General features: G+C 65.9%; 113 protein-coding genes and 1 tRNA gene. 45 read left to right on the top strand and 69 right to left on the bottom strand.

The window, feature by feature from the left end:
* Positions 1-44 precede the first annotated feature (44 nt).
* Complete coding sequence (locus ACOXXX_RS16650) at positions 45-1,235, bottom strand: hypothetical protein (protein ID WP_422827738.1); 1,191 nt, start codon at positions 1,233-1,235, stop codon at positions 45-47.
* An 88-nt stretch (positions 1,236-1,323) separates the two neighbouring features.
* Positions 1,324-2,676, bottom strand: a complete 1,353-nt coding sequence (locus ACOXXX_RS16645; RefSeq protein WP_422827737.1) for a YihY family inner membrane protein — start codon at positions 2,674-2,676, stop codon at positions 1,324-1,326.
* A 165-nt stretch (positions 2,677-2,841) separates the two neighbouring features.
* Here ACOXXX_RS16645 and rimM point away from each other — a divergent pair, with 165 nt between their 5' ends.
* Positions 2,842-3,351: a ribosome maturation factor RimM gene (gene rimM, locus ACOXXX_RS16640; RefSeq protein WP_422827736.1), complete on the top strand. Its 510-nt coding sequence runs from the start codon at positions 2,842-2,844 to the stop codon at positions 3,349-3,351.
* Positions 3,348-4,136: a hypothetical protein gene (locus ACOXXX_RS16635; protein ID WP_422827735.1), complete on the top strand. Its 789-nt coding sequence runs from the start codon at positions 3,348-3,350 to the stop codon at positions 4,134-4,136. The genes rimM and ACOXXX_RS16635 overlap by 4 nt, the downstream gene beginning before the upstream one ends.
* Positions 4,137-4,145: 9 nt before the next feature.
* Here the strand turns inward: ACOXXX_RS16635 and ACOXXX_RS16630 are convergent, their stop codons facing one another.
* Positions 4,146-6,092: a lytic transglycosylase domain-containing protein gene (locus ACOXXX_RS16630; protein WP_422827734.1), complete on the bottom strand. Its 1,947-nt coding sequence runs from the start codon at positions 6,090-6,092 to the stop codon at positions 4,146-4,148.
* 134 nt (positions 6,093-6,226) lie between these two features.
* Between ACOXXX_RS16630 and dapA the strand changes: the two genes are divergently transcribed.
* A complete protein-coding gene (gene dapA, locus ACOXXX_RS16625; protein WP_422827733.1) occupies positions 6,227-7,102 on the top strand; it encodes a 4-hydroxy-tetrahydrodipicolinate synthase in 876 nt (291 codons plus the stop codon).
* On the opposite strand, the gene ACOXXX_RS16620 is transcribed toward dapA, so the two are convergent.
* The 3 genes from ACOXXX_RS16620 to mnmD form a co-directional block, all read right to left on the bottom strand.
* Positions 7,103-8,002 (bottom strand): sulfotransferase domain-containing protein, encoded by a 900-nt coding sequence (locus tag ACOXXX_RS16620; RefSeq protein ID WP_422827732.1) that lies wholly within the window; start codon positions 8,000-8,002, stop codon positions 7,103-7,105.
* A 71-nt stretch (positions 8,003-8,073) separates the two neighbouring features.
* Complete coding sequence (locus ACOXXX_RS16615; protein WP_422827731.1) at positions 8,074-8,943, bottom strand: DMT family transporter; 870 nt, start codon at positions 8,941-8,943, stop codon at positions 8,074-8,076.
* Entirely contained in the window at positions 8,940-9,608 is a 669-nt protein-coding gene (gene mnmD, locus ACOXXX_RS16610) for a tRNA (5-methylaminomethyl-2-thiouridine)(34)-methyltransferase MnmD (protein ID WP_422827730.1), read from the bottom strand. The genes ACOXXX_RS16615 and mnmD overlap by 4 nt, the downstream gene beginning before the upstream one ends.
* A gap of 47 nt (positions 9,609-9,655) precedes the next feature.
* Between mnmD and ACOXXX_RS16605 the strand changes: the two genes are divergently transcribed.
* Entirely contained in the window at positions 9,656-10,696 is a 1,041-nt protein-coding gene (locus ACOXXX_RS16605; protein WP_422827729.1) for an NAD(P)/FAD-dependent oxidoreductase, read from the top strand.
* Here ACOXXX_RS16605 and ACOXXX_RS16600 read toward each other — a convergent pair.
* From ACOXXX_RS16600 to ACOXXX_RS16585, 4 genes are all read right to left on the bottom strand, one after another.
* A complete protein-coding gene (locus ACOXXX_RS16600) occupies positions 10,691-12,151 on the bottom strand; it encodes a PLP-dependent aminotransferase family protein (RefSeq protein WP_422827728.1) in 1,461 nt (486 codons plus the stop codon). The genes ACOXXX_RS16605 and ACOXXX_RS16600 overlap by 6 nt on opposite strands.
* Positions 12,152-12,215: 64 nt before the next feature.
* Positions 12,216-12,893: a DUF2270 domain-containing protein gene (locus ACOXXX_RS16595; protein ID WP_422827727.1), complete on the bottom strand. Its 678-nt coding sequence runs from the start codon at positions 12,891-12,893 to the stop codon at positions 12,216-12,218.
* A gap of 102 nt (positions 12,894-12,995) precedes the next feature.
* Positions 12,996-14,657: a capsule biosynthesis protein gene (locus tag ACOXXX_RS16590; RefSeq protein ID WP_422827726.1), complete on the bottom strand. Its 1,662-nt coding sequence runs from the start codon at positions 14,655-14,657 to the stop codon at positions 12,996-12,998.
* Positions 14,635-15,294: an ABC transporter ATP-binding protein gene (locus tag ACOXXX_RS16585; RefSeq protein WP_422827725.1), complete on the bottom strand. Its 660-nt coding sequence runs from the start codon at positions 15,292-15,294 to the stop codon at positions 14,635-14,637. Before ACOXXX_RS16585 ends, ACOXXX_RS16590 begins: the two co-directional genes overlap by 23 nt.
* Before the next feature lie 225 nt (positions 15,295-15,519).
* Here ACOXXX_RS16585 and ACOXXX_RS16580 point away from each other — a divergent pair, with 225 nt between their 5' ends.
* The gene (locus ACOXXX_RS16580; protein WP_422827724.1) at positions 15,520-16,299 is read left to right on the top strand and encodes an MBL fold metallo-hydrolase; all 780 of its coding nucleotides are present in this window, start codon (positions 15,520-15,522) and stop codon (positions 16,297-16,299) included.
* A 34-nt stretch (positions 16,300-16,333) separates the two neighbouring features.
* Here the strand turns inward: ACOXXX_RS16580 and trmD are convergent, their stop codons facing one another.
* From trmD to ACOXXX_RS16535, 9 genes are all read right to left on the bottom strand, one after another.
* Complete coding sequence (trmD, locus tag ACOXXX_RS16575) at positions 16,334-17,128, bottom strand: tRNA (guanosine(37)-N1)-methyltransferase TrmD (protein ID WP_422827723.1); 795 nt, start codon at positions 17,126-17,128, stop codon at positions 16,334-16,336.
* Between the two features lie 71 nt (positions 17,129-17,199).
* The gene (locus ACOXXX_RS16570; protein WP_422827722.1) at positions 17,200-18,360 is read right to left on the bottom strand and encodes a hypothetical protein; all 1,161 of its coding nucleotides are present in this window, start codon (positions 18,358-18,360) and stop codon (positions 17,200-17,202) included.
* A 145-nt stretch (positions 18,361-18,505) separates the two neighbouring features.
* Positions 18,506-19,834, bottom strand: coding sequence for a M16 family metallopeptidase (locus tag ACOXXX_RS16565; RefSeq protein ID WP_422827721.1), 1,329 nt, complete (start codon positions 19,832-19,834; stop codon positions 18,506-18,508).
* A complete protein-coding gene (locus ACOXXX_RS16560) occupies positions 19,831-21,174 on the bottom strand; it encodes a M16 family metallopeptidase (RefSeq protein ID WP_422827720.1) in 1,344 nt (447 codons plus the stop codon). Before ACOXXX_RS16560 ends, ACOXXX_RS16565 begins: the two co-directional genes overlap by 4 nt.
* Positions 21,175-21,279: 105 nt before the next feature.
* A complete protein-coding gene (locus ACOXXX_RS16555) occupies positions 21,280-21,798 on the bottom strand; it encodes a DUF3035 domain-containing protein (RefSeq protein WP_422827719.1) in 519 nt (172 codons plus the stop codon).
* A gap of 53 nt (positions 21,799-21,851) precedes the next feature.
* Complete coding sequence (lspA, locus tag ACOXXX_RS16550) at positions 21,852-22,322, bottom strand: signal peptidase II (protein WP_422827718.1); 471 nt, start codon at positions 22,320-22,322, stop codon at positions 21,852-21,854.
* 52 nt (positions 22,323-22,374) lie between these two features.
* The gene (gene purH, locus ACOXXX_RS16545; RefSeq protein WP_422827717.1) at positions 22,375-23,964 is read right to left on the bottom strand and encodes a bifunctional phosphoribosylaminoimidazolecarboxamide formyltransferase/IMP cyclohydrolase; all 1,590 of its coding nucleotides are present in this window, start codon (positions 23,962-23,964) and stop codon (positions 22,375-22,377) included.
* Between the two features lie 24 nt (positions 23,965-23,988).
* Positions 23,989-25,734 (bottom strand): heparinase II/III family protein, encoded by a 1,746-nt coding sequence (locus tag ACOXXX_RS16540; protein WP_422827716.1) that lies wholly within the window; start codon positions 25,732-25,734, stop codon positions 23,989-23,991.
* A gap of 106 nt (positions 25,735-25,840) precedes the next feature.
* Positions 25,841-27,118, bottom strand: coding sequence for an RsmB/NOP family class I SAM-dependent RNA methyltransferase (locus tag ACOXXX_RS16535; RefSeq protein ID WP_422827715.1), 1,278 nt, complete (start codon positions 27,116-27,118; stop codon positions 25,841-25,843).
* An 85-nt stretch (positions 27,119-27,203) separates the two neighbouring features.
* Between ACOXXX_RS16535 and ACOXXX_RS16530 the strand changes: the two genes are divergently transcribed.
* Complete coding sequence (locus ACOXXX_RS16530) at positions 27,204-27,392, top strand: DUF1674 domain-containing protein (protein ID WP_422827714.1); 189 nt, start codon at positions 27,204-27,206, stop codon at positions 27,390-27,392.
* Positions 27,393-27,497: 105 nt separating this feature from the next.
* Here ACOXXX_RS16530 and ACOXXX_RS16525 read toward each other — a convergent pair whose 3' ends face one another.
* A complete protein-coding gene (locus ACOXXX_RS16525; protein ID WP_422827713.1) occupies positions 27,498-27,863 on the bottom strand; it encodes a dihydrodipicolinate reductase in 366 nt (121 codons plus the stop codon).
* A 128-nt stretch (positions 27,864-27,991) separates the two neighbouring features.
* Entirely contained in the window at positions 27,992-28,810 is an 819-nt protein-coding gene (gene dapB / locus ACOXXX_RS16520; protein WP_422827712.1) for a 4-hydroxy-tetrahydrodipicolinate reductase, read from the bottom strand.
* Positions 28,811-28,898: 88 nt separating this feature from the next.
* On the opposite strand from dapB, the gene rbfA reads away from it, so the two are divergent.
* The 7 genes from rbfA to lpxK all read left to right on the top strand — a co-directional run bounded on the left by rbfA (position 28,899) and on the right by lpxK (position 35,661).
* A complete protein-coding gene (rbfA, locus tag ACOXXX_RS16515) occupies positions 28,899-29,294 on the top strand; it encodes a 30S ribosome-binding factor RbfA (RefSeq protein ID WP_422827711.1) in 396 nt (131 codons plus the stop codon).
* Positions 29,294-30,040: a phosphodiester glycosidase family protein gene (locus ACOXXX_RS16510; protein WP_422827710.1), complete on the top strand. Its 747-nt coding sequence runs from the start codon at positions 29,294-29,296 to the stop codon at positions 30,038-30,040. The genes rbfA and ACOXXX_RS16510 overlap by 1 nt, the downstream gene beginning before the upstream one ends.
* A gap of 122 nt (positions 30,041-30,162) precedes the next feature.
* Entirely contained in the window at positions 30,163-31,131 is a 969-nt protein-coding gene (locus tag ACOXXX_RS16505; protein ID WP_422827709.1) for a hypothetical protein, read from the top strand.
* A gap of 133 nt (positions 31,132-31,264) precedes the next feature.
* Positions 31,265-32,611: a TldD/PmbA family protein gene (locus ACOXXX_RS16500; RefSeq protein WP_422827708.1), complete on the top strand. Its 1,347-nt coding sequence runs from the start codon at positions 31,265-31,267 to the stop codon at positions 32,609-32,611.
* The gene (locus tag ACOXXX_RS16495; RefSeq protein ID WP_422827707.1) at positions 32,598-33,368 is read left to right on the top strand and encodes a 3'(2'),5'-bisphosphate nucleotidase CysQ; all 771 of its coding nucleotides are present in this window, start codon (positions 32,598-32,600) and stop codon (positions 33,366-33,368) included. Before ACOXXX_RS16500 ends, ACOXXX_RS16495 begins: the two co-directional genes overlap by 14 nt.
* Positions 33,369-33,460: 92 nt before the next feature.
* Positions 33,461-34,666, top strand: a complete 1,206-nt coding sequence (locus tag ACOXXX_RS16490; RefSeq protein WP_422827706.1) for a 3-deoxy-D-manno-octulosonic acid transferase — start codon at positions 33,461-33,463, stop codon at positions 34,664-34,666.
* Positions 34,666-35,661 carry a tetraacyldisaccharide 4'-kinase gene (lpxK, locus tag ACOXXX_RS16485; RefSeq protein WP_422827705.1) on the top strand — a complete coding sequence of 332 codons (996 nt, stop codon included), beginning with the start codon at positions 34,666-34,668 and terminating at the stop codon, positions 35,659-35,661. The genes ACOXXX_RS16490 and lpxK overlap by 1 nt, the downstream gene beginning before the upstream one ends.
* 9 nt (positions 35,662-35,670) lie before the next feature.
* On the opposite strand, the gene ACOXXX_RS16480 is transcribed toward lpxK, so the two are convergent.
* On the bottom strand, positions 35,671-36,531 hold the full coding sequence (locus tag ACOXXX_RS16480) for an N-formylglutamate amidohydrolase (protein WP_422827704.1): 861 nt from the start codon (positions 36,529-36,531) through the stop codon (positions 35,671-35,673).
* Positions 36,532-36,679: 148 nt separating this feature from the next.
* Between ACOXXX_RS16480 and ACOXXX_RS16475 the strand changes: the two genes are divergently transcribed.
* Both ACOXXX_RS16475 and ykgO read left to right on the top strand, forming a co-directional pair.
* Positions 36,680-36,754 (top strand) — tRNA-Val (locus tag ACOXXX_RS16475).
* Between the two features lie 81 nt (positions 36,755-36,835).
* Positions 36,836-36,961: a type B 50S ribosomal protein L36 gene (gene ykgO, locus ACOXXX_RS16470; RefSeq protein ID WP_028287243.1), complete on the top strand. Its 126-nt coding sequence runs from the start codon at positions 36,836-36,838 to the stop codon at positions 36,959-36,961.
* A gap of 72 nt (positions 36,962-37,033) precedes the next feature.
* Here ykgO and ACOXXX_RS16465 read toward each other — a convergent pair whose 3' ends face one another.
* The 20 genes from ACOXXX_RS16465 to ACOXXX_RS16370 form a co-directional block, all read right to left on the bottom strand.
* Entirely contained in the window at positions 37,034-38,698 is a 1,665-nt protein-coding gene (locus ACOXXX_RS16465) for a peptidoglycan-binding protein (protein WP_422827703.1), read from the bottom strand.
* Between the two features lie 155 nt (positions 38,699-38,853).
* Positions 38,854-40,023: a phenylacetate--CoA ligase family protein gene (locus ACOXXX_RS16460; protein ID WP_422827702.1), complete on the bottom strand. Its 1,170-nt coding sequence runs from the start codon at positions 40,021-40,023 to the stop codon at positions 38,854-38,856.
* A gap of 14 nt (positions 40,024-40,037) precedes the next feature.
* A complete protein-coding gene (locus ACOXXX_RS16455) occupies positions 40,038-41,042 on the bottom strand; it encodes a phosphatase domain-containing protein (RefSeq protein WP_422827701.1) in 1,005 nt (334 codons plus the stop codon).
* Positions 41,043-41,102: 60 nt separating this feature from the next.
* Complete coding sequence (locus ACOXXX_RS16450; RefSeq protein WP_422827700.1) at positions 41,103-41,927, bottom strand: ABC transporter ATP-binding protein; 825 nt, start codon at positions 41,925-41,927, stop codon at positions 41,103-41,105.
* A 71-nt stretch (positions 41,928-41,998) separates the two neighbouring features.
* A complete protein-coding gene (locus tag ACOXXX_RS16445; protein WP_422827699.1) occupies positions 41,999-43,297 on the bottom strand; it encodes an ABC transporter substrate-binding protein in 1,299 nt (432 codons plus the stop codon).
* A 101-nt stretch (positions 43,298-43,398) separates the two neighbouring features.
* Complete coding sequence (locus ACOXXX_RS16440; RefSeq protein ID WP_422827698.1) at positions 43,399-44,475, bottom strand: branched-chain amino acid ABC transporter permease; 1,077 nt, start codon at positions 44,473-44,475, stop codon at positions 43,399-43,401.
* A gap of 120 nt (positions 44,476-44,595) precedes the next feature.
* The gene (locus ACOXXX_RS16435) at positions 44,596-44,889 is read right to left on the bottom strand and encodes a hypothetical protein (protein ID WP_422827697.1); all 294 of its coding nucleotides are present in this window, start codon (positions 44,887-44,889) and stop codon (positions 44,596-44,598) included.
* Entirely contained in the window at positions 44,886-45,161 is a 276-nt protein-coding gene (locus ACOXXX_RS16430) for a hypothetical protein (protein WP_422827696.1), read from the bottom strand. Before ACOXXX_RS16430 ends, ACOXXX_RS16435 begins: the two co-directional genes overlap by 4 nt.
* A gap of 66 nt (positions 45,162-45,227) precedes the next feature.
* Positions 45,228-46,181, bottom strand: a complete 954-nt coding sequence (locus ACOXXX_RS16425; RefSeq protein ID WP_422827695.1) for a branched-chain amino acid ABC transporter permease — start codon at positions 46,179-46,181, stop codon at positions 45,228-45,230.
* A 40-nt stretch (positions 46,182-46,221) separates the two neighbouring features.
* Positions 46,222-47,037, bottom strand: coding sequence for an ABC transporter ATP-binding protein (locus ACOXXX_RS16420; RefSeq protein ID WP_422827694.1), 816 nt, complete (start codon positions 47,035-47,037; stop codon positions 46,222-46,224).
* Entirely contained in the window at positions 47,030-47,701 is a 672-nt protein-coding gene (locus ACOXXX_RS16415; protein WP_422827693.1) for a hypothetical protein, read from the bottom strand. The genes ACOXXX_RS16420 and ACOXXX_RS16415 overlap by 8 nt, the downstream gene beginning before the upstream one ends.
* Complete coding sequence (locus tag ACOXXX_RS16410; RefSeq protein ID WP_422827692.1) at positions 47,698-49,671, bottom strand: AMP-binding protein; 1,974 nt, start codon at positions 49,669-49,671, stop codon at positions 47,698-47,700. Before ACOXXX_RS16410 ends, ACOXXX_RS16415 begins: the two co-directional genes overlap by 4 nt.
* A 120-nt stretch (positions 49,672-49,791) precedes the next feature.
* Complete coding sequence (locus ACOXXX_RS16405; protein WP_422827691.1) at positions 49,792-50,250, bottom strand: DUF2383 domain-containing protein; 459 nt, start codon at positions 50,248-50,250, stop codon at positions 49,792-49,794.
* A 114-nt stretch (positions 50,251-50,364) separates the two neighbouring features.
* Complete coding sequence (locus tag ACOXXX_RS16400) at positions 50,365-50,523, bottom strand: hypothetical protein (RefSeq protein ID WP_422827690.1); 159 nt, start codon at positions 50,521-50,523, stop codon at positions 50,365-50,367.
* 58 nt (positions 50,524-50,581) lie between these two features.
* Entirely contained in the window at positions 50,582-51,784 is a 1,203-nt protein-coding gene (locus ACOXXX_RS16395; RefSeq protein ID WP_422827689.1) for a Zn-dependent hydrolase, read from the bottom strand.
* Between the two features lie 195 nt (positions 51,785-51,979).
* Positions 51,980-54,769: a formate dehydrogenase subunit alpha gene (gene fdhF, locus ACOXXX_RS16390; RefSeq protein WP_422827688.1), complete on the bottom strand. Its 2,790-nt coding sequence runs from the start codon at positions 54,767-54,769 to the stop codon at positions 51,980-51,982.
* 215 nt (positions 54,770-54,984) lie between these two features.
* Complete coding sequence (locus ACOXXX_RS16385) at positions 54,985-56,556, bottom strand: GMC family oxidoreductase (RefSeq protein ID WP_422827687.1); 1,572 nt, start codon at positions 56,554-56,556, stop codon at positions 54,985-54,987.
* A 24-nt stretch (positions 56,557-56,580) separates the two neighbouring features.
* Complete coding sequence (locus tag ACOXXX_RS16380) at positions 56,581-57,105, bottom strand: Twin-arginine translocation pathway signal (RefSeq protein WP_422827686.1); 525 nt, start codon at positions 57,103-57,105, stop codon at positions 56,581-56,583.
* 67 nt (positions 57,106-57,172) lie between these two features.
* A complete protein-coding gene (locus ACOXXX_RS16375) occupies positions 57,173-57,568 on the bottom strand; it encodes a VOC family protein (RefSeq protein ID WP_422827685.1) in 396 nt (131 codons plus the stop codon).
* A gap of 117 nt (positions 57,569-57,685) precedes the next feature.
* Positions 57,686-57,979 carry a ribbon-helix-helix domain-containing protein gene (locus tag ACOXXX_RS16370; protein ID WP_422827684.1) on the bottom strand — a complete coding sequence of 98 codons (294 nt, stop codon included), beginning with the start codon at positions 57,977-57,979 and terminating at the stop codon, positions 57,686-57,688.
* Between the two features lie 210 nt (positions 57,980-58,189).
* Between ACOXXX_RS16370 and ACOXXX_RS16365 the strand changes: the two genes are divergently transcribed.
* Genes ACOXXX_RS16365 through ACOXXX_RS16355 form a run of 3 tightly spaced genes read left to right on the top strand, consistent with a single transcriptional unit; the run spans position 58,190 to position 61,095 of the window.
* A complete protein-coding gene (locus ACOXXX_RS16365; RefSeq protein WP_422827683.1) occupies positions 58,190-58,849 on the top strand; it encodes a histidine phosphatase family protein in 660 nt (219 codons plus the stop codon).
* Between the two features lie 57 nt (positions 58,850-58,906).
* Positions 58,907-59,968, top strand: coding sequence for a saccharopine dehydrogenase (locus ACOXXX_RS16360; RefSeq protein ID WP_422827682.1), 1,062 nt, complete (start codon positions 58,907-58,909; stop codon positions 59,966-59,968).
* The gene (locus ACOXXX_RS16355) at positions 59,965-61,095 is read left to right on the top strand and encodes a saccharopine dehydrogenase family protein (protein ID WP_422827681.1); all 1,131 of its coding nucleotides are present in this window, start codon (positions 59,965-59,967) and stop codon (positions 61,093-61,095) included. The genes ACOXXX_RS16360 and ACOXXX_RS16355 overlap by 4 nt, the downstream gene beginning before the upstream one ends.
* 171 nt (positions 61,096-61,266) lie before the next feature.
* On the opposite strand, the gene ACOXXX_RS16350 is transcribed toward ACOXXX_RS16355, so the two are convergent.
* The 4 genes from ACOXXX_RS16350 to ACOXXX_RS16335 form a co-directional block, all read right to left on the bottom strand.
* Positions 61,267-61,827 (bottom strand): hypothetical protein, encoded by a 561-nt coding sequence (locus ACOXXX_RS16350; RefSeq protein ID WP_422827680.1) that lies wholly within the window; start codon positions 61,825-61,827, stop codon positions 61,267-61,269.
* A 183-nt stretch (positions 61,828-62,010) separates the two neighbouring features.
* Positions 62,011-63,135, bottom strand: a complete 1,125-nt coding sequence (locus tag ACOXXX_RS16345) for a CaiB/BaiF CoA transferase family protein (RefSeq protein ID WP_422827679.1) — start codon at positions 63,133-63,135, stop codon at positions 62,011-62,013.
* On the bottom strand, positions 63,135-63,797 hold the full coding sequence (locus tag ACOXXX_RS16340) for a DsbA family protein (RefSeq protein WP_422827678.1): 663 nt from the start codon (positions 63,795-63,797) through the stop codon (positions 63,135-63,137). The genes ACOXXX_RS16345 and ACOXXX_RS16340 overlap by 1 nt, the downstream gene beginning before the upstream one ends.
* Positions 63,798-63,837: 40 nt before the next feature.
* Positions 63,838-64,347 carry a DUF721 domain-containing protein gene (locus ACOXXX_RS16335; RefSeq protein WP_422827677.1) on the bottom strand — a complete coding sequence of 170 codons (510 nt, stop codon included), beginning with the start codon at positions 64,345-64,347 and terminating at the stop codon, positions 63,838-63,840.
* Positions 64,348-64,439: 92 nt separating this feature from the next.
* On the opposite strand from ACOXXX_RS16335, the gene mutY reads away from it, so the two are divergent.
* Together mutY and ACOXXX_RS16325 are read left to right on the top strand one after the other, a co-directional pair.
* Positions 64,440-65,489 (top strand): A/G-specific adenine glycosylase, encoded by a 1,050-nt coding sequence (gene mutY / locus ACOXXX_RS16330; RefSeq protein ID WP_422827676.1) that lies wholly within the window; start codon positions 64,440-64,442, stop codon positions 65,487-65,489.
* Positions 65,490-65,648: 159 nt separating this feature from the next.
* Positions 65,649-66,812, top strand: coding sequence for an alkane 1-monooxygenase (locus ACOXXX_RS16325; protein ID WP_422827675.1), 1,164 nt, complete (start codon positions 65,649-65,651; stop codon positions 66,810-66,812).
* 8 nt (positions 66,813-66,820) lie between these two features.
* On the opposite strand, the gene ACOXXX_RS16320 is transcribed toward ACOXXX_RS16325, so the two are convergent.
* Positions 66,821-67,588, bottom strand: a complete 768-nt coding sequence (locus ACOXXX_RS16320) for an SDR family NAD(P)-dependent oxidoreductase (RefSeq protein WP_422827674.1) — start codon at positions 67,586-67,588, stop codon at positions 66,821-66,823.
* Between the two features lie 54 nt (positions 67,589-67,642).
* Positions 67,643-68,896 carry a UbiH/UbiF/VisC/COQ6 family ubiquinone biosynthesis hydroxylase gene (locus ACOXXX_RS16315; protein ID WP_422827673.1) on the bottom strand — a complete coding sequence of 418 codons (1,254 nt, stop codon included), beginning with the start codon at positions 68,894-68,896 and terminating at the stop codon, positions 67,643-67,645.
* Positions 68,897-68,975: 79 nt separating this feature from the next.
* On the opposite strand from ACOXXX_RS16315, the gene ACOXXX_RS16310 reads away from it, so the two are divergent.
* The 7 genes from ACOXXX_RS16310 (at position 68,976) to ACOXXX_RS16280 (ending at position 74,871) form a co-directional block, all read left to right on the top strand.
* Entirely contained in the window at positions 68,976-70,310 is a 1,335-nt protein-coding gene (locus ACOXXX_RS16310) for an amidase (protein ID WP_422827672.1), read from the top strand.
* Positions 70,311-70,466: 156 nt separating this feature from the next.
* A complete protein-coding gene (gene lepB, locus ACOXXX_RS16305) occupies positions 70,467-71,303 on the top strand; it encodes a signal peptidase I (RefSeq protein ID WP_422827671.1) in 837 nt (278 codons plus the stop codon).
* Positions 71,300-71,989 carry a ribonuclease III gene (gene rnc / locus ACOXXX_RS16300; RefSeq protein ID WP_422827670.1) on the top strand — a complete coding sequence of 230 codons (690 nt, stop codon included), beginning with the start codon at positions 71,300-71,302 and terminating at the stop codon, positions 71,987-71,989. The genes lepB and rnc overlap by 4 nt, the downstream gene beginning before the upstream one ends.
* Positions 71,986-72,864 carry a DMT family transporter gene (locus ACOXXX_RS16295; RefSeq protein WP_422827669.1) on the top strand — a complete coding sequence of 293 codons (879 nt, stop codon included), beginning with the start codon at positions 71,986-71,988 and terminating at the stop codon, positions 72,862-72,864. Before rnc ends, ACOXXX_RS16295 begins: the two co-directional genes overlap by 4 nt.
* Entirely contained in the window at positions 72,861-73,541 is a 681-nt protein-coding gene (locus ACOXXX_RS16290; RefSeq protein ID WP_422827668.1) for a dimethylsulfonioproprionate lyase family protein, read from the top strand. Before ACOXXX_RS16295 ends, ACOXXX_RS16290 begins: the two co-directional genes overlap by 4 nt.
* Before the next feature lie 93 nt (positions 73,542-73,634).
* Positions 73,635-74,543 (top strand): GTPase Era, encoded by a 909-nt coding sequence (gene era / locus ACOXXX_RS16285; RefSeq protein WP_422827667.1) that lies wholly within the window; start codon positions 73,635-73,637, stop codon positions 74,541-74,543.
* Positions 74,536-74,871, top strand: coding sequence for a DUF1491 family protein (locus ACOXXX_RS16280; RefSeq protein ID WP_422827666.1), 336 nt, complete (start codon positions 74,536-74,538; stop codon positions 74,869-74,871). Before era ends, ACOXXX_RS16280 begins: the two co-directional genes overlap by 8 nt.
* On the opposite strand, the gene ACOXXX_RS16275 is transcribed toward ACOXXX_RS16280, so the two are convergent.
* A complete protein-coding gene (locus ACOXXX_RS16275) occupies positions 74,813-75,457 on the bottom strand; it encodes a Pr6Pr family membrane protein (RefSeq protein ID WP_422827665.1) in 645 nt (214 codons plus the stop codon). The genes ACOXXX_RS16280 and ACOXXX_RS16275 overlap by 59 nt on opposite strands.
* A 66-nt stretch (positions 75,458-75,523) precedes the next feature.
* A complete protein-coding gene (locus tag ACOXXX_RS16270) occupies positions 75,524-77,155 on the bottom strand; it encodes an FAD-dependent oxidoreductase (protein ID WP_422827664.1) in 1,632 nt (543 codons plus the stop codon).
* A 125-nt stretch (positions 77,156-77,280) separates the two neighbouring features.
* On the opposite strand from ACOXXX_RS16270, the gene recO reads away from it, so the two are divergent.
* Entirely contained in the window at positions 77,281-78,012 is a 732-nt protein-coding gene (gene recO, locus ACOXXX_RS16265; RefSeq protein WP_422827663.1) for a DNA repair protein RecO, read from the top strand.
* On the opposite strand, the gene ACOXXX_RS16260 is transcribed toward recO, so the two are convergent.
* Entirely contained in the window at positions 77,990-78,385 is a 396-nt protein-coding gene (locus tag ACOXXX_RS16260) for an META domain-containing protein (RefSeq protein ID WP_422827662.1), read from the bottom strand. The genes recO and ACOXXX_RS16260 overlap by 23 nt on opposite strands.
* A gap of 89 nt (positions 78,386-78,474) precedes the next feature.
* Here ACOXXX_RS16260 and pgsA point away from each other — a divergent pair, with 89 nt between their 5' ends.
* The 4 genes from pgsA to ACOXXX_RS16240 all read left to right on the top strand — a co-directional run bounded on the left by pgsA (position 78,475) and on the right by ACOXXX_RS16240 (position 80,687).
* Positions 78,475-79,140: a CDP-diacylglycerol--glycerol-3-phosphate 3-phosphatidyltransferase gene (gene pgsA / locus ACOXXX_RS16255; protein ID WP_422827661.1), complete on the top strand. Its 666-nt coding sequence runs from the start codon at positions 78,475-78,477 to the stop codon at positions 79,138-79,140.
* Positions 79,140-79,385, top strand: coding sequence for a molybdopterin converting factor subunit 1 (gene moaD / locus ACOXXX_RS16250; protein ID WP_422827660.1), 246 nt, complete (start codon positions 79,140-79,142; stop codon positions 79,383-79,385). The genes pgsA and moaD overlap by 1 nt, the downstream gene beginning before the upstream one ends.
* A 3-nt stretch (positions 79,386-79,388) precedes the next feature.
* Positions 79,389-79,832 carry a molybdenum cofactor biosynthesis protein MoaE gene (locus ACOXXX_RS16245; protein ID WP_422827659.1) on the top strand — a complete coding sequence of 148 codons (444 nt, stop codon included), beginning with the start codon at positions 79,389-79,391 and terminating at the stop codon, positions 79,830-79,832.
* 78 nt (positions 79,833-79,910) lie between these two features.
* On the top strand, positions 79,911-80,687 hold the full coding sequence (locus ACOXXX_RS16240; protein ID WP_422827658.1) for a FadR/GntR family transcriptional regulator: 777 nt from the start codon (positions 79,911-79,913) through the stop codon (positions 80,685-80,687).
* 18 nt (positions 80,688-80,705) lie between these two features.
* On the opposite strand, the gene ACOXXX_RS16235 is transcribed toward ACOXXX_RS16240, so the two are convergent.
* Together ACOXXX_RS16235 and ACOXXX_RS16230 are read right to left on the bottom strand one after the other, a co-directional pair.
* Entirely contained in the window at positions 80,706-82,109 is a 1,404-nt protein-coding gene (locus ACOXXX_RS16235) for an aspartate aminotransferase family protein (protein ID WP_422827657.1), read from the bottom strand.
* 70 nt (positions 82,110-82,179) lie between these two features.
* Positions 82,180-82,851 (bottom strand): GntR family transcriptional regulator, encoded by a 672-nt coding sequence (locus tag ACOXXX_RS16230; protein WP_422827656.1) that lies wholly within the window; start codon positions 82,849-82,851, stop codon positions 82,180-82,182.
* 160 nt (positions 82,852-83,011) lie between these two features.
* Here ACOXXX_RS16230 and ACOXXX_RS16225 point away from each other — a divergent pair, with 160 nt between their 5' ends.
* From ACOXXX_RS16225 to ACOXXX_RS16205, 5 genes are all read left to right on the top strand, one after another.
* Positions 83,012-84,097, top strand: coding sequence for a polyamine ABC transporter substrate-binding protein (locus ACOXXX_RS16225; RefSeq protein WP_422827655.1), 1,086 nt, complete (start codon positions 83,012-83,014; stop codon positions 84,095-84,097).
* A 62-nt stretch (positions 84,098-84,159) separates the two neighbouring features.
* The gene (locus ACOXXX_RS16220) at positions 84,160-85,281 is read left to right on the top strand and encodes an ABC transporter ATP-binding protein (protein ID WP_422827654.1); all 1,122 of its coding nucleotides are present in this window, start codon (positions 84,160-84,162) and stop codon (positions 85,279-85,281) included.
* 10 nt (positions 85,282-85,291) lie between these two features.
* Positions 85,292-86,182 (top strand): ABC transporter permease subunit, encoded by an 891-nt coding sequence (locus tag ACOXXX_RS16215; protein ID WP_422827653.1) that lies wholly within the window; start codon positions 85,292-85,294, stop codon positions 86,180-86,182.
* Complete coding sequence (locus tag ACOXXX_RS16210; RefSeq protein WP_422827652.1) at positions 86,179-86,997, top strand: ABC transporter permease; 819 nt, start codon at positions 86,179-86,181, stop codon at positions 86,995-86,997. The genes ACOXXX_RS16215 and ACOXXX_RS16210 overlap by 4 nt, the downstream gene beginning before the upstream one ends.
* Complete coding sequence (locus ACOXXX_RS16205) at positions 86,994-88,316, top strand: NAD(P)/FAD-dependent oxidoreductase (RefSeq protein WP_422827651.1); 1,323 nt, start codon at positions 86,994-86,996, stop codon at positions 88,314-88,316. The genes ACOXXX_RS16210 and ACOXXX_RS16205 overlap by 4 nt, the downstream gene beginning before the upstream one ends.
* 78 nt (positions 88,317-88,394) lie before the next feature.
* Here ACOXXX_RS16205 and ACOXXX_RS16200 read toward each other — a convergent pair whose 3' ends face one another.
* From ACOXXX_RS16200 to ilvD, 5 genes are all read right to left on the bottom strand, one after another.
* Positions 88,395-89,312, bottom strand: a complete 918-nt coding sequence (locus tag ACOXXX_RS16200) for a DMT family transporter (RefSeq protein ID WP_422827650.1) — start codon at positions 89,310-89,312, stop codon at positions 88,395-88,397.
* 58 nt (positions 89,313-89,370) lie between these two features.
* Complete coding sequence (locus ACOXXX_RS16195) at positions 89,371-89,748, bottom strand: hypothetical protein (RefSeq protein WP_422827649.1); 378 nt, start codon at positions 89,746-89,748, stop codon at positions 89,371-89,373.
* Positions 89,749-89,764: 16 nt separating this feature from the next.
* A complete protein-coding gene (locus tag ACOXXX_RS16190) occupies positions 89,765-90,538 on the bottom strand; it encodes a DUF6478 family protein (protein WP_422827648.1) in 774 nt (257 codons plus the stop codon).
* A gap of 137 nt (positions 90,539-90,675) precedes the next feature.
* On the bottom strand, positions 90,676-91,314 hold the full coding sequence (locus tag ACOXXX_RS16185; protein ID WP_422827647.1) for a dihydroxy-acid dehydratase: 639 nt from the start codon (positions 91,312-91,314) through the stop codon (positions 90,676-90,678).
* A 3-nt stretch (positions 91,315-91,317) separates the two neighbouring features.
* A complete protein-coding gene (gene ilvD, locus ACOXXX_RS16180) occupies positions 91,318-93,081 on the bottom strand; it encodes a dihydroxy-acid dehydratase (protein ID WP_422827646.1) in 1,764 nt (587 codons plus the stop codon).
* A gap of 118 nt (positions 93,082-93,199) precedes the next feature.
* On the opposite strand from ilvD, the gene ACOXXX_RS16175 reads away from it, so the two are divergent.
* The 5 genes from ACOXXX_RS16175 to ACOXXX_RS16155 all read left to right on the top strand — a co-directional run bounded on the left by ACOXXX_RS16175 (position 93,200) and on the right by ACOXXX_RS16155 (position 97,696).
* Entirely contained in the window at positions 93,200-94,099 is a 900-nt protein-coding gene (locus ACOXXX_RS16175) for a lysostaphin resistance A-like protein (protein ID WP_422827645.1), read from the top strand.
* Positions 94,100-94,168: 69 nt separating this feature from the next.
* Positions 94,169-95,074, top strand: coding sequence for an acetyl-CoA carboxylase, carboxyltransferase subunit beta (accD, locus tag ACOXXX_RS16170; protein WP_422827644.1), 906 nt, complete (start codon positions 94,169-94,171; stop codon positions 95,072-95,074).
* Positions 95,071-96,378, top strand: a complete 1,308-nt coding sequence (locus tag ACOXXX_RS16165; RefSeq protein ID WP_422827643.1) for a bifunctional folylpolyglutamate synthase/dihydrofolate synthase — start codon at positions 95,071-95,073, stop codon at positions 96,376-96,378. Before accD ends, ACOXXX_RS16165 begins: the two co-directional genes overlap by 4 nt.
* A 133-nt stretch (positions 96,379-96,511) precedes the next feature.
* Positions 96,512-97,099 carry a rhodanese-like domain-containing protein gene (locus tag ACOXXX_RS16160; protein WP_422827642.1) on the top strand — a complete coding sequence of 196 codons (588 nt, stop codon included), beginning with the start codon at positions 96,512-96,514 and terminating at the stop codon, positions 97,097-97,099.
* 24 nt (positions 97,100-97,123) lie between these two features.
* Positions 97,124-97,696, top strand: coding sequence for a LysM peptidoglycan-binding domain-containing protein (locus tag ACOXXX_RS16155; protein WP_422827641.1), 573 nt, complete (start codon positions 97,124-97,126; stop codon positions 97,694-97,696).
* A gap of 369 nt (positions 97,697-98,065) precedes the next feature.
* Here ACOXXX_RS16155 and zapE read toward each other — a convergent pair whose 3' ends face one another.
* Entirely contained in the window at positions 98,066-99,121 is a 1,056-nt protein-coding gene (gene zapE, locus ACOXXX_RS16150) for a cell division protein ZapE (RefSeq protein ID WP_422827640.1), read from the bottom strand.
* Positions 99,122-99,314: 193 nt separating this feature from the next.
* Here zapE and ACOXXX_RS16145 point away from each other — a divergent pair, with 193 nt between their 5' ends.
* The gene (locus tag ACOXXX_RS16145; RefSeq protein WP_422827639.1) at positions 99,315-100,553 is read left to right on the top strand and encodes an MFS transporter; all 1,239 of its coding nucleotides are present in this window, start codon (positions 99,315-99,317) and stop codon (positions 100,551-100,553) included.
* 5 nt (positions 100,554-100,558) lie between these two features.
* On the opposite strand, the gene ACOXXX_RS16140 is transcribed toward ACOXXX_RS16145, so the two are convergent.
* From ACOXXX_RS16140 to mbfA, 6 genes are all read right to left on the bottom strand, one after another.
* Complete coding sequence (locus tag ACOXXX_RS16140; RefSeq protein WP_422827638.1) at positions 100,559-101,476, bottom strand: alpha/beta fold hydrolase; 918 nt, start codon at positions 101,474-101,476, stop codon at positions 100,559-100,561.
* The gene (locus tag ACOXXX_RS16135) at positions 101,473-102,093 is read right to left on the bottom strand and encodes an HAD family hydrolase (RefSeq protein WP_422827637.1); all 621 of its coding nucleotides are present in this window, start codon (positions 102,091-102,093) and stop codon (positions 101,473-101,475) included. Before ACOXXX_RS16135 ends, ACOXXX_RS16140 begins: the two co-directional genes overlap by 4 nt.
* Positions 102,094-102,161: 68 nt before the next feature.
* Entirely contained in the window at positions 102,162-102,611 is a 450-nt protein-coding gene (locus tag ACOXXX_RS16130; RefSeq protein ID WP_422827636.1) for a YaiI/YqxD family protein, read from the bottom strand.
* The gene (gene fghA / locus ACOXXX_RS16125) at positions 102,608-103,438 is read right to left on the bottom strand and encodes an S-formylglutathione hydrolase (protein WP_422827635.1); all 831 of its coding nucleotides are present in this window, start codon (positions 103,436-103,438) and stop codon (positions 102,608-102,610) included. The genes ACOXXX_RS16130 and fghA overlap by 4 nt, the downstream gene beginning before the upstream one ends.
* Positions 103,439-103,500: 62 nt before the next feature.
* On the bottom strand, positions 103,501-104,430 hold the full coding sequence (locus ACOXXX_RS16120; protein WP_422827634.1) for an AEC family transporter: 930 nt from the start codon (positions 104,428-104,430) through the stop codon (positions 103,501-103,503).
* Between the two features lie 122 nt (positions 104,431-104,552).
* A complete protein-coding gene (gene mbfA / locus ACOXXX_RS16115) occupies positions 104,553-105,527 on the bottom strand; it encodes an iron exporter MbfA (RefSeq protein ID WP_422827633.1) in 975 nt (324 codons plus the stop codon).
* 159 nt (positions 105,528-105,686) lie between these two features.
* Between mbfA and ACOXXX_RS16110 the strand changes: the two genes are divergently transcribed.
* Entirely contained in the window at positions 105,687-105,833 is a 147-nt protein-coding gene (locus ACOXXX_RS16110) for a hypothetical protein (RefSeq protein WP_422827632.1), read from the top strand.
* 64 nt (positions 105,834-105,897) lie between these two features.
* Positions 105,898-106,536, top strand: coding sequence for a TetR/AcrR family transcriptional regulator (locus ACOXXX_RS16105; protein ID WP_422827631.1), 639 nt, complete (start codon positions 105,898-105,900; stop codon positions 106,534-106,536).
* Here ACOXXX_RS16105 and ACOXXX_RS16100 read toward each other — a convergent pair.
* From ACOXXX_RS16100 to ACOXXX_RS16085, 4 genes are all read right to left on the bottom strand, one after another.
* On the bottom strand, positions 106,503-107,330 hold the full coding sequence (locus ACOXXX_RS16100) for a cobalamin B12-binding domain-containing protein (RefSeq protein ID WP_422827630.1): 828 nt from the start codon (positions 107,328-107,330) through the stop codon (positions 106,503-106,505). The genes ACOXXX_RS16105 and ACOXXX_RS16100 overlap by 34 nt on opposite strands.
* A 164-nt stretch (positions 107,331-107,494) precedes the next feature.
* Positions 107,495-108,208 (bottom strand): NYN domain-containing protein, encoded by a 714-nt coding sequence (locus ACOXXX_RS16095; protein WP_422827629.1) that lies wholly within the window; start codon positions 108,206-108,208, stop codon positions 107,495-107,497.
* Positions 108,209-108,238: 30 nt separating this feature from the next.
* Positions 108,239-108,721: a GNAT family N-acetyltransferase gene (locus ACOXXX_RS16090; RefSeq protein ID WP_422827628.1), complete on the bottom strand. Its 483-nt coding sequence runs from the start codon at positions 108,719-108,721 to the stop codon at positions 108,239-108,241.
* A gap of 125 nt (positions 108,722-108,846) precedes the next feature.
* A complete protein-coding gene (locus ACOXXX_RS16085) occupies positions 108,847-109,959 on the bottom strand; it encodes an S-(hydroxymethyl)glutathione dehydrogenase/class III alcohol dehydrogenase (protein WP_422826889.1) in 1,113 nt (370 codons plus the stop codon).
* Between the last annotated feature and the right edge of the window lies 1 nt (position 109,960).

The raw sequence follows: 109,960 nt of genomic DNA, 5'->3' as shown, positions 1-109,960 counted from the left end.
CGCGCCAGACTGCGCCACTTGCCGCCCCCCATGCAATCCGCTTTTCACTCGACCGGCGTTCCGATCAGGGCGACGGTGCAGCCCAGCACCGCAAGGCACCCGAATACCATCGCCTTGGCCGATCGGCCAAGCCGCCAGGCACGCAGCGCGGCAATGATGGCCTGTATCGCGTAATAAAGCGCGAAGGCGCGCGAGGCATAGCTGATGATTTCAAAGATATTGGCCACCCACGTCAGGACCAGCCCGATGCCGACCAGCACCGCATAGGCCAGCCTTTCGCTGATGACGCCCTTGGTGAGTTCGGCGATCAATCCGCCCGACCCGCTGGTATCGGCGATGGCGGCGCTGAACTGCGCGCTGAGGGCGGCAACGACCAGAAGCAGCGGCAAGATGGGAGCCACCACCTGCATCACGTCTATGATGGCCGTTTCATCGACGCGCCCCGGGTCGAAGTCGAAACCATAGACCAAGAGCACGATGTAGAGGCAGTAGATGGCCGTTGAGAGCCATTGCGCCAGCCGCATGGAGCGGATGCGCAGCGCGGCGTCATAGGTGCCGCCAAGATAGCGCGACGTCTCGAACCCCTGCACCGTCACGATCAGACCGGCCATGAGCGTGATCCCGGCCCACCCGGTCACCTGCGGCGGATCGAAGTGCAGGGCGCCCTGCCCCGTCACCTCGCCAAAATGCACGACCAAGCCAAAGAAAAGCCCTGCGATGATGGCCAGTTTCAGACCGACGGACACCTGCTCCAGACGCTCGAGCGCCGCAAAGCCGCGTGTCATCCCGGTGAACAGGATCAGCAGGAAGACGGCACTGGTCAGCAGGTTCGCGTGGAACGCGTCGTCCAGCGCCGTGAGGCTCACACCAAAGGCGCCGAAAAGGTTGAGGTAGTAGGCGACGGACACGATGAACGCAAAGGCAAGAACGGCAGAGGCCGTCGTTTCAAGCCCGCGGATCAGGCGCGACGGGTCCGGGCTCCGCTCGATATCGGCGATGTTGAACCGGATGGCGCTGCCGAACAGATAGGCCACCGCGCAGAGGCCGATCATGACCAGCGGCGCGTAACCGCCATAGCTGACCCCAAGGATCGGCCCTAGAACCAGAAATCCGCTCCCGATGATCGAGGCGAGCGGCGTGACCGTCGCGCGCCAGAGGCGCGCGCGCGCCACGCGGGGCCAGATCAGGACCGCCCCGGCCAGGACCACAACGGCAAGAGTGAGGGCGTTCAGCATCGAAGGACAAACTCCGATCGGGTTGCCGGGGCAGGTTCAGCACGAGCCCTTATGCACGTGCGCACCGCCCCTGTCGCCGGAAAATCCGTCAGGACGTCCCGGCGCGGGGCATTATCTCGACCGGTGTCGGGGCGTCGTCCTCGTCGCCCATGAGCTCGGCCAGCGGCATGCCCAGGGTGCGCGTCTCGACCTCGTGCAGCTGCTGCAGCAGCCTGTCGACCGCATCCCCCTCTGCCCCCAGACGCCGTTCGACACTGTTGGGCAAGACGCTGTCCTGCCCCTTGGGGATGCCCAGCGACAGCTCCAGGTCGGTGGCCAGATCGCTGAGCCGGGTGCGATGCATGTCGCGGGCCAGCGCGACCTTGCCGTCCTCGGCCTGCACGACATATCCCGCCGCCACAAGCGAATCGAGGATGTCGTCGCGCGCGCCCAACGGTGCGGCGGAAACCAGATCCTCTTCGTCCAGCGTGCCGCCGGCCCTTGCGTGGCGGTGCAGCCGCGCCAAAAGCGCCACCGCGATCTTGAGCTTTTCGGACGGGCCGACGTCGATGTCGAGCACGCCCGACCGGGCCTGCCACCAGTCCGGGAAGGATGCGGCAAAGACCGCGCCAAGGATGATCACCATCCACGAGGTATAGACCCAGACCAGGAAGACCGGCACCGCCGCCACCGCGCCATAGATCGTCTCGTAGCTCGATCCCGAGGTCAGGAAGGTGTTGAAGCCCCAGGCCAGCACCTCGAACGACACGGCGGCAAAGGTGCCCCCGATCAGCGCATGCTTGATCTTCACGCGCCGCGCCGGGACAAGTACGAAAAGCGCGGTGAACCCGACGATGCTGATCAGGACGCTGAGCAATCCGTCAAGCACGCGCCAGCCGTCTTCGGACACATCCGCCTGAATCCCCAGAGTCGTGAGCTGCGCCTCGCTGGCGTATTTCATCAGGTCGGATGTCAGCGTGATGCTGACCCCGATCAGCAGCGGGCCCAGCGTGAGCACCGCCCAGAAGATCAGGAACCGCACCATCAGCGGGCGGGGCCGTTCCACATGCCAGACCCGGTTGAGCGTGTCCTCGACCGTGGACAGCAGCAACACCGCCGCCACCGCCAGCGCCACGACACCCACAGCGGTCAGGTTGCTGGCATTCTGGGTGAAATTCGACAGGTAGTCGGAAATCGCCGCACCCGCTTCGGGCACCACCGCCTCGAAAAACAGCTGTTGCATGCGGCCCTTGACCGCGTCGAAGGCACTGAAACTCGACAGGATGGCAAAGGCGATCACCAGAAGCGGTACCAGCGCCAGCAGCGTCGAATAGGTCAGCGACGCCGCGGCGTTGTTCATCCGCTCCGCGAAAAAGCGGCGGACCGCGAACACGATGAAATGACCGACATCCCAAAGGGCCGATGCCGCGCGGTTGTCTTGCAGACGGTCGAGGCGTTGCATAAAGCTGTTCATCCTTGGGTAGATAGAGCAATTTTCGCCAAACGTCAGGGGCCTGTGCATCTTTTCGGCCCGCGTTGCCCCCGCGCCGCGCCTCGTGCCGGTCATTGTCAAGCCCACGGCAGCCGGGCTATTGCTGGGCCGTCGCAGGCAGCAGGGACCATCAGCATGACCGACCAGATCTGTGTGGGGGCCATCGCAGGCGCCTTCGGCGTGCAGGGCGAGGTTCGGCTGAAAAGCTTTACCGCCGATCCGCAGGCGATCGCGGATTACGCGCCGCTGCAGACCGAGGACGGCGGCCAAAGCTTCGAGGTGCAGATCACCCGGTCGATCCCGCAGGGCTTTGCCGCACGGCTGAGCGGCGTGCGGTCGAAGGAAGAGGCCGACGCGTTGAAAGGCACGCGCCTTTTCGCGCCGCGCGACCGGCTGCCCACGCTCGAGGAGGATGAATACTACCACGCCGACCTGATCGGCCTGGGCGTGTTCGACACCGGCGGCGTGCAACTGGGCACCGTCAAGGCGGTGCTGAACCACGGCGCATCCGATATCCTAGAGGTGCAGGTTCCGGGATCGAGCGCCAGCGTGCTGGTGCCCTTTACCCTTGCCGTCGTGCCCACCGTCGATCTGACGGCGGGCCGTATCGTCGCCGATCCGCCCGAGGGCCTTTTCGACGCATGACGCGGCTGGTGGTCCATCCGGGTTTTCACAAGACCGGGACGACATCGGTGCAGACGCTGCTGCGGGTCAACCGTGGGGTGCTGTCGGATCACCTGCGGATCTATCTGCGCGACGATTTCGAGGAATTGGCGAACACCGCCCGGCGCTATTGCCTGAAGCCCAAAGCGCTGCGGCTGGGGCATGTGGGCGACGCGGCAAAGCGGTTCTTTGACACGCTCGATCCGGCGGACCCGCGGCCGGTGCTGATGTCGTCGGAAGATCTGTCCGGGCTGATGCCCGGGCGGCGAAATCTGACCACCTATGCCGCTGCGGCCCCGCTGATGGCGACCCTCTGCACCGCTGCCCGCGCCCGTTTCGGCAAGCCGTTGCGCGCGACACTGTTCTTTTCCACCCGCGCGGCCGATGCCTGGCTGCGCAGCGCATACTGGCAGCATCTGCGCAGCACCCGGATCACCGAGGACCTGGAAACCTATCTGGCCAGCGCGGGCCCGGCTGCGGATTTCGACGCTGTGCTGGTCGCCGTGTCCGACGCCGTCCGGCGCACCACCGTCACCGCCCTGGCGCTGGAAGAGATGCGTGATCTGCCGCAAGGTCCGCTGACCCCACTTCTGGAACTGACAGAGGTGCCAGACGACGTGCGCGGCCGCATCGCCCTGCTTCCGCCCGCCAACGTCCAGCCCGATATCGGCCTCGATGCGATATTTCTGGCGCTGAACCGATCGGGTCTGCACAACCGCGACGTTGCCGCGATCAAGGCGCAACTCATGAAGATGGCCGCGCCTTAGGCGCCCGGGTCAGTCCCCCGCCCGCGCCATCAGTGTCGATCCGGTCAGTTCCTGCGAGAACGGCACCGGGTGCGGATCCTTGCCCAGCCGGGCGCGGTAGACCGGCAGGCTTTCCGCGACGCGCATCACATAGTTCCGGGTTTCGCGGAAGGGGATGAACTCGATGAAATCCACCACGTCGATCTCGCCCCGACGCGGATCGCCATAGGTCTGCATCCAGCGCACGGGCCGCGACGGGCCGGCGTTGTAGCCCGCCGCCATCATCACCACGTTGCCGTCGAACTGCCGGGCCAGCGACGCAAGATAGGCCGCCCCAAGCCGGGCGTTGTAATCGGGATCACTCAGCAGGCCGTTGCGCGAATAGGGCTCTCCGATCCAGCCTGCGACCTCTTGCGCGGTGCCCGGCATCAGCTGCATGAGCCCGCGCGCGCCCGCCCCCGACACCACGCGCGGATCGAATTCCGACTCGCGGCGGGCGATGGCAAGGACCAGTTCGGTGGGCACCGGATGGCTTTCCTGCGCGAGCGAATGCAGCGGGTAGTAGGGCCCGTGCACCTCGAGCCCCGCACGCGCGGCGCGCTTGCCGACCATGACCTGAATGTGCGGGCGGTCCATTTCATCGAGCATCGCGCCAAGCTGCGCGATCTGCGTCCGGTCGAGCGATTCCGCCAGATGGGTGAAAAAGCGTTCGGCAAGGCTCACCTCCCCCGCCGCAAGCAGCAGCACTGCGGCCTGAAAGACCGACGAGTCGGTGAAGGCGGCGTCGCGCCAGGGCGGCACCTCCGCCTGACCGGCAAGCTGCGGATCGGCGGGAACGCCCGCGCGTTCCGCCGCCAGAAGGCCGTAGAAAGAGGTCTGGAAGCGCGCGCCTTCGGAATAGGCCTTCTGCGCCGCCTCGGTGTCGCCCATCGCCTCGTAGGCGCGGCCGATCCAGTATCCGGCGCGGCCCAGCGAGATCGGCGTTTCCACGTCGTCGCCATGGCCCTGAAAATGCCTGAGCGCATCCGCTGGCCGGTCCAGAAAGCGCAGCGCCAGAAAGCCCGACAACCATTCCAGATCGGCGTAATCGGACCCTTCGGTCAGCCCGTGCGTCGAGGCGATGCGATAGGCCAGCGCGGGATCGCCCGCGCGCATGGTCTCGCGCGCCAGCGACCGGCGGCGGTTGGACCAGGCCCAGGCTTCACCCAGGGTGCCCGCCTCGGATCGTTCGAGCAGCAGTTCGATGGCATCGGCATCGCGGCCCTTGCGCGCCCGCCAGGCAAAGCGTTCGTAGGCCAGACCAGGGTCCGATTGCAGCGCCTCGGGGACCGCGGCGATAAGGGCGTCGACGCCGCCCTGGCTGTTGTGCAGCGCGATGCGCGCCGCGGCCAGCTTGCGGTGATCCTCGTCCACCAGCGGCAGCGTCGCCCGGGCGTTGACAAGCCAGCCATTCCACAGCGCCATATCGAGCCGCGCCACGTGATGCGGTTTGAGCAGATCGCCATGGGCTGCCAGGAACGCCGCGCGCTCCTCGTTCGAAAGGGCCAGTGTGCGCCAGGCCTGCACGATCACCGCGTCGGCGGCACCGGAGTCCCCCGCCGCGATATGCGCCCGCGCCAGCGACAGCGCGCCGGTGCCGGTTTGTGGCGGCGCGTCGGCAAAGAAGGCCAGCACATCGGCGTGGGACGCGCCGGTCATCGCCTCTTCGCTTTTCTCGCGCAGATAGGGCATGCCGGGCCAGTCGGGATTGCGCGACAGGAAATCCTGCACCTGCCGCAGATTGCCCTGACCGGCGCGCAGATAATGCCACAGAATCACGTCAAGCGCCGCCTGACCGTCGCCGCGCGCGGTGATCTGCGCCGCGGCCCAGTTGCCCTGGCGCATTTCCGACATCGCACGCTCCAGCGGTCGCGGCCCGTCCTGAGCCATTGCCAGGCCCGCGCACCAAAGGAAGATCAGGACCAGAAGGCGTGACATATGCTTGCAATTTCCGCGACGAGGATGGATAGACACGGGGCTAAAGATACCGCGCGCGTGGGGGGCTTCAACTCACAATCCCGACACGTCCGGAATCACCCGAAGCCGAGAGTTGCAATATAAAGGAGCGTGTCATGTTCAAAGGGTCGATGCCAGCCCTGGTCACGCCGTTCAAGGACGGCGCGGTGGATTTCGATACGCTCAAACGCCTGGTTGAATGGCATATCGAGCAGGGCAGCCACGCGCTGGTGCCGGTCGGTACGACGGGTGAAAGCCCGACCCTGACCCATGCCGAACACGAAGCGGTGGTACAATGCGTGGTGCAGCAGGTGGCGGGCCGCATTCCCGTCATCGCCGGGGCCGGATCGAACAACACCGCCGAAGCTGTGCGCTTCATCCAGTTCGCCGAACGGGTGGGCGCCAACGGCGCGCTGGTGGTGACACCCTATTACAACAAGCCGACGCAGGCCGGTCTGATCGCGCATTTCACCATGCTGCACGATTGCTGCAACCTGCCGATCATCATCTACAACATTCCCGGCCGGTCCGCCGTGGACATGTCGCCCGCCACCATGGGCGAACTGGCCAAGCTGCCGCGCATCGTCGGCGTCAAGGACGCCACCGGCGATCTTGACCGCGTCTGTTCGCAGCGCCTGACCTGCGGGCCGGACTTCCTTCAGATCTCGGGCGAGGATGCGACAGCGCACGGCTTCAACGCGCAAGGCGGCATCGGCTGTATTTCAGTGACCGCGAACGTGGCCCCGAAACTGTGTTCCGAACTGCAGGAGGCGACGCTGGCGGGCGACTATGCAAAGGCGCTGTCGATCCAGGACCGGCTGATGCCGCTGCATCACGCCATCTTTGCCGAGCCGGGCGTCTGCGGCGCCAAATACGGCCTGGCGCGTCTGGGTTTGTGCAGCGACGACGTGCGCCCGCCGCTTATGCCCCTGACCGAGGAAACCCGTGCGCGGGTCGATGCCGGTCTGCGGCACGCTGGACTGTTGAATTAATCAGGAGGTCGCGCCGGGGTCCGCCCCGGCGCTGCCATACTCCAGCCAGGCCCGATCGTCGGGTGTCAGATGCGCGTCCATCGCCGCATCATAGGCGGCCAGTTCGGCATCGCTCAGCTGACCATGCCACTTTCCGCTCGTGCCGCTGTGAAAGAACGCGGCGTCGGATTTCATGAATCCCTTGCCGCCCGACGGCGCATAACGGATGGCGTTGGCGCGCATGTTGTCGAAACCCGCGGCCTGTACCAGCAGGTCCATGACCTCGGCGGGATGCGAGATGCCCAGAAGCGATGCCACCCGGGCAAAGGTGCCCGGCAGATCGCGGCGCATGTCGGCATAGTGAAAGAGCGTCACGTTGGGCCTGTCGGCGACGGCCAGGGCCGCCTCGTAATGCCTAAGGATATGCGCCAGCGGCATCGCGTCGGTGTCGAACCCCTCTGGCCCGCCATCAAGGAACCGGCGGAAGGTGATGCCGTCGCTGTCCTCTTCGGGATACCAGTGATCGAACCACGGCATCGGGATGTTCCCGACATGCTTGCGAAACGAGAAATGTGCGTCCAGCGGGTGACGGAAGACGCATAGATACTGCGCCTGCCCGTCCAGCGGCAGCCCGTCCAGCGGCGTGTGGCTTTTCATGCTGCGCCGGTGCGGCATCGCCTCGAGCCGAGCGGCCACCTCGTCCATTTCGCGGATGCGGATATCGACCCAGGGCATCTTGACCGACAGTTCCGTTTCGACCTCGGGATCGCCGGAGAAGAGCAGTGCGACGATGGTCTGCATCCAGGTGGTGCCGGATTTCGGCGGGGTCACGACGAATACATCATCTGGCCGGATGGTGACCTTGTCCCAGCGCCGGTTGTCGGTCAGGGCGCCGAGGTAAAGCTTGCGCTGCGTCATCATTGCCCTTCCCGCCTGCTGTCGTTGTCAGCAAATGCGGCGCTGCTTCGCATTGCAAGGACAAAGTCGCCCCGTCAGCCCGCCTTTCGCCGCGCCCGTGCGAGGGTGAAGAGCCCCGCCGCCACGATCAGCGCCGCGCCAAAGGCGACGTTGGGCCGGATGCTTTCACCGAAGACAACGATGCCAAGCGCCGAGGCAAAGGCCAGCTGCAAGTAGGCAAAGGGCTGGACCGCGCTCGCCTCTGCCGCCTCGTAGGTCTTGATCAGCAGGTAGTGCCCAAGCGCTCCGGTCACGCAGAGGATCGCCATCCAGCCCCAGTCGGGCAGGCTCATGTTCTGCCAGTGCCAGATGCCGATGGCCGTGGCCACCACGCTGCCCACCGTTCCGGTCCAGAAAAAACTGGTGGCCGCCGTGTCCTTGCGCGCGACATAGCGGGTGAGCAGGCCGTAAAGCGCGAACATCAGCGCCGCCAACAGCGGGATCGCGGCGAAGGGGGAAAAGACGCCACCCGTGGGCTGCAGGATGATCAGCACGCCGACGAACCCCACGCCAATCGCCGTCCAGCGGCGCCAGCCGACGTGTTCGCCCAGCACCGGCCCCGACAGCGCCGCGATGAGCAGCGGATAGCAAGCAAAGACCGCATGGCTTTCCACCAGTCCCAGATAGACAAAGCCCAGCACCATCACCATGATCTCGAGCGAGAGCAGCGCGCCGCGAAAGGCCTGCAACAGCGGCTGTTGGGTGCGCGCGGCCGCCCGGACGCTGCCCGCCTGCCGTCCGGCGATGGCGATCACGAAGGCGGCAAAGAACCAGTAGCGCACCATCACCACCATGAAGACGTTGTATTCCCCCGCCAGATGCCGCGACAGCCCGTCCTGCATGGCAAAGACAAAGGTCGTCGCGACCATGAGCCAGATGCCGGTCGTGGTGTCGTTGCGGGTCATCGGGGGGCCTTTCGGGCGATGGTCATGTGCCGCTTGCGGCCATATCCCGGTACGCGGTGCGTGACCAGCCCCGCAGCGTCCAGCGTCCGGCGGATGTGCCCGGCGGCCGAATAGGTCGCGGCGGTCCCCCCGGGGGTGGTGTGGCGAGCGACCTCGCGCAGCAGCCTGTCCTCCCAAAGCTCCGGGTTCTTGGCGGGGGAAAAGCCGTCAAGAAACCAGGCATCCGCCGCGCCGGACCAGTTCGGCAGGGTTTGACGGGCGTCCCCGGTGATCAGGGTGAACGCCAGATCGGGCAGCTCGATCGTGTCCTTCCCCCAATGCTCTGCCAGGTCCTGCGCCAGCGCGCGCAGCGACGGAAATGCCGCCTGTGCACGGATCATGTCGGCGGGTGGCAGGGGATAGGCCTCAAAACTGGTAAAGCGCAGGACGCCCTTTTGGCCGCTGTCGCGCCACAGTTGCAGGACCGCCAGCAGGTTCAGCCCGGTGCCAAAGCCCAGCTCGGCGATATGAAAGCCGTCGCGGAACCGCGCGGGCAGGTCGTTGCCCTGCAGAAACACGTGCCGCGTTTCCTCGAGCCCGTCATCGAGCGAATAGTAGGGATCGTCGAACCGGGTCGACACCGGGATGTCGCCGCTGCGCCAATCAAGCGGGTTCTGGTGGGCCATGTCGCGATCCCTTAAAGATGGCGAAGTCATGCAGGGGGCGGTGCGAAATGGCAAGGATCGACGTGACAGTGCGCGGCGCGGGCATTTTTGGCCTGTCGGTGGCCTGGGCCTGCGCGCAGCGCGGCGCAACGGTGCAGGTGATCGACCCCGGTGGCGCGGGTGCGGGATCGAGCGGCGGCATCGTGGGGGCCCTGGCCCCGCACGTGCCGGAAAACTGGAACGACAAGAAGCAGTTTCAACTGGAAAGCCTGCTGATGGCGCAGGCTTTCTGGGACGGCGTCGCAAAGGTCGGCGGAGTGTCCGGCGGCTACGCCAGGCTGGGGCGGCTCCAGCCGGTGGCCGATGCGCGCGGGCTTGAACTGGCGCAGGAGCGCGGCATCGGCGCGGCAGAGCTTTGGGGCGACGCCGCCCGGTGGGAGGTGATCCCGGCGGGCAGCGCAGGCCCCTTCGCTCCTGCCAGTCCCGAGGGCATGCTGATCCGCGACACGCTGAGCGCGCGCGTGCATCCCCGCCAGGCCTGCGCGGCGCTGGAGGCGGCCCTGGCCGTGAGCGGGATCAGCGTTCTGCCCGAGGCGGCAGATGCGGGCGCGGTGGTCTGGGCCACCGGCTGGCAAGGGTTGCAGGCCCTGTCGGACGATCTGGGCAAGGCCGTCGGTACTGGCATCAAGGGGCAGGCGGTGCTGCTGCGGCACGATGCGCGCGACGCGCCGCAGGTCTTCGTGGACGGGCTGCACATCATCCCGCATGCCGATGGCACGGTCGCCATCGGATCGACCAGCGAACGCGACTTCGATCTGCCGATCAGCACCGACGCGCAATGCGACGGCCTTCTGGACCGGGCCCGCGCCGCGCTGCCGATCCTGCATGGTGCGGCGGTGCTGGAACGCTGGGCCGGGGTGCGGCCCCGGGCACGCAGCCGCGCGCCGATGCTGGGGGCCTGGCCCGACCGACCCGGGCATTTCATCGCCAACGGCGGGTTCAAGATCGGGTTCGGCATGGCGCCCAAGGTGGCCGAGGTCATGGCCGATCTGGTTTTGGAGGGGCGCGATGGCATCCCCCCGGGATTTGGCGTCGCGGCGTCGTTATAGCCGCTGGAGCGCGTCGGCGATCACCGCGATGCCGTCGGGAATACGCTCGGACGGGATCGAGCTGTAGGCCAGCCGGTAGAAGTTCGGCGGCGTGTCCGCGCCGCTGAAGAACGGCGCGCCGGGTTCGATCAGCACGCTGCGGTCCTGCAGGGTCCGGGCCAGCGCCTCGGTATCCGTGCCTGCGGGGGTGCGCATCCAGAAGGACGACCCACCATGTGCCCCCTGCCCCGCGATTTCCAGCCCGTGGCGGGCAATCGCCTGCTCGGCCACCGCGCGGCGTTCGGAAAACACCCGCGCGGTGCGGCGGATAAGCGCGTCGTAATGCCCAAGGCTCAGGAAATAGGCGGCAGTGCGCTGGATGTGGCCCGGCGGATGACGCAGGACCGAAGCGCGCAACGCCCGTGCTTCGCGGATGAACGGCGTGCTGCCCACCAGATATCCTAGGCGCAGCCCGGGAAAGAGCGATTTGGAAAAGCTGCCCACGTAGATCACCCGCCCGTCCCGGTCGAGCGATTTGAGCGCTGGCATCGGCGGGGTCGGGGCGGCGGTTTCGAACTCGTAATCATCCTCGACGATCAGCGCATCCAGCGTACGGGCGCGCGCCAGCAGCGCCTCGCGCCGGGGCAGCGGCATGGTGGACGAGGTCGGGCATTGGTGACTGGGCGTGGTAAAGATCACGTCGGTCCCGTCGGGGATGCGGTCGGGCGGCAGCCCGTCGGCATCCACCGCCACCGGCGCCAGGCGGCAGCGCGACTGCATCAGGATATCGCGCAGCGCGTGATAACAGGGGTTTTCGATCGCTGCCTTGCGGCGCTGATTCAGCAGGACCTGCGCCGCCAGCCACAATGCGTTCTGCGCCCCCAGCGTGATCAGGATCTGCGAGGTATTGGCGACGATACCCCGCCGCGGCAGGGTGTGGCGGGCGATGAATTCGACCAGTTTCGGATCGTCCTGATCGTAATAATCCCGCGTCAGGCTGGTGAAGTCCTTGGCCCCCAGCGCCTTGACCGCGCAAAGCCGCCAGTTGGCGTGATCGAAAAGCATCGGATCGGTCTGCCCGTAGATGAACGGATAGCGGTAGCGCGCCCAGTCCTGCGGCTTGACCGGGGTGGCCCCGCCGGTGAACCGCTGTCCGATGGCGCGGGTCCAGTCCACGCTGTCCTGCGACACCTGTTGCGCCGGAAAGCTGGGCGGTTCCGGGGCGTTGTCGGACACAAAATAGCCCGACCGGCCGCGCGACACGAGGTAGTCGTTGGCCAGAAGCTCGGTATAGGCCAGCGTCACGGTGATCCGGCTGACCGCCAGATGGGTGGCCAGCTTCCGGGTCGAAGGCAGCTTTTCACCACGGCGGAACCGACCCGACAGGATGCCTTCGGCCACCATCTGCTGGATGCGGGCCTGCAGCGTGCCCTCGCCCGAGGGGTGCAGAAGAAAGGTCTCAACCGGGATCGCCATACCGACGGCATGCTAGACTGGACTTAACCCCCGCGCAATCTGGACCGATCAGCCGTCTGACGGATCAGCCCATCCCGGATCGGTCGCGCCGACTTTGGGCGCGGCGGTTGTCGTCACGCATGCTCCAGAACGCGATGGATCCCCAGCTCAGGCAGTAGATCACGCCCACCATCAGCACCAGACCGCCCGGAATAGGCCCGATGGCAGCCCGTTCGGCCAGTTGCGACCAGTCAGTCAGGGGGGCGGGATGCACCATCAGCTTGCCGACATAGGCGGCGGTCTGGATCAGCAGCACCCAGAAATAGTTGCGCCGGATGCGTCGCCCCAGCGCCACCCACATCGACACGTGATAGCGCGGGGTCCAGTAATCCTCGGCCAGTTTGCGCTGCCAGCCATCCTCCATATGCAGATCGCCGTCATGCAGCATCGGCGCAAAGAAATGCGTCTCAAGCCAGCGGCAGCGCGCGCGCCAGACATTGAAATAGCGATAGCGCCGCGCTTCGAGCATCAGGAAAAAGATGATCAGAATGCCAACAAGCACAAGTGGCAGGGGCGATGCCGCCGGGGTTGAAAACGCGATGGACAGCGCGATCCCCAGCGTCACGACCGCCCAGTTCGTCGTCGTGTCGAGCCGCGTGCGCCAGATCGTCGATCGGTAGACCTCGCCCCGGTAAAGATGCGCGATGGCCCCGATTTCGGCGGCATCCAGTTCCTTGCGTTCGCCCGGATCCCCCTTGGACATCTCAGCCACTCCCCCGCCCCAATGGACACCGAAAGCGCCTGAAAATCAACCGTTCTGCCAACCCGGCAGGCAGCGCCGCCGGGGTCCGGTATCAGCCCGCGATCACGACGAGACCTGTTCGCGCAGGATGGACGCGGTCAGCGACACCATCAGGTAGATGCCCGAGAAGATCAGGAATGCCAGCATCGTGTTTTCGAACTTGCGCGGATAGCTGGCGTCCTGCGACGCCACCGGCACGACCGAGGTGGTCAGATACCGCGCCTGGCTGTCGGCATCGCGGCGCGCCTGATCCAGCCGTTCGAGCGCGGTCTGCATCATCAGGTCGCGCGTCGCGAGGTCGGCCTGGGCCAGCTGGATCTGCACGGCCAGTTCGGCCAGCGAATTCTCGCCCGTAGCGGCGGTGGTCATTTCGGCATTGAGCTCGGCCAGCAGCGCCTCGAGCCTGCGAATATCGCCTTCGGCCCCTTCGACGCGCGACCGGTTCGGGCGTGAGTTGTCCAGAAGCGCCTGTAGTTGCAGGTTCTTTTCCTGAAGCTGCACTTCGACGTTGTTGATCTGCCCGCGCAACGCGGCGATCCGGCCTTCGGGGTCGACGATGGCGCCTTCCTGCTGCAGCCGTACCAGCTTTTCCTGGGCATCCTGCCGCGCCTGCTGCGCCTCGACCAGGCCCGCCTCGGCATCGACCACGGCGTTCGACCGTTTGCGCAGGCTCAGATTGTCCACCCGCTCCTCGGCGTAACTGATCAGGGCGCGACTGAACTGTGCGGCAACCTCCGGATCGGCGGCGGCCACCTCCATCTTGATCACGCCCTCGGTCGGGTCATAGCCGATCTCGATGTTGCGCTTGTAAAGCTTGTATGCCTCTTCGTTCGACGGATCTTCGCCAAGCCGCTGGATCGGGTCGATGCTGGCCTGGGTGAAGTGATCCTTGAACCCTTCGTCGGCATCCAGGCGCAGCATCGCATCCTTCGAGGTCAGATAGCTTTGCACCGCGATGGCATCCTGATTGGTGGCGAACTGCGTGCCCGAGAATAGCCCACCGACGCCGCTGCCAGAACTTTCGGCCTTGAGGATCAGGAATTCCGACTTCGTGGCGTACATCGGCGTCGCCACGGCATAGAAGTAATAGCCCGCAAGGATCGTCGGCAGGAACACGAAGAAGGCAAGCCGCGTCAGCAGCAGCAAGGATTTCTTGCGCCGCCGCCGGGCCAGGTCCTTCTGGATCTTGGAGATTTCGGCGGCGCGGCGATCCGCGGGGCTGATGGTTTCCGTCGATGGCAGGGACTGTTTGCGGGTCTCGATGGTCTGCGGCAGCTGCACGCGGCCGCCATCGGTGCGTGCGGGTGTCTGCGGTCGTTCCGTGGCTGGCAAGGCCGCGGGGGCGGCGCTGGCGCCATCGGGCACCACCAGTTCCAGCATGTTGGCGCGCTGGAACGGATCGATGCCCTTGGCGCGCAGCAGGCGCACGGCATCGAAATCGGATGTCGGTGCCAACCCGTGCTTTTGCGCCACCCGGCGGGCCATGCGCAGCTGACGCCCGGTCAACCCTTCCTGACGGATCGCCTGCATGTCGGTTTCGCCGGCGACCTGTGCGGCCGACGCGACCTCGCCCGAGCGGGCGGGTTTCGGCGCCGTGGAGGCGGAGGCGGACCGGGGCGGCGCGGAGGACGGGGCGGCGCTGCGCGCGTCGGCATCGCCAGACGTCGCGGTGTCGGACGTGCTGCGGCGGATGCGGAACTTCTTAGCCTTGGGTTTCGTAGTCATAGAGCTGTTTCGCTTCTTCCAAGGTTTCAAACATGTGCAGCTTGCCATCCATCAGGACAGCCGCCTTGCGGGCGAATTTTTCCAGCAGTTCAGGCTGGTGAGAGACGATGATGATCGTCGTGGTGCGCAGCCGTTCGGCCAGGATATCGCCCGCCTTGCGGTTGAAATTGACATCGGTCGAACTGGGCATGCCTTCGTCGATCAGATACATGTCAAAGTCCAGCGCCAGCATCAGCGAAAAGGTGAAGCGCGCCTTCATGCCCTGCGAATAGGTGCCCAGCGGCTGGTCGAAATATTCCCCCAGATCGCAAAGCCAGCGGCAGAAGCTTTCGACATAGTCGGGGTCCAGCCCGTAAAGCCGCGCGATGAAGCGGGCGTTTTCCATGGCCGAGTGTTTTGACACCACGCCACCCATGAAGCCCAGCGGAAAGGACACCCGGCAGGTGCGCCGGATCTCGCCCTCGTCGGGTTTCTCGAGGCCCGCCATCATCTTGATCAGGGTTGTCTTGCCGGTGCCGTTGGGTGCCAGAATGCCCAGAGATTCCCCAAGCGGTACACGCAGCGACACCCTGTCCAGAATCACCTTGCGGTGCGATCCGGTCCAGAAAGATTTGCTGACGTTTTCGAATTCCAGCATACCATTGCCTCGGCACTCGTGACCGGTCGGGGTTGACTGGCACAGCGAGTGGTCTAGGGGCCAAATTTGTTGATATTATGGCCCATTATGGAAACAAATAACAATCCAAAGCGGGAAAGGTGCGGGTTTACGCACAAGCCGCAACACGCCGTGCTGGACAGGCTGCGGAGAGGGGCTATGTCCAACTTGGAAGTTCGCTGAGACCTACCCGAAAGGACCCACGACATGACCCAGACCCGCCGCACGTTTCTGAAAACCGTCGGTGCCGCCACAGGCGCCATCACGCTTCTGCCCTATGCCGCGCGCGCCGCGGCCCATGCCAGCGACACGTTCGAGACGAACGGCGGCACGATCACCGTGCATCCGGTCAGCCACGCGTCCTTCGTGATGGAAACGCCGGTGGGCACGATCTACGTCGACCCGGTCGGCGAGGCCGCGCAATACGAAGGCATGCCCGCGCCCGACATGATCTTGGTCACGCATGAACACGGCGATCACTACAATGCCGAAACGCTGGCGGCGATCGTCGGCGACGACACGCAGATCCTGACCAACCCCGCAGTGTTCGAGATGCTGCCCGAAGAGCTCAAGACCAAGGCCGCGATGATCGGCAATGGCGAAAGCACCGAACTGGGCGGCCTGCCGATCGACGCGATCCCGGCCTACAACATCACCGAAGAGCGCAAGAACTTTCACCCCGAGGGGCGCGACAACGGCTATGTGCTGAGCTTTGACGGCTTCCGCGTCTACATCTCGGGCGATACCGAAGACATCCCCGAGATGCGCAGCCTCGAAAACATCGATCTGGCGTTCGTCTGCATGAACCTGCCGTTCACGATGGATGCGTCGGCGGCGGCCTCGGCGGTGGCGGAATTCGCGCCGACCTATGTCTATCCCTATCATTATCGCGGGCGTGATGGCGGCACGCAGGACCCGGCGGAATTCGCCAGCATGGTCGGCGACGGTGTCGAGGTCAAAATGGGCGACTGGTACGGCGCGGCCTGACAGGCCGACGCGCCTGCGTCACCCATCCCGAAGCCTAGTCTTCCTTTTCACGCGCCGCCCAAAGATCCGGGCGGCGCGTTTTTGTAAGCTCCTCGGACTGTTCACGCCGCCAACGGGCGATTGCGCCGTGATTGCCCGACAGCAGCACCGGCGGGATCGCGTGGCCCTGCCATTCCGCGGGTTTGGTATATTGCGGATGTTCCAAAAGGCCCGCGGAAAACGACTCCTCCACCGTCGACTCGGCATTGCCCAGCACCCCTGGCAGCAAACGCACCGTAGCATCCAGCACGATCTGCGCGGCCAGTTCGCCGCCGGTCAGGACATAGTCGCCCACCGACACCTCGGTGATGTCGAAATGATCGATCACCCGCTGGTCGAGCCCCTCGAACCGGCCGCAGATCAGCGTGGCCCCGGATGTCGTTGCCAGATCCTGCGCCATCTTCTGGGTGAAGGGCGTGCCGCGCGGCGACATGTACAGGATCGGCGCCTCCTCGGGCATCTTGCGGCGCGCCCGGTCAAGCGCATGGCCCATGACGTCGGCGCGCAGCACCATGCCGGCACCACCGCCCGCGGGCGTGTCATCGACATTGCGGTGCCGCCCTTCGCCGAAATCGCGCAGCGCCACAGGATCAAGCTGCCAGAGCCCGTCCTGCAGCGCCTTGCCGGTCAAGGAAAGACCCAGCAGCCCCGGGAAGGCTTCGGGAAAGAGCGTGATCACCTGCGCCTTCCACGCGCGGACAAGATCGGGCGTCGGCGTCATCAGGGCGCGCGGCTGTAGGGTCGCGGCGATGCTCTTGCGTCCGTGGGAACGGTTGGGGCGGTCGGTCATGTCAGGGCCTGCGGGCAATTTGCCCCTGACTATCCGGTTTCACCCGGCAGCGGAATCGAAATGCGAAAGGGTCAGGCGACCTCGACCTGGCGCGCTTCGAAGAAATGCGCACGGTTCGGGGCGGTCACGATCGCGCCCGACCGCAGACACCAATGGTCGCGCGGCAGCGGGGCGCGACCGCGGTATTCGGTGAAAAGCGCCTGCGGTTCGGGCCAGCGCGGCTCACCGCTGAGCTCGGCCAGGCGGTCCAGCGCATGTGACAGGATCGGCGCGCTTTGGCTGACCGCATCCTCGGGCGTCAGGCCCAGTTCGCAGCGGGTATAGACCCCGGCGTTCCAGGCCTCGATCACCGACAGTACGCCCTTGAGCCACAGCGTATCGGCCTGCCGCGCCGCCGCTTCCAGATGGCCGTCGGCGGCCAGCAGCGACAGGTAGGCGGCGATGGTGGCGCGGTCGCATTGCGGCTGACGCGCGCACCAAAGCGCGGCCTCGCGCTGCGCGGGATCGCGCGGATCGTGTTCCAGCACGACGCGGTGCCACAGGTCGATGTCGGGCTTTTCCAGCCCCTGCAACGAGGTCAAGAGCGCCGAGGGGCGCAGCACCGGCGGCTGGTTGGTCCAGGCCAGAAGCGTCGCCTGATAGGCGTCGCGCTGGCGCTGGAAGGTATCGTAGCGGGCGCTCAGCGCGCTGATCCGGTCGCGCAGGTCCAGCACTTTTGCCGGATGTGCAAAGAGCTGGGCCAGGGCACCGGCCCGGTCGGGCGGCGCCTGCACCAGCTGGGCCAGGACATAAAGTTCGATCAGCCGGGTGTCGCCAAGCGCGTGCACCGTCGGGACCTGCCAGATCTGTAGCGTCCGGTCCAGCGCACGGGCCAGCGCCTCTTCCCCCGAACACGGATGATCGGGTTGGGGCACCGTGTCGTCGGGGCCGATCAAGGCCAGCAACTTGGCAAGGTCGCTGCGCATCACGTCAGTGGGCGGCAGATCGTTCAGCTCCTTCAGGCTGCGCCGACGCAGCAGCGTGGGCGGGTCTGGCGGGGCGACGGCAGGAGCTTGGGGCCGGGATGCGGCATGGATGACGCCAAGCGCCAGAACCGACCAAAGCGCCAGCGTTCCGGTCGTGCCGAACGCCGAAAAGATGTCGTGCCGCGCCGGGTCGGGCAGCAGGAACGCGACCCAGGCCGGAAGCAGGGCAAGGCCAGCCAGGACGTATCTTTGAACGAAAATCTGCACTTTGAAAACCCCAGACGTTTTACAAAGTGTGTCGGCAAAATGCGGCGAATTCCTGTCAGCTGTCGGGTCATTTGTCGTCGGGGCACCCGGCGGACAAGCAGAACGCGCGGATCGCTCCGCGCGTCAGGCCGTCATCGGTCGGGCATTATTGCCCGGGCGAGGGTTCAAGCCCCTCGGGCTGGCCCACCACAACGAACCTCAGCGCCTCGGGTTTCAGCAGCCGTTTCGCGACCCGCCTCACGTCGTCCAGCGTCACCGCCTCGACCTTGGCGTTCCGGGTCACGGGGTAGTCGATGGGAAATCCGTCCATCTGCATCCCCACGAGGATACCCGCAATCGGGCCATTACCGTCGAAGCGCAGCGGGTAGGCACCGGTCAGGTAGGTCTTGGCGCGGTCAAGCTCGTCCTGCGTGACCCCCTCTTCGGCCATGCGCGCCCATTCCGACTGGATCACCTCAACCGCTTCGGCGATGCGGTTGTTGGCAGAGGCGACCCGCCCCACGATCAGCTCGGCATGATCCTTGGTGGCGAGGTAGGAATAGACGCCGTAGGTCAGACCGCGCTTTTCACGAACCTCTTCCATCAGCCGCGCCTCGAACCCGCCGCCGCCCAGAACCACGTTCATCACGTAGGCGGCAAAGAAATCGGGATCGTCCATCGCAATGCCTTCGTGCCCGAAAAGCGCCACGGATTGCGGTGTGTCGAAGGGCACGACCGTGACCCCGGCGGTCGTCTCGACCGTCACATCCTCGGGCAGCGGCGCGCCGGTTTCGGGCAGATCGCCCAGCAGCCGATCCATTAGCTGCGCCAGTTCGTCGGCCGAGATGTCGCCCGCAGCCGAGATATAGACCCGGTCGCGCGCCATGGTGTTGGCATGCGCCTGCAGCAGGTCGTCGCGCGTCAGCGCCGCGACGGTTTCGGGCGTGCCCCGGAAGGCCGACCCATAGGGGTGATCGCCGAACAGCAACTCGTCAAAGGCCTTGGACGCGATGGTATCGGGATCGTTCGCATCGGACCGCAGGCCGGAAATCACCTGCGCGCGCACACGTTCCACCGCATCCTCATCAAAGCGCGGGTTGATCAGCGAATCGCGCAGCAGCGCCACCGCCTCGTCCCGGTTTTCGGTCAGGAACCGCGCCGACACGCTGACCGCATCGTCATAAGCGTCATAGCTGAAAGACGCGGCAAGACTTTCTGTCGCCGCGGCAAAGCTGCGGGCATCAAGATCGCCCGCGCCTTCCTCGAGCAGGCCGGTCATCAGGTTGACGGCCCCGCGTTTGCCCGGCTCGTCCAGCGATGCGCCGCCGCGAAAGCGGATTTCCAGCGCCACGAAGGGGATCGACGGCTCCTCGACCAGCCAGGCGGTCAGGCCGCCCGGGCTCTTGACCTCTTGAATGTCGATTTCGGCACGGGCGGGCAGCGCCACGAACAGCGTCAGAACTGCGCCCAGAAAGGCCCTTGCGATATAGCTCATTGGCTTACCTCCGCCTCCATCAACCAGCCGGTCACGGCGTTTTCGCGTTTCAGCACCATTTCGGCGGCTGCCAGAATGTCTTCCTCGGTCACCTGCTGCAGCACTTCGGGCCAGGCCTGCACATCCTCGACCGTGAGGCCCGAGGTCAGCGCGTTGCCATAGCGGCGCGCCAGCCCTTCGGCGTTGTCACGGGCATAGATCTGCTGCGATTTCATCTGGAACTTGATCCGGTCCAGCTGTTCCTGATCGACCCCTTCACGCAGGAATTCGGCCACGGCCTGATCCAGCGCCGCCTCCCCTTCTTCGAGCGTGACGCCGTCGGCGGGCACGATCACGAGGCCAAAGGTGGTGTCGTCCAGCGCCGTGGCGTCGTAGAACGCGCTTGTATAGACGGCCTGCTGGGTTTCGAACTGGAGCTTGCGCGTCAGCACCGATGTCTGTCCGCCGCCCAGAAGCTCGGACAGCATCACCAGCGCCGCCGCGGTTTCCTGCGCCCCGGGGTCGCGTTCAGGCGCCAGATAGGTGCGGATCACGTAAGGCTGGGCGACGCGCGGGTCCCGGAAGGTCAGCCGTCGTTCCGAGGTTTGCGGCGGCTCCTGCGGGCGCATCCGCTCCCCCAGCTCGGGGTTGGCGGGGATCGGGCCGTAGTAGGTTTCGGCAAGGTCGCGCACTTCGTCCGGCGTGACGTCGCCCGCCACGATCAGGACAGCATTGTTGGGCGCATAGAAATTGCGGTAGAAGGCCAGCGCCTTGTCCAGGTCCAGATCCTCCATCTCGTGACGCCAGCCGATGATCGGCACGCCGTAACGGTGGTTGAGGAACTGCGCCGCGTTGCGCTGTTCACGGAAAAGCGCGCCGGGGTCGTTTTCGACGCGAGTGTTGCGCTCTTCTATGATCACCTCGCGTTCGGTCAGGATGTCGGCCTCGTCCAGTTGCAGGTTGACCATGCGATCGGATTCCATCCGCATCATCAACTCCAGCCGGTCGGCGGCGATGCGCTGGTAATAGCCGGTGTAGTCGAAGCTCGTGAAGGCGTTGTCGCTGCCGCCATTGGCCGCGACGACCTTGCTGAATTCCCCGGGTTCGAGCGTTTCGGTGCCCTTGAAAAGCAGATGTTCCAGAAAATGCGCCACGCCAGACGATCCGGCGGGTTCATCGGCCGAGCCTGCGCGATACCAAAGCTGCTGCACGACGATGGGGGCACGATGATCCTCGATCACCACAACCTCAAGCCCGTTGTCGAGCGTGAAGGTGGTGACGTTGTCCTGCCCCTGCGCGGCGGCGGCAAGCGGCGCGATGGCAAGGGCCACACCGGCAAGGATTCTGGTGAAGATGCGCATGAACCGCTCCTGTTGATGGATGCAGGTCAACCTACGGCGCAGGCGCGCGAGTTCAAGAAGTATTACTATACAGCTTTGTGAGGTTCGAAGCCGTCCGATAGCCGTCTATTTCGCGTCAGGCGGGGCCGAAGGCGTGCGCCGTCCGCCACGCCGCCAGCGCAGCAACTCTTCCTCGGCGTCGAGCCGTTGCGCCCGGTAGGCGCGGTTGTACTGGTCTTCCTTGAACAGCTGCCAGCTGAACAGCGACTTGCGCTTGCGGAAGGCCAGATCCTCTTCGGCGAGAGTGCGGCGGATATCGGATTGCGTGCCGAAACGCCCCGCGGCGCGCACCAGCGCGCCGTCGTTGGCCGGGATGCCGCCACTGCGGTTGAGCCGCGCGGGATTGCCGCCAAGGCTGGCCACGGCGTCGGCCTGCGGGGTCTGGTCGGTCCGGTTTGCGCCGCCCGGCGTCGGCGCGGGCAGCTGGGCCAAGGTTTCGGGCAGTTGCAGCGGCTTGTTGGGCACGATGGAAAATTCCTCGGGCGTGCTGCGATTCGTGCTCATGTCACGCAGGCGCGGTTCGCGGTCGCCACAGGCAGCCAGCGCGGTCAGTCCCACCAAAATTACCAGTCGCGGCAGAAACATCGCCACCCTCCGTCTTCCGTCTGGCCCAGCATTAGCCGATCCCGCGCACGAGGTCACGGGGCCTTTTTGCTCCCCGCGAAAAGCACCAGACCCAGCGCGCCGGCGAAAATGCTGATATCGGCGACGTTGAACGCATAAGGGTTGGAAATGCCGCAGCAGGACATGTTCAGGAAATCCGCCACCGCGCCGTACAGCAGCCGGTCGATGACGTTGCCCAGCGCCCCACCGATGAGCAAACCGCCGGAAATGAGACCCAGCCGCCCGGGCGGATCACGGCGCAGCCAGACCAGCACGAAAAGCACGATGCCCAGCGCCACCGACACCAGCAGCCACTTGGTCAGCTGGGTCTGCCCCGACAGCAGGCCGAAGTTGATGCCGTAGTTCCAGGCCATGCGGAAATTGACAAAGGGCGGCAACACGTCGATTTCGCCCCGCGTACGCAGGTCAAGCCAGTGCACCACAGCGTATTTCGTCGCCTGGTCCAGCAGAAAGGTCCAGAAACCGACCCAGAACACCGTTTTCATGGCCACCTCCGCCGGAGCGGCGCCATGGCCGCCTTATGTGCCATGCGCCCGCTCAATGCCGGAAATGCCGCATGCCGGTAAAGACCATGGCGATGCCCGCCTCGTCTGCGGCCTTGATGACGTCGTCGTCGCGCATCGACCCGCCCGGCTGGATCAGCGCGGTCGCCCCCGCCTCGGCGGCCGTCAGCAGGCCATCGGCAAATGGAAAGAACGCATCCGACGCCACGACCGCCCCTTGGGTCAGCGGCGTATCAAGCCCCATCGCCTGCGCCATGTCGCGGCTTTTCTGTGCGGCAATCCGCGTAGAATCGACCCGGCTCATCTGCCCCGCGCCCACGCCGACGGTGGCGCCGTCCTTGACGTAGATGATGGCGTTGGACTTGACGTGCTTGGCCACGGTCCAGGCGAACAGCATGTCGTCAAGCTGTTCCTCGGTGGGGGCAACCTTTGTCACGACCTTCAGATCGTCGCGGGTGATGCGCCCGGTGTCGCGGTCCTGCACCAGCATCCCGCCCGACACCTGCCGGTAGGACAGCGCCGGGGCCGAGGTATCGGCCAGCCCGTCGGTGATCAGCAGCCGCAGGTTCTTTTTCTTCGCAAAGACCGCGCGCGCCGCGTCATCCGCGCCGGGGGCAATCACCACCTCGGTGAAAATCTCGGCAATCGCCTCTGCCGTGGCGGCATCCAGCGGCTGGTTCAGCGCGATGATCCCGCCAAACGCGCTCGTGCGGTCGCAATCGAACGCGCGGCGGTACGCCTCCTCCAACGTCGCGCCTTTGGCGACGCCGCAGGGGTTGGCGTGCTTGATGATGGCGCAGGCGGGGCCGTCTGCTGGGTCAAACTCCGACAACAGCTCAAAGGCCGCGTCGGTGTCGTTGATGTTGTTGTAGCTCAGCTCCTTGCCTTGCAATTGCAGGGCGCGCGCCACGCCGATGCGGGCAGAGCCGTCAACGTAGAACGCCGCCGCCTGATGCGGGTTTTCGCCGTAGCGCAGGGATTGCTGCAACTGCCCGGCAATGACCCGGCGACGCGGCGTTGCCTGTCCGATCGCCCCGGCCATCCAGGTGCTCACGGCGGCGTCATATGCACCGGTGCGGGCATAGGCGATCTGCGCCAGCGTCTGCCGGAACGCATAAGACGTCTGGCCGTCATTGGCATCAAGCTCGGCCAGCAAGGGCTCGTAATCCTCCACATCCACCACAACGTTGACGAAGGCGTGGTTCTTGGCCGCGGCGCGGATCATCGCCGGGCCGCCGATGTCGATATTCTCGATGCAGGTGTCATAATCGGCACCCTGGGCGACGGTTTCCTCGAACGGATAAAGGTTCACCACCAGCAGGTCGATTTCCGCGATGTCATGCTCTTGCATGGCAGCCAGATGCGCATCATCGTCGCGCAGCGCCAGCAGCCCGCCATGCACCGCCGGGTGCAGCGTTTTCACCCGGCCATCCATCATTTCGGGAAATCCGGTCACGTCAGCCACGTCGCGCACCGGCAGGCCCGCGTCGCGCAGCGCCTTGGCCGATCCGCCGGTGGACAGCAGTTCGATGCCGCGCGCATCAAGCGCACGGGCCAGATCGATCAGGCCGGTCTTGTCGGATACGGAAATCAGCGCGCGGCGGATGGGGTGCAGGTCGGTCATGAGGTCAGGGGTCCCGGAGCGGTTTCAGCTGTCATCCTCCTCGTCCCGGGCCAGGTCGCGGATCGCGATCGCGGTGTCCTGCGCCTTGGCCAAAGACCAGCGGATGCGGGTCGCATACTCCATCGCGCGGGCGGATAAAACGATCTGTTTGCTGGCACGGGGCCGCAGCCGCCCCTTTTCCAGATAAACCGACGCCTCGAGCGTGAGTTCGGCCCCGCCTTCGTGCCTGAACACCCAGATTTCCCCCGACCGCAGCGCCATCGACACCGCCGCACCGCCCATGTCGAGCGCGCAATCGACTTCGGGGTGCAGGTGAAAGCGCAACTGGTAAGGCAGGCCCTGCAGCTTGACCGCGTCCATGCGCTGATCGAACCGCTTTTTGTGGGCGTCCTCCAAGGCCATAAGCAGTTCCTCGCCCACCAGTCCGCGCCCGTCGAAGGTCAGTTCCAGAATCCGCGCATGGGTCAGCCCGTGCGTGTCGACATAGCCGTTGTGCCCACCTTCAAAGCGGATGCCGTCGGGGGCGTGGCTGATCTGCACCGGCACGTTGGTCGGCGCATCCTCGAGCATTTCGCGTCGCGCGCCAGCAATCCAGCCGGGTTTGCCCAGCCGGGCGCTGGAATAGCCGTCAAGGCACAGTGTCGAATGCGACGGTGTGGCGCGGCCCGCGCGGCGCCATTCCTCACCAAAGACCGCGCCGGAACCGCAGTTGACGATCAGCGGACGGCGGCCCGAGGTCAGTTCGAAAGCGAGGGTCGAGGCATGGGCGTTGAACGACGCGCGTCCGGCGGGCGGCGGCGCGGCGTCGACAATGACGCTGGTGCGCCCGGCCGAAAGACGCGCAAAGCCCATGGCCAGCCCGTCGGCCTGCCGCTTGCGCACGCCGCTGACGGCGAGCGCCGATTCCAGCCGCCCTTCCGCCCCGCGCCCGCCGCCGTGAAAGCGGGCCAGCCCGCCATCCGCGTGCCGCAGCGTGCGCAGCGTCGGGGCGATCCGCCCGATGGCGGCCTCGTGTCCCGGATCAACCTCCATATCCCGGTCATTGAGCGCCGCTGACGCCCAGGTCAGCAAGGTAAAGACCTCGAGCAGTTCCTCCGCGTTGCGTGTGGGCAGGCCGCCCTGCGCATCGATCTGGCGGGAGCATTCCGCCCCCAGCGCGCGGCGCGCCGGGGCGACATGCGGCTCCATCCCCTCAAGCGAAAGGCCCGCGTAGATCATGCCGGTCAGCGCCTCGAACCGGGCCAGACCTGGCGGCGTGCTTTGCCAGCGGCGGCTCAGGAAAATTGTCTGCTGGCCCAATGACCGGTAAAACTGGGCCGAGCGTTCGGAATCCGCGCCCCGCAGCACGAAAAGCGCGTGATGGATCCAGCGGATGAGCCTGCGGCCGGTCAGTTCGGGCGTCCAGCCGGGGCCGCGACCACGGCCGTAACGGTCGATCCAGCCCCACAGCCAGCTTCGCGCCACCGCGCGGCTGGCGGGTTCGCCAACCGCGGCCAGATCGTCCATCCAGCCAAAGCCCTGAACCTCGGCCTCCCACGCGGGATCGGGCGGTGTGACCTCCCAGATCAGGGTATCCGGTGCCTCGATCAGGTGCCCGGCAAACAGCAGGTTGCCCGCGGCCAGCTGACGGCCCTTGGCAAAGCTGCCGACGGTGCGGGGTTCGGGGCTGGACACAAAGGCCGTGGCAGGACGGGCGCGCGCCGCAAGGCGCGCGTGCAAACCGTTCATCAGGCGCGACCGTGCCGCCTGCCAGCTTTCTGTGTCGGACATCTGCCCTGCCCCTTGCCGCCTGTTCGGCGTGTCTTTGACTAAGGATACCCCCGGTCCGGCACAAAGTCACCTTTGAAAACCGCGCCTTGGCAGAGATGCGCAGTTTTCACCCGGCGGCGGTGGCGTCCCGGCGCAGCAGCGCCATGTAAAAGCCGTCCATTCCGCCCGCGTCGGGCCAGTGATCCGGGCGCAGGCGCAGACCGCCTTCGGCAGATTGCCAACCCTCGGAAACGCCTTCGGGCAGGGTGGGCACGACCCGCAGATCGGGATGTCGCTCCAGCGCCTCGATCACCTGCACCTCGCCTTCGTCGGGCAGAAGAGAGCAGGTGCAGAACACCAGACGCCCGCCGGGGGCCAGCAGCCCCAGCGCATGATCCAGCATCGCCGCCTGCAAGGCGATCACGTCGACGATCCCCTCGCCGGTCTTGGCATGCGGCAGGTCGGGGTGGCGGCGCAGCGTGCCGGTGGCCGAACAGGGCGCATCGAGCAGGATCGCGTCGTATTGGCCGTCGTGGGTCAGCGCGTCGCCGCACACAATGGTGGCTTTCAGGCCCGTGCGGTGCAGGTTTTCGCTGACCCGGCCCAGACGTTCCTCGGACAGATCAAGAGCCGTGACCCTGGCTCCGGCAGCGGCAAGTTGCAGCGTTTTGCCGCCGGGGGCCGCGCACATGTCAAGCACGCGCTGGCCGCTGACATCGCCCAAGAGCCGCACCGGCAGCGCGGCGGCGGCATCCTGCACCCACCAGTCGCCGCTGTCGTAGCCCGGAATCGCCGACACCTGACCCGCGTCCGTCAGACGGACCGATCCGGTGGGCAGCAGCGTGCCCCCCACCTGCGCGGCCAGCGCCGCCGCGTCGCCCTTGGCCGTAAGATCCAGCGGCGCACCGGCGAAATGCGCCACCTCCATCGCGGCGACGGCATCGCGGCCCCAGGCGTCGACCAGCGGGTCGCGCAGCCAGTCGGGCAGTCGCGGCACCCGCAGGATCGCCCACTGCCCCGGCCCCTTGTCGGCGACCCGCCGCAGAACGGCGTTGACCAGCCCCTTCATCCCCGCCGTGCGGCCCGAGCGTCCGACGATCGTCACCGCCTCGTTCACCACGCCATGCGCGGCCCCCCCGGTGCAAAGCTCCAGCGTGGCCAGCCGCAGCACGTTGCGGACCCGAAGCGGCGGATCCTTCTTGAGAAAGGGCTTGAGCACCCGGTCCACCCGTTCCAGTCCGCGCAGCACGTCGGCAGCCAGCCGCTGCGCCGCGGCACGTTCCGGCGGGGCCATCGCCGCCCAGGCCGACCCGCCCGTCAGTTCGGACATCAGGCGGCCATGGCCCAGGACCTGATCCAGAAGATCGACCGCGGCATGGCGCGCGGACAGCGGTTTGGCGTTCATGGATTGGCCCCCGGGCGATACGCGGCACCCTTGTCCCGCATTCGGCGGCGCGTATATCAGGGGGGCACGACAAGGGAAACCTGCCATGACCAACGATGCCCACGATCTGCCGCCCGCCGCGCAACGCGCCCTGGCCGAAGCTGCCGAACGCCGCGCCCGGGCAGAGGCGGAAGCAGCGGAAAACACGCCGCCGACAGAGCTTGGGGGGCGCGACGGGCCGGACCCGGTGCGCTATGGCGACTGGGAAAAGAAGGGCATCGCCATCGATTTCTAGCCGTTCACGGGCCAAGCCGGGCCGCCGCTGAAGGCCCGCCAAAAAACAAGAGCGCACCCGAAGGTGCGCCCGAACAAGTTACCTGATGAATCGAAAGTCTGGACCTCAGCGCAGCCGGAATTCGGCCGAATCACCCGCGCCCTGATCCGAAGTAAAACGGATCTTTGTCCCGTCTGAACGGACCTCTTGGCAATTGTAGCCCAAGGCGTCGCCGCCCCAGTAGAGGTCGCGGCAAAAATAGCCGTCCTTCCAGCTCCATTCGCCGTTGACGTCCCAACCGGCGCCGTTGCCGCTGATTCCGCCACTCGGCGACACGCTGAGCGACACCAGCGGGCGCGACAGCGTCTTGCCGTTGACGAGCGCCACGAATTCGGAACGGTCCGTCACCTTGGCGAAATCCGCCCACACCGGCGCGGCAGAGATAACGAGGGTCATGGCCACAAGGGCCGCGTTGCGCAGTCCAGTCATCATGCATCATCCCGTGTTGCTTAACGAATATACGCAGCCAGCAACGAAATGGTTTCATCTGGACCGAAAAAAGCGGCCAAATGCCTAAAAACTGCGGAAAAACCGCCTGTTTTTGCAGGTTTTGGCGCGCATTACCCGTCTTTGAGGCCCAGCACGTCCAGCATGTCATAGGCGCCGGGGGCCTTGTCCTGGCCCCAAAGCGCGGCCCGCAGGGCACCGCGCGCGAACAGCGCCCGGTCGCTGGCGATATGGCGCAGGATGATGCGTTCGCCCGCAGTGGCAAAGATCACATCATGTTCGCCCACCACATCGCCGCCGCGAATGGCGGCAAAACCGATGTCGCCGCGCTTGCGCGCCCCGGTGATGCCGTCGCGGCCCCGGTCGCTGACCTCGTCCAGGGCGACGCCGCGGCCCTCGGCGGCGGCCTCGCCCAGCATAAGCGCGGTGCCCGAGGGCGCGTCGACCTTGCGGTTGTGGTGGGTCTCGATCACCTCGATGTCCCAATCGGCATCCAGCGCGGCGGCGACCTTTCTGGTCAGCTGGGTCAGCAGGTTGACGCCAAGGCTCATGTTCCCGGCCCGCACGATCACCGCGTGGCGGGCGGCCTTGTCAATCCGCGCGATATGCTCGGGCGCCAGACCGGTAGTGCCGATGACATGCACCGCGCGGGCCTGCGCGGCCAGATCGGCGAATTCCACGGTGGCATCGGGCGCGGTAAAATCGATCACCGCCTGTGCCTGGGCAAACGCCTCGAGCGCGTCGTCGGTCACGGTCACACCGCTTTCCGCGCCGCCCATGGACAAGCCCAGATCTTGCCCGACCCAGTCGTGGCCTTCGCGTTCGATGGCCCCCACCAGCCGCAGGCGGTCCGATCCCGCCAGTTCGCGCACCAGCATCTGGCCCATCCGGCCCGAAACCCCTGTCACCACCACACCCGGCTGATCGGTCATGCGCGCTGTCCCCTTGCTTGCGGTTTCGGTCTGCATAGCCTGACACGCCCGCCTTGGCAAAGCCCGCGGCACAGCTTAGATGAGGCGCATGGCCAAGAACCGATTCAACGATAACGTCGGCCCGTCGCAGCGCCAGCTGCGCGTGGGCGAACTGATCCGGCGCACGCTTGCGGATGTGCTGGGGCGCGGCGACATCCACGATCCCGACCTCAACCGCATGTCGGTGACGGTGGGCGAGGTGCGCGTGTCGCCCGACCTCAAGGTCGCGACGGCCTATGTGCTGCCCCTGGGCGGCAAGGGCAAGGAAGAGCTTGTGGGCCTTCTGGCACGCAACAAATCCGAACTGCGCCGCGCGGTGTCGAAGAACCTGACGCTGAAATTCGCCCCCGAACTGCGGTTCCGGCTGGACGAAACCTTTGACCGGCTCGATGACACCCGGCGGCTGTTTTCGCAGGATGCCGTGCGCCGCGACCTGGCCGACTGATGCGTCGGCTGATCTCCTTTCTGGCGCTTGGGCTTGGCCTTGGCGCAACATCAGGCGCGCAGGCCGCAACCTGCGAGGCGATGCGCCATGACGGCAACCGCTATACCGTCTGTACCGTCGACGCGCAGTCCGAGGATCTGCGGCTGTTCCTGAACGATGCCAGCGGCGAACCTTACGGCCAGTTTTCGAACATCAACGCGATGCTGGCGGAGCGTGGCGAAAAGCTTGGCTTTGCCATGAACGCGGGCATGTACCACGCCGACCGTGCGCCGGTCGGCCATTATGTCGAAGACGGGCAAGAGGTCATGCGCGTCGTGCCCAACGCGGGCCCGGGCAATTTCGGCCTTCTGCCCAACGGCATCTTCTGCATCCGCCCGGGCCGCGCCGATGTCATCGAAACGCTGCGCTTTCAGGATCAGGCGCCCGATTGCAGCTACGCGACCCAGTCCGGCCCGATGCTGGTCATCGACGGCGCGCTGCACCCCCGGTTCCTGGTCGATTCCGATTCGCGCTACATCCGCAACGGGGTGGGCACCAGCGCGGACGGCACGAAGGTGGTTTTCGCGATCTCGGAAAATCCGGTGACGTTTCACGAATTCGGGCGGCTTTTCCGCGACGCGCTGCAACTGCCCGACGCGCTGTTCCTTGACGGAAACATCTCTCGGTTGCATGACCCGGCGCACGGGCGGTCGGATCGTGGCCGCTGGATGGGTCCGATTGTCGGCGTTGTCATCCCTGATCGGTAAAATTGCCCGAAAATCCCTGAAAAGACTCTATTTCCGGCACGTGAGTGCCTATAATCCATGACATAGCAAAGGCCGGGAAAACGGTCTGACATGAATTGGAAAATGCTTAAGGGAGACGAGTCTTGGAAGAGAAAACAATCGCTGCAGGGGTGGTATCGCTGGTCGTAGGGTTTGCCCTGGGGAACGTCACAGCCGGATCCGGCCCGGACATGAGCGAAATCGAGGCGATGATCAGCGACAAGGTCACAGCATCAACCGACGCGGTCAGCGGCATGGCGTCGGGCGTCGAGGAGCAGTTCGCAGCTCTTGGCGACCGGCTGAGCGGTCTTGAGGACCAGATGGGGGCCGCCACGGACACCAGCGCGATGGACGATCTGCGTGCCCGGCTCGACACGCTGGCAAGCGATCTGCAAAGCGGCATGGCCGAACAGACCGACGCCGTGGCCAGCCGCATCGCCGCCCTGGGCGACCAGATCGGCGCCGCAACCAGCAATGCGGCCGCAGACTCGGGCGAAAGCGCCAGCACCGCAACCGAAACCCCGGATGAAACCGAAACCACCGATACCGCGCAGGCCGATGGCGACGCGGCCTTGTCCGTGGGTCAGACCGTCATGCTGGCCGAAGGTTTGCGGGTCTTCGTGTCGCGCATTACCGAGGACGGCGCCCGCGCCGTGGTGAACGGCGATGTCGTGATGCTCGAAACCGGCGGTTCGACCACGGTAAATGATTGCGAGGTCACGCTGGACAGCGTCGCGGACCGCAAGGCGCAGTTCTCGGCCAATTGCGACGCGGCGAGCAGTGGCGGGGGGGCCGAAAGCTCGGGTGAAACCGCCGCCGACGACGGCGCGGACGACAGCGCGGACGAAGGCACCCGGATGGGCGAAATCGCCCTGTTGGGCGATGGCGCGGCGCGCGTCTTCCTGTCGGGCATCGCAGCAGATGGCAGCACGGTCCGCGTGGCGGTCAACAGCCTGTCGGTTCAGCGCGTGGCCGCGGGCGAAGCAATCCCCGTGGGCGAAGACGGCTGCAGCGTCACGGTGGACGAAATCCAGGCCTCGTCGGTCAAGTTCAGCTACGGCTGCGAGTCCTGACCTGAGCGGCTTCGACGCCCCGAAGGCCGCCAAGGTCTTCGGGGCGCGCTGCCCCCTTCCCCGCGCCAGCCCTTGCGCTGACGCCCGCCGCGGCCTAGGTCACACTCTATTCTGACCCCAGCCCGAGGCGCACATGCCCCAAGACCTTTCCGCCCTGACCGAGGCCCTGCTGGACGCCGCGCGCGCCGCCGGGGCCGATGCCGCCGATGCCATGGCGGTCGAGGGGGCATCGCTGTCCATCGACGTGCGCGGCGGCGCGTTGGAGCAGGCAGAGCGGTCCGAGGGTACCGAGGTCGGCCTGCGCGTCCTTCTGGGCCAGCGCTCGGCCACCGTGTCCGGGTCCGATCACCGCGCCGACACGCTGCGCATCATGGCCGAACGCGCCGTCGCCATGGCGCGCGAGGCGCCCGAAGACCCCTATATTGGCCTTGCCGACCCGGGCCAGCTGGCCCGCGACTGGGACGTCGCAGCGCTGGAACTGCATGACGACAGCCCCGAACCCGCACCTGCCACGCTCGAAGACGATGCCCGCCGGGCCGAGGCCGCGGCCCTGGCCGTCGACGGCATCCGCCAGATCGACGCCGCCAGCGCCAGCTACAGCGCCAGGCGCATCCATCTGGCCGCGACCAACGGCTTTTCCGGCGGTTATGCCCGGTCCTACCGGTCGGTGTCCTGCGTGGCCATCGCCGGGTCCGGCAACGGGATGGAGCGGGATTACGACGGCGACGGTCGTGTCTTTCAGGCCGATCTGCGCACGCCCGAAGATATCGGCACCAGAGCCGCCCAGCGCACGCTGGAGCGCATGAACCCGCGCCGCCCAAAGACCGGCGCCTATCCGGTGCTTTACGACGAACGCATCGCGGCCTCGCTGATCGGGCATCTGCTGTCGGCGATCAGCGGTGCCGCCGTGGCGCGCGGCGCGTCCTGGCTGCGCGACGCCATGGGCGACACGGTTCTGCCGCCCGCCCTGTCGCTGACCGAGGATCCGCACCGCCCGCGCAGCATGGCCTCGCGCCCCTTCGATGCCGAAGGCTTGGCTACGCAGCCGCGCCAGGTGATCGCGGACGGCGTGCTGCGGGGCTGGACACTTGATCTTGCCAATGCGCGCAAGCTTGGGCTGCAAAGCACCGCCAACGCGGCCCGCAGCGCCGGGTCTGGCCCGGGCCCCAGCGCCTGGAACATCACGCTGACCCAAGGCACGCAAAGCCGCGACGATCTGCTGCGCGAAATGGGCACCGGGCTTGTGGTCACGTCGATGATCGGCGCGACGATCAACCCCAACACCGGGGATTATTCCCGCGGTGCCGCCGGATTCTGGGTGGAGAACGGCGCGCTGGCCTATCCTGTGTCGGGGGTGACGATTGCGGGCAACCTGCGCGACATGCTGCGCAGCATCGTGTCGGCGAACGATGCCCGGCCCTGGCTGACCCGCGTCGTGCCATCGCTTCTGGTCGAAGGGCTCACCATTGCCGGTGACTGACCTCGAACTGCTGATCACCGCGGCCCAGGCCGCCGCCCGCACCGCGACCGCCTTTGTCGGCGGGCCGCTGGGTGTCGTGCGAAAGGATGACGACAGCCCGGTGACCAAGGCCGATATCGCCGTCAACGACCTCTTGCACGACATGCTGCGCGACGCACGCCCCGGCTATGGCTGGCTGTCCGAGGAAACGCCGGACAGCGCCGACAGGCTGGGGCAGGAGCATGTGTTCATCGTCGACCCCATCGACGGCACGCGCAGTTTCATCGACGGACAGGATACCTGGGCGCATTCGCTGGCCGTGGTGCGCAACGGTCAGGTGACTGCGGGGGTCGTGCTGCTGCCGATGAAAGACCGGCTTTATGCGGCAGCTCTGGGTCAGGGGGCCACGCTGAATGGCGCGCCGATAGCGGCGACAGACGCGCCAACGCTGACCGGGGCGCGGGTTCTGGCGACCAAGCCAAGCCTTGCCGAACATCACTGGCCCGGCGGCTTGCCCGACATGCGCCGGTCCTACCGTCCGTCGCTGGCCTACCGGATCGGGCTGGTGGCGCAGGGGCGCTATGACGGCATGTTCACCTTCCGCCCGTCCTGGGAATGGGACATCGCGGCGGGCAGCCTGATCGCGTCCGAAGCCGGCGCGCAGGTCAGCGACGCGCGCGGCGCGACGCTGACGTTCAACAACCGACACCCCCAGACCGATGGCATCGTCGCGGCCAGTCCCGGGGTCTGGCAGGGGCTGATCGACCGGCTGGGTTGAGCGATGGCCGCCTTGACCTTGCAGCCGCGATGGCGGACCCTTGCCCAGACCTGACGCCGCCCGCCTGCGGGGGCCAAACACCGGAACAGGCTTTGAAAAAACAATCCCTTAGCCTCAGGACCTATCTCACCCTGGTCCGCCCGCAAGCGGCGCAGGGCGATGCCCCGTCGCCGCCGCGCGCGCCCCGGCCCGACGGCCCGCTGGTCTGGTCGCACGCCGAAACCGCGCAGCAGGCCCGCGCCATGGGATCGCTTTGTGCGCGGCTTTTGCAGCAACGCGCCGAGCTGTCGGTTCTGACGACGGGCGCACGCGGCCAGGCAGAGTTGCACGACGATCTGCCACCCGATTCACCCGCTGAGGTCGCGGCCTTCCTGACCCATTGGTCACCCACGCTGTGCCTTTGGGCAGGGCAAAACCTGCGGCCTGCGCTCTTGTCCGGTGCGGCGGACCAGCAGTGCCCGCTGGCGCTTGTCGGCGCGTCGGACCAGCCGTGGCACACTCCGGCGCCGCGCTGGCTGCCCGATGTGGCCCCCGCCGTTCTACAGCGATTCGACATGATCTTTACCGAGGATGCCGCCGCCGAATGGCGGCTGAGCCGCATGGGGGTGCCGCGCAGCATCCTGCGCCGCAGCGGCCCGCTGAGCGAGGCGACGCTGCCGCTCGACTGCCCGCGCCGCCTGCACGAGGAGATGGCCGAAGCCCTGGCGGGGCGGCCTGTCTGGCTCGCCGCGCGGGTCCGCCGGTCCGAGGTCGATTGCATCCTGCGCGCGCACCGCAGCGCCGCGCGGCTGGCGCACCGGCTGCTGCTGATCCTCGTGCCCGCCGATCCGCAGGACGCGGACGACATCGCCCGCGCCGCCTCCGCCACGGGGTTCCGCATCTGCGACTGGGATGCCGACGGGCAACCGGACGAACACACGCAGATCCTGGTCACGCAGGGGCCCGACGAGCTGGGGCTCTGGTACCGCCTGGCGCCGCTGTCGTTCATCGGCGGATCGCTGGCGGCGGGCCTCGGCGGGCACGATCCGCTCGAGGCTTCGGCGCTGGGATCGGCGGTGCTTTACGGTCCGCATGTGGGCGGGCACCTCACCTCCTACACCCGGCTGATCGAGGCCGGGGCGGCGCGTATCGTCCGCGACGAGGAAACGCTGAGCGCCGCGGTGTCGCAGCTGATCGCGCCCGACCGCGCCGCCGCGATGGCGCATGCGGGGTGGGACGTGGTATCGGCGGGGGCGGAAATGACCGACCGGGTGGTCGAACAGGCGCTCGACTGGCTTGACCGCGCGGGGGCGGCCTGATGCGCCCGCCCGGCTTCTGGCACACCCCGCCCGACCGGCCGGATTGGCGCGCCCGTCTGCTGGCCCCGCTGGGCCGGGCCTATGCGGCGGCGACGGCGCGGCGGCTGCGCGGTGGTTCAGGCGTGGCGCTGGACATCCCGGTGATCTGCGTCGGCAACATCAACGCGGGGGGCACCGGCAAGACCCCGACGGTGATCGCGCTGCAACAGCGCCTGGCCGCACGCGGCGTCGACGTGCACGTGGTGTCGCGCGGATACGGCGGATCGCTGCAGGGGCCGGTACGGTTGGACCCCTTGCAGCACGATGCTGCCGCCGTCGGGGACGAACCGCTACTGCTGGCGGCCTTTGCGCCGGTGTGGGTGTCGCGCGACCGCGCCGCCGGGGCCCAGGCCGCCGCCCGTGCGGGCGCGGCGGCGATCCTGCTGGACGACGGGTTCCAGAACCCTGCGGTCCGGCAGGACCTGGCGATCGTCGTGGTCGATGCGACGGCGGGCTTCGGCAATGGCCGGTGCCTGCCTGCGGGGCCGCTGCGCGAACCGGTGGCCACGGGGCTGGCGCGGGCCGATCTTCTGCTCTCCATCGGGCCGGACGCGGCGCAGGCGCGGTTCGCGCAAAGCTGGCCGCCGCCTGAAGGTCTGCCGCATCTGCGCGGGCAGTTGCAGCCGTTGCAGACCGGGATGGACTGGCAGGACCTGCCCACGTTGGCATTTGCCGGGATCGGCCATCCCGAGAAGTTCTTTGCCACCCTGCGCGGGCTGGGCGCCGACCTGTTGCGGGCAGAGGCGCTGGACGATCACCAGCCGCTGACCCCTGCCCTGATGACCCGGCTCGAGACCGAGGCCCACGCGCTTGGCGCGCAGCTGGTCACGACGGAAAAGGATGCGGTGCGCCTGCCGCCTGCGTTCCGCCAGAAGGTGCTGACCTTGCCGGTGCGGCTGCAGATCGACGGGGATGCGGCGCTCGAGCATGCGCTTGACCGCGTGCTGAACGCCTGACCCAGACCGTTATTCCGCCGCGAGCCGCTGCCTGTCGTGGCCGGTCGCCGCGATTTCGGCGATGATGCCGCGCAGCAGGCGGCGAAAGGCATGGAAATTCTCGTTCGGGCGAATCTCGGCCTCGTTCATGTAGATGGCGCGGTCGATCTCGATCTGCAAGGCGTGCTGGTTGCGGGACGGGCGGCCATAGGCCTGGGTGATGTAGGCCCCGGCAAAGGGCGCGTTGCGCGCCACGACCAGCCCCGCATCCACGAACGCCGCCTCGACCCGGTCGACGATCCAACCGGCGGCAGAGGCGCCGAAGCGGTCGCCGATGACGATATCGGGGCGCGGCGCCCCGGCGCGCACGATGCCGTCCACCGCCTCGTGCGGCATGGAATGGCAATCGACCAGCACCGCCTCGCCGAAGTCGGCAATGGCCCGGTCCAGCAGCTTCTGCAACTGCCGGTGATAGGGCCGCCAGTAGCCCGAAAGCCGCCGGTCGGCTTCGGCCATGGTGAGCTTGCCACGGTAGATCGCGCGGCCGTTGGCCACCACCCGCGGCACCACGCCCAGCCCGCTGGCGACCCGGGGATTGTGCCCGGTGCGGCGTACGCCTTCGATCAGCGCCGGGTCGAGCTCGTCCGGGGAGCGGTTGAGATCGACAAAGGCCCGGGGCGCCCCGGCCTTGAGGAACGGCGCCCCGAACTGCGGCGCGCATTCGAAAAGCCGGTCGACATAGGCGTCTTCGGACGACCGGATCGCATGTTCGTCAAGCTGGGTGTGCCGCAGGAACGACCAAGGATAGTCCCGCCCGCTGTGCGGCGAGGCGAAGATCACCCGCGACGTCAGCGTCTCGGGATGGTACAGGTGGTACGCGACTTTGGGCATCCGGCCTCCTTGGGGATAAACATAGACCGAAAGCCGCTTTGTCCAAAAGCCCCTTGATCCCGCTTCCGACTCCTTTTATAGGAGCCGGACCGGCGCGGGTTTCCGCGCCCCATTTTGTTGGGGCACTGGCAATTCGCATTGGTTTCATGGGCGGTTAGCTCAGCGGTAGAGCACTTCGTTGACATCGAAGGGGTCACAAGTTCGATCCTTGTACCGCCCACCATGAATTCGCCGCACGGGTCCTCTGGCCGGTGTGAACCATAACCCGAAAGGCGCTCGCGCGCCGCGACAAGAGGAGAAGACCATGAAGGTCAGAAACTCGCTCCGCTCGCTCAAGAGCCGCCATCGCGACTGCCGCGTTGTGCGCCGCAAGGGCCGCGTCTACGTGATCAACAAGACGCAGCGTCGTTTCAAGGCCCGTCAGGGCTGAAGCGTCGGATCAGACGATAAAAAGCCACCCCTCGGGGTGGCTTTTTTCGTTTCGGGCGGCCTGCGCCCCGGCCTATTGGCGGATCAGGGACGCCAGCAGCCGTGCCACGGTCGCCTGGTCCAGAAACCCCGTCACGTCCAGCTGGTAAGCCTCCTGGTAGCGCCGGATCGCGCGCCGGGTGCTCTTGTCGAACTGGCCATCGATCGTGCCGGGCTTCATCCCCAGCCGGTCAAGCTGCCGTTCCGCCAGGTTGCGGGTGAGGACGTTGAGGTTGAGCGCATCCTCTTGCGCCCGGGCCCGCGCCACCACGTCGCGGTTGTTGGACTGCTGCTGCAACTGGTCGATCCGCGACTGCGCCTGGTCGGCAAAGCTGCCTTGCGGGAAATCGGCCAGATAGCCCTGATAGGCCTGCACCGATCCCACGTCGCGCGCCGCGTCCCAGGCGCGACGGTCCTGCGCCGCCGCCTGCGCGCGCCGGTCCTCTTCGATCCGGTCAAGCCGGTCCTGCGCGACATCGGCATAAAGGCCGTCGGGATAGCGTTGCAGATAGGCGCGCAGTTCGCGCGCGCCGCCGTTGGCGACGGTGTTGTTCCAGTAGTCGCGATCCTCCCGTTCACGCTGAGCCTGCCGTTCACGCGCCTCTTCCTCAAGCTCGGCGGCGCGACGGGACGCCTGCGCCTCGAGCTCTGCGATCATGTCGCGGGTCATGAAACCGGTCTCGGCAAAGCCGTTCTGCCCCTGCCAGCGCTTCGCCGCCGCGCGGGTGCCGGGGCCAAAGATGCCGTCGATGCCGCGCGGATCGAAATCGAGCAGTTCCAGATCGCGCTGGATCGCGCGGCGGGCGTCGCGGCTGAGGCCCAGCGCCTCTTCCGCCTCGCGGGCGGTGCGAAGCGGATCGTCGACGATGGCCCGGATGCGCTGCCGCGCGGCATTGGCATGCGCGCCGTTCGGAAATGCCTCAAGGTAATTGCGGTATCCGGCCAGTTCATCGCGCCGGGTCACCGACTGCCAAAGCTGGTCGTCGGCAAGCTGCGGGTTCTCATCCGATGCGGGCGGCGGGACGATGCCGCCCTCGGCCGTAGGGTCGGGCAGGAACACCCAATCCTCGGGCGCGTATCCGGTGACCTGCATCCCTGCCGCCCGCGCCGTGGCCACGAGCGTCTTTTCCGTGACCGGCAGATCGCGCTTGGTCAGCGCGGCCACCTGCTTGGGCGTGCCGCGCATGACCGTCACCCCCTGCGGAATCGGAAAGTCGCCCGACCCGGCCTGCAGGAACGGCAGCCCCAGCGGCGCATCGCCCTCTTCACCCAACACCAGCAGAGCCTGTCCCGGGAAGGACGACAGAAGCGCCAGCAGGGGCGAGAGCGGAAGGGCATCCAGCAGGATACGTTCCGGTGTCAGCGGCGCATCGAAATCCGTGGGCAGCAGAAACGTCTCGGTGCCCGCGTGCACGAACCGGCCGGTGAGCACCACGGCCAGGCGGTCTTCGTCGCCGTCGAGCTTGCGTACAAAGTTGAAAAGACCGCGACGCAGTACGTTCTTGTCGCCATTCTCAATCGCCGCCACCGTGAATCCAGCCAGATCGAGGTCGTCGGCCGAAGGCACCGCGGCGGCGCCGCCACGCAGCTTGTCGACAGCGGAGTATTCGCTGTTGCCGACGATAAAGGCGGCGCTGTCAGCCTGCGCCATCGTGGTCATCACAAGGCTGGCGACGGTGCAGCGTAGGAAGGTCTTCATGGCGGATCCTTTTCATACACGGATATGTTCAATTCGCGGACGGCCTGACGGGACCCCGCGGTCCTGAACTATCTGGCCTGCCCGGCCATGATATCCAATATCAGCCGCCTCAACGGCCCGCCCGAGGCGGAAAAGCGCAAGGATGGGCGACGCGGTCAGTCGTAGCTGCGGGCGTCCTCGATCACCAATCCGTCGCGCGGCAGCGCGCCCGGCGCCACAAGCTCGACCATGCCGCGCAGCTTGAGCACTTCGGCCACGCTGGCCTCGAACGGGGCGGCATCCTGCGCCTCGGTCTCGAGCCTCACGGTCATGACGTCCGCCTCGCCCTCGCGGGTGGCGACGACGCGGGCGCGGGCGACCTCGGGGTGGCGCGCCACGAGGTCGGCCACCTGTTCGGGGCGCACGAACATGCCCTTGATCTTGGTGGTCTGATCGGCGCGGCCCATCCAGCCCTTGATGCGGGTATTGGTGCGCCCGCAGGGCGAGGTGCCCGCCATCACCGCGCTCATGTCCCCGGTGGCAAAGCGGATCAGCGGGTAATCGGGGTTGAGCGATGTCACCACGACCTCTCCCACCTCGCCCGCGGACACGGGATCGCCGGTGCCGGGCGTGACGATTTCGACGATTACGTGTTCGTCGAGGATCATCCCCTCCATCGCCGAGCTTTCATAGGCGATGTTGCCCAGATCGGCGGTGGCATAACACTGCAGGCAGGCGATGCCGCGCTCTGTGTACCAGTCGCGCAAGCTGGGGAACAGCGCCCCGCCGCCGACGGCCGCGCGGGTGACCTTGAGCGTCAGCCCCATCTCGTCGGCCTTTTCCAGGATCACCTTGAGGTAGTCGGGCGTGCCTGCGTAGGCGGTGATGCCGATGTCATGCGCCGCGCGCGCCTGCAGTTCGGTCTGGCCCGTGCCAGCGGGCAGGACCGCAGCGCCGACAGCGCGTGCGCCGCTTTCAAAGATCATTCCGGCAGGCGTCAGGTGATAGCCGAAACAGTTCTGCACGATGTCTTCGGGCCCGATGCCGCAGGCGTGCAGGAACCGGCCCATGCGCCACCAGTCGGCGGTAATTCCTCCGGGTTCATAGATCGGCCCCGGGCTTTGAAAGACATGCGCCGCGTTGCGCACAGGCAGTCCGCCGAAGGGCGGGTTTTCGGTCTGCCGCTGCACCAGGTCGGACTTGCGCAGCACCGGCAGCGCCGCCAGCCCGGATAGGTCGTCCAGCGCCGCATGGCCCTGTTCGGGCAGAAGCGCATTCAGCGCCGCCAGCTGGGCCGCGGCGCGTTCATCGCTGCTGCGGGTTTCAAGCGCGTCAAAGTGGGTCATGTCCCCTCCCCTTTTTATCGTTGGTCGCCAGCGCCCCGCGCCCGCACTGTTTCGGGCAGGACCCGCTGCGGCAGATCACGGAAATTGCGCGCATGGTGGGTTGGCACACCCAGCCGTTCGGTCTTGAGCAAGGCCTCCAGCGATGCCTTGGCCGATCCCTGCACCGGCTCGCGCAGGACGACGGCGATGATCCGCCCCGGGTGGCGCTTGACCGCGTCTTGATAGACATAAGCATCCTTCTGGCCGGTATCTCCCAGCAGGACAAAGTTCAGCTGCGGATTGGCCTCGATCAGGCGGTCGACGGCGGCGGATTTGTGGTCAAGATGGCTTGCCCCGACCAGGCCCTTGTCGCTGACCCCAAGGTCGCGCAGAAACATCGGCCCCTGCGGCAGCCCGGCCCGCTGAAAGATCCGGTTGAGAAAGGCGTGCAGGTTCCAGGGCGAGGACGAGACGTAGAAAACCGGGTTGCGCCCACCAGCGTGCAGCCGGTCCATCAGCGCCTTCGCGTCGTCAAAGACCCTGCGGGTCAGGGCGTTGCCCGTGAAGGTGGTCCAGAGGTTGCGCACGAGGTTGTAGGCCCCGGTGTGCATCATCGTGTCGTCGATATCCGAAATCACGCCAAACGCCGCGTCGCCGTCAGGCACCACGGCAGGCATCTGCACGGCCTCCGACTGCCCCTCGATCCGGGCGGCGCGGGTCACAAGGCCACTGTCATCGGCACCACGGGGAACGCGCAGAGTGATATAGCCCTCGGCATCGGTCCGGCCGCTGACGCCGTCGCAAATGACCTTCACATCCGCCACTTCCGAGGTGATGAAAAGCGACACCATCTGCTTGAAATTGGTCCAGCGGGTCTGTTCGGGATCCGGCTCACCCCGGCGCATGCCCGACAGCACCCGCCCCTGCAGGACCAGATGATCGGGTTCGGCATAGCCCATGTAGGCGGTAAGCACCGGTTCACCGTCGCGGCGCAGCACCCGTTCGATCAGAAGCTCGCCCCGTTTGGCCCATGAGGTCATGTTGCGTATCTCCTATCCCGCAAGTCGGACAAAACGCGCCTGCGCCGGTGGTCGTTCCGATCAGGCGAGCCAGCGCTTGCGGCGGCGGTAGCTGCGCACGTCCCGAAAGCTCTTGCGGCCCTCGTCGGACATGCCGAGGTAGAATTCCTTGACGTCCGGGTTTTCGCGCAGGTCGGCGGCTAGGCCTTCCATCACCACGCGCCCCGATTCCAGGATGTATCCGGTATGGGCGAACCGCAGCGCGACATTGGTGTTCTGTTCAGCAAGCAGGAAGGACACGCCTTCGTTTTCGTTGACCGATTTCACGATCTCGAAAATCTGCTCGACCAGCTGCGGCGCAAGGCCCATCGACGGCTCGTCCAGAAGGATCATCTCGGGCCGCGACATCAGCGCGCGGCCAATCGCGGTCATCTGCTGTTCACCGCCCGAAGTATAGCCCGCCTGGCTTTTGCGCCGTTCCTTGAGCCGTGGGAAATAGTCATAGACCATGTCCAGGTCGGCCTCGATCGCGCCCTTGCCGTCGCGCCGCGTATAGGCGCCGGTCATCAGGTTTTCCTCGACAGTGAGGTGCGCAAAGCAGTGGCGCCCCTCCATCACCTGGATGACGCCGCGTTTGACCAGGTCCGCCGCATCGCGGCCCTGCACGGTTTCGCCCTTGTAAAGGATCGATCCCTTGGTGACCTCGCCGCGTTCGGAATGCAGCAGGTTCGAAATCGCCTTGAGCGTGGTGGTCTTGCCCGCACCATTGCCCCCCAGCAGCGCGGTGATCCCGCCGCGCGGCACGTTCAACGACACGCCTTTCAGCACGAGGATCACGTGGTTGTAGATCACCTCGATATTGTTGACCTCCAGAAGCGGTTCCTTGGTAGGGGCGGCGTCAAGCATGGCTCTTCTTCTTGGCAAAAATACTCAGGATCGCCGGCGGCGACGCAAGGGCCGCCGCCGGACGTGGTGGCTCAGCTTTCCGCGTCGCAGGTTTCCGACACGGCCCAAGGGGCGTTCGCCTCGGCGTATTCCGCAGCCTTTTCGGCTTCGAGCGGACGGATCGCTTCGGCTTCGGCCATCAGGTGGTCACTGGCCTTGACGAACTTTTCGCCATCCCATTCCAGCATCCAGCCGCCGGAGTGTCCGGTGTGGTTGGCGCAGGTGGTCTGGAACGGCGGCACCATGCCGGTCATGCCCAGTTCGGCCAGACGCTCTTCGGTGACGTTGAGGTTCTCAAGTCCCCAGCGCAGGTCGGCGGCGGTGATCTCGGCCTTGCCGGTGTGTTCCTGCGCGGCGCGGATGCCTTCGGCCAGGATCATCGAAATGACCACGCCACGGCTGTAGAACACGCCTTCCATCTCTTCGGGGTTGGAAAGCGAGTCGCCCGCATCGACCACATGGGTCTTGATGTCGGCCATCACCGGCGCATCGAGCACGGGGAAGGACCAGCTGATCGACTTGTAACCCTTGCCGTCTTCGCCAACGAGCTTGAGGTCGGCATCATGCCCGGCCCACCAGACGCCGACGAAATTCTCCATCGGGAACTTGGTCTTCACGGCCTCGGTGATGGCGCCCGCGTTCATCGCGCCCCAGCCCCACATGACCACGTAGTCGGGGCGTTCGCGGCGGATCTGCAGCCACTGCGCCGACTGGTTCTGCATTTCCTTGAGACCGACCGGGATCGGGACGAGTTCAAACCCGTCTTCTTCCGCCTTCTTTTCCAGGAAGGGCAGCGGCTCCTTGCCGTAGGGGTGGTCCAGATGCAGGAAGGCGATCTTCTTGCCCTCAAGGCTGCCTTCGCTTTCCAGGTACTGCAGGATCATCGACGCGGCATCCCAGTAGCTGGCGGGTGTGTTGAACGCCCACTGGAAGACCTTGCCGTCGGCCATCGGCGAAAAGCCGTAGCCCGGGGCCAGGATCGGAATTTCGTCGACGTTGGTCTTGGGCAGCACCTGCAGGGTGATGCCGGTGGACCACGGCTGTGTCACGATGGCGCGACCCTTGGTCTTTTCATAACATTCCACGCCTTTTTCGGTGGAATAGCCGGTTTCGCATTCCTCGAAATTCACCGGCACGCCGCCGATGCCGCCGTCGCGGGCGTTGAGCATCAGCATGTAGTCGCGCTGGCCGTTCATCAGCGGAATGCCGGTCGCGGCAAAGGGGCCGGTCCGGTAGCTGAGGTTCGGGGCGTAAAGCTCCTGTGCCACGGCGGCCGTGCCCATGACGGCGCCGACCACGGCTGCTGCCGCCAGTCTGGTAAAGTGTTTCATGTGGTATCCTCCCTTGGATGTCATTGTCTGTGTTTTCGGTTTCTTATTGGGCCGCTTGCCCCCGGGCGTAGGGTGGGTTTGCACCCCAACGATGCGGCCCGTCAGTGCGGGAACGGCCAGATGATGAGTTTTTCGCGGATCAGACGCCAGAGCTGCGCCAGCCCGTGCGGTTCGATGATCAGAAAGAACACGATCAGCGCGCCCACGATCATGATGTTGAGGTGTTCGACCATCGCCGAAGAGATCGGGATGCCGAAGGCCTGTGGCAGAGTGTTGAGCACCACCGGCAGCCCGACAATCAGGATGGCGCCGAGGTAGTTGCCCATGATCGACCCCAGCCCGCCGATGATGGCGATGAAGAGGATTCGGAAACTCAACGGAATGTCGAAAAGGTTCGGCTCTGCCGCGCCCCGCCACATGAAGACGAAAAGCGCCCCCGCAACACCGACGATGTAGGACGACACCGCGAAGGCGGTGAGCTTGGATTTCATCAGGTTGATCCCGATGAGTTCGGCGGCGATGTCCATGTCGCGCGTCGCCTTCCACGTCCGGCCCAGGTTGCCACGGGTGAGATTGATGCAGAGCATCGTCATCAGCGTGACAATGGCCAGCACCACGAAATACTGCACCATGCTGTCGGCCTGCGGTCCGGCCACGTAAACCCCAAACATCTCAAGGTTGGGCACCTGGATCGCGCCCGAGGCATTGTAGTTGTAAAGCCAGGCCCATTTTTCGAAGAGCCAGACCAGAAAGAACTGCGCGGCGAGCGTCGCGATGGCGAGGTAGAAGCCCTTGATCCGCAAGGACGGAATGCCAAAGGCCACGCCGATCCCGGCGCTGAACACGCCCGACAGCAGGATCGCCACGACCGGGTTCATCCACGGCATGATCGTGACCATCTTGTAGCACGCATAGGCGCCCACCCCCATGAAGGCGGCGGTGCCCAGCGACAGCTGCCCGGCATAGCCGGTAAGGATATTGAGCCCCATCGCCGCCAGCGAATAGATCAGGATCGGGATCAGCAGCGTCTGAAAGGTGAATTCAGACGCCGTGAACGGAAAGATCACCCAGGCAAACGCAAGGATGATCCCCAGCAGGATCGCATCCTGACGCACCGGGAACAGCGCCTGATCCGCCTCGTAGCTGGTCTTGAATTGTCCCGCCGTGCGATAGAGCATAGCGTCTTCCTCCCTTTGCCGACCCTCCCGGTCAGCCTGTTCTATGGCAGGCCGGTTTTGCCCCGCCCCCCTCGCCCGGGACCTTGTCCCGGACGACCACGTATGTCCGCGGGTCGGGCCTCAGCCCGGCTCCCGTCCTGTCAAACGCCGCCCCCAAACGCGCCGGGGCACCAATGCCAGCTGCGCGATCGGCAGCCCCACGACCAATAGCCCGCCCGCGTATCCTAGCGCCGCCAGCACATTGGCCCGGACCGGGTGCGCCACCGACCACAATGTCTCGGGATCGGTCCCCGGCAAACCCGCGGCAAATGCCTCTGCCCCAAGCCTTGGCACAATGGCGATGAACATCATCGCGCCAAGGGACATGACCAACAGCACCAGCCCCCGGGGCAAGGTCGAACGTGCCCGCGTCATTCGTCGCCGTCCTTGTCGCGTCGGCCGTCACTGCGCGGCAGTGCCGCGCCCCAGAACTGCGCAACCGACGCCAGCGACCGCGCGGTCGCGCTCATCGAGGCGGTGAACATCGTGTTCATCGCCTCGATCTGCGCGGCCATCATCGACCGACCGATCTCTTGCATGTCCAGAGGCTCGCCCAGACCGTTGGCGCCGCGCGCCAGATCGGCGATTCCGGGGTCGTCCCGATTGACCCGGCCCGACCGGGTCGATCCCTTCTTGGGCGCGCTCAAACCGCCGCCTCCCCGTGCCATATGCCGGGCGCGATCCGCATCGTCGTTTCCACCACTGTCACCACTCTAAACCCTTTCGATGATCTTTTCGCCAAACAGCCCCTGCGGCCGGAAGAGCAGAACGATCAGCGCCAGCACGAAGGCGAACCACGTCTCGGTATTGCCGCCCAGCAGCGGCTGGCCCCAGTAGATCTCGAACACCTTTTCCAGGATACCGATCATCAGCCCGCCGATGATCGCACCGGTGATCGACTCGAGCCCGCCCAGCATCAGCACCGGCAGCGCCTTGTAGGCGATCACCTCGAGCGCAAAGCTCACCCCGGCGCGCGCGCCCCAGGCGATGCCGGTGACCAGCGCGATGATCCCGGCGATGAACCACACCAGCACCCAGATCGTCTGCAGGCTGATGCCCACCGACAACGCCGCTTGATGATCGTCCCCCAGCGCCCGGATCGCCCGGCCCATGCGCGTCTTGTTGAGAAACAGCAGCAGCGCCACCACCAGCAGCGCCGCGACCACGACGGCGGTGATGTCCTTCTGCTCCAGGATCAGCAGCCCACCCCAGGGTTCCAGCACGACCGAGTCGGTGGGAATGCCCAGTTCCTCGGTGATCATCACCTTGTTTTCGCCGCCGAAAATGATCTCACCGAACCCGATCAGGAAGAGCGTGATCCCGATGGTGGCCATGAAAAGGATGATATCGGGCTGCCCGACCAGCGGGCGCAGCACCACCCGTTCGATGGCCACCGCCAGGATGAACATCACCACAAGCGTCAGCGCCACGCTGACCCAGGCAGGCACCCCCATGGCGTGCAGCCCCACCAGCGTGAGCGCGGCGAAGACCACCATGATACCTTGGGCAAAGTTGAAGATGCGGGAGGAGCGGAAGATCAGCACGAACCCGAGCGCGATCAGCGCATACAGGATGCCCGAAACCAGCCCTTCCCACAGCACCTGCAACAGGAAATCCGGCGCCTCGACCATATCCACGAAGGGATTGATGAAGATGTCTTTCAGCATGTCTGCCCCTCGTTCTGGCTGCTGCCCTGGATGAAATGTCTCAATGCGCCACCCCCAGATAAGCGTCGATCACGTCCTGGTTGCTGCGCACCTCGTCAGGTGTACCGTCGCCGATCTTCTTGCCGTAATCCATCACGACCACGCGGTCAGAGATGTCCATGACCACGCCCATATCGTGCTCGATCAGTGCGATAGTGGTTCCGAATTCGTCGTTCACGTCGAGGATGAACCGGCTCATGTCCTCTTTTTCTTCGACGTTCATGCCCGCCATCGGTTCGTCCAATAGCAACAGCGACGGCTCTGCGGCCAGGGCGCGGGCCAGTTCCACCCGTTTTTTCAGACCGTACGGCAGCCGCCCTACCGGCGTCTTGCGGATGTTCTGGATTTCCAGAAAGTCGATCACCTTTTCAACCACTTCGCGGTTCTCGATCTCTTCGTTGCGGGCCTTGCCCCACCATAGCGCCTGCGCCGCGATGCCTGCGTGCATATGCGTCAGCCGCCCGGTCATGACATTGTCGAGCACGGTCATCCCCTCGAAGAGCGCGATGTTCTGGAAGGTCCGCGCCACGCCCAGCCGCGCCACTTCGTAGGGCTTCATCGGTGGGCGCTTTTCGCCCTTGTACCAGACCTCGCCCTCGGACGGGGTGTAGAAGCCCGAAATAACGTTGAGCATACTCGACTTGCCCGCGCCGTTGGGGCCGATGATGGCGCGGATCTCGCCTTCGTGGATGTCGAAACTGATATCCTCGATCGCCGTCACACCGCCGAATTTCAGCGTGATGCCCTTCATCTCCATCAGCGTGCCGCCGATCTGGCGCCCGTCGGCGGTGTCGTAGCCTTCGGCATTGTCACGCATGTCGGTATCCTTCCCCGCACACAGCTTTGCGACTGACATCGAACCAATCCGGATCTCCCAGCGGTTTTGACCCGAAAACCTTGGAGAAGGCGTACATCCAGTAATCCAGCTGCGAGACAGTCAGTTCCTTTCCTTGAATTTCTGCTTTGTCAGGAAATTCTGCCAACTTCTGGTACAGCCCTTCGCGAAAACGCTGATATTGCCTCGCGGACAGGGAAACGCTTTTCGCCGCGCGGTTCTCTTTTTCATGGGGATTCACCAGGACGCAATAGACCCGCCAAGCGTGACGGTCGATCACCGGAAAGGTTCGCGGGCAGTAACCCCAACTCAACAAGGCCGAAGAAAGTGAGACTCCTAGCCCCGGTTCTCCACATAATACACTCACCGCACCCTCATGGTCGTTACGTTTGGCAAGCGCGAAACTGGCCTCGGTTGTTTTCTTGATATGACCAGAGGCGCTGGCCAGTATATTCGGGATCGCTTGACCGGGCAATTTGGCCTCCAAGACAATCTTAAATTCGGCCGGCGATACAGGATCGCCATAGTTATTGCGCCCAACAGCTTTGAGCGCGCTATTCACGGTGTCCGGATGCGATTTGCCCGGAAAAGCGCTTACCAACCAAGGCATGCGCTCTACTAAATCCCGAAGCGACAGATCCGTCATTCCGCCGCCATCTTCTTGGGTTCGACCGGCACGACCTTGGCGTCGCGGATCTCCAGCGTCGCCTTGATCTTGCCCTTGCGGCCATCCTCATAGGTCACTTCGGTTTCGGTGTAGACCGAGGTCGACCCGTCGTACAAAGCCTCGACCAGATCGTCGAACTTCTCTCCGATGATCTTGCGGCGCACCTTGCGGGTGCGGGTCAGTTCGCCGTCATCGGCATCCAGTTCCTTATGCAGCACCAGAAACCGGTGGATCTGGCAGGCCGACAGCATTTCGTCCTGCGCGACGCTGACGTTGGTTTCCTCCACATGGCTCTGGATCATCTCCAGCACGCGCGGATGCCCCGCCAGCTCTTGATACGATGCATAGGCGATGTTGTTGCGCTCGGCCCAGTTGCCCACCGCCGTGAGGTCGATGTTGATGAAGGCGCAGCACTTTTCGCGCCCCGCTCCGAACACCACGACCTCAAGGATGTTGGGATAGAACTTGAGCTTGTTTTCCACGTATTTCGGCGCGAAGAGCGCGCCATTGGCCATGTTGCCCACGTCCTTGGCGCGGTCGATGATCCGCAGATGACCGGTGTCTTCCTCGATGAATCCGGCATCGCCGGTGGCGACCCAGCCTTCAGGGTCCTTGGTGTCGGCGGTGCTTTCGGGGTTCTTGTAGTATTCCACGAACACGCCGGGCGAGCGAAAATAGACCTCGCCGTTCTCCGCCACCTTGATCTCGACCCCCGTGCACGGCACCCCCACGGTGTCCGAGCGGACCTCCCCGTCGGGCTGCTGGGTGATGAAGACCGACGCCTCGGTCTGGCCGTAAAGCTGTTTGAGGTTGATCCCCAGCGCCCGATAGAAATCGAAGATTTCCGGACCGATCGCCTCGCCCGCGGTATAGCCGACGCGGATGCGCGAAAATCCAAGCGCGTTCTTCAGCGGGCCGTAGACCATGAGCTCGCCCAGCTTGTATTTCAGCCGGTCCATCAGGCCGACATTCCGCCCGTCCAGGATATCCGGCCCCACCTTGCGGGCATGGGCCAGGAAATAGTGAAAGATCTTCTGCTTGAACCGGCCCGCATCCTCCATCCGGATCATGATGTTGGTCAGCTGCGTCTCGAACACCCGGGGCGGCGCGAAGTAATAGGTCGGCGCGATCTCACGCAGATCGGTCATCATCGTCTCGGGGCTTTCGGGACAATTCACGCAGAACCCGGTCCAATAGGCCTGGCCGATGGAAAAGATGAAATCCCCCACCCAGGCCATCGGCATGTAGGCCAGCACCTCGTCGCCGACACCCAGATGGTCGAATTCGGACGAGGATTTGGCCGTCTCGATGATGTTGCGGTTGGACAGGACCACGCCCTTGGGCTTGCCGGTCGTGCCCGAGGTATAGAGCATGATGCAGGTGTCGTCGTAGCCCAGCCCCGACCGCCGCCGGTCAAGTTCGGCCCCCAGCCGGTCGCGCGCCGCGCGGCCCTTGTCCTGCACCTTGCGATAATCGTGCAGCTTGGTGTGATCGTATTTGCGCAGGCCGCGCGGATCAAGATAGATCATCTCCTCGAAATCCGGCAAACGGTCCTGAATCTCGATCACCTTGTCGACCTGTTCCTGGTCGGCGACCACCGCCATGCGTGCGCCGCAATGGCCCAGCACGTATTCCATCTCTTCCGCGACCGCGTCCTGATAGAGCGGGACGGGCTTGGCACCCACCATCTGCGCCGCCACCAGCGCCCAGTAAAGATACGGCCGGTTGCGCCCGATGACGGCGATGAAGTCGCCCTCGGCCACGCCCATCTCCAGCAGACCCAGCGCCAGCGCCTCGATCTCCTGCTCGGCCTCGGCCCAGGTCCAGTTCTGCCAGATGCCGAGCTCTTTTTCACGGTACGCCGGTGCCTGCGCATGCTGCGTGGCATTTCGGCGCAAGAGCGCGGGAATGGAGCGCAAACCCTCTGCGCCCTCGGACTGAAAAGCCAAACCTATTCCTCCCAAATGTCCTTTTCGCGGACACCTTCGGCCATCGCCCGTCTAGGACCCAACCGTTTCAGAGGATACTTGCGCGGATCGCGCCGCAGCGCAAGTCATAGGCGTGCGAGGTCACCCAAGCGGAGCGGTTTCGTCCAGCAAAGCCCGCAACTCGGCCTGCATCGCCGCGACATCGTCGCGGTAGCGGCCAGCGGGCAACGCCTCTTCGGCCTCGGCCAATGCCTCCAGTACATGCTCCTCGCCGTCGCGGATATTGTCCAGGACGTCGTCGTCGATCTCGTCGAAAAGGGCGCGCACCGACACAACCGCCTTGTTGACGGTCGACATCAGCCCGCCCTCGCGGTCCGGCTCTCCCCCCAGCGCAGCCATCGCCGACGCAAGCCGGTCGGCATGTTGGTGATGCAGTTCGCGGAACCTGAGCGGTACGCTGCGGAAATCCGGTTCGGCCTTGTCGGTCATCGTCTCAAAGCCTGCATGCGCATCGACGGTGCGCGACAGCGCGTCCTGCAGGGCATCCAGTTGCGCCTGGCTGGCGCGGGGCGGATGGGCGGTCGGGTTTTCGGTGGTCATGGCGGTGTCTCCGGGGGCCGGACTGGCCCGCCGATCCAACGTCGCCACCCGGGGCGCTGTTCCCGCCCCTGCGCCAGACGCGCGCTTTCCCGCCAGCGACTGACTGCCCGGACCTCAGCCCAGCATGTTGCGGATCATCGGCAGCACCGTCACCGCGACGACCCCCACCAGGACACCCGCGCCAAAGCGCAGCGGCGCGCGCCCCAGCTTCGGCCCTGCCAGCGACAGGAGGCCGCAAACGCATCCGTAGAAAACCAGCCCGACAAGGTCCATCGTGCGCTCTCCTTTGTTGCGATGCAGCCTAGGACGACCTGCGCGCTGCGGGCAAGCCCTACCCCGTCAGCGCCGAGGCCGCCCGTGCCAGTACGCGCAGGCCGGTCACCAGGTCGGGCTCTGCCGTGTCCTCGGCGAAATCATGACTGATGCCGCCGATCGACGGCACGAAGAGCATCGCCACCGGCATCAGCCGCGCCACATTGGTTGCGTCGTGCAGCGCCCCCGATGGCATGCGCCGCCAGCCGCCCGGCACCTCGGCCTCGGCACCGGCCTCCAGCGCGCCGCGCAGCCGCGCGTCCATCGCCACCGGTTCAAGCCCCAGCAGCGGCCCGAAGCCCAGTTCCAGACCCATTTCGCCTGCGACCTCGGCGGCGGTCTCGCGAATGATCGCCTCCATCCGGTCCAGCCGCGCGGTGTCGCCATCGCGCCATTGCATCGAAAACACCGCCCGGCCCGGCACGATGCTGGATGCGTTGGGATGCAGGCTGACATGGCCGATGGTCCAGACCGTCGCGGGTGTCACAACGTTGCGGAACCGGTCGTTGATCCGATGCGAAAACGCCGCCATCCCCTGAAAGGCATCGCGCCGCAGCGCCATCGGCGTGGTGCCGGCGTGGTTCTGCTGGCCGGTCAGGGTGATCTTCATGTCGCGAATGCCGACGATGGCCTCGACCACGCCGATCTTGTCGCCACTGCTGTCCAGCACCGGCCCCTGTTCGATGTGCATTTCCAGAAACCCGGTGAACTGCGCGGGAGTCACGAAATCGCCCGCCCGCGCCGCCATCCGCGCGCGTGCGGCGGCAAAGGTCTCGCCGCCCGCGTCCGTCAGCGTATCGGCTTCGGCCAGCGCCTGGTTGCCACCCCAGATGGAACTGCCGGTGGTCACCCCGAACCGGCCCTCCTCATCCTGGAAGGACACGACCGACAGCGGCGGCCCGCCCGCCTCTTTCGCGGCGCGCGCGACCTCGAGCGCGGCGATCACACCCAGCGCGCCATCGAGCCATCCACCCTCGGGCTGGCTGTCGGAATGCGAGCCCAACAGCAGCGACGGCCCTTCGGCCAGTCCGAAGAGCGAGCCAACCGGGTCAAAGGCAGGCATGAGCCCTGCCTCGGCCATCCGCCCCGCGAGCCAGTCGCGCGCCGCGATATCCGCCTCCGAAAATGCCGGTCGCACCACGCCCTTGCCCACGCCGCTGGCCCCGAAGCTGCGCAGATGATGCAAATCGTCCAGAAAACGCTGAGGGTCGACGGGGATCATGGCAGCCTCCTGTGATGCTGCGCCCCATCAGACACCGCCCCGTGGCCGAGGTCAAACAGCCGCGCGTGACCTGCCCCTTCCTTCGGTTTTCAATCACCCTCGGGGAGCGCGAGGGATCGTTCATTTTCCGCCATTGGTCCGAGGACAATGGACGATGCCCCTCGCTCCCGCCGCCAAAGCCGCCGCGGCGCCCGCCTATTCCGCCGCGACCTGATCGTCTTCGGTGACCCGTTCGACCCGCACCGCGGAAAACTTGAACTCGGGGATCTTGCCCCAGGGGTCCAGCGCCGGGTTGGTCAGGATGTTGGCCGCCGCCTCTACATAGGCGAAGGGCAGGAACACCATGTCGGGCGCCACCGCGCGGTCGGCACGGGCCATGATCTCGAGCGATCCGCGCCGCGTGGTCAGGCGCAGCATGTCGCCCGGCTCCATCCCCAGCTGCCGGAGGGTGCTGGGATGCAGCGAACAGTTCGCCTCGGGCTCTACCGCGTCCAGAACCGTGGCGCGGCGGGTCATCGACCCGGTGTGCCAGTGCTCAAGCTGCCGCCCGGTGGTCAGGATCATCGGGAACTTGTCATCGGGCATTTCGGCGGGCGGGGTGACGCGCGCGGGGGTGAACTGCGCCCGGCCCGCCCGGCGCGGAAAGCCGTCGCCAAAGACCACAGCCTGCCCCGGATCCTCGGGCCCCTTGCAGGGATAGGTCACGCCGCCTTCGTTCTTCAGCCGCGTCCAGGTGATATGGTGCAGCGACCGCATCGACATCTTCATCTCGTCAAAGACCTCGCGCGGGTGATCGTAATCCCAGTCCAGCCCGATCCGGCGGGCCAGATCGACGACGATCTTCCAGTCCTCGCGCGCCTCTCCGGGCGGCGGCAGGACCTGGTGAACCATCTGCACCGTGCGGTTGGTGTTGGTCACCGTGCCGGTCTTTTCCGGCAAGGCCGAGGCGGGCAGGATCACATCCGCGTACATCGCGGTTTCGGTCAGGAAAATGTCCTGCACCACGAGGTGATCGAGATGCGCCAGCGCCTTGCGCGCGTGTTCGACATCCGGGTCCGACATCGCCGGATTTTCACCCAGCACGTACATCCCCTTGATCGATCCGCGATAAACGCGGTCCATGATCTCGACCACCGTAAGGCCGGGTTTGTCCTGAATCTCCGTGCCCTGCCAGATGTGCCGGAAAAGCTCGCGTACCGACCCGTCGGTGACCGACTGGTAATCCGGCATCACATGCGGAATGAGCCCGGCATCTGATGCGCCCTGAACGTTGTTCTGTCCGCGCAGGGGGTGCAGGCCGGTGCCCGGCCTCCCGACATGGCCGCACAGCAGCGCAAGGCTGATCAGGCAGCGCGAATTGTCGGTGCCATGGATGTGCTGGCTGATGCCCATGCCCCAGAAGATCATGCCGCGCTGCGCACCTGCGAATTCGCGCGCAACTTCGCGGATCATCTCGGCGCTGATGCCGCACAGCTCGGACATCCGCTCGGGCGTGAAGGCACGGATATGTTCGCGGAATTCGAAAAAGCCTTCGGTGAAGCCTTCGATATACTGCCGGTCGTAGAGCTTTTCCTCGACGATCACGTTCATGATCGCGTTGAGCAGCGCGACGTCCGTGCCGGGGCGAAACTGCAGCATGTGGGTGGCGTGGCGCTTGAGCCCGGTCTGCCGCCGCGGGTCGATCACGATCAGCTTGCCGCCGCGTTTCGCGAACTGCTTGAAATAGGTGGCGGCGACGGGGTGGTTCTCGGTCGGGTTGGCACCGATCACGATGGCCACGTCGGCATTCTCGATCTCGTTGAAGCTGGCCGTGACCGCGCCCGAACCCACGTTTTCCTGCAGCGCCGCAACCGACGAGGCATGGCAAAGCCGCGTGCAGTGATCGACATTGTTGTGCTTGAAGCCCTGGCGGATCAGCTTCTGGAAGAGATACGCCTCTTCGTTGGTGCACTTGGCCGAACCGAAGCCGGCAATCGCCTCTCCACCGTAGTACGACCGCAGGTCGACCATGCCGCGGGCGGCGAAATCCAGCGCCTCTTCCCAGCTGGCTTCGCGGAAATGCGCGCCGATGTTGTCCAGATCGACGTTGAGCCCCTTTTCGGGCGCGTCCTCGCGGCGGATCAGCGGCTTCAACAGCCGGTGCGGGTGGTGGATGTAGTCAAAGCCGAACCGACCCTTGACGCACAGGCGCCCTTCGTTCGACGGGCCGTTGATGCCCTCGACCGACTTGACCTTGCCATCCTTGATCTTGACCGAGACCTGGCAGCCGACGCCGCAGAACGGGCAGACCGATTTCTGCTCTGAATCGAAATCCTTGCTGTCGCCGACCTGATCGGCGTTCACGACCGATGCCGGCATCAGCGCGCCGGTGGGGCAGGCCTGGACGCATTCGCCGCAGGCCACGCAGGTCGACTCGCCCATCGGATCGTCCAGATCGAAAACCGGATAGGCGTCGTGCCCGCGCCCGGCCATGCCGATCACGTCGTTGACCTGCACCTCGCGGCAGGCGCGCACGCACAGGCCGCACTGGATGCAGGCGTCAAGGTTCACCTTCATCGCGATATGGCTGTCGTCGAGCAGCGGGATACGCTCCGCCTCGAGCGTCGGCAGCCGCGATTCGGTGACGCCGTTGGCCTCGGCCATGTCCCACAGGTGGCTCGACTTGTCGTGCGCCACATCGCGTTCGGGATGATCGGCCAGCAGCATCTCGACGACCATCTTGCGCGCGGTCTTGGCGCGGGCCGACTGGCTGACCACAACCATGCCGTCCTGGGGTTCGCGGATGCAGGACGCGGCCAGCGTACGCTCGCCCTCGATCTCGACCATGCAGGCGCGGCAATTGCCGTCGGGGCGGTAGCCCGGCTGCGGCTTGTGGCAGAGATGCGGAATGACCAGACCGCGCCCGTTGGCCACCTCCCAGATGGTCTCGCCCTTGCGGGCCTCGACCTCTTCGCCGTCGAGCGTAAAGCGGATGATGTCGGACATGGCTGCGCCTCCTGATGACTTGCGCCTCTTCTACACTTGCGCAGGCTGGCCCGGGGGCGTCAATTCCGACTCCTTGCCTAGAAATTGCGCCCTGAGGTTTCCGATGCGCGACGGCGCCACCGGTTTGCGCGCGGTCTTCAGGAATCAGCGGGGGCGGGCCACCGTCGATGGCCCGCCCCCGCGATTGATCCCGGCTTGCGCCCCTTGTGGCGCGATCAGATGTTGCCGCGCGACATTTCGGACGCGATGTGATCGGCCTGCCGGATCGCCAGCGCCACGATGGTCAGCGTCGGATTTTCCGCGGCCCCGGTCGTGAACTGCGAGCCATCCGAGACAAAGAGGTTCGGCACGTCGTGGCTTTGCCCCCAGCGGTTGACCACGCCGTCGCGCGGATTTTCGGACATCCGGTTTGTGCCCAGGTTGTGCGTTGACGGGTAGGGCGGCGTCGGCATCGACCGGGTGGCCCCCACCGCGTCGTACATCGCCATGCCCTGCTTGTAGGCATGATCGCGCATCGCCTTGTCGTTGGGGTGATCCGAATAATGCACATTCGCCACCGGCAGGCCGAACTGGTCCTTCACCTCCATGTTCAGCGTCACGCGGTTGGTTTCCTGCGGCATGTCCTCGCCCACGATCCACATGCCGGCCATGTTCTCGTAGTGATCCAGCGCGGTGGTGAATTCGCGGCCCCAGGCGCCGGGGTCGAGGAAGGCGGCCATGAACGGCAGACCCAGGCTCAGCGTCTCAAGCTCGTAGCCGCCGACGAAGCCACGGCTGGGATCATGCCGCGCCTCGTCCTGAACGATGCCCGCCATGGTGGTGCCGCGCCACATCTTCACCGGCTTGTCGAAGATCGCGTAGACCGACCCGGTCAGGTGCCGCATGTAGTTGCGCCCGACCTGTCCCGAGGAATTGCCAAGACCATCGGGGAACATGCTCGAGGCGGAGTTGAGCAGCAGCCGGGGCGATTCGAACGAGTTGCCCGCGACGGCCACGATCCGCGCCTTCTGCATCTGCAGGTTGCCGTCTGCGTCGAAATATTCGACGCCCGTGACCTTGCCTTCGTCATTGTGCAGGATGCGCGCGGCATGGGCCTTTTGACGCACCTCGAGGTTGCCGGTCGCCTCGCCGCGCGGAATGTCGGTATAGGCGGCGGACCACTTGGCACCCCACTTGCAGCCTTGGAAGCAGAACCCGGTCTGCTGGCAGGCCATGCGATCGTCGTAGTCGGACGAGTTGATCGCCATGCGCCCGGTATGCACCTCGCCGTACCCCAGCGCCTTGGCCCCCGCCTCGAACACCTTGAAGTTGTTGTTGCCCGGCAGGCCTGCGCGGTCGCCGGTGCGGGTCACGCCCAGCTTGGTTTCGGCCTTTTCGTACCAGGGCGCCATTTCGGCGGCGTCGATGGGCCAGTCGAGCAGGTTCGCGCCCTGCACGTCGCCATAGTTGGTCTTGGCCTTCCACTCATGCTCCTGAAACCGGAGGGACGCGCCCGCCCAGTGGGTGGTGGTGCCGCCGACGGCCTTGACGATCCAGGCGGGCAAGCCGCTGAAATCCTTGGCCACGCGCCAGTCGCCCGACGTGGTGCGCGGGTCGAGCCAGGCCAGCTGGCCAAAGCTTTCCCATTCGTCGTTGATGTAATCCTCGGGCAGGTACCGCCCGCCCGCTTCCAGCGCCACGACGCTCACGCCCTTTTGCGCCAGTTCGTTGGCCAACACACCGCCGCCTGCGCCCGTGCCGATGATGACGACCACGGAGTCGTCGTTGAGATCAAATGGTGCAGCCATTCGATTATCCTCCCTTAGCCCGGATCAGATCCAGGAAATGTCGTCAAAACCGCGATCGATGTAGCCGCCCAGCGAATAGGACTCGCCCTCGTAGCCGAAGATCGGCCAGACCGCCTTCTGGTTATAAAGCCCGGTCACCAGCCCGCCGCGGATGGTCTGGAAGAACTCGCTGTCCTCCATCCCGCGCAGCAGGTCGATGCGGTCACGCTCCCACAGCACGTCCAGATAGCGGCCATAGCCCTTGCCGCGCGCGGCGGCGTTCAGCGCCTCGATGCCTGCCTCCACGAAATCCACGCGCTGCGGGTCGTCGTAGCCCTTGACCGCGACGACGTAGTTTTCGTCCGGCACCTGGTCGTGCGGGTAGATGTCCCGCGCCATCTGAACGAGCGTCGCCATCGTGTCGGGCTTGAGCGCGTTCATCTCGGTCGCCCAGGCGGCGTCCTTCGCCGTCAGGTAACCGGCACCGACGACAAAGCTGGTGCCGGCGGTCACGCCGCGCGACAGCAGCTCGCGCCGCGTCATCCCGCGGGGGGTTTGGGTCTTGGTCATGGTTGGTGTCCTCCCTGTCTGACCAATGCGTCCGGGGCGCGCGGGCTCCTCCTCCCGCGCGCCCTGCTCACTTGAAGCGGCCGGACCGTTCCAGCACTTCGATCTGGTAGCCGTCCGGGTCGGCCACGAAAAAGAACCGCCCCACCAGCGTGCCGCCGGGGGCGAATTCCACCAGTTTGCGGGGGTTGAGGCCCTCGGCCTCGAACCGGGCGTGTTCGGCGTCAAGATCCTCGACCGACACCGCGAAATGACCGTAGCCGTTGCCCCGGTCGTAAGGTTCAGTGGTGCCCTTGTTCACCGTCAGCTCAAGCTCGAAGTCGGATTCGGCATTGCTGAGGTAGACCAGGGTGAAATCGTCGAAATCGAGCCGGTCCGCGACCTCGAGCCCGAAGGCGGTCTTGTAGAAAGCGACAGACCGGTCTTCGTCGAGAACCCGGATCATGCTGTGGATGGCTTTGGCCATTGCCCCTCCAAATCGGTGAAGTTTCCTTACCGATTCAGATTAGGACGGGGGCCGTACCCTGCGGGTAGTAGGGGGATACTACAGGGCCGGGCAATCCGCGCCCCGGCCCACAGGGGCCTATTCGGCGGCGACGACCATGGGGGCCGCAGGCGCGGCCTTGGCCATGTGAATAAGGCAGGTGGTGCGCAGCAGGGAGGTGAAGTTTTCCGGCTCGCCGCGCAATTCCAGCACCTCGGAATGCAGCTTGGACAAAAAACAGGGGGTCGAGATGCCCTCGGCCTCGGCGATTTCGTCGAGCGTGGCCCAAAAGGCGTTTTCCAGGCGGATGCTGGTGCTTTGCCCGTTGATCCGCAACCTGCGGGTGGTCGATTTATACCGGGCCGGATCCTGTCCGGCAAAAACCTGACACATGGCACACTCCTTTGTGGAAAGTGGCGGCTGACCGCGTCGGGGCCAGGCAGGAAAGATAGCCGGGCGGCGGTGCGCGAGTCAAAACCGCAAGCCTCGGCCTACGACCAAAGCAGTATGGCCCCCGCTCACTTTCCCGCGATGCAACGCGGCTGATACCCCCCTTTCCCCGGCGGTCCGACCGGCCTATGAGGGCGCGAAAAGGAGCCGCCGATGTCCCACGTCACCATGGTCCGCCACGGGCAGGCCAACAGCAGCGCCCGGGATGAAACCGGGTATGACCGGCTTAGCCCGCTGGGGCATGAGCAGGCGCGCTGGCTGGGGCACTATCTGCGCGACACCGGCGATGTCTTTGCCCGCGTCTATTGCGGCACGCTCAGGCGACATATGGAAACCGCCGCCGGGATCGACGCGCCCTGCGCGCAGGCGGTGGTCCGCGACCCGCGGCTGAACGAGCTGTCGTATTTCGACATGGCGCGGCTGGTGGAGGACCAGCACGGCTTGCCGATCCCCACCGACCGCGAAGGCTTCGTGCATCACCTGCCGCGGCTCTTCACCCTGTGGCGCGACGGGGCCATCGACGGCGCGCCGGAAAGCTTTGCCGCGTTCGAGGCGCGCGTTTCCGACGTGCTGCACGAACTGGCCGCCGGGCGGGGCCGGGCGCTGGTCGTGACCTCGGGCGGGGTGATCGCCATGGCGATGCGGGTGGCGATGTCCCTGGACATTCCGGCGCTGGCGCATGCGAGCCTGGCGATCCGCAACACCTCTCTGCACCGGTTCCAGCCGCTGGCCACGGGCCTCGCGCTCACGCAATTCAACGCCACACCGCATCTCGACCTGCCGGACCGCCACCATGCCCAGACCCATATTTGACCCCTCTTTCCCTGCCGCGGCGCCTGCGCTAGCGTGGCCGCAACGACGGGGGATCACATGACACATCTGTGGGTGCGCGCCGAACAGCGCCCGAACGAAGAACGCGTTGGCATCACGCCCGACGGCGTGCGCGCGCTGATCGCCAAGGGCTTTGCCGTGACGGTCGAAGAGAGCGGCACCCGCGCCATCCCGATCGACGGCTACCGCGCCGCAGGTGCGCAGATCGCCGCCGCGGAAAGCTGGCCCGACGCGCCGCGGGACGCGATCATCTTCGGCCTAAAGGAACTGCCCGAGGATGGCACGCCGCTGGTGCACCGCCACATCATGTTCGGCCATGCCTACAAGGGCCAGCCCGCCGGGCAACGCCTGCTGGCACGGTTCAGGGCAGGCGGCGGCACGCTCTACGATCTGGAATACCTCACCGACCAGGATGGCCGCCGCGTCGCCGCCTTTGGCTACTGGGCGGGCTATGCCGGTGCGGCTGTGGCGCTGAAATGCTGGATCGCGCAGCAGCAGGGCGGCGTTTGCGGGCCGGTGTCGACCTACCCCAGCTCCTCGGCCTTGCTGGCCGATCTGCAGACCCAACTTGTGGGCCTGGGCACGCATCGCCCGCGCGCAATGGTGATCGGCGCGCTGGGGCGTGTGGGCACCGGGGCGACGGACCTTTGCACCGCGATGGGGGTCGCCGTCACGCAGTGGGACATGGCGGAAACCGCCCATGGCGGCCCCTTCCCCGAGGTGCTGGAGCACGAGATTTTCCTCAACTGCATCCTGGCGCGGCCCGGCACGCCGGTCTTCGTGCCCGCCAGCGCAACCGATGCGCCCCGCGCACTGTGCGTCATCGGCGATATCGCCTGCGACCCGGACAGCGATTTTTCGCCCGTCAAGGTCTATGACCGCACCACCGACTGGGCCGCCCCGGCACTGCGCGTGCATGACACACCGCCGCTGGATGTGACGGCCATCGACAACCTGCCGTCGCTGCTGCCGGTGGAATCCTCGGAAGACTACGCCGCCCAGCTGCTGCCGTCGCTTCTGACGCTGGACACGCTGGACACCGGCGTCTGGGGCCGGGCAAAAACACATTTCAACGACCACATCGGGAAGGCACAGACATGACAATTCACTGGTGCGGCACCGGGCTTTCTGCGGTGCCCGGCCTGCGGCGGCTGATCGGCGAAGGGCACGAGGTCACGGTCTGGAACCGGACGCTCGACAAGGCCGAGGATGCGGTCGGCGACCTGACCCAGCGCCTGCATGAATTCGAGATGGAGGCGCTGTCTGCCGAGGTTCAGCAGGGCGATGTCATCGTGTCGATGCTGCCCGCGGATTTCCACGTTTCGCTGGCTGAGCTTGCGATTTCCAAGGGCGCGCATTTCGTCAGTTCGTCCTACATCTCGCCCGAGATGCGGTCGCTGCATGCGCGCGCGCAGCTGAAAGGTCTGTGCCTGGTGAACGAGGTGGGGCTGGATCCGGGCATCGACCACCTGATGGCACATCACCTGGTGGCGAGCTACCGCAGTTCGGACGCCTACGCGGCCGGCAATGCGCTCTCGTTCACCTCCTACTGCGGCGGGCTGCCGAAACATCCCAACGCGTTTCGCTACAAGTTCAGCTGGGCGCCGGTGGGCGTGCTCAAGGCGCTGCGCTCGCCGTCCCGGTCGATCCGGCAGTTTTCCGAACTGAACGTGGCGCGGCCCTGGGATGCGCTGGGGCGGTATGATGCGCCGCTGCCCACCCCCGAAACGTTCGAGGTTTATCCCAACCGCGATTCCCTGCCCTTCATCGAAGAATATCATTTCGACCCGACCTGGAAGATCAAGGATTTCGTGCGCGGCACGCTGCGGCTCAATGGCTGGGCCGAGGCCTGGGCGGATGTCTTCCGCACCGTCGAGACGGCGGACGATGCCGAGTTGACGGCGCTGGCACAGTCCCTGCTGGCCGAGAATGCCTATGGCGAGGACGAGCCTGACCGGGTGGTCCTGTGCGTGTCGCTTCTGGCCGAGCACGAAGGCCGCGCGGTCTGGCACCAGACCTATGTGATGGATGCCTGGGGCGACGCGCGCGGATCGGCAATGGCGCGGCTGGTGTCGAACCCGGTGGCGCTGGCGGTCAACGCGGTCATGCTGCGCCAGATCCCGCCCGGCGTGTCAGCGGCCCCGTCGGACCCCAAGCTGGTGGAACCGTGGCTTGAGGAAGTCGGCACGCTGGCGCAGCATTTGATGGTGGTCGACCACCTGGCGTGACGGCGACACCCTTGTCGCGGTGACTGCTGGGGCCCTCCCCCGGCACGGCCCTTGCCGAATGTGTCGAAGTGGTTTGCCGCTTCGAGCCCATTTTGTCGATTACTGCAGTTTGTTTCAATGTCAGCTTTTCAGAAGGGCCTTGCTTTCCATGAGAAGTGCATCCCGCAATGTTCAGCCGACCTGACGTCTACAATAGTCGATAGCATCCCGGAAGGTATCAGTAAGCGCTGTGCGTTCCGCCGGAGAGCTTGAGGGTACGCGAAAATACAGTGATTTCGGCACATAATCAATTTGGCACATGTCACCTCCCGAGCATCGTTGACCAAAGCGCTTTCGAAACCACCGACGCTTGGAACTTGATGGGTTATCAACCCGGTAGATCGCCGTCGCCTTTTCCTCTGTCACAAAATAGCTGAATCCTGCCCCGTCATCTTCCTTCCCTGGGGTAAGGAAGAAAACCGAATTGTTTCCATGAAGAGCCGGAAGAGAAACTGTTGTGCTTGTTGAAATGATAGACCGATCCGGAGCAAGCCGAAGCGTTTCGACCGTGAGAGTGCAGTTGGAGACACTGGCTTGTGTGATATCCACCTCTGGCTTCTCAGCCTCATGGTTGATCAACCAAATGAGCTTCGTTATGGGATCTTCAGATTCAGAATAAGCAGTTGAATTACCAACCAAAAACATGCCAGCGATGCACGCTGTCAGTATGATCGTAAAGTACCGCTGGGACATGTCGGACCTAACTTAGTCATTTGACATTTAGTGCAACGTTGGCGTTTCACGGAATCAGTATAGCCAGTTTCCAAAAAAGCAGCCATTCAAACTGGCGGACGCAATGGCGGGAAAGTCCGCACTGCCGACCTTGCAGCCACCCCTTCTGCACCACGATATCTCCTACATGATAACCGGCTGCTCTCAGCCCTCTCCCAGCTTCGGGGCGGCACGGTCCAGCACCAGATCCGCATCCGAAAACCGGAACGGACCGCGCACGCCGGGCACGCCTTCGGGGGCGATCTGCATGCCGCGGGCCTGCACCTGCGGGTCGGCCATCACCTCGGCCATGTCGTTGATCGGACCGGCGGGGACGCCTTGCGCCTCGCAGGCGGCCAGAAGGTCGGCTTTGGTGCGCTGCAAGGTCGCCTCGGTCAGGCGGCGGATCATCTCGGGCCGGTTGGCGACGCGGTCGGCATTGGTGAGGTAATCGGGATCGGTGGCCATGTCGTCCAGATCAAGCAAGGCGCACAGCCGCCGGTACTGCGCGTCGTTGCCGGTGGCGATGATGATGAACCCGTCGGCGCAGTCGAAGACCTGGTAGGGCGTGAGGTTGGGATGATAATTGCCAGTCCGCCCCGGCGGCGTGCCGGTGGCGAGATAGTTCATCGCCTGATTGGCGGTCGCGGACACGGCGCAATCCAGCAACGCCATGTCGATATGCTGGCCGCGCCCTGTGGCATGGCGCTGGTGCACGGCGGCAAGGATCGCCGTCACCGAATAAAGCCCTGTGAACAGATCCGTCACCGCCACACCCGCGCGCTGCGGCTGGCCGTCGGGATCGCCGGTGATCGACATCAGCCCCGACATGCCCTGAATGATATAGTCGTAGCCCGCGCGGTGCGCATAAGGCCCATCCTGCCCGAAGCCGGTGATCGAACAATAGATAAGCCCGGGGTTCAGCGCCGACAGGCTGGCGTAGTCCATGCCGTATTTCGCCAGTCCGCCGACCTTGAAATTCTCGATCAGGATATCGGCATCGGCCACCAGATCGCGCATCCTGGCCTGGCCTTCGGGGCTGGCCAGATCGACCGTCATCGAGGATTTGCCGCGATTGCACGAATGGAAATAGGCTGCCGAGCGGTCGCCGTCGTGGTCGATGAAGGGCGGCCCCCAGCGGCGGGTGTCATCGCCTTGGGGTGCCTCGACCTTGATGACCTCGGCGCCCAGATCGGCAAGCGTCTGACCGGCCCAGGGGCCGGCCAGGATACGCGCCAGTTCGATGACCTTGAGACCGGCCAGCGGACCGGCCGGGGCCGATACGGGCATCAGTCCAGCTTTTCGTCCAGGATGGCCGAAAAGTCGGCGTAGTTCATGTTCGAATACTTCTGGCCGTCGATGATGAAGGTCGGCGTCGACTGCACGTCGTCGGCGGTGGCGTTTTCCTGATACCAGGCCACCAGCGTGCGCAGCTTGTCGCCATCGGTCAGGCAGCTTTCCAGCTGATCCTTGTCGAGCCCGGCAATCAGGCCGATCTTGCGCAGTTCGTCCGCAATGGCGCCATCGGCCCCGGCGCGGACCCATTCGGACTGGCCCTTGTAGATCAGGTCGGTGATGCCGAAGAATTTCGACGGTTCGCAGCGCGCGATCATCGACGCCCACATGCCATACTTGTCGAAATAGACCTCGCGGTAGGTGAACTTGATCTTGCCGGTGTCAATGTAGTTCGCCTTGAGCTGATCGTAGACCGTGCTGTGGAAGGTCGCACAGTGCGGGCAGGTGAAAGAGGCGTATTCGATCACCTCGACCGGGGCATCCTCTTGACCCAGAACCATGTCCTGCACGGTGCTGGTATCGACCTCGGCCTCTTGCGCGTTTGCGGCGCCCGAAGGCAACTCTGCCGGGGTGGTGCCGGAGTTCTGACTGATCCACAGGCCCCCGCCCGCGATAAGGGCGATGGCGAGCGCGGCGACGGCGATCATACGGTTCATGCTTCTACCTCTGTTCGTTTTGCCAAGCCACGGTAACGGCTCAGCCTTTGGCTTTGGATATGACGTTTGTGGCCAGACGTTCAAGCGCTGCGCGCAATCCGTCGTCGCTGACGCCCTTTGCGGTTTCGCGCGCCCGGCTGACCACTTCGGGCGGCGGGGCCGTGTCCGCCGCCGCCTTCGGGCGGTGTTCGAACGACACCCTGCCTTCGGAAAATCCGGTGGCGGCGGTCTGGGTCACGCGCACCCGGGCGATGGCGTTGTAGCCGTAGACGGCGTTGACCTTGGCGCGGATCTGTTCCTTCTGCATCTCGAGCATCGGGGCCTGCGCGCCGGTGGTAAGCAGGGTCAGCGTGGCTCCGAACCCGCCCTTGGCATAGCTGATATCGACCGGCCGGCTGATCGCGGCCACATCCTCGCCCGCGATTTCCGGCCAATGAGTCAGCACCCGGGATTGCGCAAAACCGCGGCTTTCGCTGGCACGCCGGATCTGGCCCTGCAACAGGCTGGATGTGCGGGCAAAACCCTTCTTGTTGCGTGGTCGCTGGCTCATGCCTTGAATCCCTGTGACGCTTTCTATTCTAAAGGGCGCAGCCTTCCGCGACCAGCCCGAACCGCAGCCCGCCGATCAACAAGGAGTAACCCGTGCGTGATCCCGCCGACCCCGCCGACCTGCTGGACTGGTACGACCGGCATGCGCGCGTCATGCCCTGGCGTGTCGGTCCGCAGGACCGGCGAAACGGGGTGCGGCCCGATCCCTACCGGGTCTGGCTGTCCGAGATCATGCTGCAGCAGACGACCGTCGCGGCGGTGCGCGACTACTTCGTCAAGTTCACCACGCTCTGGCCCCGGGTGACCGACCTGGCCGCGGCCGCGGATGCCGACGTGATGGCGGCCTGGGCGGGCCTGGGATACTACGCCCGCGCCCGCAACTTGCTGAAATGCGCGCGGGTCGTGGCCAGCGATCACGGCGGCCGGTTTCCCGAGAACCATGACCAGCTTTTGACGCTGCCGGGCATCGGCCCATATACCGCCGCCGCGATCAGCGCCATCGCCTTCGACGCCCCCGAAACCGTGGTCGACGGCAATGTCGAGCGGGTGATGGCGCGGCTTTACGACGAACACACGCCCCTGCCCGCGGCCAAGCCGATCCTGACCGATCATGCCCGCGCCCTGACGCCGCAGCACCGCCCCGGCGACTATGCCCAGGCGGTGATGGACCTGGGTGCCACCATCTGCACGCCGCGCAAGCCGGCCTGCGGGCTGTGCCCGTGGCGGTCCTCCTGCGTGGCCTGGGCCAACGGCACCGCGGCAGAACTGCCGCGCAAGTCGCCCAAGAAGAAAAAACCGACCAGGCTCGGGATCGCCTATCTCGCCCGGCGGGTCGACGGGGCGTGGCTGCTGGAAACCCGGCCCGAAAAGGGCCTGCTGGGGGGCATGCTGGGATGGCCGGGATCCGATTGGAGCGATGCGCCCGAAGACGCCCCGCCGATCCGCGCCGAATGGCGCGAGCTGAGCGAAGAGGCCCGCCACACCTTCACGCATTTCCACCTGCGCCTGCGGGTGCGCACGGCGCTTGTCCCGATGGACCGCGAACCCCAGCGCGGCACCTTCCGCCCGGCCGAGGATTTCAGTCCCGCGGACCTGCCCACGGTGATGCGCAAGGCCTTTGACCTGGCGCATCCCGCGAAGTGAGGTCGTTCCCCCGCACCTGGGCCGCGATTACCCCCTTTTCTGCGCAGCACCGCCGCAATTCCGCCGCCTGCCTGCGCTAGGACCACCGCACGTGACGTCCCTGTTGGCGCGGCTGCGCTGTGGGTGTAGATTCTCGCGAAACCAAGTGAGGCATGCCAGATGGCCGAGCAGTCCGTCCCGCACTCCCGACCGCTTTCCCACTTTGCCGCGGCGCTGCCGTTCTGGCTGTCGCTGGCGCTTGTTCCGCTGGTCTGGGTCGGCGCGGTTCAGGGCGGCTGGTGGGTGCTGCTCCCGGTCGCGGCGACCTGGTATCTCTTTTCGGCGCTCGACGCGGCGCTTGGCCTCAACCTCGACAATGCCGATCCGCAGACCGGCGAGGACCAGCTTTTCTGGTACAAGCTCGTCACGCTGGTCTGGGTACCGCTGCAGTTCGTGTCGCTTTTCGGGCTGATCTGGTACATGGGCCGGGCCGAGCATCTGACCGGATGGGAACGCTTCGGGGTCTTCTTCGGGACCGGCGTGATGACCGGCACGATCGGCATCAACTATGCGCACGAGCTGATGCATCAGAAAAACCGGCTGGAACGTGGGCTGGCGGACCTGCTGCTGGCGATGGTGCTTTATTCGCATTTCCGGTCGGAACACCTGCTGGTGCATCATCGCTATGTGGGCACCCCGCGCGATCCGGTGACGGCACGCTACAACGAGGGATTTCACCGGTTTTACCCCCGGGTACTGCGGCAATCCCTGGCGTCGGCCTTCCGGGCCGAGGCGGCGATGCTGGCGCGCCGGGGCCGGGCGTGGCACCACCTGTCCAACCCCTTCTGGAAATACGCCGCACTGCAGCTGCTGATGCTGGCGCTGGCTTTCGGCCTGGGCGGCTGGACGGGCCTGCTGTTCTTCGTCGTGCAGGCCGGTGTCGCGATCTGGCAGCTTGAGCTTGTGAACTACGTCGAACACTACGGGCTGACGCGGAAATACCTGGGTGACGGCAAGTATGAACACGTGCTGCCCCGGCATTCCTGGAATGCGGCGCATACCGCGTCGAACTGGCTGTTGATCAACCTGCAACGACATTCGGATCATCACTACAAGCCCGACCGCCGCTTTCCGCTGTTGCAAACCTACCCGGACCGCGAGGCGCCGCAGCTGCCCTACGGCTATCCGGTCATGACCATGGCCGCGATGGTGCCGCCGCTCTGGCGGCGGCTGATGAACCCGCGCGTGCGGCAATGGCGCCGCACCTACTATCCCGAGATCACCGACTGGACGCCGTACAACACCGCGCAGGTCCCCGGCGAAGACGCCCGCCAGGGCGGATAAGCCGCTCCTCAACTCGGTGCGGAGGTTCCTCGCAGCGCGGGCAGGCCGACGCCGGTGCTGTCGAACCCGCCATCGGCGGCCAGAACCTGCCCGGTCACATAAGACGCCTTGTCCGAACACAGGAAGGTGATCACCTCGGCCAGCTCCCGCTCGGACCCGTAGCGGTTGAGCGGGATGGCATCGTGATAGGCGTCGATGATCTCTTGCGTATGCACCGCCATCGCCAGCTTGGTGCGCACCGGCCCCGGGCAGACGCAATTCGCCCGGATGCCGTATTCGCCCAGCTCCGCCGCCTGCTGCTTGGTCAGCTGGATCACCGCCGCCTTCGACGTCCCATAGGCCACCCGCAGCGTCGAGGCGCGCAGGCCGCTGATCGAGGCGATGTTCAGAATCGCGCCGCGCGTTTCCTTCAGCGCCGGGGTCAGCGCCTGCGAACACAGGAACACACCATCAAGGTTGGTCTCCATCACCCGCCGCCATTTGGCGAAATCGGTCTCCTCGATCGGGCCGAACTCGGCCACGCCCGCGTTGTTGACCAGCGCATCGACCCGTCCGGCCCAGGCCAGCGCATCGCGTGTCATGGCCGTCACATCCTCAGGCACCGACACGTCGCGCACCAGCGGCGTCACGCTTTGCCGGATGCCCGCCGCCTCCTCCAGCGCGGCGCCGTCGCGATCGACCATGACCACGCGCCAGCCCATTTCCAGAAAAAGATCCGTCGTCGCGAGCCCGATCCCCCGCGCCGCACCGGTCACCACTGCCGTCTTCTGATCCATATCGTCCCCTCCACCTGCCCGGCCTTTTGACACGGCCTGTCGGAAGGGAAAAGATCAGACGCGCATCAGATCCGGCACATCCCCGGTCAACCCCGCCGCCTCGCGGATAAAGGCGCGGCGCAGCGCGGGCGCCGATTGCACCGCCCGCATGCCCAGATCGCGCAGCCCCCGCAGCAACGCCCGATCGTTCGAGAAGATGCGGTTGAAGACATCGGTCGCCAGCGCCAGCGTCGCAGTGTCGAACCGCCGCCAGACCTCGTAGCGCGCCAGCACCTGCGGGCTCGCGATATCCTCGCCCCGCCGCCCCGCATGCGCCAGCACATGCACCAGAGCCGCCACGTCGCGCAGCCCGGCATTCAGCCCCTGTCCCGCGATCGGATGCACCCCATGCGCCGCATCGCCCACCAGCGCCAGACGCTCGGCCACGAACCGATCCGCCAGACTCAGCCCAAGCGGATAGCTGAACCGCGCCCCGGCCAGGTCAATGTCGCCCAGGAAATCTCCGAACCGCGGGCGCAACACCTGCAGATACGCCGCTGCGTCCAGCGCGTTGATGTCCTCGGCCAGCCCCCTGCGTTCGCTCCAGACGATGGAGGACCGGTTGCCGGTCAGCGGCAGGATGGCCAGCGGCCCCGACGGCAGGAAAAGCTGATGCGCGGTACCGTTGTGCGGCCGCTCATGCGCGATGGCGCAGACCAGCGCCGTCTGGTCATAGCCCCAGTGCAGCCGCCCGATTCCAGCCCTTTCGCGGGTGCCAGACGCCCGTCCGTCCGCGCCGACGATCAGCCGCCCGCGCAGGACCTTGCCCGAGGCCAGCGTGACCGAGGCACTCCGCGCCTCCACGCTTTGCGCCACGACCGTCTCGGGCGCCAGGTGCGTGATCCGGTCCGACGCCGCCATGGCCGCCAGCAGAACTCCGCGCAGATGCCGGTCTTCGACCATGAAGCCCATCGGGCCTTCCTCGATCTCGGCATGATCGAAATGCAGCCCCAGAAAGGCCGCACCGTCGCCCACGCGCCCGTCGGTCACCTTGATTTCGAGCATCGGCTGGGCCGCCGCCTCCAGCCGCGGCCAAAGCCCAAGCCGCGCCAGCATCCGCTGCGACGCCAGCGCCAGCGCGTAGGATCGTCCGTCAAAGGCCGGATCGGCGCGCGCCTCGCCCGGCAGCGCGTCGATCACGGTCACATCCAGCCCTGCCTTCGCGAGGCCAAGCGCCAATGCCGCGCCGTTCAATCCGCCGCCCACGACGATGATGTCGGTCATGTCCTTCATGCCGCGCAATATGACCGCCCGGCCCGGATTGTCCATGCGCCCCACTGCCGCTGGCCCCCCTTTCCCGCCCCCCGCTCTTGCACTAGCCTCGCAGCGAAACCGACAGGAGGCCCGCATGACCGACCCGACCCGCCAGAGCGCCGCAAGCCTGGGCCGTGCCATCGGCGCGGGCAAGATCGACCCGGTCGACCTGACCGAGGCGTTCCTGGACACCATCGACAGCCACCCTCACGCCAGCCGCATCTATGCGCGCACCACGCCAGACCGCGCCCGGGCCGAGGCCCGCGCCGCCGCCCTTCGGGCCAAGCGCGGCCAAAGGCTGTCGCCGCTCGACGGGGTGCCGGTCAGCTGGAAGGATCTCTTCGACACCGCCGGTGTCGCGACCGAGGCCGGCTCGGCCCTGCTGAGCGGCCGCACCCCGGACCGCGACGCGCCGGTGTTGGCCCGGGCCACCGCCATGGGCCTGGTGTGCCTTGGCAAGACCCATATGTCGGAACTGGCCTTCTCCGGCCTCGGCCTCAACCCGGTCACCGCCACCCCGCCCTGCGTCAACGACGAAAACGCGGTGGCCGGCGGTTCCTCGTCGGGGGCGGCCACCTCGGTCGCCTTCGGGCTGGCCGCCGCCGCCGTGGGGTCGGACACCGGCGGTTCCGTGCGCATTCCCGCCGCCTGGAACGACCTCGTCGGCCTCAAGACCACCGCCGGGCGCCTGCCGCTTTCGGGCACCGTGCCGCTGGCCGCCCGGTTCGACACCATCGGCCCGCTCTGCCGCACGGTCGAGGATGCCGCCCTCATGCTCGCCGCCCTCGAAGCCGGCGCACCGATCGACACGCGCCAGTGCCCGCCCCTGAAAGGCCGCCGGTTCGCCGCGCTGCAGACGCTTGTGCATGACGACATCCGGCCCGCCCCCGCCGCCGCCTATGCCGCCGCCATCGACCGGCTGCGCGACGCGGGCGCGGTGATCGAAAAGATCGCCTTCCCCGAACTCACCGGCCCGATGGGCGATTCCGGCATCCTCTACACGACCGAAGCCTGGGGGACCTGGTCGCACGCGATCACCGCCCAGCCGGACCTCATGTTCGCACCGATCCGAGAACGCTTCGAAGGCGGCAAACAGGTCTCGGGGGCGGATTATGTCGCGGCCTGGCGGCGGCTCGACGCGGTGCGTGCGCTCTGGCACGAGCGTACCGCCGGGTTCGACGCGGTGCTCTGCCCCTCGGCCCCCAACATGCCACCGCAGATCGACAAGCTGATGGAGCAGGGCGACTATTACGTCACCGAAAACCTTCTCACGCTGCGCAACACCCGGGTCGGCAACCTCATGGGGGTCTGCGCCTTGACCCTGCCCACCGCGACGCCATCCTGCGGGCTGCAGGTCCTGGGCTCTTCCATGGCCGAGGAACGCCTGCTGCGGCTCGGCCTCTCGATCGAAGCAGCCTTGACGCACTAGGCGCGCCCGCCCCCTTCTTCTTGGCAAAATATCTCCAGAGAGCACGAGAGACAGCGTCTCTCGTATCGCCCCGCGGGCGATCCCCCCGGGGCCGCACCTTGACACCCGTGCCCGCCCCCCGCATGAAGCGCGCGACATCAGCGCAAAGGGCACCCCATGGCTTCCGAACCCAAAAAGGGCAACGCGATCATCGAGACGATCAAGACCGTGGTCTACGCCCTTCTGATCGCCGGGATCTTCCGCACCCTGTTCTTTCAGCCGTTCTGGATTCCCTCCGGCTCGATGAAGAACACGCTGCTGATCGGCGATTTCCTGTTCGTGAACAAGATGGCCTACGGCTATTCCTATGCGTCCTGCCCGACGGTCTTCATCCCGCAGATCGGCATCAACATCGACGCCGCCGACATCTGCGGATTCCTCGACGGCGACAATTCCCGCATCCTGGGGGGCGAACCGCAGCGCGGCGACGTCGTGGTCTTCCGCCACCCGGTCACCGGGCGCGACTTCATCAAGCGGCTGATCGGCCTGCCCGGCGAAACCATCCAGGTCCGGGATTCGGTACTCTACATCAACGGCGCACCGGTAGAGTTGACGCCCGACGGTACCTTCGAAGAGGTGGCCGAACCGCAGGGGCCGCAGGCCCTGCGCCCGCGCTGCGCCAACGGTCCCGTCGGCGACGGCGGCATCTGCGTCAAGGACCAGTTCATCGAAACCCTGCCCAACGGCGTCAGCCACCCGATCCTCAACATCGGGCTGCAGGGATCGGACAACACGCCGGTCTACACCGTGCCTGAGGGGCATTATTTCTTCATGGGCGACAACCGCGACAATTCTTCGGACAGCCGCGTGCCGTCGGTCGCGGGCGGCGTCGGTTTCGTGCCGTATGAAAACATCGTCGGTCGCGCCGACCGGATCATGTTCTCGTCTGCCGGGCGGTCGATGCTCTATTTCTGGACCTGGCGGCCGGATCGCTTCTTCAAGGGGATCGAGTGAAGCTTTCCGCCGATCTCAAGGCGCTTCAGACGCGCATCGGGCATGACTTCAAGCGGCCCGAGCTTGTCCTGCGCGCGGTGACCCATTCGTCGATGTCGGGGCCCAACCGCGATGACAACCAGCGGCTCGAGTTTCTGGGCGACCGGGTGCTGGGCCTGGTGATGGCCGAGGCGCTGCTGGCCGCCGACCGCGCCGCCGCCGAGGGGCTGCTGGCGCCGCGCTTCAACGCGCTGGTGCGCAAGGAAACCTGCGCCGAGGTCGCCCGCCAGATCGATCTTGGCGCGGCGCTGAAACTGGGGCGGTCGGAAATGCTGTCGGGCGGGCGCCGGAAAGAGGCGCTCCTGGGCGACGCGATGGAGGCGGTGATCGCTGCGGTCTATCTCGACGCGGGCTTTGACGCCGCCAAGGCGATGATCCTGCGGCTTTGGGGGGAGCGTATCCACACCGTCGAAGAGGACAGCCGCGACGCCAAGACCGCGTTGCAGGAATGGGCCCAGGCGCGCGGCCAGCAACCGCCCAGCTACACCGAAACCGCCCGCTCCGGCCCCGATCACGCGCCGGTCTTCACAATCCGCGCCACCCTGGCCGACGGCCAGCATGCCGAAGCTACCGCCGGATCCAAGCGCGCTGCCGAACAGGCCGCCGCCCGCGCGCTGCTGGATCGCCTTTCAGACGGCGCATCGTGACAGACAACCTGCGCGGCAGCGCCTTCATGGTGCTTGCGATGCTGGGCTTCGCACTGGAAGACGCGTTCTTCAAATCCGCCACCGGCCTTGGCAGCGTCAGTCCCGGCGTGGGCACTGTCATGTTCGGGCTGCTGGCGTTCACGATCTTCGCCGGAATCGCGCGCGCCAAGCAGATCCCGCTCTGGCATCCGGCCTATCTGCAGCGCGGCCTGCTGATCCGCACGGGGTTCGAGATCTGCGGCAGGCTCTTTTTCGCGCTGGCGCTGGCCTACACACCGCTCTCGACGACCTCTGCCATCCTGCAGGCCGCGCCGCTGGTGGTGACGCTGGGGGCGGTGCTGGTGCTGGGCGAAACCGTGGGGCCGCGCCGCTGGGCGGCGATGGCGGTGGGGTTCGCAGGTGTGCTGATGATCCTGCGGCCCACCCCGTCGGGCTTCGAGGCAAGCGCAATCTTCGCGGTGCTGGGCATGATCGGGTTCGCCGGGCGCGATCTGGCCACCCGCACCAGCCCCGCGCAGGTCCACAGCGCGCAGCTTGGCCTGCTGGGCTTTGCGGTGGTGACCCTGGCAGGCGCGATCATCATTCTTTTCGAAGCCGGGCCACCCGCACTGCCCGGTGCCGATGCCGCGCTGCGGATCTGCGGCACGGCGTTCTGCGGCGTGCTGGGCTATTCGGCGCTGACCCGCGCGATGCGCACCGGAGAGGTATCGGTCGTCGCCCCGTTCCGCTACAGCCGCCTGATTTTTGCGCTGATCATCGCGGTGGCCATCTTCGGCGAACGGCCCGACGCAATGACCCTTGCCGGGGCTGCGCTGATCGTCGTATCGGGCGGCTACACCCTGCTGCGCAGCCGACCCGAAAGACGACTTCCATGACCGACGCCACCGCCCCCCGCCTTGCCGATTGTCCGAACTGGATCTACCTGCTGCGCGAATTCGAAAGCCTCTATCGCCACGGCTCTGCCGGGGGCAGCAAGGCGATCCGCAGCCACCGCAAGCGGGTGCGCGAAACGCTGACATCGGTGATCGACGGCAACCCCGCCATGCGCCAGCGGGCACCGGTGCTCAAGCCGGTGACCGCCCATCTCGACCGGGCGCTTGATCTGGCTGAACGCGACGTGCTGGCCGGGCTGGGGCGCGCGCTGGCGCGGGTCCGGCAGGATCTGACCTGGGAATGGGGCTATGAAAAGATGCCCCGCGCGCTGGAACGCAAATACGCCTATTGCGAGGTTCTGGGACCGCAGGGGCCGGTCTTTTCGGAACGGCTGGTGCTGGGCTTCGTGCTCTTTGCGCCGAAAACCACCTATCCCCAGCACAGCCACAAGGAGATCGAGGAAAGCTATATCTCGGTGGCCGGGGCCTGGTCGGAAAACGACAGCGCGGTCTTTGCACCGGGATCGCTGATCCTCAACCGCTCTGAGCACGAGCACCGCATCACCACGGGCGAACGTGAACCCTGCCTGCTGGCCTATGCCTGGGTCGGCAGCAGCGACCGGCTGGCCGCCCCCGGCATGAAACTCAGCTACCGCCGCAAATCCGCGCCAGCGGTCTGACCGGCCTTCGGACACGGCCTGACAATCCCTCTCTGGCCCTTGGCCGCGAATTCGCCTATAGCCGCAGACTTGCAACCGTCCACAGGTCCCCAAATGCCCACACGCGCCGGATTCGTCGCCCTGATCGGAGAGCCCAATGCGGGCAAATCCACCCTCACCAACCGCATGGTGGGGGCCAAGGTGTCGATCGTCACCCACAAGGTCCAGACCACCCGCGCGCGCATCCGCGGCGTCGCCATCGAAGGCGACACGCAGATCGTCTTTGTCGACACGCCCGGGCTCTTCGCGCCCAAGCGCCGCCTCGACCGCGCCATGGTTGCCGCAGCCTGGTCAGGCGCATCCGACGCCGACGTCGTCGTGCTGCTGATCGAGGCGCACCGCGGGGTCACCGCAGGCGTCAAGAACATCCTCGACGGGCTGCAGGATATCGGCAAGGGCCGGAAGATCGCGCTGGCCATCAACAAGATCGACCGCGTCAAGGCCGAGGCGCTGCTGGCACTGAGCCAGGAGATGAACGAGGCCTATCCCTTTGCCCGCACCTTCATGATTTCCGCTGAAAAGGGCCACGGGGTAGACGACCTGCGCGCATGGCTGGCCGGTGAACTGCCCGAAGGGCCGTGGCTTTATCCCGAGGATCAGATCGCCGATCTGCCCATGCGGATGATCGCGGCTGAAATGACCCGTGAAAAGCTGACGCTGCGGCTGCACCAGGAACTGCCCTACCAGTTGACGGTGGAGACCGAGAATTGGGAAGAACGCGCCGACGGCACCGCCCGGATCGACCAGGTGGTGTACGTCGCGCGCGAAGGGCACAAGGGCATCCTGCTGGGGCATCGCGGCGAGACCATCAAGGCCGTGTCCAAAGCGTCGCGCGAAGAGCTCGAAGAGTTTCTGGGCCGCCGCGTGCACCTTTTCCTGCAGGTCAAGGTGCGGGAAAAATGGCTCGAGGAATCCGAGCGCTACTCGGAAATGGGCCTGAATTTCAAGGACGGAAATGCCTGAGCCGCGGCTGGCTGCGGGTTTCTGGGTTCAGGCCTATCTACGCCGCCTGTCGTTGCACGACATCCCCGCCTTCGTCACCGCCCATGGCGACGACACGGCGGGCGCGGCTCTGATCAAGCTGAACACGCTGGACGGGCAGGCCCGTGCCTATACCCGGATGTTCGATCTCGCGACCGGGGCGCAGATCTGGACCGAACTGACCGGCGGGGAGGAGGCCGAGGTCGATGCCGCCATCGCCCGCCAGCGCAGCTTTGATTCCGATCTGTGGGTCATTGAGGTCGAGGATCGGCAGGGGCGTCACCTGCTGGACGAGGACGGTCTGAGCTGAGCCGACGCGCCAGCGCCACCATCCCCAGACCCAGAAGCCAGAACGTCACTCCAAGCCCGAGGATCCAGAGCGCCACCTGGTCCCAGCCGATCCGCGGCGGGTCGATGAAGAAATAGGGATGCCGCCCGTCAACCTCTCCGCGCAAAAGAGCGTAAGCGAGGTAGAACGCAGGCCAGCCCAGCCACCAGACCGCGTGGATGCGGCGCAGCCCCATCTTGGGCGCAAAGGCCCACCACCAAAGCGCCAGGGCGCCCGGCACCGCCGAATGCATGCCCTGATCGGTCCACCAGCGCAGGCCCGAAAGGTCGCGCGACAGGATGCCGTGATAGACCAGCGCCACGATCCCCATCCACAGCGTCAGCCCCGCCGCCCATCCCGCCGGGATGCGCCAGCCCGCCGCCACCGCGGTCAGCGCCGCAGCCACCAGGCCGTTGGTCAGGATGGTGAAATACCGCCCCGTGCGCCAAAGCTCCTGCCAGAGTGTCCAATGCGGCCGCCGGTCCAGCCCGACCTGCACATGCATCACCAGAACGGCCCAGGCCAAAAGGGCGATCAGGGCGGCGAAACTGCGGGCACTCATAGACATGGGGCTTAGATGGGGCACGCGCTGACGCGAGACAACCCCACCCCGGCGCTGCCGTTGCGGCCGCCCCTAGCGGTCCGGGCCGATGCCGTCCTCGGGGTTCCAGTCGACGTCGTAAGCCTCTTTGACGTGGCGCTGGAAATAGTCGCGGAAGGGCGCGAAACCGGTCGCGACCTTGGCAACCTCGCCCCGGCCCATGACCAGCACCTGCGTATCCTCCAGCGCGCGGACGGTACCGGTGCGGCGGGTTTTGCCAAAGATGACCCTGTCGCCGAAGATCTCTCCGGGGCCGATGCGGCTGACGGTTTCGGCGCCTGTCTCGGGATCGGCGATGCGCAGTTCGACCGCGCCCGAGATCACCGAATAGACACCGTCGGAGCGGTTGCCAGCTTCGAACACCCGGTCGCCCGCACGGTAATGCACGTAGCGCGCGCCGCCCGATTCCTCTGACTGGATCTGCACGGTGCTGCGGGAAAACCCGTCGATGAACCAGTTCAGCAGCACCGTCACCTTGGTGCGCAGCCCCGGCAGGAACGACAGGTAATAGGCGCGCCAAAGCAGCCAGGCCGGGTAGCCGCGAAAGGTCATGCCCCAGACCTCGGCCACGCCGCGATGCGCGCCAAGCGACGCAAGCGCACCCTGCGATGTGTATTCGAACGGCTGCAACGGACGGCCGTCGATGCTGGCCGCGATGTTCTTCGCCAGGCACCGCGCCTCGCGCACGGCGAACTGCGCAGTGGGCGGGGCGAAATCGCCCCGTTCGGTGGCCCCGTCCTTCATCGGGATCAGCGCGCAGTCGCCCAGGCTCCAGACATTCTCGGCCCCCTGCGCCTGCAGGTGGCGGTTGACCGCGATCCGGCCGTGCATCGTCTCGAGCGGCATGTCCTGCACCACGGGCGAGGGCGTGTTGCCGATGGTGGCGACGATGGTGCGGGTGCCGATGATCTCTCCGGTCGTGGTCTCGAGCGAGGTGCCGGTGGCGGATTTCACCCCGGTGTTCAACATGACCTCGAACCCGCGATCCTCCAGCGTCTTCTGCGCGTAGGTGGCCAGCGTTTCGGGCAATTCTGCCAGCACGCGGTCCATGAATTCGATCAGGACGATCCGCACTTCCTTGCGCGAGATGTTGCTGTAGTCGCTCAGCGCCCGGTCGATCATCTCGCCCAGCTCGCCTGCGGTTTCGATCCCGGAAAAGCCCGCGCCGACGATGCAGAAGGTCAGCGCCTCCTGCTTGACCTGCGGCAGCGCGGTGATGTCGGCGTGTTCCAGCCGTTCCAGCACATGCGCGCGCAGGCGGCGCGCGTCGTCGAGCGTTTTCATCGTCAGCGCGTGATCGGTCAGCCCCGGCGTTCGCGACAGGTCGACCCCCTGCCCCAGCGCCACGACCAGATGATCATAGGACACCTCCGTCGGGCGGCGCTGCACACCCTGAAAGACCGTGACGATGCGCCGGTCGGTATCCACGGACGAGATGCGCGCCTTGCGCACCCGCACCCCGCGCAAGAGCTTGCGCAGCGGCGACACCGCATGCATCGCGGTGATCGACCCGGCGCCGACCTCGGGCAAGAGCGGCTGGAAAACGAAATAGTTGGTGTTGTTGATGATCTCGATCTCGGCGCGGCTGCCCAGCTGCTTGCGCAATTCACGCGCTGCGAACATGCCGCCGAAACCGCCGCCCAAGATCAGGATTTTCGGTGCCATGGTCGCCGTGCCTTTCTGTCGATCACGATAACGCTAGCGCGCGCGCCGCCGGGTTCCAATGCGCAATCCTGCCAGAGCCCCGGAACGGGGTTGCGCCGGACCACCCGCGGACGCACCTTGCGCAGATGGACTGGCGCGATACCGGCATACTTCTGACCGCCCGGCGGCACGGCGAAACCTCGGCCATCCTGGACGTGTTCACCGCCGCGCACGGTCGGCACGCGGGCATCCTGCGCGGCGGTACGTCGCGCAAGATCGCGCCCAGCCTGCAGCCGGGCGCGCAGCTTGACCTGAGCTGGCGTGCCCGGCTTGAGGATCATCTGGGCACCTACGCGGTCGAGCCCCAGCGATCGCGGGCAGCGGTTGCCATGGCCGACCCGCTGTCGCTTTCGGGGCTGAACGCGGTGGTGGCGCTTTTGGCGTTCTGCCTGCCCGAACGCGAATCGCACCCCGCACTTTATGCCAGGACCGAACAGTTGCTCGATCTTCTGGGCCAGACCGACCTCTGGCCGCTGGCCTATCTGCGCTGGGAAATGGCGCTGCTGGACGAGATGGGGTTCGGCCTTGACCTGTCGGCCTGTGCCGCAACCGGCGGCAACGATCACCTGATCTATGTCTCGCCCCGGACCGGGCGGGCGGTGTCCGCGTCTGGTGCCGGGGACTGGGCCGACCGGCTGCTGCCGCTGCCGCCGGTGATGCTGGGCGAGGGGCTGGGCCCGGATCACGAGGTGCTGACCGCGCTTGGCACCACCGGGCATTTCCTGTCGCGGCATCTGGCGGCAAGCCTTGGCGACAAACCGCTTCCAGCGGCGCGAGGCACCTTTGTCGACCGGTTCAGCCGTCGGGCTGCTGGCTAAAGATCATTTCGCGCCCCGCATCGTTCGACAGCCGCAGCGTGCCTTCCTCGACTTTCACCAAGGTCATTTCGGACAGCGCGGTCAGGAACGCCTGTTCCGCGGCAAGATCGGGACAGGCCCGGCGGGTTACTGCCAATGGCCCGGCGTTGAACCACGGGTAAGGCACGGTCTGCGTCCCCGAAAAGCTGTTGCAAGGAGCCTGCCCGCTGATCCGCCCCGGTGCGGGGAAAGAAAGGGTCGCGCGGGCGCCGACCGGCGCGCCATCGATGCTTTGCAGGACAAAGCTGCGCTCGCCCGCGCCGTAGGAAAACACCGTTTCATCCTGCGCACAGGCGGATACGAAGGCCAGACAGGCAAGAAATTTGAACCGCATGCCTCCGCCTTAGCGCAGCTTTGCTGAGCAGGGCAAGCCGGACATCGCGCCGTCTTCCCTGTCCGGGCAATCCACGATAGGAACAACGCATGATCTGGAACGTGCCCAACATCCTGACCGCCCTGCGCCTGATCGCCGCCCCCGGCGTCGCGGTCATGTTCCTGTTCTTCACCCGGCCTTACGCCGACTGGTTCGCGCTGGTGCTGTTCGTGGGCGCGGCCGTGACCGACTGGTTTGACGGCTACCTGGCGCGCGCCTGGGGCCAGCAGACCAAGCTGGGCGCGATGCTCGACCCCATTGCAGACAAGGCGATGGTGGTGATCGCGCTGATGGTCATCGTCGGCTATTCGTCGATGTCGCCCTGGCTGGTGCTGCCCGCGACCTTCATCCTCTTCCGCGAGGTGTTCGTGTCGGGCCTGCGCGAATTCCTGGGCGATACCGCCGGCACGCTCAAGGTCACGAGCCTGGCCAAGTGGAAGACGACGCTGCAGATGATCGCCATCGCGGTGCTGTTTGCGCAAGGCGTGTTCGAACACTATCTGGGGATGTCGATCTGGGGCATGGATCCCGAAATGGTATCGTCGATCCTGTCGGGCCAGACCGACGATCTGCACGGCCTGTGGTGGAAAGAGGCGGGCATGGTCTGGGCCGGGGTCATCGGGCTGATCCTGCTGTGGGTGGCGGCGGGGCTGACGCTTCTGACCGGCTGGGATTACCTGCGCAAGGCCACCCCGTTTCTGAAGGAGGATCGCTGATGGATATTCTCTATTTCGCCTGGGTGCGCGAACGCATCGGCCTGCCCAAGGAACGGGTGGAAACATCCGCCGCCACGGTGTCGGAACTGGTGGCCGAGCTTTCGGCCCGCGAAGACCGCTATGCCACCGCCTTTTCCGACCTGACCGCCCTGCGCGTCGCCGTCGACCAGGAGTTGACCGACTTCGAGGCATCGCTTGAAGGCGCGCGCGAGGTGGCGTTCTTTCCCCCGATGACGGGCGGCTAGACCATGCGCATCGTCGTGCAGGAACAGCCGTTCGATTTCGGGGCCGAGGCTGACGCCTTCGCCGCCACGCGCACCGACATGGGCGCGGTCGTGACCTTTACCGGCATCGTGCGCGACGTGGCGGGCGGGGATCTCAACGTGATGGAGATCGAACACTATCCCGGCATGACCGAAAAGGCGCTGGAACAGATCGCGACCGATGCCGTCGCGCGCTGGTCGCTGGGCGATGTGCTGGTCATTCACCGCTACGGGCGGCTTGCCCCCGGTGACCGGATCATGATGGTGGCCACCGCCGCGCCGCATCGCAAGGATGCGTTCGAGGCGGCGGAATTTCTGATGGACTACCTTAAATCCCGTGCGCCGTTCTGGAAAAAGGAACACGGGGCCGACAGCGCCGGATGGGTCGCCGCCAAGGCCGAGGACGAGGATGCGCTGACCCGCTGGTAGCGGCGCCGGACCACCCGCAAGCTTGCCATGCCGCGCGCCGGTCCATATGACCGGCGCAGTGCCACGCAGGGTTCATTTATGCCGTTTCGCCCCGTTCAACCCGAAAAACTGTCCTCCGCCGTGACCCGGCAGATCGAAAAACTCATCCTGCGCGGGGTGCTGCGCCCCGGCGAACGCCTGCCCGCCGAACGCGAACTAGCAGACCGGCTGGGCGTGTCGCGCCCGTCCTTGCGCGAAGCGGTCGCCGATCTGCAGGCGCGCGGGCTGATCACCAGCCGCGCAGGTGCCGGCATCTTCGTGGCCGACGTGCTGGGCTCGGCGTTTTCCGATGCGCTGGTCAAGCTCTTCTCGACCCACGACGAGGCGGTCTTTGACTACCTGGGCTTTCGCCGCGACATGGAGGGGCTGGCCGCCGAACGCGCCGCGCGGCTGGGGTCCGAGACGGACCTCAAGGTCATCGGCGCGCTATTCGAGCAGATGGAGGCCGCGCATCAAAAGCGCAATCCGGCGGACGAGGCGCAGCTTGATGCGGATTTTCACCTCGCCATCATCGAGGCCAGCCATAACGTGATCATGCTGCACATGATGCGGTCGATGTACCAGCTTCTGCGCGAAGGCGTGTTCTACAATCGCCAGGTGATGTTCAAGCAGCGTACGACCCGGTCGGCGCTGCTGGACCAGCACCGCGTCATCAACGACGCGCTGCAGGCGCGCGATCCGGATGCGGCCCGCGCCGCGGTCGAGGCGCATCTGGATTTTGTCGGCAAGGCGCTCAACGACGATCGCCGCGCCGAAAGGAACGAGGAAATCGCCCGCCAGCGGTTCGAGCGGGTGCGCCGCCGCCCCGGAACCTGACCGGGCGGCGCAGGCGGCTTACGCCACCTTGCGCGCCTTCATCAGCCCCTCGTCCTGCAGCCGGGCATGGGTTTCATCCAGGCTTTTCCAGGCGCGTTCGATCAGCGTGTCGATCTCGTCGTTCGAGATCACCAGCGGCGGGGAGATGATCATGCGGTCACCGACATGGCGCATCACCAGGTTGTTGGCAAAGCAGCGTTCGCGGCAGATGTAGCCCACGGTGCCGCCTTCGGCCTCGAACGCTGCGCGGCTGGCCTTGTCCGGCGTCAGCGCGATAGAGCCCATCATGCCGACGATCTTGGCCTCGCCCACCAGCGGGTGGTCGGTCAGGCTCTGAAATTTCTGCGCAAGGTACGGCCCCGCGCGGTCGCGGACACCGGTGACGATCCCCTCTTCATCGAGGATGCGCAGGTTTTCGAGTGCCACGGCGGCGGAGACCGGATGGCCGGAATAGGTGTAGCCGTGGTTGAATTCGGTGTTGCCGATGACCTTTGCGATCTCGTCGCTGACGATCGACCCGCCGATCGGCAGATAGCCCGACGAAAGGCCTTTGGCGATGGTCATGATGTCGGGCTGGATGTCCATGGTCTGGCTGCCGAACCAGTTTCCGGTGCGCCCGAAGCCGCAGATCACCTCGTCCGCGATCAGCAGGATGTCGTGTTCGCGGCAGATGCGCTGGATTTCCGGCCAGTAGGTCGCGGGCGGAATGATCACGCCACCGGCGCCCTGCACCGGTTCGGCGATGAAGGCGGCGACCTTGTGGGCGCCCAGCTCCAGGATCGCGGTCTCAAGCTGGCGCGCACGCTCAATCCCGAAATCCTCGGGCGTCATGTCGCCGCCTTCGGACCACCAGTCGGGCTGGTCGATATGGTGGATGCCGGGGATCGGCATGCCGCCTTGGCTGTGCATGCCCTTCATACCGCCCAAGGAGCCCGACCCCACGGACGAACCGTGATAGGCGTTCCAGCGCGAGATCACGACCTGCTTTTCCGGCTGGCTCTTTTCGGCCCAGTAGGTGCGCACCATCCGCAGGTTGGTATCGTTCGCCTCGGACCCCGATCCGGCAAAGAACACGTGGTTCAGATCGCCCGGCGCCAGTTCCGCCAGCCGCGCAGCCAGTGCGATGGCCGGGGTGTGCGAGGTCTGGAAAAACGTGTTGTAGAACGGCAGTTCCGCCATCTGGCGGCTGGCCGCATCCACCAGTTCCTGCCGTCCGTAGCCCACGTTCACGCACCAAAGCCCCGCCATCCCGTCAAGGATGCGGTTGCCGTCGGAATCGGTCAGCCACACGCCGTCGGCGCGGGTGATGATGCGCGCGCCCTTGTCGCCCAGTTCAGCGTTGTGGGTGAAGGGATGCATGTGATGCGCGGCGTCCAGCGCCTGCAGTTCGTCGGTCGGCATATGGTTCGAGATCTGGGTCATGGCCGCACCTTTCATCTGTCTTGGAGAGTTGGGTGCAGAATATGATCAAATTATCCAAGGGTCAATCGAATCACTCCAGCCCGTTGCGGATTTGCGCCATGCCCTGTGCGACGTCCTGATACATCGCTTCGGCCGCCGCGTCCGAGTCGCGCCGCTCCAGCGCGGTGATCAGATCCTTGTGCCGGTCCGGCAGGTTGCGGGTGCCGAACAGCCCGCAGACAACGCGCAGCGACGGGCCGAAACGCAGCCAGAGACCTTCGACCAGCTCTGTCAGGATCGGCGCGTCGGCCATCGCGTTCAACTCTGCGTGAAAGGCGTGATTCTCGGCCAGGTATCCGGCCACGTCGCCCCTTGATATCGCCCGGTCGAGTCGCGCATCCGTCGCGCGCAACCGCGCGATTCCCCCGGCATCGGCCCGTAGCGCCGCACGCCGCGCCAGCTCCGGCTCAAGTGCCGCGCGGGCCACGCCCAATTGATCGACCGCCGCCGCGTCGAGCACCGGCACGCAGATGCGCCGGTTGCCCTGAAACACCAGCGCGCCCTCGGCGGTGAGGCGGCGCAACGCCTCGCGCACCGGCGTCATGCCGACGCCCAGCTCGTCGGTCAGACCCTGGATCGTGACCGCCTGCCCGGGCTCGAGCTCACCAAAAAGCACCATGCTGCGCAACCTGCGGTAGACGCGCTCGTGGGCGGGCAAACCCGCGGTATCCCGATTCTGACTGTCATCTGGTCCCAAGGCCATGCCGCGCCCCCCTGCGCGCTGATATTCCGGGCAATTCGCGCCATCTTGCACCGCTTCCTTCGGCATGAAAACATCCTCCTGTTGCCTTTGCGGGCAGTATTTGATCAAATTCACTGGAATACGGGGCCGCAACGGGCCCCGCGTCCAACGGGAGCAAAACATGAAGACACCTCTGCTGAGCTTGACCGCCACCCTGGCCCTGACCGCCGCCGCCGTGCAGGCGCAGGAGGTCCGGGTCTACAACTGGTCCGACTACATCGACGAGGATCTGCTGGCGAAATTCGAGGAAGAAACCGGCCTCGATCTGATCTACGACGTGTTCGACAGCAACGAAGTGCTGGAAACCAAGATGCTGGCCGGCGGATCGGGCTATGACGTCGTGGTGCCGACGGGGTCTTTCCTGCAGCGCCAGATCATGGCCGGCGCGTTTCAGGAACTGGACAAGTCCAAGCTGCCCAACATCGACAACATGTGGGCCGACATCGAAGAGCGCACCGCGCAGTATGACCCCGGCAACGAATACTCGATCAACTACATGTGGGGCACGACCGGCCTGGGCGTGAACGTCGACAAGGTCAAGGAAGTGCTGGGCGAGGATGCCCCGATCAACAGCCTCGCGCTGGTGTTCGAACCCGAGAACATGGAAAAGCTCGCAGAATGCGGCGTGCATTTCCTCGACGCGCCGACCGAGATCATCCCAGCCGCGCTTAAATACCTGGGCGAAGACCCCGACAGCAAGGACCCCGAGGTGATCGAGAAGGTCAAGCCGCTGCTGATGGAGGTGCGTCCCTACATCCAGAAATTCCACAGCTCGGAATACATCAACGCGCTGGCAAATGGCGACATCTGCGTTGCGGTCGGCTGGTCCGGCGACGTGCTGCAGGCCCGTGACCGCGCGGCCGAGGCCGACAATGGCGTGACCGTGGCCTACAACGCGCCCAAGGAAGGCGCGCTGATGTGGTTCGACCAGATGGCGATCCCGGTCGATGCGCCCAACCCCGACGGGGCGCACCAGTTCCTGAACTTCATCATGGATGCTCAGAACATGGCGGCGGCGTCGAACTACGTCTACTATGCCAACGGCAACAAGGCGTCGCAGGAATATCTGGTCGAGGATGTGATCGACGACCCGGCGATCTATCCGGACGAAGAGACGATCAAGAACCTCTACACCTTCTCGCCCTACGATCCCAAGGTGCAGCGGATGGTCACCCGCCTCTGGACCGAAATCAAGTCGGGCGTCTGATCGCCCAGCATCAGGCCCGCGCCGCATCCGGCGCGGGCCTTTCCTCTTGTTCGGATAAGATGATGAGCCAGAAGGTCTTTGCCCCCTGGGACGATCCCAACGAAAAACCGCTGATCGAATTCAGGGGCGTGACCAAGCGGTTCGGTGATTTCGTCGCCATCGACGATCTGTCGCTGAATATCTATGCCAAGGAATTCTTTGCGCTTCTGGGCCCGTCAGGCTGCGGCAAGACCACGATGATGCGGATGCTCGCCGGGTTCGAGGCACCGACATCGGGCACCATCCTTCTGTCGGGCGAAGACATCGCGCCGGTGCCGCCCAACAAGCGCGCGGTGAACATGATGTTCCAGAGCTACGCGCTTTTCCCGCACCTGTCGGTCTGGGACAACATCGCCTTCGGCCTGCGCCGCGAAAGCCAGGACAAGGACACCATCGCCGCCCGCGTCGAAGAGATGCTGCGCCTGACCCGCCTGTCGAAATTCGCCCGCCGCAAGCCGCACCAGATTTCGGGCGGCCAGCGTCAGCGCGTGGCGCTGGCCCGGTCGCTGGCCAAGGGGCCCAAGCTGCTGCTGCTCGATGAACCGCTGGGCGCCTTGGATGCCAAGCTGCGCCAGGACACCCAGTTCGAACTGATGGACATCCAGGAAAACACCGGCACCACCTTTGTCATCGTGACCCACGACCAGGAGGAAGCGATGACCGTCGCCAGCCGTGTCGCGGTGATGGACGAGGGCCGGATCGTGCAGGTCGCCACCCCGTCGGTGATCTACGAGGCGCCGGAAACCGTCTATGTCGCGGATTTCATCGGCGACGTGAACATCATCGAGGGCAAGGCCAGCCAGACCGGCGACAAGGTCGATATCGCCTGGGCCGAAGGCCAGCCGCCGATCAAGGGCACGACCTCCAAACGCTTTGATCCCGGGCAGACCTGTCATTTCGCCATCCGGCCGGAAAAGGTCACCATCTCGACCGAGGAACCCGAAGCCCCCAACGTGCTGCGCGGCAAGGTCATCGACATCGCCTATCTCGGCAACCTGTCGACCTATCACGTCAAACTGCCCGGCGGCACGATGATGAAGGCGCAGACCGCCAACACCCGCCGCCTGTCGCGGCGCGACATCACCTGGGAGGACGAGGTCTGGCTGTCCTTCACCGACACCGCCGGTGTCCTGCTGGAGCGTTGATGCCATGAACATGCGCCGCATCGCCCTTATTGCCGTGCCCTACCTCTGGCTGCTGGCGCTGTTCCTGATTCCGTTCCTGATCGTCCTCAAGATTTCGCTGTCGGACATCGCCCTGGCCCGGCCGCCCTACATGCCGCAGCTCGACCTCGCCGAAGGCTGGGCGGGCATCCGGGATTTCTTCGCGGCGCTCGATTTCGAGAATTTCGTCTTTCTCAGCACCGACGATCTTTACTGGCGCGCCTACCTCAGTTCGCTGCAGATCGCGGCGCTGTCGACGCTGATCACGCTCGCCGTCGGCTATCCCATCGCCTACGGCATGGCCCGCGCGCCGCTGGAATGGCGCGCGACGCTGCTGATGCTGGTGATCCTGCCGTTCTGGACCTCGTTCCTGATCCGCGTCTACGCCTGGATGGGCATTCTGTCGAACGAGGGGCTGCTGAACCAGTTCCTGATGTGGACGGGCCTCATTTCCGAACCGCTGACGATCCTTAACACCAACACCGCCGTCTACATCGGCATCGTCTACACCTACCTGCCGTTCATGATCCTGCCAATCTATTCGGCGCTGGAAAAGATGGATGAATCGCTGCTCGAAGCCGCCGAAGACCTCGGGTGTTCGCGCATCCAGGCGTTCTGGCTGGTGACCATTCCGCTGTCCAAGAACGGCATCATCGCAGGCTGTTTCCTGGTCTTCATCCCGGCCATCGGTGAATTCGTGATCCCGTCGCTTCTGGGCGGTTCGGGCACGCTGATGATCGGCAAGGTGCTGTGGGAGGAGTTCTTTTCCAACCGCGACTGGCCGGTGGCGAGCGCCGTGGCGATCATCCTGCTGCTGATCCTGATCATTCCGATCATCCTCTTCCAGCGCAACGAGCAGAAAGCGCGGGAGGCCGAAGGATGACCCGTCTGACCTGGTTCAACGTCACCTCGCTGACGCTCGGCTTTGCCTTTCTCTACCTGCCGATGGTGATCCTGATCATCTACAGCTTCAACGCCTCGCAGCTGGTGACCGTCTGGGCGGGCTTTTCGACGAAGTGGTACGGAGAGCTTTTGCAGAACGAGGAATTCCTCGATGCCGCCTGGGTCACGATCAAGGTCGCGGTCTTTTCCTCGACCCTGGCCACGGTCCTGGGCACCATGGCGGCGTATGTGCTGGTCCGGTCGGGCCGGTTTCTGGGCCGCACGCTTTTCTCCGGGATGATCTACGCGCCGCTGGTCATGCCCGAGGTGATCACCGGCCTGTCGCTGCTCCTGCTCTTCATCGGCATCGGGCTCGACCGCGGTGTGTTCACCATCGTGCTGGCGCATACGACGTTCAGCATGTGCTATGTCTCGGTCGTCGTCTCCTCCCGGCTGACCAGTTTCGACAGGTCGCTGGAGGAGGCGGCGCTTGATCTTGGCTGCACGCCCTTCGACGCCTTCCGCCTTGTGACCCTGCCGATCATCGCGCCCGCGGTGATCTCGGGCTGGCTTTTGGCCTTTACCCTGTCGTTGGACGATCTGGTGATCGCAAGCTTCACCACCGGCCCCTCGGCCACGACGCTGCCGATCAAGATCTTCTCGGCCGTGCGGCTGGGCGTCAGCCCCGAGATCAACGCGCTGTCGACACTGATGATCGCCATCGTGACCATCGGCGTCATCACCGCGTCGATCATCTCGAAACGCGCCAGCGTGGCGCAGCAACGCGACGAACAGGCCGCCGCCCGCGCCTCATGAAGCGGATCTACGAGCCCGCCGCCTATGCGGCAGAGCCCGGCGTCTACTGGCACGGCACCGTGACGTCGCCCGACTGGCCCCGGCTGAGCCACGACCTGCGCACGGATGTCGCGGTGATCGGCGGCGGGTTCACCGGGCTGGTGGCGGCGCTGCGCCTGGCGCAGGACGGTGTGGGGGTTGTGCTGCTCGAGGCGGAAACGCCCGGCTTTGGCGCCTCGACCCGCAACGGCGGGTTCTGCTGCCTCGGCGGCTCCAAGGCGCCACATGGCCTGCTGCGCCGCCGCTTCGGCGAGGATGGGGCCGCTGCCTGGTACGCCACCGAAAAGGCCGCCGTGGCCACGGTCGCGGCCCTGCTCCAGGATCACCGGATCGACGCCGACACCCATTCGGAGGGCGAAACCCTGCTGGCCCATACCCCGCGCGCCATGGCGGCCCTGCGCGCCGAGGCGCGGACGGTGCCGGAGCTTTACGGCGTCGATCCGACGCTGATTGAAGCGGGGGATATGAGGGCTCACGGCCTTGGCGGGCCGTTTCATGGCGCCCTCACCACCCCGATCGGTTTTGCCCTCAACCCGGCGAAATACCATGCCGGCCTCGCCGCTGCCGCAGGCGCTGCCGGGGTGGCGCTCTACGCCCACACGCCGGTCACGCGGATCGACCGGCAGGGGGCCACGACGCGGCTCTGCACCCCGGACGGCACGGTCACCGCGGACAGGGTGATCCTCGCCACAAACGGCTACAGTTCCGACGACCTGCCCCCCTGGCTGCGCGCGCGCTACCTGCCCGTGCAATCCAGCGTTCTGATGACCCGCCCGCTGACCGCAGCAGAGCAGGAGGCGCAGGGCTGGACATCTGCCCAGATGGCCTATGACACGCGCACGCTGCTGCACTATTTCCGCAAACTGCCGGACGGGCGGTTCCTCTTCGGCATTCGTGGCGGGCTGACGGCCACCCCCCGGGCCCAATCCGCGATCAATCGCAAGATCCGCGCCGATTTCCACACCATGTTTCCGGCCTGGCGCGAGGTCGAGGTGACGCATCAATGGTCAGGCCTGGTGTGTCTGATGGCGAACCTCACCCCCTTTGCCGGGCCGGTGCCGGGGCACCCGGGCCTCTTCGGGGGGCTGGGCTATCACGGCAACGGCGTCGCCATGGGCAGCCACACCGGCGCGCTGCTGGCGGCCCTCGTGCAAGGCAAAACCCCCGATGGCCCCTATCCGCCCGCCATGCAGGCCCCGCCAGCACGCTTTCCGCTGGGCCGGTTCCGGCGCAGCCTGCTGGCCCCCGCCTATGCCGCCGCGGCCCTGCTCGATCGCTGATCCCTTCTCTGGTTCGAAAATACCTCAGAGAGCACGAGAGACAGCGTCTCTCGTATCGCCCCCGCGGGGCGATGTCGCTCAGCCGTGCGGCGTCATCCCCGGGCGGTCCTTGCTGCGCTGCAAGCCCAGTTGCCGTTCGCGCCAGATGATCATGACACCGGCCGAGATCACGATGCCCGATCCCAGCAGCATCGCCAGCGTCGGCACCTCGCCGAAGACCGCGTAGCCGATGGCCAGCGCAAAGATCATGGACGCATAGTCGAAGGGCGCGAGCAGCGCCGCCTCCGACCCGCGATAGGCCGAGGTCAGCAGGATCTGCGCCACCCCGCCCACCAGTCCGGCCGCCACCAGCATCAGCCCCGGCCAGACCCCCGGCCAGGTCCAGCCGAAGGGCAGGGTCGCCAGCGACATCAGCGTCGCGGTGAGCGAGAAGTAGAACACGATGGACGATGTCGTCTCGGTCGCGACCAGGCGGCGGATCTGAATCTGCGCCAGCGCCCGCAGCACCGCCGAGGCCAGGACCAGCGCAACCCCGATGGTCGCGGCCCGGTCCGCCTCTTCCACCGTGAGCCGTGGCCAAAGCACGATCAGCACCCCAACCAGCCCAAGGCCCACCGCGCTCAGCCGCACGGCGCGCAGCCGCTCGCCCAGCAGCAGGGCCGCAAAGATCACTGTCATCAACGGCGCGCCGTAGCCCAGCGCCGTGACCTCGGGCAGCGGCAGCAGGCCAAGAGCGGCAAAGCCGCAGCCCATCGACGTCACACCGATGAGCCCCCGCCAGACATGGCCGATGGGCCGCTCGGCCCGCAGGCCGGTGCCCAGATCGTGCCGCCAGGCCAGCCAGACCAGAATGACCGGCAGGGCAAAGAACGACCGGAAGAACACCGCCTCGCCGGGCGGCACCGCGTCCGACGTGGCCTTGATCAGCGACGCCATGACGATGAACAGAAAGACCGAACTCAGCTTCAGCGCGATGCCGCGCATCGACCCGGTCATGCCGGTGCCGCCGCAACCGCGAGGAAAGTCCGCAAGGGCTTGAGGAGCGGTGCCACGTTCAGGTCGTCTCGACGCAGTGCCGACGGAAGGCCCGCTTGAGCATGTCGAGCTCGGCCCGCAGCAGGTCCACCTCGGCGCGGATGTCGTCGCCCAGCACCTCGCCTGCGATGATGGCAAAGCTGCCCAGCACCTCGTCGGAACTGGCATCGAGGATCAGAAAGGTCCGCACCCCCTCACCGACGGCCTGCAGCGGTACGGGGATCTGCAACAGCCACCGGCCCTCTTCGCCGGTGTCCTTGATCATCACGCCGGTCACCGGCTGATCCAGCAGGGTGACCACGATCTCGGGCGCCCCCGCACCCGCGACCTCGGCCCGCAACAGGCCTTCCCAGACGCCTTCGCGAAACTGCGTGCCGGTCAGTGAATAGGCGCTCATGCTCCGCTCCTCCTGGTCACAGCTCTGCCCGCGGGCGGCGGCTGAAGGTCAGATCCCGCAGGATGACCTGGTTCATCTGCGGCCCCTCGAAGATCAGGTCGAGCCACATCCGCTCCACCCGCTTTTCGTTGAGCTTGGTATAGGCCAGGTCGAATTCGACCCGGATATCCTCTTCGTGCAGCGGCAGCTCGCGCACGATCTGTTCGGTGTTGGGGCCGTTCTTGATGTTGAGCCGGGCGAAGATCTCCAGCGGCTTTTCCGATTCCACGATGGTTTCCAGCCGAATGAGGTGCTTGCGCCGCAGGTCGCGGCTCGCCTCTTCGGGCAGGTCGATGGCCAGCGACAGGTAGGATCCGTCAAACCGGAACACGTCCATCCGCAGGCCATAAGCCGCAAGATCGGCCTCGCGCGTGTTGCGCAACTGGCGCAGGGTCAGTTCGGAATGCGCGCAGTCGTGAAACAGCGTCACCTCGCGCCCCAGCATGGTTTTCGACCGGACCGAGGATTCGCCGGGGCTGGCCAGGGGGCCACACCACAGCGCGGGCCGCCAGCCCCAGTCGGCATCATGCGGGCGCGGAAACGCCTGGTTGCCGATCATCGGCAACGCCAGCCGCGCGTCCGAAACATGGATCAAAGTGTCGAGGTGATGCTTGAGCTTGCGCGCCTGTGCGCGCTGACGGCGCAGTTCCGGCAGGTCGGTATGGGCCGCCGCGCGCGCCGCCCGCGACCAGCGCCGCAGCGCCCCCTGCTGCAAGAGCCGGTCGAAAAGACTGTTCTTCTGCCCTGCCATCTGCCCCAGCGCTGCCCCTCTCGCCGTCCCCTGATCCGCCTCTTACCCGGCGGTTGTCACTCTTATGGCAAATACTTTGCGTTGAATAAACGCCCTATCCTTCGTTTCGGACGGGTGAATTCCGCCCTGATCACGCTCTACGGGCTTTCCGCGCGGATCCGCGCGTGCACCCGCGCCAGCAGGGCGCGCCCGGACGGCCCGACCGCCACGCTGCCCTCGGGCGCATAAAGCGCCAGGATCACCAGCCGCGACCCCTGCGTGAACGCCCCCCGCCAATAGCGCGGATCGCCGCCGTCAAGCACGCCTTCGCCGCCCCGACCCAGACGCGCCAGCACCAGCCCGTCGTCGCTCGCGGCATCCAGCAGCGGCGCTTCGCTGATCGCGGCCAGCGTTTCGGGTTCCGGCAGGTCGGCACCCGATCCCGCCGGGCCGACCGTGACGGTGACCAGCAGCGGCGGCACCAGCGGCCCCGTTTCACCGCCGTTCAGGATCCGGCAGGAGGCCAGCATCGCAAAGCCGCGCCCGCCCCGGGTGACCAGCGTTTCGGGATCGATGCAGTAGCCTTCGGTCGCCGACACGATCACATCGCCCCGGGCCAGCCGCACCTGCGAAAGCGCCGCGGGGCCCGTCCGCGTGACCGGCCCGATCAGGCCCGACAGGAAGCCGCGCGACTGCGTCCGGGCCGAGGGCGGGCCCTCCGGGTCCGGCGCGGGCGCGGCTTCGCACCCGGCCAGAGCGCCGATCACCAGAACCGAGGCAAGGATCGCGCGCCACATGGCTCAGAGGTCCATGTAGACGTGTTTTTCGGCCTCTGCGCCCGGGTGCGTGACCGCGCCCTTGTAGGTCTCGCCCACCAGCTGCGCGTATTTCCAAAGCGCACCGCTGGCATAGATCGTCTCGCGCGGGCCGGCCCAGTTTTCCTTGCGGGCCGCCAGTTCCTCATCCTTCAGATCGACCGACAGCTCGCCCGTTACGGCGTTGAGCGTGATGACATCGCCATCCTGCAAGAGCGCGATGGGCCCGCCCAGTGCCGCCTCGGGGCCGACATGGCCGACGCAGAAACCGCGCGTGGCACCGGAAAAGCGCCCGTCGGTGATCAGCGCCACCTTCTTGCCCATGCCCTGACCGGACAGCGCCGCCGTGGTGGCCAGCATTTCACGCATGCCCGGCCCGCCTGCGGGGCCTTCGTTGCGGATCACCAGCACCTCGCCTTCCTTGTAGCTGCGCGCCTTGACTGCCTCGAACGCGTCTTCTTCGCACTCGAAAACCCGCGCCGGGCCGGTAAAGACCTGCTCTTCGGCGCTCATGCCCGCCACCTTCACGATCGCCCCGCCCGGAGCGAGATTGCCCTTGAGGCCCACGACACCGCCAGTCTTGCTGATCGGGTTGGCGACGGTATGAATGACACGGCCATCGGCCTCGCCCGCGATCTTGTCCAGCTCCTCGCCCAGCGAGTAGCCCGACGCGGTCATGCAATCCTCGTGCAGCAGACCCGCCTTGCGCAGTTCCTTCATGACCACCGGCACGCCGCCGGCCTCGTAAAGATCCTTCGCCACGTACTGGCCGCCGGGCTTGAGGTCGACGAAATACGGCGTGTCGCGGAAAATCTCACAGACATCGTCAAGGAAAAAGTCGATTCCCGCCTCATGCGCGATGGCGGGCAGGTGCAGACCGGCATTGGTCGACCCGCCGGTGCAGGCCACCACACGCGCCGCGTTCTGCAGCGATTTCAACGTCACCACGTCGCGGGCGCGGATGTTCTTTTCAAGCAGGTTCATCACCGCGATGCCCGACGCCGTGCCGTACTGGTCGCGGCTTTCATAGGGCGCGGGGGCGCCCGAGGAGTTCATCAGCGCAAGGCCGATCGCCTCGGACACGCAGGCCATTGTGTTGGCGGTGAACTGACCGCCGCAGGCCCCCGCCGACGGGCAGGCCACCCGTTCGAGGATTTCCAGCGCCGCATCGCTCAGAGAGCCGTTCTGGTGGCGGCCCACCGCTTCGAACATGTCCTGCACGGTCAGATCACGCGAAGCGAAATCCTCGGGCACGTCCGACCCGGCGGGCACCTTGCCCGGCAGGATCGACCCGCCGTAGACAAAGACCGACGGCACGTTCAGCCGCACCATCGCCATCATCATGCCCGGCAGCGACTTGTCGCAGCCCGCAAGCCCCACCAGCGCATCGTAGCAATGGCCGCGCATGGTCAGCTCGACCGTGTCGGCGATGGCCTCGCGCGACGCCAGCGACGACCGCATGCCCTCGTGACCCATGGCGATGCCGTCGGTGACGGTGATCGTGGTGAATTCGCGTGGGCTGCCCATGCCCTCTTTCACGCCCAGCTTGACCGCCTGCGCCTGCCGGTTGAGCGCGATGTTGCAGGGTGCGGCCTCGTTCCAGCAGGTGGCGACCCCGACCAGAGGTTGATGAATCTCCGTCTCGGACATGCCCATGGCGTAATAGTAAGACCGGTGCGGCGCACGCGCCGGGCCTTCGGTCACGTGACGGCTGGGCAGACGGGATTTGTCGAACGGACGCTTGAGCATGACGCTCCTCCTTGGAAATCGCTGCAAATGGCATACCGAAGGCCCCGGTCAGGCACAAGAACCATCACGGCGCCATCGGGGTTGAGCCGCCCGCCCGGGCGGTCTAAGGCTGCCCGCCATGCAGGCCCCCCAAGATCCCTACGCCCCGCAGGCCGCGCTGACCGATCCGGCCCGCGCCGCGCCGCAGATCTGGCGGCTGCTTCTGGGCATGGCGCTGGTGCTTTTCGTGATGCTGAGCCTGGGGCAGATGGTCTTTCGCGCGGCCCACGCGATGCTGTCGCCCGACGCCTATGCCGCGTTTCTGGCCGGGTTCGATGCGGGCGACACACCGGCGGGCCTGCTTGCGATGCTGCTGCTTCTAGGCGGCCTGGGCATCGGCACCCTGTGCGCCGCCCGCCTGCTGCATCAGCGCAGCGCGCGCAGCCTTTTCGGCGCGCGCCCGCTGGGTCAGGGGCTGCGCGTCGCGGTGGCGCTGGTTGTCCTGCACGGCGCGATCCTGCTTTTGCCGCCTTGGGATTTCCCCGGACCGACAGACCCCGGCATCGCGCCGGGGCTGTGGCTTACCCTGCTGCCGCTGTCGATTGCGGCCCTGCTGATTCAGACCGGGGCGGAGGAGCTGTTTTTTCGCGGCTACCTGCAAAGCCAGCTAGCCGCCCGGTTCAGGGCGCCCGCGGTCTGGCTTGTCCTGCCCTCGGCGCTGTTTGCGCTTGGCCACCATACGCCCGACCTTTTCGGCGAAAACGCATGGCTCGTCACGCTCTGGGCCTTTGTCTTCGGCGTGGCGATGGCCGATCTGACCGCCCGCAGCGGCAGCCTTGGCCCGGCTATGGCGGTGCATTTCATCAACAACGCCAGCGCCATCCTCTTCGTGTCGCTGCAGGGGCAGATGTCGGGCCTCGCCCTGTCGACCCTGCCTGTCGCCACGACCGACATAGACGCGATGCGCCTGCTGCTGGTGGTGGATGCGGCAATGATCGGGCTCAGCTGGCTGACCGCGCGGCTGGCTCTGCGGGTCTGACACGCGATTGCATTTCCCGGGCTGCGGGCTTATCTGACGGCCAAGCGAACAGCCCGGGACCGCCGCGCCATGAACTGGATTTCCAACTACGTCCGCCCACGGATCAATTCGATCTTCTCGCGCCGCGAGGTGCCCGAGAACCTGTGGTCGAAATGCGATGAATGCGGCACCATGCTGTTTCACCGCGAACTGTCCGACAACCTCAACGTCTGCACCAACTGCGACCACCACATGAACCTGCGCCCGCGTGACAGGTTCATCGCGCTTTTCGACGGCGGCATCTTCACCGAGGTGGCGGTGCCCGAGCCGACACCCGATCCGCTGCAGTTCCGCGATCAGAAGAAATACCCCGACCGGATGCGCGCCGCACAAAAGGCCAGCGGGGAAAAAGAGGCGATGCTGGTCGCGCGCGGCGAAATCGGGCGCACGCCCATCGTCGCCGCGGCGCAGGATTTTTCTTTCATGGCCGGGTCCATGGGCATGTATGTCGGCAACGCCATCATCGCCGCCGCGCAAGAGGCGGTGCGGCTCAACTGCCCGCTGATCCTGTTCTCGGCCGCCGGCGGCGCGCGCATGCAAGAGGGCATCCTGAGCCTCATGCAGATGCCGCGCACCACCGTCGCGATCCAGATGCTGCAAGAGGCGGGGCTGCCCTATATCGTCGTGCTGACCCACCCCACCACCGGCGGCGTCACCGCGTCCTATGCGATGCTGGGCGACATCCAGATCGCCGAGCCGGGCGCGCTCATCTGCTTTGCCGGGCCGCGGGTGATCGAACAGACGATCCGCGAAAAGCTGCCCGAAGGGTTCCAGCGCGCCGAATACCTGCTGGAACACGGCATGCTCGACCGCGTCACGGACCGTCGCGCGATGAAAGAAGAGCTTGTCAGCATCACCCGCATGCTGATGGACATGCCGCCGCCGGTCGCGGGCGATCTGCCCGCCCCGGACGTCGCCGCGGTCAAACCTGAATGACCACCGCGCAGACGCCCGCAAGGGCGGATAAGCAGGCGCCGCATTCCGACATCATCCTGGAACGGATGATGGCCCTGCATCCCAAGGTCATGGATCTGACGCTGGACCGCATGTGGCGGATCCTGGCCGCATTGGATCATCCCGAACGCAAGCTGCCCCCGGTCATCCACATCGCCGGCACCAACGGCAAGGGATCGACCCAGGCGATGATCCGCGCCGGGCTCGAGGCGATGGGAAAGCGCGTTCATGCCTACACCTCTCCGCATCTGGCGCGCTTTCATGAACGCATCCGCCTTGCGGGCACGCTCATCACCGAAGAGTCGCTGACCCAGGCGCTTGACGATTGCTACGCCGTCAACGACGGCCAGCAGATCACCTATTTCGAGATCACGACCGCCGCAGCCCTTCTGGCCTTTTCCCGTACCCCGGCAGACTACACCCTGCTCGAGGTCGGCCTGGGCGGCAGGCTCGACGCCACAAACGTGATCGACACACCCGCGCTGACCGTGATCACCCCGGTCTCGATCGATCATCAGCAGTATCTGGGCGAAACCCTGGCCAAGATCGCCTTTGAAAAGGCCGGGATCCTCAAGCGCGGCGTGCCCTGTATTGTCGGCCCGCAAGAGGATGACGCCCTGACCGTGATCGAAGCGCAGGCCGCCCGCCTGAATGCGCCGCTGCTGGCGCAGGGCCAGCACTGGCACGTCGACATCGAACGGGGCCGCATGGTGTTTCAGGACGAAACCGGCCTTCTGGACCTGCCCCTGCCCAACCTGCCCGGCGCGCATCAGATCGACAACGCCGGGGCCGCCCTCGCGGCGCTGCGCCACCTGGGCGCGGACGAGGCCGCGTGCGAGGCCGCGGTGACCACCGCGTTCTGGCCCGCCCGCATGCAGCGTCTTGCCACCGGGCCGCTGGTCGACCTCGCGCCAAGGGCCGAACTCTGGCTCGACGGCGGTCACAATCCCGCCGCCGGACAGGCCATCGCCCGGCATCTGGCCAGCCTGCCCAGACGGCCCACACACCTTATTTGCGGTATGCTCAACACCAAGGACGTGCGCGGCTACATGGCGCCGTTCGCAGAGACGGTGGACAGCCTGACCGCCGTATCGATCCCCGGCGAACAGAACACCCTGCCCGCCGAAGCGACGGCCGAGGCCGCCCGCGCCGCGACCCTTTCCGCCCACATCGCGCCCGACGTGGCGACCGCGCTGCGCCGCATCACCGCCGACGATCCGACCGCACGGGTGCTCATCTGCGGATCGCTTTATCTGGCCGGTCATATCCTGCGCGAGAACGGATAAGAGGGGTTCGCGAGGGCGGCAGACTGACTATTTCATCACCCACTATATTGACCGCTTCCCCGATGCTCGACTATATATTGCGTTAATAAATATGGGCGCGTGTTTGCCCTAATAAGAAATTGGGGACGAGGGAATGGTGCGGGCAGTGTTCCTGAAGACGCTGGGGCGGCTTTTGGCCGCGATGGTTTTTGTGAGCCCGGCGGCCGCGCAGGACACCCGGATTTCCGCTGACCGCGCAAGCGGCGATTTCACCCTCAACGGCACCACGATCAGCATCACCCGCAGCACTGGCGCGTCCTGTCCGCCCGCCTGCGTCCAGCCGCTTGAGATCTCCCCCGACATCGTCACCCTGGCCGAGCTAGAGGTCATCGCCTTCCTCGAGGATCGCGTCGCTGCCGGGGCCGGGCTGCTGATCGACGTGCGGCCCGCCGCCGACTTTGCCGTCGCCAGCATTCCCGGCGCCGTGAACATTCCAGCAGCCACCCTGACGCCCGACAATCCGTACCGATCGGACCTGCTGGCCGCTCTTGGCCTTGACGGGCCCGAAAGTGCGGGCGCGTTCGACCTCGCGATCTTTGCCGACAGCGCCGCCAGCGATCTTGCGGCAGGCGCCATCCGCAGCCTGCGCGACGCGGGCTACCCGGCGGACAAGCTGCATTTCTACCGCGCCGGTCTTGCCGGATGGACGGCGCTTGGCCTCAACACCCAAAGCGGGGGATGACGTCATGCCTGATCGGAGCCTGCCATGATCCGTCTTGTGCTTCTTGTCCTGGGGTTCTGCGGCGTCACCCTGGCGCTGATCGTGCTGCAGCCCGGTGCCCGGCCACGCCCCGCCGACGACGCCATCCCGCCCCAGACCGTGACCCGCGACACGCCTTCGCTGACCGATGCGATAGACCTGGCCGGCCCGCAGCGCGTCCTGCTCGAGGCCGCGCCGGAACCGACCCGCCAGGCGCCCGTGGCCGATCCCGCGCCGCGTCCCCAGATCGCGTCGACCGACGCCACCGATCCCGACATGCGGCAGATGACCTGGTCGACCGTGGCGCAGCTCAACGCGCTGACGGGTCGGGGTGCGGCCCCCGGCCATCCCGGCAGCCTGCTGCACGGGATCGTCCAACGCTCCCTGACGGCGGTGCCCGCCGCACCTCAGGTTCCGCGGACCTACCGCGTGGCCGCAGGCGAAACGCTGGTCAGCATCGCCGATCAGGTCTATGGCGACGTCAACATGACCGGGCCGCTTTTCGCCGCGAACCAGACCATTCTGGCCCGTCCCGACGATTTGCGCGAGGGCCAGATCCTGACCCTGCCGCAGCCCTGAAACCCGGCCTTTTCAGCGGCTTGCACCCGGCGTCCGCGAATCTGCGATACGCTGCGCTAGAACAATATATCTGGACGTCAACACTATATGTTGACGCATGATCAAAATCCTGCCTATTGTGCTTTCACACCGCAGGCCCGCGCCAACTGGCACGGCGGCGCGGACAGGGGGAACGGGACAGAATGCACATCACGACCCTCACGGCGATGCATTCCGCACCGGTCTTCGACGCGGACATCCGGGTAACACCGTCACCGGCCTTTCGGGGCCCAAGGCGGGTTCCGGACACGGAAAGACAACAGGCAAAACCGATATAATGAGCAGTCTCAGGGGTCCTTCGGGGCCCCTTTTTTTTAGCTGCCTCGTCGCTCAGCCGCCCCAGCCGTCAGCCTGCATTTCGCGCAGACGGCTGGCGGTGCGGTCGAATTCGAACGATCCCGCCCCTTCGACATAGAGCATTTCCGGTACGTCCGCCGCCGACACGATCAACCGCACCTTCGCCTCGTAAAGCGCATCGACCAGCGTGACAAAGCGCTTGGCCTCGTTGAAGTTCGACCGGCCCAGCGTCGGGATGCCCTCGATCATCAGCACGCGTACGGTTTCGGCCAGCTTGAGGTAATCCGCAGGCCCCAGCGCCTTGCCGCAAAGGTCGTAGAAACTGGCGCGCGCGACACCGTTCCAGTAGCGCGGCAGAACCAGTTCCCGGCCCTGCACATGCAGCACCAGTTCTTCGGACTGGCCGTCGGTCAGCTCTTGCCAGACCCGCTCCATCTCGGCGCGGGCCTCTGGGCCGTTGGGGGTGAAATAGACCTGCGCGCCCGCCAGCCGCTCCTGCCGATGATCCTTGTCGGACGCCATTTCGTGCACGACCATCCGCTCTTTCACCAGCTCGATGAAGGGCAGGAACAGCTGCCGGTTCAGCCCGTCCTTGTAAAGATCGTCGGGCACCCGGTTCGAGGTGGTGACGATCACGCAGCCCGCCGCCATCAACTGCTCGAACAGCCGCCCGACGATCATGGCGTCGGTGATGTCGGTGATCTGCATTTCGTCGAAGGCCAGCACCTTGACGCTGTCGCTGACCTTCTTCGCCACCGGTCGGATCACATCCTCGGTGCCCTTCTTGCGCTCTGCATGCATGCCGGCGTGCATGTCCTGCATAAAGGCGTGGAAATGCACCCGGCGCGCGGGCACGTCGAGCGTTTCCACGAAAAGATCCATGATCATCGACTTTCCGCGCCCGACGCCGCCCCAAAGATAGAGGCCCTTGGGCGGCTCCGGCGCCTTGCGGAACAGCCCCTTCTTCGCGGGCTGCGCGACGGCGGCGCGGATCCGCTCCAGCTCGGGCAGCGCCGCCTCCTGCGCCGCATCGCGGATCAGCGCGCCCTGGGCCACGCGGGTGTCGTAAAGGTCCTGCACAGTGCTCATGCCCCCGCATACCGCGCCGCGCGGCATTTGTGTAGGGCGCGCAGGGCGCGATCGCCTTGAACACCCGCCCTGCGCCGTAGGGTGGGTTTTCAACCTACCTGCCTGTCCCGCAACAAATGTAATCCATCCGCATAATCACAGCCCTTTACGCCGTCTTCACTGCTGGTAAAACGTTGCAGGCAAGGAGCCTGTTGTGGACCACCCCCGCACCCTAGTGAACCCCGTTTTGATCGTCGGATGCGTGATCATCCTGGTGTCCTTTGCGATCCGGGCCAGTTTCGGCGTCTTCCAGATCCCCATCGCCAGCGAATTCGGCTGGCTGCGGGCGGAATTTAGCCTGGCCATCGCGATCCAGAACCTCGCCTGGGGCATCGGGCAGCCGATCTTCGGTGCGCTGGCCGAACGGATCGGCGACCGCAAGGCGATCCTGCTGGGCGGCGTGGTCTATGCGGTGGGGCTGGTGCTGTCGTCCTTTGCCGTCACCCCCGAGGCGCATCAGCTTTACGAGGTGCTCGTGGGCTTTGGCATCGCGGGCACCGGGTTCGGTGTTATCCTCGCCGTGGTGGGCCGCGCCAGCAGCGACGAAAACCGCTCCATGAGCCTCGCTATCGCCACGGCGGCGGGCAGCGCGGGCCAGGTCTTTGGCGCGCCGGTGGCGGAATGGATGCTGGGGTTCATGACCTGGCAGTCGGTGTTTCTGGTCTTCGCCGCCGCGATCCTGCTGGTGCTGCTCACCCTGCCACTGATGAAGGCGCCGCAGGCCAGCACGACCGAGCTTGAGGAAACGCTGGGCCAAATCCTGGGCCGGGCGGTGCGCAATCCGTCCTATGCGCTGATCTTCATCGGATTTTTCAGCTGCGGCTATCAGCTGGGCTTCATCACCGCACATTTTCCGGCCTTCGTGACCGAGATGTGCGGCCCCATCGCGCCCGGCGGGGTGCTGCACGGGCTGGGGATCACCACGACCTCGGCCCTGGGGGCGGTAGCGATCTCGCTCATCGGGCTGGCGAACATCGCGGGCACGCTGGCGGCGGGCTGGGCGGGCAACCGCTGGCCCAAGAAATACCTGCTGGCGGGCATCTACGTGGGTCGCACCATCGCGGGGGCGGTGTTCATCCTGCTGCCGATCACGCCGCTCAGCGTGCTGGTTTTCTCGGCCGTAATGGGTGCGCTGTGGCTGGCAACGGTGCCGCTGACGGCTGGGCTGATCGGCTATATCTTCGGGCTGCGCTACCTTGCAACGCTTTACGGCATCGTCTTCTTTTCGCACCAGCTGGGCAGCTTCATGGGCGTCTGGCTGGGCGGGCGGATGTATGACCTGACGGGCGGATATAGCGCGGTTTGGTGGATCGGCGTGGGCGTCGGTGCGCTGAGCGCGATCGTGCACCTGCCGGTGCGCGAACGTCGCACGCCGGTGCCGATGGCGGCCTGATCGGCTCAGCCGGGCAGCACATGCGCCACCGCGTCGGTGTGGGTGTAGGGCAGTCCGTGCCCTGCGCCCGCGATCACCTCTTGCCGGGCCTGCGGGTTCAGCTGCGCCAGCCGGTCCATCGCGTCCAGAGGGATCACCTTGTCGTCCTGTCCCCAGATCGCCACGACCGGCAGGCCGCTCTGCGCCAGACGCCGGTGGATGTCGGGGATCGGGCGGCGCAGGCACCCGCGCAGGCTCGACAGCACCGCGCGCACATAGCCGCGGGTTTCAAGCTGCGCCAGTTGCTGGTCACAGATGTCCGGCACCGAAGACGGCAGGCCCCGCTCTGCCGCGACAGCGCGGCGGAAGGCGCGGGGAAAGCCGAGGTGAAAAGCCCAGTCGCCGATCCCGCGCCAGTCCATCGCCCAGCGGGTCAGCGCGTCGGGCGCATGGCCCAGCCCCGCAGGCGCCAGCAGGATCAGTCGCCGCAGCCGTGCGCCGTGGCTGTCGGCAAAGGCGGCGCCGATCACACCCCCCATGGAATAGCCGAGCAGGGTGACATCCCGCTGCACGCCCAGATGATCCAGCAGATCGCGCAGTTGCGTGGTGAAGAATTCGGGCGTCTGCGCACCTGTGGGGCGGGCGGAATAGCCGCGCCCGTAAAGATCGTAGACCAGCACCCTGTAGCCATGAGCAACCAGCGCCTGCGCCACCCCGTCCCAGACGAAAGACGGCGTGGTCAGACCGTGCACGCAGACCGCGACCGGGCCCTCCGGCGGCCCGACCCAGCGGTAGTGGGTGAGGCCTTGTGACAGTTTGGCAAACCGCCCCGGCGCGGCCTTGCGCCGGGCGGCATCCACGGGGCGGCGGCGCATTTCTGAAATGACCGGCGCGGCAGCACCGGCTGCGGCCAGCCCGGCAAGGGCCAGCCAAAGCGCGGTCATGCCGCCCCTGCCTCGGACAAAAGGCCCACGGACACAAGGCATTGCGCCCAGCCGTCGGGCCCCTCGAAGAGATGCGTTTGCCAGCCGCGCCCGGAGGCGGTGGCGATGTTGTCGGCACGGTCATCGGTGAACAGCAGCGCCTCGGGTGCGATGCCGCAATCCGCTTCGACCCGGGCATAAATCTCGGCATCCGGCTTGGTGACCTGCATCTGGCCCGAGATATAGCGCCGGTCGAATTCGGTCAGAAAGGGATAGGCGAGCTCGGCCAGCGCAAAGGTGCCGACGCCGAAATTGGTCAGGGCAAAGACCGGAACACCCTGGGCGCGCAGGGCCCGCAACAGCCGGACGGAACGGGGGATCGCAGGCGTCGCAAGCTCAAGCCAATTGTCGTGCCACATACGGATTTCATCGCGCCAGTGCGGATAGGCTTCGGCACAGGCATAGACCGTTTCGCGGAAATCGGCGCCCCGGTCGACCGCCTCGTTCATGTCGTGCAGATCGACCTCGGCGAATAGAGCGCGCCGACGGTCCGGGCCGATCACGCGGTCATAGTAGCGTTCGGGCTGCCATGCGATCAGCACGTTGCCGATGTCGAAGATCACCACCTCTGGCCGCATGTCCTGCCCTCACCGCCTGGACCCGGAAAATTCGAATTTTCCGACCTGTTTTCTTTACAAGAAAACGGCTACCTCACCGCCGCGCGAATTTCCCGCTCAAGCGCGTCCAGAAAACGGGAGCGATCGGCCTTTGTAAAGCCTTTGCCGCCGCCCTGCCGGAACGGATCGGCGGCGCGCAGGTCGGCCATCAGGTCGCGCGTGGCCAGCACCTGCCCGATATTGGCCTCGGTCAGCGCCTCGCCATTGTGCTTGAGCACGCGCGCGCCGTTTTCCACACAGCGCGCGGCCAAGGGAATATCCCCGGTGATCACCACGTCCCCTGCGCCCGCGCGGTCGGCAATCCACATGTCGGCCACGTCCGGGCCCTCTGGGACCACCACCACCTGCACCAGCGGGTTGCGCGACGGGCGCAGCCCGCCGTTCGACACGATATAAAGCGTCAGCCCGTGCCGTGTCGCCACCCGCTCGGCCTCTTGCTTGACCGGGCAGGCGTCGGCATCGACATAGACCGCGCTCACGCGTAAAGCGCCTCGGCGGCAAAGACGACGTGATCTTCCATGAAGGTCGAGATGAAGAAATAGCTGTGGTCATAGCCTTTCTGCATCCGGAACACCCCGTCCTGACGACGGGCCATCATCGCATGCGCCAGCGCCTCGGGCTTGAGCAGATCAAGGAAATTGTCGCTGTCGCCCTGATCGATCAGCACCGGCCCGTCGAATCCGACCTCGGCCATCTGAAGGCTGGCGTCATGCTTGGCCCACTGGCCGGTATCGTCGCCCAGATAAGCGCCCAGCTGTTTCTTGCCCCAGTCGCTTTGCGTCGGGTTGGCGATGGGCGCAAAGGCCGATACGGATTTGAACCGCCCGGGATGCGCCATCGCCAGCGTCAGCGCGCCGTGTCCGCCCATGGAATGGCCGGTGATCGACTGGCGGTCGAGGTCGATGGCAAACTCCGCCCCCAGCAGCGCGGGCAGTTCCTCGGCCACGTAGTCCCACATCTGGAAATGCGGCTTCCACGGGTCCTGCGTGGCGTTGACGTAAAAGCCCGCCCCCTTGCCCAGATCATACGCCTCGTCATCGGCGACATCGTCGCCGCGCGGACTTGTGTCGGGAAAGACCAAAGCAATTCCCTGTTCGGCGGCCCAGCCCTGAGCGCCGGCCTTGGTCATGGCGTTTTCATGGGTGCAGGTCAGGCCCGAGAGATACCAAAGCACCGGCACCTCGCCCAGTTTCGCCTCTTCGGGCAGGAAAAGACCAAAGGTCATGTCGCCGCCGGTGGCCTTTGACGCGTGAGTGTAGACGCCCTGCGTGCCGCCGTGGCAGATGTTTTCGGATATGGTTTTCATCGGATCGCTCCTTGCTATTGCGGCATGGCTACCCCGGCCCATAGCAGGCGACAACCCCTCCGTTAGGGTGCCGTCACAAGGGCAATCACTGCACTGACGGTCAGAATGCTGGCCGCGGTCGAAATCAGGATCGCCGCCGATACCCGCTGTGGCGCGAGGTTGTAGTGCTGCGCCAGGATGAACACGTTGCCCGCCACCGGCAGCGCCGCGGCAGACACCACGACCGCCGCCTGGAACGCATCCACAGGGAAGAAAAGATAAGCCCCGGCAGCGACCAGAAGCGGGTGTATGATGAGTTTGCAAAAGCTCAGCCAGCCGGCGATCTGCAGCCGCTCGGCGGATTTGCTCGCCAGCGACGCGCCGATGGCAAAAAGCGCGCCGGGCGTGGCGGCATTGCCCAGAGTGGCCAGAAATTCGTTCACCGGACCCGGGATCGGCAACCCGGTGGCCGAGACCGCAAGCCCCAGCACGATCGACACGATCATCGGGTTCTTGATCAGGCCCAGCCCCACCGTCCGCAGCACCGCCGCCGACATGCGCCCGTCGCGCGACCCGGTCACGAGGATCACCAGCAACGAGGAAAAGACGATGAGGTCGATGGCCAGCACAAGGATGATCGGTCCCACCGCCGCCTGCCCCAACAGCAGCGCCAGCATCGGCACGCCCAGAAACCCGGTGTTGCCGATGGCCGCGCACTGCGCCTCGATCGCGGCGGTTTCGACCTTGAGGCCGCGCATGAAGGCCACGATCATCGCGATGCCATAGGTAAAGGCCGTGCCCCAGAGGTAGGCCATGGCCAGCCGTGCGTCGAAAATTTCCGAGATCGACAGGTTGGCCGAAAATCGGAACAGCATCGCCGACAGCGCAAAGTAAAACACGAACTTGGTCAGATAGGCGGTGGCTTCCTCGGTGAAAAAGCGGGTGCGCCCGGCGCCGTAGCCCAGGCCGATCAGCGCGAAGAACGGCAGTGTCTTGAGGAAGATTTCAAGCATTGCAGCTTGTTAGGCAGCCGCGGCGGGGCCGTCAATCGGCAAGCCCGCGCAAACCGAAAGACCGCGCGGCGCTGTTGCGCGCGCGGCCCGAATTCGGCCCTCTTGAGAGAGGGTGAAGCGCGTCAGCCCGATCCGATCATCACACCGGCTGCCAGAACCAGCGCGCCGCCCAGAACCACCTGGAACGCCGCGCGGAAGAACGGCGTCTGCATATAGCGGTTCTGAATCCAGGCGATGGCCCAAAGCTCCACGAAGACGACGATCATGGCGATGATCGTGGCGGTCCAGAAATGCGGGATCAGGTAGGGCAGCGCATGGCCCAGCCCGCCCAGCGTTGTCATCACGCCCGACGCAAGCCCACGCTTGAGCGGAGAGCCGCGCCCCGACAGTTCGCCGTCATCCGACGCCGCTTCGGTAAAGCCCATGGAAATGCCCGCGCCGACGCTGGCGGCGAGGCCAACGAGGAAGGTCGTCCAGGTGTCCTGCGTGGCAAAGGCGGTGGCGAAGATCGGCGCCAGGGTCGACACCGACCCGTCCATCAGCCCCGCCAGCCCCGGCTGCACCCAGGTCAGCAGGAACTGCCGCTTTGCGGTGCGATCCTCGGCCTCGCGGCTGTCCTCATCGAGGTGTTCCTTGACCAGATCGCCCGCACGGTCCTGGTGCCCGGCTTCGGCCGAGGCCAGATCCCCCAACAGCTTGCGCGTGGCGGCGTCTGTGCTGCGCTGTGCGGCGGTGTGGTAGAAATGTTCGGCCTCGCGTTCCATCGCCTCGGCCTCGTCGCGGATACGCTCGATCCCGAGGTTCTGGACCAGCCAGACCGGGCGGCGGGCATAGTAGCCTGCCACGTGTTCACGACGGATCAGCGGGATGACATCGCCAAAACGCGCACGGTGCAGGTCGATCAGGGCGGCGCGGTGGCCATCTTCCTCTGCCGCCATGCCTTCAAACACGCGCGCGGTATCGGGATATTCGCCGCGCAGCGTTTCGGCATAGCTGCGGTAGATGCGAGCGTCGTCTTCTTCGGATGAAATGGCGAGCGCCAGCACCTCTTGTTCGCTGAGATCCTTGAAATGCTTGCGCTGGGTCAGGAACCGCATGATCGCCTCCGGTAGATTAGAACGGTTCTAATCTAAGCGCAGGACGATGCAGTTCAATCGGAAAAAGTGAACCGCTCAGTTCAGAAGCATCTTGCCGAACTGAACCGAACGGTTTAGATAGGTGAACAGAACAGTTCAGAACCCTGAAAGGAGACCGCAATGTCCCGCTGGATTGCCCCGCTTGTTCTTGCTCTGATCACCGGCCCCGCGATGGCGCAGAACATCGTCTTCGAGCTGCCGCGCATGGACTTCCCCGAACCGCAGCCCGTCGTGCAGACCGAAACGGTGTCCACCCAGGGGCAGTAACGGCATCGCTTGCCCAAACTGAACCGACCAGTCTATAGTCGGATCACCACAGGGGAGGGCAAGCATGACCGCGACCGCGGCCAAGGTCCGCAAGGGCCGGAAATTCGATCAAGTGCTTGACGGCGCGCGTGAAATCTTCATGCGCGACGGGTTCGAAGGGGCCAGTGTGGATGACATTGCCCGGGCTGCAGGCGTGTCGAAGGCGACGCTCTACAGCTATTTCCCCGACAAGCGGCTGCTGTTTCTCGAAGTGGCGTCGCATCAGTGCTGTCGCCAGGCCGACGAGACGCTGCAAACCGTCGACATGACCCAGCCGCCGCGCGTCGTGCTACGGCAGGTGGCGCGGTCTTTCCTGGGGTTCATTCTCTCGGACATGGGGCAGCGGATTTTTCGCATCTGCGTGGCCGAGGCCGACCGGTTTCCCGAACTGGGGCGGCAATTCTACCAAAGCGGCCCGATGACGATGCGCGCCGCGATGGTCAGCTACCTCGACAAGGCCATCGCCCGGGGCGAACTGGTGACAGATGACTGCGATCTGGCCGCCGACCAGTTTGCCGAGCTTTGCAAGGCCGACCTCTGGCCCAAACTGGTTTTCGGCATCCGCGACAGCTTTGAAGAGGCCGAGATCGAGCGGGTGATCGATGGCGCGCTGGACACCTTCCTGGCGCGCTACGGCGCCACAGACGCAGGCAACATGGCGTAAAGCCGCTCCATCTCTTCCAGCGCGTTCTCCATGCCGTGCGCAGCGGCATCGGCCCCCACCCTGTCGGCAATGTGGCGGTCGATCGCCGCCAGTCCGCCGCTAATCAGAATGAGCACGTTCGGCGCCATCAGCCGCAGCTCCACCACCGTGCGGGCCACGCCGCGCACACGCTCTGGCGTGGCCGCCGACAGCCCGATGATCGGATAGCCCCCGCGCCGGAGCAGATCGACCAGTTCCGACTCGGTCTTGCCCAGCCGCAGGTCGATGTCCCAGCCGCGGTCGCGCAGCAGGTCGGCCGCCATCGTGGCGCCGATGGAATGGGTCTCGTCCGGGACGGTGGCGATCAGCGCACATCTTGCGCCGCGTTGCGGTGCCGGGGTCACCAGTTCGCGCAGGGTGCGCAACAGCACCAGAAGCCGACCGGTGGCCACTGCCATGTCGGCAAAGGTCACCTCGTCCTCCTCCCACATCTCTCCAAGGCGATAGGCCGCGGGCGCGATGTAGCCCAGGCAGATTTCCTCGTGCGAGGCGCCGTTTTCATGCGCGTCGAGGATGATCCGGCGCGGCGCATCCGCATCTCGCCCCACTAGAGCGCGGCACAGCACATCGATATTCGGCACGACCCGCAGGCGCACCGGATCGATTCGTGCAACCGTCGGCCGACGCGACCAGTCCGTCAGATGGCTGATCACTTCCTTCGCAAGGTCGAAAAGCAGGGCCTCGGGCAATGACTGCCCGGCGTCCCCGTCGACCACGCTCTGATGGCGTTCGGTCGAAGTGGGCTGGTCCGTCATGGATGATCCCCCCCGGCGCCGCCCACGGGAATCCCGATCAGTGACAGCGCCGCCTCAGGCTTCAGACCATCGCGTCAGGGTGGTACTTGAGTCAATAATTATCACAGAAAGTGTCAACAAAACATGACGCTTCGAGGTTGACACTTTTTGGCGGCAGCAGTGGATCAGTCGACCCGACGCACCAGTAACTGGTTGCCGGAACTGCGTTTTGTCTCGAATACCTTGAGGTCGCCGACCAGATCGCTCAGCTTGCGCTTGCCATAGGTGCGGGTGTCAAAGTCGGGATTGGCGGTGGTCAGGAACTGGCCCAGCTGGCCCAGGGTGTACCACTCATCCTCCTGCTCGATGGCATCCATCGCCTTGAAGATCAGGTTGCGGGCCTCTTCGAGATTCTTGCCTTCGGCCTTCTGGGTCGGACCTTTCGACCCGGCCTCGGGCGCGCCATCGAGGTTCTCCAGAAAGATGAATCGCTTGCATGCCTTGCGGAAGGCGTCTGGGGTTTTCTGCATGCCCATGCCGAACACATCGAGCCCCTGTTCGCGGATGCGGCTGGCCAGGCGGGTAAAGTCGCTGTCGGAACTGACCAGCACGAAACCGTCGAAGCGGCCGGAATGCATCAGGTCCATCGCGTCGATCACCAGCGCGATGTCGCTGGCGTTCTTGCCGACGGTGTTGGCGGGCTGGTGATGCGGGACCAGACCGAATTCCGCCTGCACCTTGGACCATCCGGCCATCTGCTGGCTGGAAAAGTCACCATAGCAGCGCCGCACCGACGCCTCGCCCAGGGCGGCGATTTCGTCAAAGATCGCCTTGGTGTATTTCGGCGAGGTGTTGTCGGCGTCGATCAGCACCGCCAGCAGTTTGGTATCGTCGGGCATGGGGCCTCCTTCGGGCGGGTTTCGCCCCTTCTAGACCAGAGACCGGTACATCACCAGCGCGTCGACATAGCCGTGCCGCGGATGATGGAAGGCGCCGGGCAGGCGTCCGACGACGTCGAAACCGGCCCGCTCCCACGTGGCGATGGCACGGGTGTTGGTGGCGACGACAAAGTTGAACTGCATCGCCCGAAAGCCTGCGACCTGTGCGGCCTCAAGCGCATGAGCCAGCATGGCCCGCGCCAGACCGCGCCCGCGCGCCACCGGATCGGTGACGAAGCCGCAGTTGCAGACATGCGCCCCGCCGCCGCCCTGATTGCGCACGAGGTAGTAGGTGCCCAGCACATCTCCGGCCTCTTCCAGGACAAACACACGTCGACCCGGACCGCACCAGTAGGCCAAGGCGTCCGCGCGGCTGATGTCCGGATTGATGGTGTACGTGTCGCCCGCGCGGAACACCGGCTTCAGCAGCGCCCAGAGCGCGTCGGCGTCGGTTTGTTCAAATTCCCGGATCACAGCGTCTGTCCCGTTGACTCATGTCCCGGCACCATGCCTGCCTTGCATCTTTGCGACACGGGTCTGGTGCGAAAAGGGCCGCCGCATCGCTGCGACGGCCCCTGCTGCCTTCCCAACGAAAGGTCTCAGAACTCCACCACGGCGCGGATGGATTTGCCTTCGTGCATGAGGTCGAAGCCGTGGTTGATCTCGTCGAGGCTCAGCTTGTGGGTGATCATCGGGTCGATCTCGATCTTGCCGTCCATGTACCAGTCGACGATCTTCGGCACATCCGTCCGGCCCTTAGCGCCGCCAAAGGCCGTGCCGCGCCAGTTGCGGCCGGTCACCAGCTGGAACGGCCGGGTCGAGATCTCGGCCCCCGCAGGCGCCACGCCGATGATCACGGAGGTGCCCCAGCCCTTGTGCGCGCATTCCAGCGCCGTGCGCATCACGCCGACGTTGCCCGTCGCGTCAAAGGTGTAATCCGCCCCGCCCTTGGTCAGTTCGACCAGGTGCGCGACCATGTCGCCCTCGACGTTCTTGGGGTTCACGAAATCGGTCATGCCGAAGCGGCGCGCCATCTCTTCCTTGTCGTCGTTGAGGTCGACCCCGACGATCTGGTCGGCGCCCGCCAGCCGCAGCCCCTGGATCACGTTGAGCCCGATGCCGCCCAGCCCGAAGACCACGCCGCGGCAGCCGATCTCGGCCTTGGCGGTGTTGATCACCGCGCCGATGCCGGTGGTCACACCACAGCCGATGTAGCAGATCTTGTCGAAGGGCGCGTCCTCGCGCACCTTGGCCAGCGCGATCTCCGGCACCACGGTGTGGTTGGCGAAGGTCGAGCAGCCCATGTAATGGTGGATCGGCGTGCCATCCAGCATCGAGAACCGCGTGGTGCCGTCGGGCAGCAGGCCCTCGCCTTGCGTGCTGCGGATCGCCTGGCAGAGGTTGGTCTTGCCGCTGAGGCAGTATTCGCATTCGCGGCATTCGGGGGTGTAGAGCGGAATGACGTGATCGCCGGGCTTCAGCGAGGTCACGCCCTCGCCCACCTCCATCACCACGCCCGCGCCCTCGTGGCCCAGGATGGCGGGAAAGATACCCTCGGGGTCGTCGCCCGACCGGGTGAATTCATCGGTGTGGCACAGGCCCGTCGCCTTGATCTCCACCAGAACCTCGCCCGCCTTCGGACCCTCGAGGTTCACCTCCATCACTTCCAACGGTTTCCCGGCCTCTAAGGCCACGGCAGCTCTCGTGCGCATG

It is taken from the genome of Thalassococcus sp. BH17M4-6 (assembly GCF_049323015.1).
GTDB lineage: Bacteria > Pseudomonadota > Alphaproteobacteria > Rhodobacterales > Rhodobacteraceae > Puniceibacterium.
The sequence above is the reverse complement of the archived record's forward strand: the minus strand, read 5'-3'. Positions and strand labels throughout refer to the sequence as shown.

What these genes read in the sequence shown, in the direction of transcription:
- ACOXXX_RS16275 (WP_422827665.1), bottom strand. Translation starts at nt 75,457, where the DNA reads ATGTCTATGAGTGCCCGCAGTTTCGCCGCCCTGATCGCCCTTTTGGCC.
- ACOXXX_RS16635 (WP_422827735.1), top strand. Translation starts at nt 3,348, where the DNA reads ATGACGCGGCTGGTGGTCCATCCGGGTTTTCACAAGACCGGGACGACA.
- ACOXXX_RS16355 (WP_422827681.1), top strand. Translation starts at nt 59,965, where the DNA reads ATGACAATTCACTGGTGCGGCACCGGGCTTTCTGCGGTGCCCGGCCTG.
- ACOXXX_RS16350 (WP_422827680.1), bottom strand. Translation starts at nt 61,827, where the DNA reads ATGTCCCAGCGGTACTTTACGATCATACTGACAGCGTGCATCGCTGGC.
- moaD (WP_422827660.1), top strand. Translation starts at nt 79,140, where the DNA reads ATGGATATTCTCTATTTCGCCTGGGTGCGCGAACGCATCGGCCTGCCC.
- ACOXXX_RS16620 (WP_422827732.1), bottom strand. Translation starts at nt 8,002, where the DNA reads ATGATGACGCAGCGCAAGCTTTACCTCGGCGCCCTGACCGACAACCGG.
- dapB (WP_422827712.1), bottom strand. Translation starts at nt 28,810, where the DNA reads ATGACCGATCAGCCGGGTGTGGTGGTGACAGGGGTTTCGGGCCGGATG.
- ACOXXX_RS16240 (WP_422827658.1), top strand. Translation starts at nt 79,911, where the DNA reads ATGCCGTTTCGCCCCGTTCAACCCGAAAAACTGTCCTCCGCCGTGACC.
- ACOXXX_RS16210 (WP_422827652.1), top strand. Translation starts at nt 86,179, where the DNA reads ATGACCCGTCTGACCTGGTTCAACGTCACCTCGCTGACGCTCGGCTTT.
- ACOXXX_RS16165 (WP_422827643.1), top strand. Translation starts at nt 95,071, where the DNA reads ATGACCACCGCGCAGACGCCCGCAAGGGCGGATAAGCAGGCGCCGCAT.
- ACOXXX_RS16580 (WP_422827724.1), top strand. Translation starts at nt 15,520, where the DNA reads ATGACCCAGACCCGCCGCACGTTTCTGAAAACCGTCGGTGCCGCCACA.
- ACOXXX_RS16650 (WP_422827738.1), bottom strand. Translation starts at nt 1,235, where the DNA reads ATGCTGAACGCCCTCACTCTTGCCGTTGTGGTCCTGGCCGGGGCGGTC.
- fghA (WP_422827635.1), bottom strand. Translation starts at nt 103,438, where the DNA reads ATGAAAACCATATCCGAAAACATCTGCCACGGCGGCACGCAGGGCGTC.
- ACOXXX_RS16225 (WP_422827655.1), top strand. Translation starts at nt 83,012, where the DNA reads ATGAAGACACCTCTGCTGAGCTTGACCGCCACCCTGGCCCTGACCGCC.
- ACOXXX_RS16645 (WP_422827737.1), bottom strand. Translation starts at nt 2,676, where the DNA reads ATGCAACGCCTCGACCGTCTGCAAGACAACCGCGCGGCATCGGCCCTT.
- zapE (WP_422827640.1), bottom strand. Translation starts at nt 99,121, where the DNA reads ATGAGCACTGTGCAGGACCTTTACGACACCCGCGTGGCCCAGGGCGCG.
- accD (WP_422827644.1), top strand. Translation starts at nt 94,169, where the DNA reads ATGAACTGGATTTCCAACTACGTCCGCCCACGGATCAATTCGATCTTC.
- trmD (WP_422827723.1), bottom strand. Translation starts at nt 17,128, where the DNA reads ATGACCGACCGCCCCAACCGTTCCCACGGACGCAAGAGCATCGCCGCG.
- ACOXXX_RS16560 (WP_422827720.1), bottom strand. Translation starts at nt 21,174, where the DNA reads ATGCGCATCTTCACCAGAATCCTTGCCGGTGTGGCCCTTGCCATCGCG.
- ACOXXX_RS16310 (WP_422827672.1), top strand. Translation starts at nt 68,976, where the DNA reads ATGACCGACCCGACCCGCCAGAGCGCCGCAAGCCTGGGCCGTGCCATC.
- ACOXXX_RS16450 (WP_422827700.1), bottom strand. Translation starts at nt 41,927, where the DNA reads ATGCTTGACGCCGCCCCTACCAAGGAACCGCTTCTGGAGGTCAACAAT.
- ACOXXX_RS16590 (WP_422827726.1), bottom strand. Translation starts at nt 14,657, where the DNA reads ATGACTACGAAACCCAAGGCTAAGAAGTTCCGCATCCGCCGCAGCACG.
- ACOXXX_RS16245 (WP_422827659.1), top strand. Translation starts at nt 79,389, where the DNA reads ATGCGCATCGTCGTGCAGGAACAGCCGTTCGATTTCGGGGCCGAGGCT.
- ACOXXX_RS16630 (WP_422827734.1), bottom strand. Translation starts at nt 6,092, where the DNA reads ATGTCACGCCTTCTGGTCCTGATCTTCCTTTGGTGCGCGGGCCTGGCA.
- ACOXXX_RS16325 (WP_422827675.1), top strand. Translation starts at nt 65,649, where the DNA reads ATGGCCGAGCAGTCCGTCCCGCACTCCCGACCGCTTTCCCACTTTGCC.
- ACOXXX_RS16425 (WP_422827695.1), bottom strand. Translation starts at nt 46,181, where the DNA reads ATGCTGAAAGACATCTTCATCAATCCCTTCGTGGATATGGTCGAGGCG.
- ACOXXX_RS16320 (WP_422827674.1), bottom strand. Translation starts at nt 67,588, where the DNA reads ATGGATCAGAAGACGGCAGTGGTGACCGGTGCGGCGCGGGGGATCGGG.
- fdhF (WP_422827688.1), bottom strand. Translation starts at nt 54,769, where the DNA reads ATGTCCGACATCATCCGCTTTACGCTCGACGGCGAAGAGGTCGAGGCC.
- ACOXXX_RS16160 (WP_422827642.1), top strand. Translation starts at nt 96,512, where the DNA reads ATGGTGCGGGCAGTGTTCCTGAAGACGCTGGGGCGGCTTTTGGCCGCG.
- ACOXXX_RS16235 (WP_422827657.1), bottom strand. Translation starts at nt 82,109, where the DNA reads ATGACCCAGATCTCGAACCATATGCCGACCGACGAACTGCAGGCGCTG.
- ACOXXX_RS16415 (WP_422827693.1), bottom strand. Translation starts at nt 47,701, where the DNA reads ATGACGGATCTGTCGCTTCGGGATTTAGTAGAGCGCATGCCTTGGTTG.
- lspA (WP_422827718.1), bottom strand. Translation starts at nt 22,322, where the DNA reads ATGAAAACGGTGTTCTGGGTCGGTTTCTGGACCTTTCTGCTGGACCAG.
- ACOXXX_RS16260 (WP_422827662.1), bottom strand. Translation starts at nt 78,385, where the DNA reads ATGCGGTTCAAATTTCTTGCCTGTCTGGCCTTCGTATCCGCCTGTGCG.
- pgsA (WP_422827661.1), top strand. Translation starts at nt 78,475, where the DNA reads ATGATCTGGAACGTGCCCAACATCCTGACCGCCCTGCGCCTGATCGCC.
- ACOXXX_RS16585 (WP_422827725.1), bottom strand. Translation starts at nt 15,294, where the DNA reads ATGCTGGAATTCGAAAACGTCAGCAAATCTTTCTGGACCGGATCGCAC.
- ACOXXX_RS16420 (WP_422827694.1), bottom strand. Translation starts at nt 47,037, where the DNA reads ATGCGTGACAATGCCGAAGGCTACGACACCGCCGACGGGCGCCAGATC.
- ACOXXX_RS16455 (WP_422827701.1), bottom strand. Translation starts at nt 41,042, where the DNA reads ATGACCTCATGGGCCAAACGGGGCGAGCTTCTGATCGAACGGGTGCTG.
- ACOXXX_RS16135 (WP_422827637.1), bottom strand. Translation starts at nt 102,093, where the DNA reads ATGCGGCCAGAGGTGGTGATCTTCGACATCGGCAACGTGCTGATCGCA.
- ACOXXX_RS16335 (WP_422827677.1), bottom strand. Translation starts at nt 64,347, where the DNA reads ATGAGCCAGCGACCACGCAACAAGAAGGGTTTTGCCCGCACATCCAGC.
- ACOXXX_RS16555 (WP_422827719.1), bottom strand. Translation starts at nt 21,798, where the DNA reads ATGTTTCTGCCGCGACTGGTAATTTTGGTGGGACTGACCGCGCTGGCT.
- ACOXXX_RS16110 (WP_422827632.1), top strand. Translation starts at nt 105,687, where the DNA reads ATGTCCCGCTGGATTGCCCCGCTTGTTCTTGCTCTGATCACCGGCCCC.
- ACOXXX_RS16270 (WP_422827664.1), bottom strand. Translation starts at nt 77,155, where the DNA reads ATGGCACCGAAAATCCTGATCTTGGGCGGCGGTTTCGGCGGCATGTTC.
- ACOXXX_RS16605 (WP_422827729.1), top strand. Translation starts at nt 9,656, where the DNA reads ATGGCAAGGATCGACGTGACAGTGCGCGGCGCGGGCATTTTTGGCCTG.
- ACOXXX_RS16200 (WP_422827650.1), bottom strand. Translation starts at nt 89,312, where the DNA reads ATGACCGGGTCGATGCGCGGCATCGCGCTGAAGCTGAGTTCGGTCTTT.
- ACOXXX_RS16105 (WP_422827631.1), top strand. Translation starts at nt 105,898, where the DNA reads ATGACCGCGACCGCGGCCAAGGTCCGCAAGGGCCGGAAATTCGATCAA.
- ACOXXX_RS16230 (WP_422827656.1), bottom strand. Translation starts at nt 82,851, where the DNA reads ATGGCCTTGGGACCAGATGACAGTCAGAATCGGGATACCGCGGGTTTG.
- ACOXXX_RS16205 (WP_422827651.1), top strand. Translation starts at nt 86,994, where the DNA reads ATGAAGCGGATCTACGAGCCCGCCGCCTATGCGGCAGAGCCCGGCGTC.
- ACOXXX_RS16195 (WP_422827649.1), bottom strand. Translation starts at nt 89,748, where the DNA reads ATGAGCGCCTATTCACTGACCGGCACGCAGTTTCGCGAAGGCGTCTGG.
- ACOXXX_RS16375 (WP_422827685.1), bottom strand. Translation starts at nt 57,568, where the DNA reads ATGGCCAAAGCCATCCACAGCATGATCCGGGTTCTCGACGAAGACCGG.
- ilvD (WP_422827646.1), bottom strand. Translation starts at nt 93,081, where the DNA reads ATGCTCAAGCGTCCGTTCGACAAATCCCGTCTGCCCAGCCGTCACGTG.
- purH (WP_422827717.1), bottom strand. Translation starts at nt 23,964, where the DNA reads ATGACCGACCTGCACCCCATCCGCCGCGCGCTGATTTCCGTATCCGAC.
- rbfA (WP_422827711.1), top strand. Translation starts at nt 28,899, where the DNA reads ATGGCCAAGAACCGATTCAACGATAACGTCGGCCCGTCGCAGCGCCAG.
- ACOXXX_RS16500 (WP_422827708.1), top strand. Translation starts at nt 31,265, where the DNA reads ATGCCCCAAGACCTTTCCGCCCTGACCGAGGCCCTGCTGGACGCCGCG.
- ACOXXX_RS16085 (WP_422826889.1), bottom strand. Translation starts at nt 109,959, where the DNA reads ATGCGCACGAGAGCTGCCGTGGCCTTAGAGGCCGGGAAACCGTTGGAA.
- ACOXXX_RS16565 (WP_422827721.1), bottom strand. Translation starts at nt 19,834, where the DNA reads ATGAGCTATATCGCAAGGGCCTTTCTGGGCGCAGTTCTGACGCTGTTC.
- ACOXXX_RS16540 (WP_422827716.1), bottom strand. Translation starts at nt 25,734, where the DNA reads ATGTCCGACACAGAAAGCTGGCAGGCGGCACGGTCGCGCCTGATGAAC.
- ACOXXX_RS16155 (WP_422827641.1), top strand. Translation starts at nt 97,124, where the DNA reads ATGATCCGTCTTGTGCTTCTTGTCCTGGGGTTCTGCGGCGTCACCCTG.
- ACOXXX_RS16120 (WP_422827634.1), bottom strand. Translation starts at nt 104,430, where the DNA reads ATGCTTGAAATCTTCCTCAAGACACTGCCGTTCTTCGCGCTGATCGGC.
- lpxK (WP_422827705.1), top strand. Translation starts at nt 34,666, where the DNA reads ATGCGCCCGCCCGGCTTCTGGCACACCCCGCCCGACCGGCCGGATTGG.
- mbfA (WP_422827633.1), bottom strand. Translation starts at nt 105,527, where the DNA reads ATGCGGTTCCTGACCCAGCGCAAGCATTTCAAGGATCTCAGCGAACAA.
- ACOXXX_RS16340 (WP_422827678.1), bottom strand. Translation starts at nt 63,797, where the DNA reads ATGAACCGTATGATCGCCGTCGCCGCGCTCGCCATCGCCCTTATCGCG.
- ACOXXX_RS16595 (WP_422827727.1), bottom strand. Translation starts at nt 12,893, where the DNA reads ATGTCCAAGGGGGATCCGGGCGAACGCAAGGAACTGGATGCCGCCGAA.
- ACOXXX_RS16385 (WP_422827687.1), bottom strand. Translation starts at nt 56,556, where the DNA reads ATGGCTGCACCATTTGATCTCAACGACGACTCCGTGGTCGTCATCATC.
- ACOXXX_RS16280 (WP_422827666.1), top strand. Translation starts at nt 74,536, where the DNA reads ATGCCTGAGCCGCGGCTGGCTGCGGGTTTCTGGGTTCAGGCCTATCTA.
- recO (WP_422827663.1), top strand. Translation starts at nt 77,281, where the DNA reads ATGGACTGGCGCGATACCGGCATACTTCTGACCGCCCGGCGGCACGGC.
- ACOXXX_RS16215 (WP_422827653.1), top strand. Translation starts at nt 85,292, where the DNA reads ATGCGCCGCATCGCCCTTATTGCCGTGCCCTACCTCTGGCTGCTGGCG.
- dapA (WP_422827733.1), top strand. Translation starts at nt 6,227, where the DNA reads ATGTTCAAAGGGTCGATGCCAGCCCTGGTCACGCCGTTCAAGGACGGC.
- ACOXXX_RS16460 (WP_422827702.1), bottom strand. Translation starts at nt 40,023, where the DNA reads ATGACCCACTTTGACGCGCTTGAAACCCGCAGCAGCGATGAACGCGCC.
- ACOXXX_RS16615 (WP_422827731.1), bottom strand. Translation starts at nt 8,943, where the DNA reads ATGACCCGCAACGACACCACGACCGGCATCTGGCTCATGGTCGCGACG.
- ACOXXX_RS16140 (WP_422827638.1), bottom strand. Translation starts at nt 101,476, where the DNA reads ATGACCGCGCTTTGGCTGGCCCTTGCCGGGCTGGCCGCAGCCGGTGCT.
- ACOXXX_RS16445 (WP_422827699.1), bottom strand. Translation starts at nt 43,297, where the DNA reads ATGAAACACTTTACCAGACTGGCGGCAGCAGCCGTGGTCGGCGCCGTC.
- ACOXXX_RS16380 (WP_422827686.1), bottom strand. Translation starts at nt 57,105, where the DNA reads ATGACCAAGACCCAAACCCCCCGCGGGATGACGCGGCGCGAGCTGCTG.
- ACOXXX_RS16400 (WP_422827690.1), bottom strand. Translation starts at nt 50,523, where the DNA reads ATGGACCTTGTCGGGCTGGTTTTCTACGGATGCGTTTGCGGCCTCCTG.
- ACOXXX_RS16525 (WP_422827713.1), bottom strand. Translation starts at nt 27,863, where the DNA reads ATGATGACTGGACTGCGCAACGCGGCCCTTGTGGCCATGACCCTCGTT.
- ACOXXX_RS16435 (WP_422827697.1), bottom strand. Translation starts at nt 44,889, where the DNA reads ATGACGCGGGCACGTTCGACCTTGCCCCGGGGGCTGGTGCTGTTGGTC.
- ACOXXX_RS16345 (WP_422827679.1), bottom strand. Translation starts at nt 63,135, where the DNA reads ATGCCCGTATCGGCCCCGGCCGGTCCGCTGGCCGGTCTCAAGGTCATC.
- ACOXXX_RS16480 (WP_422827704.1), bottom strand. Translation starts at nt 36,531, where the DNA reads ATGCCCAAAGTCGCGTACCACCTGTACCATCCCGAGACGCTGACGTCG.
- ACOXXX_RS16100 (WP_422827630.1), bottom strand. Translation starts at nt 107,330, where the DNA reads ATGACGGACCAGCCCACTTCGACCGAACGCCATCAGAGCGTGGTCGAC.
- ACOXXX_RS16185 (WP_422827647.1), bottom strand. Translation starts at nt 91,314, where the DNA reads ATGTGGCGCGCGATCCTTGCCTCGGTTCTGGTGATCGGCGCTCTGGCC.
- ACOXXX_RS16315 (WP_422827673.1), bottom strand. Translation starts at nt 68,896, where the DNA reads ATGGACAATCCGGGCCGGGCGGTCATATTGCGCGGCATGAAGGACATG.
- rimM (WP_422827736.1), top strand. Translation starts at nt 2,842, where the DNA reads ATGACCGACCAGATCTGTGTGGGGGCCATCGCAGGCGCCTTCGGCGTG.
- ACOXXX_RS16190 (WP_422827648.1), bottom strand. Translation starts at nt 90,538, where the DNA reads ATGGCAGGGCAGAAGAACAGTCTTTTCGACCGGCTCTTGCAGCAGGGG.
- ACOXXX_RS16370 (WP_422827684.1), bottom strand. Translation starts at nt 57,979, where the DNA reads ATGTGTCAGGTTTTTGCCGGACAGGATCCGGCCCGGTATAAATCGACC.
- mnmD (WP_422827730.1), bottom strand. Translation starts at nt 9,608, where the DNA reads ATGGCCCACCAGAACCCGCTTGATTGGCGCAGCGGCGACATCCCGGTG.
- ACOXXX_RS16405 (WP_422827691.1), bottom strand. Translation starts at nt 50,250, where the DNA reads ATGACCACCGAAAACCCGACCGCCCATCCGCCCCGCGCCAGCCAGGCG.
- ACOXXX_RS16365 (WP_422827683.1), top strand. Translation starts at nt 58,190, where the DNA reads ATGTCCCACGTCACCATGGTCCGCCACGGGCAGGCCAACAGCAGCGCC.
- ACOXXX_RS16465 (WP_422827703.1), bottom strand. Translation starts at nt 38,698, where the DNA reads ATGAAGACCTTCCTACGCTGCACCGTCGCCAGCCTTGTGATGACCACG.
- ACOXXX_RS16220 (WP_422827654.1), top strand. Translation starts at nt 84,160, where the DNA reads ATGAGCCAGAAGGTCTTTGCCCCCTGGGACGATCCCAACGAAAAACCG.
- ACOXXX_RS16535 (WP_422827715.1), bottom strand. Translation starts at nt 27,118, where the DNA reads ATGAACGCCAAACCGCTGTCCGCGCGCCATGCCGCGGTCGATCTTCTG.
- ACOXXX_RS16440 (WP_422827698.1), bottom strand. Translation starts at nt 44,475, where the DNA reads ATGCTCTATCGCACGGCGGGACAATTCAAGACCAGCTACGAGGCGGAT.
- ACOXXX_RS16530 (WP_422827714.1), top strand. Translation starts at nt 27,204, where the DNA reads ATGACCAACGATGCCCACGATCTGCCGCCCGCCGCGCAACGCGCCCTG.
- lepB (WP_422827671.1), top strand. Translation starts at nt 70,467, where the DNA reads ATGGCTTCCGAACCCAAAAAGGGCAACGCGATCATCGAGACGATCAAG.
- ACOXXX_RS16600 (WP_422827728.1), bottom strand. Translation starts at nt 12,151, where the DNA reads ATGGCGATCCCGGTTGAGACCTTTCTTCTGCACCCCTCGGGCGAGGGC.
- ACOXXX_RS16360 (WP_422827682.1), top strand. Translation starts at nt 58,907, where the DNA reads ATGACACATCTGTGGGTGCGCGCCGAACAGCGCCCGAACGAAGAACGC.
- era (WP_422827667.1), top strand. Translation starts at nt 73,635, where the DNA reads ATGCCCACACGCGCCGGATTCGTCGCCCTGATCGGAGAGCCCAATGCG.
- ACOXXX_RS16395 (WP_422827689.1), bottom strand. Translation starts at nt 51,784, where the DNA reads ATGATCCCCGTCGACCCTCAGCGTTTTCTGGACGATTTGCATCATCTG.
- ykgO (WP_028287243.1), top strand. Translation starts at nt 36,836, where the DNA reads ATGAAGGTCAGAAACTCGCTCCGCTCGCTCAAGAGCCGCCATCGCGAC.
- ACOXXX_RS16095 (WP_422827629.1), bottom strand. Translation starts at nt 108,208, where the DNA reads ATGCCCGACGATACCAAACTGCTGGCGGTGCTGATCGACGCCGACAAC.
- ACOXXX_RS16290 (WP_422827668.1), top strand. Translation starts at nt 72,861, where the DNA reads ATGACCGACGCCACCGCCCCCCGCCTTGCCGATTGTCCGAACTGGATC.
- ACOXXX_RS16175 (WP_422827645.1), top strand. Translation starts at nt 93,200, where the DNA reads ATGCAGGCCCCCCAAGATCCCTACGCCCCGCAGGCCGCGCTGACCGAT.
- ACOXXX_RS16510 (WP_422827710.1), top strand. Translation starts at nt 29,294, where the DNA reads ATGCGTCGGCTGATCTCCTTTCTGGCGCTTGGGCTTGGCCTTGGCGCA.